This is a genomic window from Arthrobacter sp. TMS2-4, assembly GCF_054511075.1.
On sequence record NZ_JBTNDI010000012.1, the window covers coordinates 1 to 102,583 of the forward strand.

The following is a 102,583-nucleotide window of genomic DNA, read 5'->3' on the forward strand; positions in this document are numbered from 1 at the left end:
CGAGCGGATCTCCACAAAGCGTGAGGGCCTGAGCCCGGTGCAATACCGTGCTCAGACCCTCACGGCCTAACCTACTTACTTAGCCAGTCCAACGTCCGGGGACCAGTTCACTTCGGGGCGCCCCTTCCGCATCCCTCAGGACGCCCCCTTGCCGCCCAGCTCGGGCTTGACGGCCTGCAGGATGCGGTGCAGGTTCATGCCGATCGCAGCGGCCGAGCCGAAGGGGACCGTCTCCGACGTGGACTCGTAGGCCGCCGTCTCGAGGACCTTCAGCGCCCGTTCCGCGTCCCGCACCATCGCGGTGCTGTCCTCCTCGACGGTCCACAGGTCCAGGACCTTCCCCACGGCGGTGAACGCCTCCTGCAGGGGGGCGCGGACCGGCCCCGGGAGCGAATGCTCCGTCTCCGTCCCATGGAGCCCGTCCTGCAGCATGTTGGTGATGTTCAGGGTGTGCAGGGCGACGATCTCGAGGACTTCGATGTGCCGGTAGTCGCGGCGCACGTCCCGCGGGTGGAAGCGGCGCCGGACGTTGCCCTTCCGGCTCTCGTCCGCGTACTGGAGCGCACTCCGGGCGTTCCGGACGGATGCGGTGAGGGCGTCGCGGCGTTCCACCCACCGTGGATCGTCCTCGGCCCAGTCCTCCTCGAGCGCCTCGCACATCTCCTGGAGCTGGCTTGCCGCCGTCCGCCGCAGACCGCTCATCTGGCCGACGGCGTCATTGAGGTGGAGCGGGGGAAGGATCAGCGCACTGACCGCGAGTCCCACGCTGACGCCCACGAGGGTCTGGACCAGGTAGCCGAGCGAATACCCGAGGTTCTCGTTGCCGATGACGAGCACGAACAACCCGGCCGAGGCGATGCCCGACCCGCCGCCGGCCGTCTTCTTGAGCAGACCGCCGAGGAGGACGCCCGCCCCGACGACGAAGGCGATGGTCACCCAGTTCGGGTCCCCCGCCCACACGGCGATGTACGCGAGGAGGATCCCGACGGTGAGCCCGACGACGGTCTGCAGGCCGAGCCGGACGCTGCCCGCCACGGTCGGGTAGATCGCGAGGAGCGCACCCAGCGGGGCGTAGTACGGGTACTCGGACGGCGACCCTGGAATGGCGAGGGCGATCGCCCAGGCAAGCGCTGCGGCCAGGGCGGCCTTCGCCGCGAGGAGCAGCTGCGGGTGGAAGGCCGCGGCCCGCAACCGCTGCCGGAGGCCGCCGTCGAAGCGGGCGGCGAGGACGCCGGCGCCCGGGTGGATCCTGATGGTGGGCATCCCGCAGTATGACAGCCGAACCTTGAAGTCCTTCTCCCGGGTGCGGCCACCGGCGCATACTGGCCGCATGACCCTCCTCACCATGCAGCAGATCCTCGACGCGGGCCTGGCCGACTGGCGCAAGCTGGCCCAGGCCCTGCACGCGCGCTTCCTCACCGGCGACTTCGCCACCGGGCTCGACCTCGTCACGGCGATCGGCGATCTCGCGGAGCAGGCGAGCCACCATCCCGACGTCGTGCTGACCTACCCGCACGTCGACGTGACGCTCCTCAGCCACGACGCCTCCGGCATCACGGAGCGCGACATCGAGCTCGCACGGCGGATCAGCGGACTCGCCGCCGAGCGGGGCATCGCGGCCGATCCTGCGGCGCCCGCCGTCGTCGAGCTCGCCCTCGATACGGCCGACGTCGCCGCCCTCGGCCCGTTCTGGGCGGCCCTCCTGACCGGCGACGCGACCGCGGTGGACGGCGACGACGTCGCGGACCCGGGCGGGCGCGTCCCCCTCCTGTGGTTCCAGCACACCGACACGCACGAGACGCCGCGGCAGCGCTTCCACCTCGACGTCTGGGTGCCGCACGATGCCGCGGAGGCGCGGATCGCCGCCGCGGTGGCCGCAGGCGGACGCGTGGTCGACGACGCGCAGGCGCCGTCGTTCACGGTCCTGGCGGACGCCGAGGGCAACCGCGCCTGCGTCTGCACCGCCCTGGACCGCTGAGCTCCGACGCCGCGATGGACCCGACAGCCCGCGACGACGTCGATGTGCTCGTGGTGGGCGCCGGCCCCACGGGACTCATGCTCGCCGTCTGGCTGACCAGGCTCGGCGTCCGCATCATCGTGGTGGACGGCAAGGACGGCCCCACACGCGAGTCCCGGGCCCTGGGCGTCCACTCTCGGTCCATGGAGATCTACGACCAGCTCGGCATCGTTGACCGGGTGCTGGCCGAAGCGGAACACGCGGAATCGATGCGGCAGGGATTCCGGCGCAAGGCCTTCGCACCCATTCCCCTGACCGGGCTCGGGCGCGGTCTGACCCCCTACCCCGGCATGTACGTGCTGGAGCAGAGCGCCAACGAGCGGATCCTCGGCGGGTACCTCCGCGAACTCGGCGGCTGCGTCCGCTGGCGGCACCGCCTGGCCGGCCTCGAGCAGGACGGTGACGGCGTGGTGGCCCGGGCGGACGGTCCGGACGGCCTCTCGACCCTCCGGGCCCGGTACGCGGTCGGATGTGACGGTGCGTCCTCGACGGTCCGGTCCCTGTGCGGGATCGCCTTCGAGGGCACGACGAGCCGCCAGAGGTTCTATCTCGTCGACGCGGTGGGCGTGCGCGGGCTCGCCCCGGCCACCGTGAACATCCGGCAGGGCGCCGCAGAGTTCCTCCTCGCCTTCCCGATGACGCCCGATGGCGAGGCGCGGCCGCGGCAGCGGCTCATCGGGGTCGTCGCCGACGAGGACGCACCGGCGGTGACGGAGGCGTACGCGCGGCACCACCTGGCGGAGGTCTTCGGTGTCGTCTACGAGGACTTCCACTGGTTCTCCACCTACCGCGTCCACCACCGGATCGCGGCACGGTTCCGCGACCGCTCGGTCCTCCTCGCCGGGGACGCCGCGCACGTGCACTCGCCGGTCGGCGCCCAGGGCATGAACACCGGGCTCCAGGACGCCCACAACCTCGCCTTCAAGCTCGCCGACGCCCTCGCCGGACGGACGGCCGCGACCGGCCTGGATCGCTACGAGGCGGAGCGCCGCCCGGTGGCCCTGCGGCTGCTCAGGACCACCGATCTCGTGTTCCGGGGGGTCACGGCGCGCTCCCGGCCCGCCACGCTGGCGCGCAGGTACGTGCCGCGGGTCGTGCTGCCGATCGGGGTAGCCCTCCTCCCCCGCCTGCCGCTGGGGCGGCGGATGGCCGGATACCTGGGGCAGATCCGCATCCACTACCGGATGGAGGGTTCCCCGTCCGGGCGCCGCCGCCGGCGGGACGCCGTCGTCGGCCGCCGGCTGCAGTGGACCGGCGACAACTTCGACGCGTTGCGGTCGGCATCGTGGCAGCTGCACCTGTACGCGCCCGAGGCAGCGGCGGTACGGGAGGCGGAAGCCGCCGCCACCGAGCTCGGGCTCCCGCTGCACGTCTTCGGCTCCACCGGGTCCACCCCCCTGCGGCCCGGCACCCTGTACCTCGTGCGGCCGGACGGCTTCGTGGCCGCCGCGTCGCCGGCTGCCGACGCCGTCGCCGCACTCCGGGCGGCGCGGTACCCCTCACCCGCCGTGCCTCCCGCCGGGAAGGAAGGACCACCATGACCGACCCCATCGATCCGAGCATCACCCCCTCCGGTACCGGCTGCAGGGAGTGCGATGCCACAGGCGGCTGGTGGGTCCACCTGCGCCGCTGCGCCGCATGCGGACAGGTGGGGTGCTGCGACAGTTCCCCGTCCCGGCACGCGTCCTCGCATGCAGCTGCGGCTGGGCATCCGGTGGCCATGTCCTTCGAGCCGGGCGAGGACTGGTTCTGGGACTACGGGACACAGCAGTTCGTCGACGGCGTGCCACTCGCCGGGCCCACCAGCCGCCCGGCCGATCAGCCTGCCCCCGGCCCTGCGGGACGCGTGCCCGCCGATTGGCGGCGTCTGATCCACTGAGCCGTCCTCGCGACAGGTGCGGTGCCCTGTCCCCGCCGTCGAGCCGCCCACGTCGTGGAACCGTCGGTGGCAGCGTCTAGGCTGCGAAGGTCGGCACGGCCACGACGGGCCGACAGCGCGTCGGTGGGCAGCCGGCGACGGCGAGAAGGAGCGGGGAGATGGATGGTTCCGGGGCGGCGCTGGGCCGGCCGGTCGGCGGGGTGGAGGACAGCTCCCTCATGCCGTCGGGGTACGCCTCTCCCGCGCAGGACTGGTTCGAGGACCGGATCGACCTCAACCGCCACCTCATCAGGGACATCACGAGCACGTATATCGTCCGGGTCTCGGGGGACGCCATGGACGGCGCCGGGATCTCCGACGGTGACGAGCTGATCGTCGACCGCGCCCTGCGGCCGGGCGACGGCTCCGTGGTGATCGCCGTGCTCGACGGCGAGCTCGTCATCCGGAGGATCCGCATCGCGTCCTCCGGTGTGGAGCTCGTCGCCACGAGCCCCGACCACCCGCCCATCCCCGTGCCGGACCCCGATGCCCTGGTGATCTGGGGCGTCGTCACGCGGTGTTTGCACCGTGTCTGAGCACGGCCGCAGCATCGCGCTCGTCGACGTCAACAACTTCTACGTCTCCGCCGAGCGGGCGTTCGACCCGTCGCTCGAGGGCCGGCCCCTCGTGGTGCTCTCGAACAACGACGGCTGCGTGATCACCCGGAGCCCCGAGGCGAAGGCCCTCGGCATCACGATGGGCACGCCGTGGTTCCGTATCGCGGACCAGGCGCCTGCGTGGGGGCTGCAGGTGCGCTCGAGCAACTACGAGCTCTACGGCGATCTGAGCGCCCGCGTCATGGAACTCCTCGGCCGGCACACCGGGCACCTCGAGATCTACAGCATCGACGAGGCCTTCCTGACGCTTTCCGGTCCGCTCGACACCCAGTGGCGGGCGGGGACGGAGATCCGGACCACCGTGCGCCGCAACGTCGGGCTGCCCGTCTGCGTGGGCATCGCGCCCACCAAGACCCTCGCCAAGCTCGCGAACCGCTGGGCCAAGGGCAATCCGGAGTTCGACGGCGTGTGCCACTGGGGGCAGGTCCCCGAGGAGAACCGTCGGTCCCTCCTTCGGCGGCTCTCGGCCTCGGACGTGTGGGGTGTCGGCACCCGGAATGCGCAGCGGCTGGGCACGCTCGGGATCGACTCGGCCTGGGACCTCGCCACCGCGGACCCCGTGACCATCCGCAAGCGCTTCTCCGTGGTGCTGATGCGGACCGTCCTGGAGCTCCAGGGCACGCCCTGCATCACGGGCCGCGAGTCCACCGGAACCGAGCAGGTCCTCTACTCCCGGTCCTTCGGGGCGCCGGTGAGTACGCGGGAGGCCATGCACCAGGCCCTCAGCGTCTACGCGCAGGGCGCCGCCTCCCGCCTGTCCAGGAAAAGCCTGCAGGGGCGCGTCGTCACGGCCTTCGCCGCCACGTCCCCCTTCGGTACCGGCCGCTCGAGTACGCCCACCATCTGCGTCCCGCTGCCCGCCCACACCGCCGATCCCCTCGAACTGTCGCGTGCGGCGGACTCACTCCTTCCCCTGATCGAGGAGGGCGTGCCCTACATCCGCGCGGGCGTCGTCGTCACCGATCTCCGACCCGCGGGCGCCCAGGACTCGCTGCTGCCCACGGACGGCCCGCCACGCAGGGACACGGGGCCTCTCCTCCAGGACGTCGGCCGGCGCTTCGGACGATCGGCGATCGGACTCGGGCATGCCGGGCTGAAGGGCGGGTCCGCCTGGACCATGAAGCGGGACATGCTCTCACCCCACTACACGACGAAGTGGTCGGAGCTGCCCGTGGTCAGGGCCCGGTAGGCGACCGCCCGTCCGGAGGAACCCCGTGCTACGCGGCGTCGCGGAAGTCCCCGACGGGGAGGACGTCGTCGAGGTAGGCGCGGAGCGCGCGTGGGCTGAAGGGCTTCGCCATGAACTGGTCGGAACCTGCCGCCAGGCACTGCTCGGCGGTGAGCTGCGGCGGCCGCGCGGAGATCGTGAGGATGTGCGCGTCGGAATGCGCGCGGAGCCGGGGGCAGAGGTCCAGCCCGTCCACGTCGGGCAGATTGAGGTCCAGTGTGACGAGGTCCGGCCGAACCGCGTCGACGAGGCGCTGCCCCTCCGCTCCCGTGCGGGCCTCGTGGACGGTGAACCCGCGCCCGGACAGCACGATGACGAGCAGCCTGCGGATGTCGGCGTCGTCCTCGATCACGACAGCGCCGCGCTGCAGTGTCTCCATGGCCGACCTCCCTCCGTCCTGTTGCCCCTGATCATCAGCAACCTTACCTTCACCGGTGCCTCTCCGGTGGACGGACACCCGTCTGCCGTTGCTCGACCGGTGGAGCCGGGAGCGTATCGCGCCGGCCGGTCGCCCTGCCGGGAGTCGAGGACGGCGGTGTCCGTCAGTCCGGGCCGTCACCTGTTTCCGGGCGTGTCGCGCCGGTGCGGCCCCGCTCGCCGGGGTCCGCCGCAGCGGCCCGCGCGACGACGTCGTCCAGTTCGTCGAGGGTGAGGAGGTCCCGGCGCAGGTGCCGCGTGCGGTAGCCGGCGCGACCCACCATGTGCGCCGACACGGGGCTGGTGAGCAGTTGGAAGATCCAGCACAGCACCAGCAGCGGGACCAGCAGCCAGCTCTCGAACTCGACGGCGAGCGCGAGGAGGAACAGCAGCAGCCCCAGGACCTGGGGCTTGGTCGCGGCATGCATGCGCGAGAGCAGGTCCGGGAAGCGCACGAGGCCGACGCCCGCGGCCAGGGACATCAGCGCACCACCGATGAGGAGGATCGAGACGATTCCGTCGTTGACCATGGCCCTATCTCCTGTCCGTGACGAAACGGGCGACGGTGACCGAGCCGACGAAGCCGATGAGTGAGATCACGACGAGCAGCACGAGGTTGTCGAGGTGGCGCCCCACGACCATGTTCAGGACCAGCGCCGCACCGACGATGGCCAGGACGACGTCGAGCGCGAGCACGCGGTCGAGGATCGACGGCCCGCGGACCGCCCGGTAGAGGGCCAACAGGGCCGCGACCGTCAATATACCCCCGGTGACATATACAGCGACGGTCATCGGCGTGCCTCTGCTTTCTTCAGCGCGGCCAGGTCGAGGCGACTGCCCATGATCTTGATGAGCCAGGCCTCGGTGGCCCGGACGTCCCGCCGGATGGCCTCGGCGTCGGCCTCGGAATGGATGTGGAGGCAGTGCAGGTAGAGGGTGGAGGTGGAACGGTCGACCTCCAGGACGAGGGAGCCGGGGATCAGGGAGAGCGCATGGCCTGTCGCGGTGGCGAGGAAGTCGGAATGGCTGCGCAACCGCACGGCCACCACGGCACTCCGAAGGGCGGGACCTTTGGTCAGGGCGAGCCAGAACACCTGGACACTCGCGACCACCAGCCGGTACAGGAACCGCCCGACGAACGGGACGACCCACAGCACGTTGAACCTGCCCGTCAGCTCGACCGGTGGCAGGTAGAAGAAATTCACGACGACGTACGCGATGATCGCACCGAACACGAGGGTGCCGGGGCTGAAGTCCTGCCATAGGGCGCCCCACACGAGGACGAGCCAGATGACGAGCGGCAGCTCGGTGATGAGGGGGATGTGCTGGCGGCTCATCCGTCCGCCCCCGGCCCGAGGACGGCCTCGATGTAGGGGGTGCGGTCCAGCATCTCCTGGGCGGCGTCGTCGCTCAGCGAGAACAGCGGCCCGGCGAGGACCGTCAGGGCGAGCCCGAGCACGACGAGGCCGACCGTCGGGCCCGTCATGGTGCGCGGCAGGAGCGTGACGGGATCCTTCCCGGCGAAGCGCCCGGTGTCACTTCCGGTGACGTGGCGGGAGGTACCCAGCCTGGAGCCGTCCTCCTTGCTCGCGAGCAGGATGGGGTCCGGGTCCTCCGCATCGGCCGGGCTGCGCCAGAACGCCCGGTTCCAGACCCTGGCCATGACGAGGAGGGTCAGCAGGCTCGTCAGCACTCCCCCGGCGACGAGCACGTAGGCGAGCGGCGTCCCGAGCTCCACGCCCGCCTGGATGAGCCCGAGCTTGCCGAGGAAGCCGGAGAACGGAGGGATACCGGCGAGATTCATGGCGGGCAGGAAGAACAGGATGCCGAGGAGCGGTGAGAGCTTCGCGAGACCGCCGAGCCGGTCGACGTTCGCCGTCCCGCCCCGGCGCTCGATCAGTCCGGTGACGAGGAACAGGCTCGTCTGCACGGTGATGTGGTGCGCCACGTAGTAGACGGCGGCGCCGAGACCGATCCGCGAGGAGATGGCCAGGCCGAAGACCATGTAGCCGATGTGGCTGACGAGGGTGAAGGACAGCAGACGCTTGATGTCGGACTGCGCGAGCGCCCCGAGGATGCCCACGATCATGGTGAGGAGCGCGACGACCATGAGCAGGGTGTTGATGCGGTCGCCGGGGAACAGCAGCGTCTCCACCCGCACCATGGCGTAGACGCCCACCTTGGTGAGCAGGCCGGCGAACACGGCGGTCACCGGGGCGGGTGCCGTCGGATACGAGTCCGGGAGCCAGAAGGACAGCGGGAAGACCGCGGCCTTGATGCCGAAGGCGACCAGCAGCATGAGATGCAGCATCAGTTGCGTCGCCGGGTCCACCGTCTCCAGCTTCACCGCGAGGTCCGCCATGTTGACCGTCCCGGTCGCGCCGTAGATCATCGCGATGCTGATCAGGAACAGCATCGAGGACACGACGCTGACGACGACGTAGGTCACGCCGGCGCGGATCCGCGGGGCGGTGCCCCCCAGGGTCATGAGGACGTAGCTCGCGGTCAGCAGGATCTCGAAGCCGACGTACAGGTTGAAGAGATCGCCCGTCAGGAACGCATTGGACACGCCTGCCACGAGGATCAGGTAGGTGGGGTGGAAGATCGAGACCGGAGCGTCCTCGTCGCCGTCGGCCATGCCCTGGCCGGCGGCGTAGATGAGCACCGCGAGGCTGATGGCGGAGGACACCACGAGCATCAGGGCGGAGAACTGGTCCACCACGAGCACGATGCCGAACGGGGGCTCCCACCCGCCGAGCCTCACCGCCTGCGTCCCCGAGGAGGGCGCCGCGAGGAGCATCACCACCTCGATGATCAGGGTCACGCTGAGGGTCGAGATGCTGACGGCGCGCTGCGCCTGCGAATGGCGGATGAGCAGGAACGCGACGGCCGCGCCGAGGAACGGCAGGACGATCGCGAGGGGGGCCAGGTCGGCGGCGATCATCGGTGGTCCTCCGGCCGGCGGGTCCGGGCAGCGGGATCGTCGTCGACCCTACCGGCAGCAGCGTCCGACGTCGGCGCGCCGCCATGGGCGGTCGCGCCGCGACGCACGGCGGGGTCGTCGTCGTCGAAGAACTCCGAGGTCTCCGCGACGACGTCGGCGTCGTCCTCCCAGTCGTAGCTGTCCTGGTCGGCGACGCGGCGATCCTCGGGGTCGTCCTGGACGTCGTCCTCGCGGCCGAGGACCCACGAGCGGTAGATGATGCCGAGCATGAACGCCGTGACCGCGAACGTGATGACGATGGCCGTCAGGATCAGGGCCTGGGGCAGGCTGTCCGCGTAGTCCTCCGCGGGGGTCCCCGAGACGTAGAGCGGCGACTTCCCGCCGCCCCCGCTCATGGCGAGCATCAGGATGTTCGCCCCGTTGCCGATGAGGATCAGGCCGAGCAGCACGCGGGTCAGGCTGCGTTCGAGCAGCAGATAGATCCCGGCGGCGAAGAACACCGCCATGAGCACGATCAGCGTGAGGTTGACGGTCACTGCTGGGCTCCTTCGGCGACGGGCGGCACGGTCGCATCGGATGCGGCGTCCTCCTCGACGGGCGGCCCCGCCTCGCTGCTCTCGTCGATCTCGGAGCCCAGGCTCCGCAGGACGTCCAGGACAAGACCGACGACGATGATGTAGACCCCGATATCGAAGATGGTGGACGTCACGAACTTCACGTCGCCGAAGACCGGCAGCCAGAATTCGAGGACGTAGCTCTCGAGGACCGCGCCGCCGACCAGCAGGGGCGCAGCCGCCGTGAGGGAGACGATCGCGAGCCCGATTCCCAGCAGCGCGCCGGCGCTGACCGGGCTGGCTTCGGCCAGCTCGAACCGCCCGCCCGCGAGGTAGCGGATGGCGAGGGCCAGACCGGCGGTGAGCCCGCCGGCGAAGCCCCCGCCCGGGAAGTTGTGGCCCGCGATGAGCAGGTAGACGGACAGCACGATGATGGTGTGGAAGAGCAGCCGGGTGATGACCTCGAAGACGATCGACCGGCGCTCCGGCGCCAGTGTCCGCCCGGCCACGAGCCACGGGTCTCCGGACGAACCAGCGAACTGGGCTGCGAGTTCACGCGCTACGCGTCCGCGACCCCGGGCGTCCAGCGGTTCCTGGCCCCGATCTACCGAGCCGGCCTCGACGTCGTGGGCCCTGCGCCGCGTGTCGCCGCGCCCGCGGATGAAGATGAGGCTCGCGATCCCGGTCGCGGCGATCGCGAGGACGGTGATCTCCCCGAAGGTGTCCCACGCGCGGATGTCGACGAGCAGGACGTTCACCGCGTTGGCTCCACCGCCGTCGTCGTAGGCCAAGCCCGGGTAGGCGAGGGAAATGGGTGCCGCGGTGCGCGAGGCCATCGCGGACATCGCGATCACGGCCATGATGCCGCCGAAGGCCACGCCGAGCCCCGCCCGCAGCACGTGGTGCCGGCTCCCGCCGCGGTTCCAGAGCCGGGCCGGGAGCGAGCGCAGCGCGAGGACGAACGCGACCAGCACGATCGTCTCGACGAGCATCTGGGTGAGGGCGAGGTCCGGGGCGCCGTGCAGCGCGAAGATCGCCGCCATGCCGTACCCGGTGATCCCGACCATCAGGACCGCCATGAACCGCTTGGTGGACCGCAGCGCGGCGAGGATGCCGACGATGATGACCAGGGCCGCGACGACCTGCGCGGGCGACTCCGCGATCCTGACATCCGAGGGCATGGGGGCGTCGAGGAGGACGAGGGCGGCGAGCGGGGTGACGACGGCGGTCGTGAGGATGATGAAGAGGTAGAAGGACAACGAACCGCGCTGCGTGCGCCCCGTGACCCACACGGCGACGTCGTCGAGGACCCCGATCAGCGAGCGGTAGACCACCTCCGCCTCCCGGACCGCCGGCAGGCGCCCCTGCCACCGTTCGAACGGCGCGCGCAGCAGGTACAACGCGGTCCCGGCGACGATCGTGAGGGCCGAGAGCAGCAGCGCCAGATTGACGCCGTGCCACAGTGCCAGGTACGGCGCATCGCCGTCGGCCGGGAAGAGGGAGGCGTACGGCTGGATCATGGCGTCCAACGGCGCGGGCCACAGCCCGAACACCACGGAAGCGACCGCGAGCACGGCGGGCGCCAGCAGGAAGGACATGCGGACCGGCTTGAACGGGGTCTGCGGCTGGCCGTGCTTCAGCGCGAAGGCGCCCCACACGAAACGCCCGCTGTAGGCGAAGGTCAGGATGGAGCCGAGCACGATGCCGCCGAGCAGGAGGACGCCCGCCGTCCCGTCCTCGGCCCGGTGGACGAGCGCCTCGAGGACCGATTCCTTCGCCACGAAGCCCAGCAGGGGCGGCACCCCCGCCATGGACCCGGCGGCGACGACGGCGACGGCGAACAGCGCCGGCGACGTGGCGCCCACCCCGGACAGGACGCGCAGGTCGCGCGTGCCGGAGTGGTGGTCGATGATGCCGACCACCAGGAAGAGCGTGGCCTTGAAGAAGCCGTGCGCCAGCAGCAGCCCGAGGCCGGCGACGGCGCCATCCCGCCCGCCGAGCCCCACGACCATGGTCAGGAAGCCGAGCTGGCTCACCGTCCCGTAGGCCAGCACGAGCTTGAGGTCGGATTGGCGGAGCGCGCGCCACCCCCCGATCAGCATCGTGGCCATACCGAGGCCGAAGACGACCGGGTACCAGAAGGTGGTCTCCGCGAACCCGGGGGCGAAGCGCGCCACGAGGAACACACCCGCCTTGACCATCGCTGCCGCGTGCAGGTAGGCACTGACGGGCGTGGGTGCGGCCATGGCTCCGGGGAGCCAGAAGTGGAACGGGACGAGCGCCGACTTGGTGATGGCGCCGACCAGCAGGAGACCGATCGCCACGTCGATGAGTAGCCCGCCGGCGGCGAGGGTCCCGGCGTCCGCCAGGATCTCGGAGATGCGGTAGGTCCCGGCCTCCTGTCCCAGGATGACCAGGCCCACCAGCATCGCCAGGCCGCCGAACGTCGTCACGATCAGCGCCTGCAGGGCGGAGCGTCGGGCGGAGAGCCGCTGCCGCGAGTACCCGATGAGCAGGTAGGACAGGATCGTGGTCAGTTCCCAGAAGATGAACAGCAGGATGAGGTCGTCGGCGGTGACCAGCCCGAACATCGCCGCGGCGAAGGCGAGGAGCTGGGCGCCGAACGCGCCGACGTCGGGATCGTCGTTCTTGAAATAGCGCGCGCAGTAGAACAGGACGAGGGCACCGACGCCCAGGATCAGGATGCACAGGACCGCGGCGAGGGCATCGAGCCGGAAGGACAGCTCGACCTGCAGGCTGGGGATCCACGGGATGACGATCGACGGCGGAGCACCGGGAGTGCCGTTCGGCGCGTCCTGGTCGGCGGCCAGCACCCGCGGGAGCTTGGTCAGGAGCCAGACGAAGCCGGCGGCGGGCGCAGCGGCGAGGACGAAGAAGGCCGATCGTCCGAAGCGGGCGAAGAGCAGGGGCGCCACCAGTGCCAGCGCGAACATCGCGAGCAGCACGGTGAGCATGGGTCTCGATCTTCCGCTGGGGAACGGTCGGGCTCCCGTCAGTCTATCCGGGCGGTTGCTCCAACATTTCAGTGTTACCCGGCGCGAGCACCTATTGACGGCTCCTGTGCGCCTCGGCGTGACGGGGATCATACGGCGCTAGCATTCACCGTATGAGTACCCATGGGCCGCTTCCGCTCCCGACCGAGGCACCTGCTCCCGCCCCTTCGCGCGGCTCCGGCCGCATCTTCAGCCGGCCCGTGCTGGCCTGGGCCTCGTGGGACTGGGGGTCGGCCGCCTTCAACGCCGTGATGACCACCTTCGTGTTCACGGTGTACCTCACGTCGGACGCGTTCGGCGGCGAAGCCCGCGCGTCCCAGGTGCTCGGGTGGGGCCTCGCGGCGGCGGGTCTGCTCATCGCACTGCTCGCCCCGGTCATCGGGCAGCGGTCGGACACCGGGGGCCGCCGGAAGCTCTGGCTCGGCGTGAACAGCGCGATCGTCGCCGTCCTGACCGCCCTGTGTTTCTTCGTCTTCCCCAGCCCGGAGATGCTCGTCGTCGGCGTCGCGCTCATCGCGGCGGCGAACATCTTCTTCGAGTTCGCCGGCGTCAACTACAACGCGATGCTGACGCAGGTCTCGACGCCGGCGACGATCGGCCGGGTCAGCGGGTTCGGCTGGGCGATGGGCTACGTCGGCGGCATCGTCGCGCTCGTGGTGGTCCTCGTGGTGTTCATCGAGCCGGTCGTCGACTGGCCGGGAGCCTCCAGCGAGGACGGACTGAACATCCGCCTCGTGGCGGTCTTCTCGGCGCTGTGGTTCGCGGCGTTCGCCCTGCCCGTGATGTTCGCCGTCCCGGAGGTCCCCCGGAAGGCCAAGGCGGCGCAGGTGGCCTTCTTCGCCTCCTACGGACTGCTCCTGCGCCGCGTGAAGGCGATCTACCGGCAGAGCCCGCACACCATCTTCTTCCTGCTGGCCAGCGCCGTCTTCCGGGACGGGCTCGCCGCGGTGTTCACCTTCGGCGGCATCCTGGCGGCGGGCACGTTCGGGTTCTCGACGAGCATGGTGATCGTCTTCGCGATCGCGGCGAACGTGATCGCCGCGATCGGGGCGGTCGTCGGGGGGTTCCTCGACGACCGCATCGGGCCGAAGCGTGTCATCATCGGCGCACTCATCGGCCTGCTGGTCGCGGGGACGGCGATCCTCGTCCTTGGCACCGGAACGTATTCCTTCTTCGGCATGGACTGGACCGCCGACACGACGTTCTGGGTATTCGGCCTGCTGCTGACGCTCTTCGTCGGTCCGGCGCAGTCGTCCTCCCGCGGCTATCTCGCGCGCCTTGCCCCGGTCGGCGACGAAGGGGAGCTGTTCGGCCTCTACGCGACGACCGGCCGGGCGGTCAGCTTCCTGGCGCCGGCGCTGTTCGCGCTGTGCATCGGCGTCTTCGGCTCCCAGCTCTACGGCGTGGTGGGGATCCTCGTGGTCCTCCTCGCGGGGCTCCTGCTCCTGCTTCCCGTCAGGCCGCCGGAACGGGTGACGCGCGCCGTCGTGCCGGAGGTCTGAGCCCGCGGATCAGATGCTGGTGCGGTGGAAGTTGAGGTGGCTACGGGACGCCGTCGGGCCGCGCTGGCCCTGGTAGCGGTTGCCGTACTCGCCCGAGCCGTAGGGGTGCTCGGCCGGGGACGTGAGCCGGAAGAAGCACAGCTGGCCGATCTTGGAGCCCGGCCACAGCTTGATCGGCAGGGTGGCCATGTTGGAGAGCTCGAGTGTCACGTGGCCGGAGAAGCCGGGGTCGATGAATCCGGCCGTCGAGTGGGTGAGCAGCCCGAGACGGCCGAGCGAGGACTTGCCCTCGAGCCGTGCGGCGATGTCGTCGGGCAGCGTGACGGTCTCGTACGTCGAGCCGAGGACGAATTCGCCGGGGTGCAGGATGAACGGCTCGTCGGGCGCCACCTCGACCAGGCGCGTGAGCTCCGGCTGGTCCTCGGCGGGGTCGATGTGAGCGTACTTGTGGTTGTCGAAGAGCCGGAAGTAGCGATCGATGCGGACGTCGACGCTGGAGGGCTGCACCATCGCCGGGTCGAGCGGCTCGAGGACGATCCGCTGGGATGCCAGTTCTGCTCGGATGTCGCGGTCGGAGATCAGCACCGTCCAAAGTTACCAGCCCGGTGCGGCTGATCCGCCGCGGCGGGTCAGCGTCCGATCTCTGTGCGGACGGCGAAGAGTTCGGGAAAGAACGTGAGCTCGAGGGCGCGCTGCAGGAAGCCGACGCCGGAGGACCCACCCGTCCCCGCCTTGAACCCGATGGTCCGCGCGACGGTCTTCAGGTGCCGGAAGCGCCACAGCTGGAAGTTGTCGTCGAGGTCGACGAGTTCCTCGCACGCCTCGTAGACGTCCCAGTGGCCAGCCGCGTCCTCGTAGACCTGCTTGTAAACGGCGACGAGCGCAGGCGAGAACTCGTGGGCGACGCTGACGTCGCGGGCGAGCAGGTCCGCCGGGACGGCGTAGCCCCGCCGGGCCAGCAGCGCGATGAACTCGTCGTACACGCTGCTCGTCACCAGCAGCTCGGAGAGCAGGGCGCGCGCAGCCGGATCCGCGTCGAACACCTCGATCATCGCGGCGTTCTTGTTGCCGAGCAGGAACTCGACTGCCCGGTACTGGTAGGACTGGAAGCCGCTGGAGGACCCGAGGGCGCCGCGGAACTCCGCGTACTCCGACGGAGTGAGGGTCGCCAGGACGGACCACTGCTCGGTCAGCGAGCGCTGGATGTGCTTGATGCGGGCGATGCCCTTCATGGCGGCCCGGAGGTCGTCGGCGCGCAGGTGCAGGCGCACGGCGCGGAGTTCGTGGAGCACGAGCTTCAGCCACAGCTCGGAGGTCTGGTGCTGGATGATGAACAGCATCTCGTCATGGTGCTCCGGGGAGCTCACCGGGTGCTGCGCGTCGAGCAGCCTGTCCAGGCCCAGGTACGAGCCGTAGCTCATCTTGTCGGAGAAGTCGCGCTCGATGCCCTGCTCCAGGTCGCGGGTGTTCCGCTCCACGCTCATGCGGCTCAGCCTACGTGCCGCGCGATGCGGTGCGGAATGTCGGCCCGCCGGTCTACCTTGGGGACCAATCGAAGGAGGCCCCCATGCCGCGAACCCTGCAGCACACTCCCTGCAGCATCGTCCCACCGCACCTTCTCACGCGCCTCGCCGCCCTGCAGGACGCACGGCACGCCGTCGCGGCCGAAGCGGCACGGCACGCCCTGCGGGAACTGGATCCGCTGACACATGCCCGCGCCGAGGCACTGCGCGCACCCGTGCGCCGCCGGGCCGCCGTCGTCGGGCCGCTCACGCGCCGCATCCGGGACGCCGGAGGGCGCGAGGAACTCCCCGGCGCGCTCGTGCGGGGTGAAGGCGGCGCACCGACGGGCGATCCGGCCGCCGACGAGGCCTACGACGGGCTCGGGTCCACCTACCGCCTGTTCAGCGAGGTGTACGGCCGCTCGTCGATCGACGGCGCGGGCATGCCCCTCGACGCCACGGTGCACTACGGGACCGGCTACGACAACGCCTTCTGGGACGGCGAGCGCATGGTCTTCGGTGACGGCGACGGCGACGTCTTCGGCCGTTTCACGGCATCCCTCACGGTCATCAGCCACGAACTCGCCCACGGATTCACCCAGTACTCCACGAATCTCGAGTACCAGGGCCAGTCCGGTGCGCTGAACGAATCGCTCTCGGACGTGTTCGGGGTGCTCGTCGAACAGCGGGAGCTCGGGCAGGATGCGGCTGCGGCGTCCTGGCTCGTGGGCGCAGGTCTGTTCACCACTGAGGTGCAGGGCGTCGCCCTCCGGTCGCTCGCGGCGCCGGGCACCGCATACGACGACGACGTGCTGGGCCGGGATCCGCAGCCGGCGACCATGGCGGACTACGTCGAGACCGCCTCGGACAACGGCGGCGTGCACATCAATTCCGGGATCCCCAACCACGCCTTCTTCCTCGCCGCCACCGCGGTGGGAGGCCGGGCCTGGGAGGGCGTCGGGCGCATCTGGTACGACGCCGTCCTCAGCGGACGCATCCCGTCGGACTGCGACTTCCCGACGTTCGCCGCCGCCACGGCGGAGGCCGCGGAGGCGCGGTTCGGGGCCGGCAGCCGCGAGGCCGACGCCGTCACCGACGCCTGGGCCGCGGTAGGCGTCCTGCCGTGAGGGTTGAGATCACACGTTCCGGGGGCGTCGGCGGAATGACGCGCACGTGGAGCCTGGAGGTCAGCCGGGCGGAGGCCGAGCAGCGCTGGCTGCCGCTCGCCGCAGCGGAGGCGGAGGGGACGCCCGCAGCGAGGGCGGAGGCGACGCCCGCAGCGGGGGCGGAGGGGACGCCCGAAGCGGACGTGCGGCAGCCGGACGCCGGCCCGCCGGGTGCCGCACGGGACCGGTTCACCTACCGCATCATCGTCGGCTACGCCGAGGTGTCCCTCCCCGAGAGCCGTCTCGCGGAGCCCTGGCGGGAACTGATCGACCGGGCCCGCGCGGCCGCCCGGAGCCGGCCCGAGCCGGGTCCGGACGAAGGACCCCTGCCGCGCGCGGGCCCCTCCGCGGACGCCGGGCACGGCACGCCGGAAGAACTGTTGTAAGGTGATGGAGCGGTTTCAACTGCCGTGCGGGCGTAGCTCAATGGTAGAGCGCTAGCTTCCCAAGCTCGATACGCGGGTTCGATTCCCGTCGCCCGCTCCGTTCCTCCCCCGGCGGGGCCCAGAGGCCCCGCCGCGTGTGGTCGACGACACTCGTCCGCCAGTTCGCGACCGCCCCGATCGGCAGTATCCTTGAGGCGATGAATCGCACAATGTTCGCGTCGAAGATCCACCGCGCCACGGTCACGCATGCCGATCTGCACTACGTCGGTTCGGTCACCGTGGACCTCGACCTGCTCGAGGCCGCTGACATCCTGCCCGGCGAACTCGTGTCGATCGTCGACGTCACGAACGGCGCCCGGCTGGAGACGTACACGATTGCCGGCGTCCGGGGCTCCGGGGTGATCGGCATCAACGGCGCCGCGGCGCACCTCGTGCAGCCCGGCGATCTCGTCATCCTGATCGCCTACGCGCAGATGACCACCGAGGAAGCGCGTGCGTTCACCCCCACGGTCGTGCACGTGGACGCGGACAACCGGATCGTCGAACTGGGCTCCGACCCGGCCGAGGCCGCCACCGAGGGCCTCGAGCGGCCGCCGTTCGCCCTGGACAACACCGCCGTCCCCGCCTGAACCGCTCGGGTCCTGCCCGCCTCCCCTGTCCCGGCGCATCATCCCGCCCGCATTGTCTCAGTGCCCTGTTCCGGTCGTGTAACACCGAACAGGTTGCCTAGCGCATCCCGCTTCCAAGGCATAGGGTCGAAAAGCAAGCTCGCTTAGGCTGTCGATTCGCTCGAACCGTCAGCCGGGTTGTCTACGAGGATGTGGAGGCTCGGTACGAATGCCGACTAGTCGAAGAACGCGCAATGCCATGAAGAGCCGCCCGAAGGCCGCCGTCCTGGCGGGCCTGGTGATCGGCACGATGGCCATGAGCGGGTGCGGTCCCGCGGAGGCCGACAACAGCCTGACCTGGTACATCAACCCCGACGCCGGCGGTCAGGCCGCCATCGCCGAGAAATGCAGCGCCGAGTCGGAGGGGCGCTACAGCATCGAGACCTCGCTCCTTCCGAACGACGCCGCGTCGCAGCGCGAACAGCTCGCCCGCCGCCTGGCGGCGGGAGACACGTCGCTGGACATCATGAGTCTCGATCCCCCGTTCGTCCCCGAGCTCGCAGAACCCGGATTCCTCGCGCCGGTGCCGGACGAGGTCGCCGAGGCCACCACCGAGGACGTCGTGGAAGGGGCCATCGCCGGGGCCACCTGGAAGGACGAGCTCGTCACCGTCCCGTTCTGGGCCAACACGCAGATCCTGTGGTACCGGAAGTCGGTCGCCGAGGCCGCCGGCCTCGACATGAGCGGACCCGTCACCTGGGAGCAGATCATGGAGGCCGCCCGGACCCAGGACAAGACCCTCGGAGTCCAGGGCGCGCAGGCCGAGTCGATGACGGTGTGGGTCAACGCGCTCATCGAATCGGCCGGCGGATCGATCATCGTCGACCCCGAGGCCACGGCGGACACCGTCGAACTCGGTCTGGACTCCGAAGCCGGCGTGGCCGCGGCCGAGGTGATCTCCACGATCGGCGACGAGGGTCTCGGCGGTCCCGGCCTTCCCACACAGGCGGAGAACGAGTCCCTCATCGGCTTCCAGGGCGACTCGGGGTCCTTCATGGTGAACTGGCCGTTCGTCTGGCCCGCCACCAGCGCTGCCGTGGAGGCGGGCTCCCTCGATCAGGCGGTCCTCGACGACATCGGGTGGGGCATCTACCCCCGCATGTTGGAGGGCGAGGATGCAGCTCCCCCGCTGGGTGGTATCAACCTGGGCGTCGGCGCGGAGAGCGACAACCCCGAACTCGCGTACGAGGCCATCGAGTGCATCGTCTCCGTGGAGAACCAGGCGGAGTACTTCCTGACCAACGGCAATCCGCCGGCCAACACCGAAGCCTACGAGGATCCTCGGATCGAGGAGACCTTCCCGATGGCGGACACCATCCGGGACTCGCTGCAGCTGGCAGCACCCCGCCCGCAGACCCCGTTCTACAACGAGGTCTCCACCGGCATCCAGCAGCGCTGGGCACCGCCCGCCGGCGTCGACCCCGACACCACTCCGGAGATGTCGAGCGACTTCATCACATCGGTCCTGAGAGGGGAGCAACTCCTATGACCTCCGCCATCCCAGCAAAGACGACGACGGCGTCACCCACCGAGCCCGGCCCGAAGTTGGATGTCGGCAGCGGCAAGGGCAATGGCAACGGCAAGAAGCCGCGGATCCAGTACAGCGACCGGGCGCGTGCGGAACGGCGGCTCGGCTGGATGCTGGCCGGGCCGGCATTCGTCGTCATGCTCGCGGTCACGCTGTACCCGATCCTGCAGGCCGTCTACGACTCCCTCTTCCAGTTCCGCCTCACGGCCCCGGACGAGCGCGCGTTCATCGGCTTCCAGAATTACGCCGTGATTCTCACGGACCCCATCTGGTGGATCGCGTTGCGGACCACGGTGCTCATCACCGTGGTCACCGTGATCGTCGAACTCGTGCTCGGTTTCGCCCTGGCACTCGTGATGCACAAGGCGCTCAAATCCGTCCGCGGGATCCTTCGCACGGCGATCCTCGTGCCGTACGGCATCATCACCGTGGTGTCGGCGTTCGCCTGGTTCTATGCCTTCGACATCAACTCCGGCTATGTGAACAACTGGTTCAGCTGGGTCCCCGGCATCGACGAGAACCTCAACTGGTTCGCCCAGGGCGGTACGGCCCTGTTCGTCATCATGGCGTCCGAGATCTGGAAGACCACGCCGTTCATCTCCCTGCTGCTCCTCGCCGGCCTCGCCCAGGTGCCGGACGAGCTCACCGAGGCGGCGAAGGTCGACGGCGCCACCTGGTGGGAGCAGATGCGCAAGGTCATCATCCCGAACATGAAGGCCGCGATCATGGTCGCGGTGCTGTTCCGGGCGCTGGATGCGTTCCGCATCTTCGACAACGTGTTCATCATGACCAATGGCGCGTACGGCACCGAAGTGCTGTCGCTGCTCGCCTACCGGCAATCGATCAGCAGGCTCGAGATCGGACTCGGCTCCGCAGTCTCCGTCCTCCTGTTCCTGTGCGTCCTGCTGATCTGCTTCGTGGCGATCAAGCTGTTCAAGGTCGATCTGGCCGGATCGACAGGAGGAAAGTAATGACGAACAACAGCACCAGGCACAAGGTCCTGTGGGCAGTCATCACGGTCGTCGTGATGCTCTACGCGCTGTTCCCCGTCGCCTCGATCCTCGCCACGTCCTTCAAGACTCCGAGTGATCTCACGAGCGGCAAGTTCCTCCCGTCGTCAGGCACGGCGACGACGAGCAACTACGAGCAGATCCTGGTCGGCGACGCCCAGGACCTGTTCCTCTCGTCCCTGCGCAACTCCGTCGGCATCGCCCTGATCGCGACGTTCGTCGCCGTCGTTCTGGCGACGCTGTGCGCCTACGCCATCGCCCGCCTGGACTTCCCCGGGAAGAAGGTCATCCTGACCACAGCACTGGCTGTCTCGATCTTCCCCGTGATCTCGATCGTGACGCCGCTGTTCAACCTGTGGCGCACCATCGGTCTCTACGACACCTGGCTCGGCCTGATCATCCCGTATCTCTCGCTCACCCTGCCCATCTCCATCTGGACCCTCGCCGCGTTCTTCCGGCAGATCCCGTGGGAGCTGGAGCAGGCGGCCCAGGTGGACGGGGCGACCACCTGGCAGGCCTTCCGCAAGGCGATCGTCCCCCTGGCCGCACCGGGTGTCTTCACGACGGCGATCATCGCCTTCTTCATCGCATGGAACGACTTCGTGTACGGCATCTCGCTGACCTCCACCGAAGCGGCCCGCCCGGTTCCGGCGGCGCTCGCCTTCTTCACCGGCGCCTCGCAGTTCGAGGCCCCCACGGGCGCCATCTCGGCCGCCGCGATCATCGTCACGATCCCGGTCGTCCTGCTGGTCCTGCTCTTCCAACGCCAGATCGTCTCAGGCCTGACCTCGGGCGCCGTCAAGGGCTAACGCCCCCGGTTCAAGTAAAGGATTCGCACCATGGCTTCAATCACCCTCAACAACCTGGTCAAGAAGTATGGCGACGGGTTCCCCGCCGTCAACGACATCAGCATCGACATCGCGGACGGCGAGTTCATCATTCTTGTCGGCCCATCGGGATGCGGGAAGTCCACGCTGCTCCGCATGATCGTGGGCCTCGAGGACATCACGGACGGCGACCTCCTCATCGACGGGCAGCGCGTGAACGACAAAGCGCCCCGCGACCGCAACCTGGCGATGGTCTTCCAGAACTACGCGCTCTACCCGCACCTGACGGTGTACGAGAACATCGCGTTCCCCCTGCGCCTGGCCAAGGGCAAGCACTCCGAGGAGCAGGTGAACAAGCTGGTCACCGAAGCCGCAGCCACCCTGGAGCTCACCGACCACCTGCAGCGCAAACCGGCGAACCTCTCCGGCGGCCAGCGGCAGCGTGTCGCGATGGGTCGCGCGATCGTGCGGCAGGCGGACGCGTTCCTCTTCGATGAGCCGCTGTCCAACCTCGACGCGAAGCTCCGCGGCCAGATGCGGTCTGAGATCTCGCAGATGCAGCGGCGCCTCGGCGTCACCTCCGTCTACGTCACCCACGACCAGACCGAAGCCATGACCCTCGGCGACCGCGTGGCTGTCCTGAAAAAGGGCGAACTGCAGCAGATCGCCTCGCCCCGCGAGCTCTACGAGCAGCCGCGCAACCTGTTCGTGGCCGGCTTCATCGGCTCCCCGTCGATGAACTTCCTGCCGGCGACCCTGGAGGGCACCACCCTCAAGACCGCCATCGGGGACCTCGAGATCCCTGCGGAGAAGGCCCGTACAGCGGCAGGCAAGAAGGTGGTCCTCGTGGGGGTACGCCCTGAGTTCTTCGAGGACGCGAAGCTGGTGGAGGACGCCAAGAGGCCCCACGGATCCACCTTCCGGGCCACCCTGACGCACACCGAATGGCTCGGCAACGAGCAGTACGGGTACATCAACTTCGATCCCGCGCCCGAGATGCGGGACCTGCTCAACAGCCTCGCCCGCGACATGGACGCCGACGAGCTGCGCCCGCAGGTCGTCGTCACCCTCGACGCGTCCAGCCGCATCCGCGGCGGGCGCGAGGCTGAGCTCTGGGTGGACACCCGGAAGCTCCACCTCTTCGACGCGGAGACCGGGGAGAACCTGACGCGTGACGCCGAAGCCGGCGCCGCGCTGACCCGTGAAGCTGCCGAAGAGCGTGCCGAGGAGATCGCGACCGCCCAGCAGGCCGACGGGCGGAGGACCTCCGATGGTTCCGGTGGCGGCAACGGCGTGACCGGCGGGAGCCCCGCCACCGTCGATGCCGGGCGGACCGGTGGCGCGACAGCGGCGGGCGGCAAGCACGCCGCGGGCTGACAGGACCCGCCCCAGCGCCCGCACACGGCGCATCCACGGACAGGATCGGTACCCGGAAGGGTGCCGGTCCTGCTGTGTAGTGTGGCCCTATGGTCGAATACGACGGCGCCGCGCAGGTCTCCGCCATCAGCGGGGGCTACGCCTTCGAGGGGCCCGCGCTGCACCTCGGCGCCGCGCTCGTGGACGGAACCCTCCATATCGACGCGCAGGTCCGCCTTCCCCTCGCGATGATGAACCGGCACGGCCTGATCGCCGGCGCGACGGGAACCGGCAAGACGGTCACCCTTCAGGTGCTCGCCGAGCAGCTCTCCGCTCACGGCGTCCCCGTCTTCCTGTCCGACATCAAGGGGGACCTCACCGGCCTCTCCGCGCCTGGGACGGCGTCGGAGCGGCTCGCGGAGCGCACGGTGAGCGTAGGACAGCACTGGGCCCCGAGGGCCTTCCCTGTCGAGTTCCTGTCCCTCGGTGGCGACGACGACGGCGTCCCCGTCCGGGCCACCATCTTCTCGTTCGGGCCCCTGCTCCTCAGCCGCGTCATGGACCTCAACGAGACGCAGGAGTCGAGTCTCCAGTTGGTGTTCCACTACGCCGACACGAACGACCTGGAACTGCACGACCTGGCGGATCTGCGCGCCGTCATCGGATTCCTCACCTCGGAGGACGGCCGGGACGCCCTGGAGTCGCTCGGCGGGTTGTCGAAGGCGACGGCCGGCGTGATCCTCCGCGAGCTGGTCACCCTCGAGGCCCAGGGCATGGGAGCCTTCTTCGGCGAGCCCGCGTTCGACACGGCCGACCTCCTCAGGACCGCTCCGGACGGGCGGGGCGTCATCACGGCGCTGGAACTCGTCGCCGTCCAACAGAAGCCGCGCCTGTTCTCCACCTTCCTCATGTGGCTGCTCGCGGACCTGTTCGCCGAGCTCCCGGAGGTGGGGGACACCGACAGACCCCGCCTCGTGTTCTTCCTCGACGAGGCTCACCTGCTCTTCGCCGGATCGTCGAAAGCGTTCCGGGAAGCCATCCGGACGACGGTGCGGCTCATCCGGTCGAAAGGCGTGGGCATCTTCTTCGTCACCCAGTCGCCGAAGGACATCCCGGGGGACGTCCTCGGCCAACTGGCGAACCGGATCCAGCACGCACAGCGCGCGTTCACGCCCGACGACGCCAAGGCCCTCCGCGCCACCGTGTCGACGTTCCCCAGGAGCCCCTACGATCTCGAGGAGGTGCTGACCTCGGCCGGCATCGGCGAGGCCGTCGTCACCGTGATGAACGAGCGGGGCTCCCCGACGCCGGTCGCGTGGACGCGCCTGCGTTCCCCCGAATCGGTGATGGGCCGGGCACCGGAGGGCGTCGTCCCCGCCGTCGTCGCGGCCTCCCCGCTCCTCCTCCGCTACCGCGAGTCGATCGACAACCACTCCGCGTCCGAGAAGCTGACCGGGCGCCCCTCGTCGCGGGCTGCCGGAGCATCAGGCTCGGAGCGTCCGGGCCCCGGCGCCTCGCACGACGAGCGTGAGGCGGAAGCACGCCGCATCGAGGAGGACATCCTCGGCGTCCCGTCCGGACCGGGGCAGGCGCGCACCGGGCGCGCGGGAGGTGGGACGCAGGGCACCGGCGGGCCGACGGGTCGCCGCGGCCCCGATCAGGACGAGGTGACCGACATGGTGCTGAAAGCCGCCGGGGTCATCGGCAAGGAACTGGCGCGCGGACTCTTCGGTACCAGGCGCCGCCCGCGGCGGCGGTACTGATTCGATGGGCCTCCGCCCGGACGGACGCGGATCGTGCTGATCGAGATCGTCAGTTCCACCCTCACCGTGCTGGGGCTGGTACTGCTCCTCGCCGCGCTCGTCGTCCGGCTCGTGTACGGCTCGTGGATCCGCACACAGGCCATCACGTTCGAGCACGAGGGGCACCCCTACCTGCGCTGGCACGACCACCGGTTCCGCATCGCCGAAGGCCTGTGGTCCAGCGGCTCCCGGCGTGACCGGCTGCCGCCCCCGCCACCGCTACCGCCGGGCCAGGAAGTCACCATCTTCTACCAGGCCCGCCACCCCACGCACTGGTCGCTCGAGCGGCCCTACCGGGGCACGCGCCGCATCGCGATCGTCGGGCTCGCCTGCGCCGTCGTCGGGGTCGTCCTGGGCTTCGTGCCCGGGTGATCCGGGCCCACCCGGTAACGTGGGACCGTGCACATCACCCCGGTCCAGAAGGTCCTCGCAGCCTGGCTGCTCGGGCTCCTGCTCGTGGGTGCAGCTTTCGTGGCCACCGTCTCCTTCCTGAACGGGCGGCTCTACAGCCCGGAACATCAGGTGGACCTGTACCTCGACGCGCTCCGTGACGGCGACGGCGGGGAAGCCCTGGGCCTGCTGAACGCCTCGGTGCCGGAGGGATCCAACCCTGTCCTGCTCGACGGCGACGCGCTCCGCACGGCGAGCGCGCCGGTGGAGGACGCCGAGGTCGGGGATGCGCGGGACGCGGGCGGCGACCGCGTCGAGGTCCCCGTGACCTACACCCTCGACGGCGCGGAGACGACGACGGTCTTCCCGCTCGAGCGCATCGACACAGAGTGGGGATTCTTCAATGTCTGGCGCTTCGAGGAGTCCGTGCTGCCCACCGTGCAGGTCACCGCGCAGAACAGCGTGGAGGCGGCGGTGAACGGCGTCGACGTCGGCCTCCCGGGGGGCACAGCCGGCCTGGCCTCCTTCTACCCGGCCGCCATCTCCGCGCAGTACGACGGGAAGTTCTTCGCCGCCCCGGAACTGCACGCCGTCGTGACCGGCCCGGAGCCGCTGCCTCCCCTGGCCCTCGCGACGGAGTTCACGCCGGAACTCACCCAGGCGGTCGATGCCGAACTGCGGGCCTTCCTCGACGGGTGTGCGAAGCAGACCGTCTTCCAGCCCACCAACTGCCCGTTCAACTACGTGACGAACGAGCGCCTGGCCGGGGACATCACCTGGTCGATCGAGGAGTACCCGGCAGTCAGCATCACCCCCGACGGCGGCGACTGGCTCCTGGCGCCGCTGCGCGGGTCCGCGCGGATCGACACGCAGTTGCGCGACTTCTTCTCCGGGGCGGTCCGGGACGTCTCCGAGACGGTCCCGTTCGAGTTCGAGGCCGATCTCACGGTGACCGAGGACCGGGTCACCGTCACGCCGGTCGTCCGCTACTAGCCCCACGCACGTGGGCCCAAGGTCTCAGGGGATGAGCTTCTCGGCCCGGTAGCGCTCGAACAGGGCCGTGAACGCGTCGAGGGTCCGCCGGTACCCGGTGAAGCCGGCCACCCTGCTCTTGCCCATGTCGGTCACCACCTCGATCCCCCGCCCGAGGTCGCTGTCCGTGTGCCACCAGGACGCCATGCGGTCCAGCCGGGGTTCCGCCAGGCCGTGGCGTCCAGCGAGGTCGGCCCACTGGTCCTGCCGCCCGGCCATCGCCTGCTCGAGCGGCCGCGGCGCACCGTCATAGCCTTCCCAGTCGACGCCGAACCAGGCGGCGAGCTGCGGCCACATCCACCGCCACCGGAAGAGGTCACCGTTGACGATGTTGAACGCCTCGTCGGCGGCCGCCGGGGTCGTCGACGCCCACAGCATGTGGTCCGCCAACAGGCCCGCGTCGGTCATGTCCGTCAGCCCGTTCCACTGGGTCTCCGACCCGGGGAACACGAAGGGCTCGCCCGTGTCCCGGCACAGGGCGGCCTGCGTGGCAAGCGTGAGTCCCATGTTCATCGCATTGCCGACGGCGTGGCCGATCACGGTGTGCGCCCGGTGCACGGACCAGGTGAAGCCCTGATCCGCCGCGGCCGCGAACAGCTCGTCCTCCTGCGCGTAGTAGAAGTTGCGCACCGGCAGGCGCGGCTCCTCCTCGTGGAACGGCGTGTCCGCCATCTCGCCCGCCGCATAAGCCTCGAAGGGCCCGAGGTAATGCTTGAGCCCGGTCATGAGGGCCACGTGGGCGACGTCCTTGCCGCGCAGGGCCGCGAGCAGGTCGCGCAACATGGCGGCGTTGACCTCGATGTTCTCCTCCTCGGTATCCCGGCGGGACCAGGCGGTGAAGAAGACGTGCGTCGGGCGCTCCGGCGCGAGGACGGCGGCGAGTGCCTCCGCCGAGGTCAGGTCGGCCGAGAGCCAGCGAACGCCCTCTCGCGCGGCTCCGGGTCTCCGGGACAGGGCGAGCACCGGCCACCCCTCGGCGGTGAGCGTCTCGACGAGCGCCGATCCTGCGATGCCGGTCGCCCCCACCACGAGGGCCGTTCGCGGGCTGCTGCCTGCCGGGTGGTGATCGGTCGTCATGGTGCGCTCCTCGGGGTGGTGCTGCGGGCAAAGTGCCGGCAACGGTGGATGGACGGCGGCGCACCGGCGTCAGAGCCGGGGCATCGGAGCGTTCGCGGGGGAACGCCGCGCCGGGTCTGGACGCCCGGCGCGGCGGCACGCCCGTGCGGCGGGTGGGGTCAGTCGAGGCCCCGGAGGTCCAGGGTCAGGCTCGTCTCACCGTCGGCCGTGAGCGTGACCGGGATCCCCCAGTCCTGCTGGTACAGGTGGCACGCGGCGTGGTCGGGGATCTCCCCGCCCGGCTCGCCGTCACAGGACGCCGCGCGGGCGGTGATGTGCAGGACGCCGTCGCCCACCTCCGGGGACAGCACGAGCTCGCGGGTCAGGCCCGTGGACGTGCCTGCGCCCGAGACGAGCAGTGATTCCGGTGACGCACTGATCTTCAGCTGCGTGGGATCGCCCCAGCGGTCGTCGAGCTTCTGGCCCGTCGGGGCGGTGAAGCGCACGGTGAGGCCGATCGGGCCCGCGGCCATCGGCGTCGTGGGCCGCTGGGTCTGCGAGGCGCCCTCGTCGACGGCGAGGGCCTCCTTGGGCAGCGGGACCCGGACCAGCTGGTGCCGGTTGGTCTCGACGACGATCAGCAGCGGGTCGCCGCCGTCGGCCACCGGTGTCAGGTCGACGAGCACGTCGGACGGTTCGGACAGGCCGCGCAGAAGGGTGGAGACCCGGCGGGTCGCGGGGTCGTACCGGCGGACGGCCCCGTTGTAGGTGTCGGCGATCGCGATGGAGCCGTCCGGGAGCGCAGTGACCCCGAGCGGGTGCTGCAGACGCGCCTGCTCGGCGTCGCCGTCTCGGAAGCCGAAGTCGAACAGGCCGGTCCCGACGGCGGTCTGCACCTGCACGCGGGGGCGGCCGTCGACCTCGAGGAAGGACAGGATCCGCACGGAGGACGTCTCCGAGTCGGCGATCCAGATGCTGCCGTTGGCGTCCTCCGCGAGGCCCGAGGACTGGGCGAACCACGCGGCCGACGCGTCGCCGTCGAGCAGGCCCTCCAGGCCTGTGCCGGCGAGGATGTCGACGGCGTGGGTGCGGGGGTCGTAGGTGAAGATCTGGTGCGTCCCGGCCATGGCGACCACCACGCGGTCCAGGACGGTCGAGTGGAGCACGTCCCACGGCGAGGACAGCGACACGTTCAGGGCGTCGGCGCCGAGCGCCGTCTCGGTGAGGCGCGGCGCCTCGCTCTCCGCCGCCACGTCGAACGCGTTCTCCTGCAGTCCGGTCCTGCTGTGGTTGGCGGCGTCGAGCAGCCGCTGGGTGCCGTTGCCCGCGAGGGTGCGCACCTCGCCCGTGGCGAGGTCCACGCCGCGCAGGCGGTGGTTCACGGAGTCGGCGACGACGACGTCGTACCCGACCTCCGCGGCCAGCTCCGCGGGCAGCAGGGCGAGGCCCTGCGGCTCGTTGAACTGCGCCTCATCGGCACCCCCGTCGCGGAAGCCCTTCGCGCCGGAGCCGATGGTGCGGCGCACCGTGACGAGGTCCGCCTCGAGCTCGACGAGCCGGTGGTGGCCGGTGTCGCCGGCGAGGAACGTGCCCGTGGCGGGCAGTGCGAGCAGCTTGCCGGGGAACTTCAGGTCCCCCGCAGTGCTCTCGGCCGGGACGTACGGGCCGTCGCCACGATGCAGCGTGCCCTTGGCTTCGTGTTCGGCGACGAGCTCGTCGACGAGGGACGTGAGGCCCGCGGCGTGGCCCTCGCCGGAGAGGTGGGCCACGATGTAGCCCTCGGGGTCGATCACGACGAGCGTCGGCCAGGCGCGAGCCGTGTAGGCCTGCCATGTGGTCAGCTCGGGGTCGTCCAGGACGGGGTGGTGGATGTCATACCGTTCGACGGCGGCGGCCAGCGCTTCCGGGTCGGCCTCGTGCTCGAACTTCGGCGAGTGCACGCCGACCGTCACCAGGACGTCCGAGTGCTGCTCCTCGAGCGGACGGAGCTCGTCCAGCACGTGCAGGCAGTTGATGCAGCAGAAGGTCCAGAAATCGAGGATCAGGACCTTGCCGCGGAAGTCCTCCAGGGAGAGGTCCCTGCCCCCCGTGTTCAGCCAGCTGCGCCCCGTCAGCTCGGAGGCGCGAACCCGGTAGGCAGTGCGGGTGGAGGCGATAGTCATGCGTTCAATTCTCCCGTAACGGTGTGTGCGGATGCCAACCGGGTGCCACACCCCGTCATCGGGTGCGCGGCGCGACTCCTGGGGTATCCCGATCCGGCGGCACTGGCGACAACGTAGGACGGCCCCACAATATGCCTGAGACCCGTGATCCGGTGCTACGGCCGGTCAGCCCTCGTCCCGTGCGGTGGTCACGCGCGGCGGGGCCGGTGTGCCAGGACGGGCGGGGTCGGCGTCGCGCGCGGCGAGGTCGGCGAACATGCTGTTGTACGCCGCGAGGTCGGCGTCGTTGTTCCGGTCCGCTGCCCGGTCCTTGCGCTTCGTCTCCCGCGCGTCCGACCGCGACCACACGATCGCGACACCGATCGCGAGCAGCAGCGTGGGGATCTCGCCCACTCCCCACGTCACGGCGCCCCCGATCTGCTGGTCGGCGAGGGCGGAGGGGCCCCATTCACGGCCCATGGTGCCGAACCAGGAGGCCTGGAGCAGCGAGGTCGAGCCCATGAGGGTCACGCCGAAGAAGGCGTGGAAGGCCATGGTCGCGAACAGGAGAAGCAGGCGCATGGGGTAGGGGGCCCGGTACGGGACGGGATCGGACCCGATCATGGACAGCACGAAGATGTAGCCCGTGATGAGGAAGTGCGTGATCATCAGCTCGTGGCCCACGTGCTCGCGCAGCGCGAAGCCGAACAGCGGCGAGTAGTAGAAGACGACGATGGAGGCCACGAAGTTGCCGGCCGCGACGAGCGGGTGGGTGACGATCCGCGACGGCAGGGAGTGCACGATCACGAGGATCCATTCCCGGATGCCGCGCGTGCCGTCCCGCCGGGCACTAAGTGCCTTGAGCGCGAGGGTGACGGGCGCGCCGAGGACGAGGAAGAGCGGCACCACCATCGTCAGGGCCATGTGGTCCACCATGTGCGCGCTGAAGAGGACCACGCCGTAGATGGCGGGGGCCCCGGACGTGAAGTAGGTCAGGAGCATGAGGCCCACCAGCCAGCTCACGAGCTTCAGCGGCGACCAGGAGTCGCCGCGGCGGTGCAGCTTCAGGACGCCGAGGACGTACGCGACGGCGAAGGTCAGCGCGACCGCGATCCACAGCCAGTCGGGCCGCCACTCGGTGAACCAGCGGGCGACGGTGGGCTCGGGCGGAAGGTCGTACCCGGTCAGGATCCGCGCCGGCCCCGCCTCGGTGGGCAGTTCCTCCGAGCGGGGCGGTGCCGTGCGTCCGAGGGCCCCGGCCACGCCCAGCACCGAACCCATGATGACGAGTTCGACCGTGATGAGCTGCCACAGCACCCGGCGCGCGGACATCCTCGACGCCGCGGTGCCGGCGGGAGCCTCGAGCTGCGGGATGATCCACTGCCGGTGCATCCAGCCGATCCCGCCCAGCAGGATCGTGGCGATGGTCTTGAACGTGACGAGCAGTCCCCACGAGGAGCTCAGCTGGCCCAGATCGGAGATCCGGAGACTGGCGTTCACCACGCCCGAGGCGACCACGAGGACGAAGGCGAAGCCGGCGAGGGCGGAGAAGCGCTTGAGGACAGGGAGGGTCTGTTCGCCGAGCAGTCCGCCGACCACGGCGAGGGCGATGATCCCGCCGACCCAGAGGCAGGCACCGACCAGGTGCAGGGCGATCGAATTCACCGCGGCATTGTGGTCGTCGCCGCTGGCGGAGTGGCCGATCAGGGCCATGGGCAGCAGGTTCAGGAGCGCGAGCATCAGGGTCAGGGCCAGGCCGGTCTGCGACCGCACACCGAAGAGGATGGTCGCCAGGACGGCCGAGACGATGGTCGTCACGAGCCAGGCACGCCCGGTGGAGAAGTCGGTGAGGAACGCAGCGAGCCCCTGCGTGTAGGCAGGGTCGGTGCTGAGCGGCAGTCCCGCCGCGTCGGAATAGGTGAAGATCATGACGCCCAGCGCGCCGAGCGTCCACGCGACGGCGGACACGGCGGCGAGCAGCATCACGCGCGAGAAGGCCGGATGCTCCGCGGCGGTTCCCGCGGGCTTCCGGCCCACGGAGCCGACCCGGCGCGGAAGCAGGAAGACGGCGAAGACGAGGGCGCCGATGGTCCCGGCCGCCGCGGTGTTGTTGAGCACCTTGGCGACGGGCAGGCCCCACCGGGTCAGGGCGCCGGGGTCGCCGAGCTGCCGTGCGGCGGCTGCCCCGCTGTAGAGCAGGGCGACGACGAGGGCGACGAGGACGACGGTGCCGGCCAGGACGAGCCAGCCCGTCCCGACGGCACGCTCGGGGGAAGAAGCGGCGGCAGTCTCCCGGGGTTGCTTCACAGAGGTGGGCACGTACACCATTCTCTACCCCGAGTAGAAATAGGGCCAATCTCCGGCCCGGGGGCGCCTGCGCTGAACAGGCCCCGGAACGCCAGAGGACCGCTGCCGGGTGGCAGCGGTCCTCCGGCGTTCGGCAGGAACTACTTGGCGGAAGCCTTCAGCTTCGAGCCGGCGGTCAGCTTGACGCTGTGGCCGGCGGCGATCTGGATGGTCTCACCGGTCTGGGGGTTGCGGCCCGTACGGGCAGCGCGGCTGGTGCGCTCGACGGCGAGCCATCCGGGGATGGTGATCTTCTCGTCCTTGGCGATGGACTCGGAGAAGACGTCGAACAGCGCATCGAGGACGCTGTTGACTGCAGCCTGGCTGGTGTCAGCCTTCGCCGCTACCTCTGCAACAAGTTCACTACGGTTCTTAGCCAATTTTGTCCTCCTGGACGTCACTCTTCTGAAAGAGCTCTTCGCGGTATTCGAAAAGCCTCTGTCCGAAAACCTACCAGCTTGGAGCCCCTGACCCGCGTGTTTACGCGGCTTTTCGGCGGAAACACGGCCGTGTTGACACCGTTGTCCTGCCCTCCGGCCACATCGGGTGCCAACACGAAGAAGCCGCCACCCGAGGGTGACGGCTTCTTCGGTTACCGCGCGGAGCGGCGGATGATGCAGTGGGGCGGAACGCCCCGGCGGCTGGCTACCAGCTCGACTTGGTCACGCCGGGCAGCTCGCCCCGGTGCGCCATGTCGCGGAAGCGGACACGCGAGATGCCGAACTTCTGGAGCGTGCCGCGGGGGCGGCCGTCGATCTGGTCGCGGTTGCGCAGGCGCACCGGCGAGGCGTTGCGGGGAAGCTTCTGCAGGCCGAGGCGGGCGGCTTCGCGGGCTTCGTCGGTGGCATTCGCGTCGACGAGGGTCTTCTTGAGCTCGAGGCGCTTGGCCGCGTAGCGCTCGACGATGACCTTGCGCTGCTCGTTACGAGCAATCTTTGACTTCTTGGCCATGCTTAGCGCTCCTCTCGGAATTCGACGTGCTTGCGGATCTTGGGGTCGTACTTCATCAGGACCATGCGGTCCGGATCGTTACGACGGTTCTTGCGCGTCACGTAGGTGTAGCCCGTCCCGGCGGTGGACTTCAGCTTGATGATCGGACGTACGTCCTTGTCCTTGGCCATTAGAGCTTCACTCCCCTCGCGAGGATGGACGCGACGACCGCGTCGATGCCACGCACGTCGATGGTCTTGATACCGCGGGCCGAGACCTGCAGCGTCACGTTGCGGCGCAGGGAAGGCACGTAGTAGCGCTTCTTCTGAATGTTGGGGTCGAACCGGCGCTTGTTACGGCGGTGCGAGTGCGAAATGCTGTGTCCAAAGCCGGGCTCGGCTCCGGTCACTTGGCAGTGGGCTGCCATAACTCTCCTCCAGATTAGATGAACGTGACGGAATCACTTGTTGGGCGTCCCGCCACCAGTAATGACACCGTTATTACTGCAGCTTTCCGGAGGTTGACCTGGCAAGGTGAGAACCTGCCGAAGCGCCTCGCCGCGGGGAAGACGGTGAAGTTCAGGCGGGGCGCGGCCTTGCGGCCGGCACAGCCTTCGATTCTAGGTAGTCGCGGGTCGCTGGGCAAATTGTTCCCGTCCGTGGACGGGCGTCATCAGCCACAGCCAAACGCCCTACCATCCTACCGGCAGGATCAGGCGTGGCCAAAACGGGTCAGTCGTCGATCTGCCCGTCCCTGCCGACGACGGCGGGCTCGTCCGGACCGGCACCGAGCCGCTCCCCCTCGACGACGGCGTCGGAGTCCACGATCGCGTTCCGCACGAGCGCCCCAGCGGTCACCCGCACGCGGTTCAGCAGCACGGAACCCTCGACGACCGCCCCCTCCTCGACCGTCGCACCGGAGCCCACGACGCTCCGTCGCACCGTTCCGTGCACCCGGGCGCCGGGGGCGATCAGCGAGCTCGAGACGACGGCGCCGTCGCCGATGAACGCGGGCGCCAGCACCGCATGGTCGGTGAGGATGGGCCAGGTCGGGTCCGCGAGGTCCAGTCCGTCGCCGTCCACGAGGTCCAGGTGGGCGCGGAGGTAGTTGACCGGCGTGCCGAGGTCGCGCCAGTAGCCCTGGAGCCGGTGCTCGACGACGGAGTCCTGCTCGACGAGGTACGGCACCAGGTGATCCCCGTAGTCACCCAGGTCGTCGCGTGTGTCCGCCAGGTGTTCGAGGGTCTCGAGGAGAGTCGTCGCGGTATAGAGGAAGATCTCCGTGGTGACGATCCGCGTCCGCGGCTCCTCCGGCTTGTAGGCGAAGTCGGTCACGCGGCCGTCGCCGTCCACCGCCACCACGCCGTGGGCGGAGGCGTCGCCGTCGAAGTCGACGGTGACCATGGTGAGCGCGGCCCCGCTGTCGAGGTGCGTGGCGACGACGTCGCGGTAGTCGAGGCGGTAGAGGTGGTCGGCGCTGAGGACGAGGACCAGGTCCGGCGCGAAGTCCCGGATGGAGGCGGCCTGCCGGAGCAGTCCGTCCGCGTTCCCCTCGGCGAACCCCTCGCCGTCGCCCCCGCTGAACGGGGGAAGCACCAGCAGCCCCCCGTGCGTGCGGTCGAGGTCCCAGGGCCGGCCGTTGCGCAGGTGGTCGTTGATCGTCTTGGCCTGGTACTGCTCCATGACCCACACATCGGAGATGCCGCTGTGGTGCAGGTTGGACAGCGGGATGTCGATCAGCCGGAAGCTGCCGCCGACGGGCAGGACGGGTTTGGCCCGCTGGTCGGTGAGCGCTCCGAGGCGTCCTCCCGCCCCGCCGGCGAGCACGATCGCGAGGATGCGCGGCGGGCGCCGGGCCTTCGTCTGCTGGTCCATGGGCCGTCCTGTCGTGTCGTGTGCTGTGGTGGGGTCGTTCCGGTCACCGGCTCCCATCGGCCGGGATGGTCTACCGGCCGTCGTGCGGGCTTCCCTGCGCAGACCCGCCGCTTGCCCGGGCCGCCCCCGCAGCTGTGTCGCCGTCGGCCAGGACCCAGTGCGCGCTGTCCATCCCGCGGAGGATCTTGCGGCCCACCCGCTCGAGGTCGGCGACGTCCCGGTCGTCGAGGGCGTCGAAGACGGTGGAGCGGACCTGCGCCACATGGGACACCGCGAGTCCGGTGAGCATCTCGAACCCGGCGGCCGTGAGGGAGGCCGTGGTCACCCGCCCGTCGGACGAGGACGGCAGCCGGGTGACCCAGCCGCGCCCCTCGAGCTTCTTGACCACGTGGCTGAGCCGGGAGAGGGACGCCGTGGACCGGGCGGCGAGCTCGCTCATGGGCAGACTGGTGCCCTCCGCCTCGGAGAGCATCGCCAGGACGTGGTAGTCGAAGAGGGTGACCCGCGCCTCACGGAAGAGGTGGGCGTCGAGGTTCGCCGGTAGCAGTGAGGTCAGCGCGTAGAGGGCCAGCCATGCCCGCCGCTCGTCGGGTGTCAACCAGTGCGCCATGCGCTCATTCTGGCATACGGGCCCACGCCTCCGACGGCCCGCGCAGCCGGTCCGGCAAGGTTGCGGAGGCGATCCGCCCCGTGGTCGCCGCCGGCCTCAGGCGCTGATCGACGCCCAGTGCGGGCGGCTCAGCCCGGGGTACTTCGGAGCCAGGTCGTCACCGGACGAGACGCCCCGCAGCCGCCTGCCCACCCAGGGCGTCAGGTACTCCCGCGCCCACTGCGCATCGGCGCGCAGCTGCGCTGCCCGGTTCAGGGCGGGGCGCGCCTCGAGCTCGGGCAGGTCGATCCGGTGGGACGCCTTGATGGCCTCGAGCACGCGTGCGGCCATCAGCGTGTGCCCCGCGACGGACATGTGCATGCGGTCGACGTCCCAGTAGCTCCAGTCCTGGAATTCGCGCAGCCGCCAGTAGTCGACGATCGTGGCATCGTGCCGGTCGGCGATCTCGCGCACCCACTCGTTGTAGACGGCGGTCCGGCCCCGGGTCTTCCCGAAGACCGCGGACCCCGCGGCGTCGAAACCGGTGAAGAGCACGACGGCGGCTCCCGCCGCGCGGAGCCGGCCGACGCCGTCGTCGTAGCGGGACATCAGGAGGTCGATATCGACGCGCGGGCGCAGGATGTCGTTGGCACCGGCGTACACGGTGACGAGCGTCGGCTCGAGCGCCAGGGCGGCGTCGACCTGCTGGTCGAGGATCTGCCGCATCTTCTTGCCGCGGATGGCGAGGTTCGCGTAGCCCCACGACTCGTCGGCGAGCACCAACTGCTCGGCAACACGGTCCGCCCATCCCCGCACACCGTTGGGCGACGCCGGGTCCCAGTCGCCCACCCCTTCGGTGAAGGAATCGCCAAGAGCCACGTATCGCTGGGTGTAGGTCACGACCAAACATTACCCCGGCGGCCGCGGCCACCGGGATAAGCTCGACGGAGCCAGCCCTCGACCCTGCCCGAAGGACACCATGCCCACCCAAGCAACTCCCGAAGCGAGCAGCGACACGCCCGCGGACACCGGATCGGGACGCCGTCGCGCCGCGCTCATCGTCAACCCGATCAAGATCACCACGGTGGACGTCGAGGCGGCGGTGAAGCGCGTCTCGGTCGAGGACGGCTGGGACGACCCGCTGGTCATCGAGACGACGGCGGATGATCCGGGGCACGGCCAGGCACAGCAGGCGCTCGAAGCCGGCGTCGACCTGGTCATCGCGGCGGGAGGCGACGGCACCGTGCGGTGCGTCGCCGAGGAACTCGCAGGTACCGGCACCATGATGGCCCTCGTGCCGCTGGGCACCGGCAATCTCCTCGCCCGCAACCTCGACATCGCGGTCGACGATCCGGACGCCGCCGTCGAGGCCGCGTTCCGCGGGACCGAACGCACCATCGACGTCGTGCACGTCACTGTGGACCGCGCGCAGGACGCCCATGTCTTCCTCGTCATGGCCGGTATCGGCTACGACGCCGCCATCATGTCCGACACGCGCGACGACCTGAAGGACAAGGTGGGCTGGCTCGCCTACGTGGACGCCGGGATCAGGAACCTCCCCGGCAAGCCGACCCGGACCACCATCTCGGTGGACGGCGGCAAGCCCTTCGAGCGCCGGCTGCGCAGCGTCATGGGCGGCAACTGCGGCAAGATCATGGGCGGGCTGGAGATCTTCCCGGGCGCGAAGATCGATGACGGCCTGATGGACCTCATGACGGTCGCCCCGAGGGGGAAGTTCGGGTGGCTCGCCGTCGTCGGCAAGCTCTTCGCCCGCGGCAAGGGCAAGGATTCCTCGCTCGAATACTTCCAGTGCAGCACCGCGGAGGTCACCCTGCGCGAGCCGCTGGAGGTACAGCTCGACGGCGATCCTCTCGGCACCGCGACCCACATGGCGTTCGAGGTCAAGCCCGATTCCCTGCGACTCCGGATGCCTCTGGGGTACAAGGACCCCGCCGTGGTGAGCGAGCCCCTGCCCTGACGGGTCAGCGCCCACGGAGGGACACGGTCGTGATGCGGCGTGTGGATCCCCCGGTCGGGCGTCACGGAGCCTCCGGAGACCCTCTCAGGCCAGCTCCGCGCGCCCCTTGCGCCAGTAGCCCATGAACGCCACCTGCTTCCGGTCCACGCCGACGTCGCGCACGAGGTAGCGGCGCAGACTGCGCACCACTGCCGCCTCGCCGGCGATCCAGGCGTAGAAGGGCTGGGTGCCGGGAGGCCGCTCCGGGTTGACCGAGGACTGCACGATGGCCCCCTCCAGCAGGTGCGGTGTCTCCCAGAGGATGGTCCTGTCGATGTCGACGTCCTCCGGTTCGCTCCCCCCGCTCGCCGCGGTCCGTCCGGACAGGGAGACCCAGCCGGGCACACGTACCGCGTCCCGGACCGCCGCCTCCAGTCGCTCACCGTGCGCCTGACCGTCGCGGGCCAGCCAGGTGACCTGCACCGAGGACCGCGAGCGGAGGGGCCGGATGTCCTGCTGGTCCGGCACCTCGAGGAACGCGTGTCCGCCGATGTCCGCGGGGAGCGCCTCGAGGATGGCACTGATGGCCGGCACGGCGGTCTCGTCCCCGGCGAGGAGCACGTGCTGCGCGAGACCGGGGCTCCATTCGATCCCGCCGTAGGCACCCGCCGTCCGGCACTGGGCGGCGGAGGCGTTCGGGCCGATGATGCAGACCCTGTCCCCCGGCTGCGCCGCCGCAGCCCATTCCGCGGCAGGACCGCCCCGGCCCTCCGCGTCCAGGTGCAGCACGAAGTCGACATCGATCTCCGGCCGGGGACCGCCGCAACGAGACTCCCGGACGGTGTAGGTACGCATGGATCCGCGCTCCGCGGCGTCCAGGCCGAGCCACCGCTGGTACCAGCCCGGGGCGTCGCCGCTGCTCATCATCGCGGCGATGTCCGGGCATGCGCGGCCTTCGGGCGGGAGAACGATCTTGATCCGCAGGTCCAGGGTGTCCCCGGCCACGCCGAACCGCGCCAGGCATGCACCGCCGAAGGTGATGCGGCGGAAGGTCGGGGTGAGGTCCTCGACGGCCGCGACGACGACGTCGAACGCCAGCACCATCGGCTCGGTGTCCGCGGCCGTCCGTCGCACGCTGCGCTGGGTCACGTCGGTCATGATGCTGCCTCCAGGGGTGCGGTGAGGGGTTCTTGCCGGCCGTGGTGCCGGCCGATCGGGACCACCATCGGGGTCTGCGAGACCGGGTCGGTGACGACCCGGCAGTCGAGGTTGAACACGCCGGAGACGGTCTCCTCGGTGACGACGTCCGACGGCGCGCCTTCGGCTGCGATCCTGCCGTCCCGCATCGCGATCAGATGGTCGGCATACCGTGCGGCGAGGTTGAGGTCGTGCAGCACCATGACCACCGTGGTCCCGGACCGCCGGTTGAGGTCCGTGATGAGGTCGAGGACCTCGATCTGGTGGGCGATGTCGAGGAAGGTGGTCGGCTCGTCGAGCAGCAGGATGCCGGTCCGCTGGGCGAGGGCCATCGCGATCCAGACACGCTGGCGCTGCCCGCCGCTGAGCTCGTCCACGGACCGGTCGGCGAGCGCCAAGGTGTCGGTGGCGGCGAGCGCCTCCGCGACGGCGTCGTCGTCGTCCGGCGTCCACTGGCGGAACCAGCCCTGGTGCGGGTACCTGCCGCGCCCGACGAGGTCGGCGACCCTGATGCCGTCCGGTGCGACCGGGGTCTGCGGGAGAAGGCCGAGGACGCGGGCGACGGCCTTGGTGGACTGCGTGGAGATGTCCGATCCGTTGAGCAGCACGGTGCCCGCGGCCGGCTTGAGGAGGCGCGCCAGCCCCCGCAGCAGCGTCGACTTGCCGCAGGCGTTGGCGCCGACGATCACCGTCACCTTCCCGGCAGGCAGTGAGACACCGAGGCCCTCGACGACGGTGCGGTCGTCGTAGGCGAGCGTAAGGGCCTCGGCGGACAGCGTGGCCGCCGTCCTCGGATTCCTGGACTGGGGCATCGTCAGCCTCCCTGGCCTGATCGGTTCGCCGTGGCGAGCAGCCACAGCAGGAACGGCGCGCCGAGCGCTCCGGTGACGACGCCGACGGGCAGGGACGTGCCCGGGACGAGGTTGGCGGCCACGAAGTCGGCGCCGAGCACGATCACGGCGCCGACGAGGGCCGCCATGGCCAGCGATGGCCGGTTGCCGAGCAGGCGGCGGGCGATCGGTCCTGCCAGGAAGGCGACGGCGGCGACGGGTCCGGCCGCGGCGGTGGCGACGGCGGCGAGGGCCACGCCGGTGGCCAGAAGACCGAGGCGTGAGGCCTCGACGCGGAGGCCGAGGCCCGCGGCGGCGTCGTCGCCCAGTTCGAGGCCCTGCAGGCTGCGCGCGAGGACCGCGGCGGCCGGCAGCAGGACCATGAGGGATGCAGCGAGGACCGTCGCGCGGTCCCAGGTGCTCGAGTTCAGGGAGCCGTTGAGCCAGAGCACCGCGGCCGACGCCGTACGGAGGTCGGTGCGGGTGATCAGGAAGCTCACGAGCGCGTGCATGACCGCCGCGAAGCCGATGCCCACGAGGATCAGGCGATAGCCCGCCACGCTCCCGCGGCGCGAGATCAGGTAGATGGCCGCCGCGACCGCCATCGCGCCCACGAGGGCGGAGAGGGACACCGCGGCACCGGCCGCCCCGAAGAGGACGATCGCCGTGACGGCCGCCGCGCTGGCGCCGTAGCTGATGCCGATGATGTCGGGACTCGCGAGGGGGTTCCGCAGCATGGTTTGGAACACGGCGCCCGCGATGCCGAAGGCGATCCCGATGAGGAGACCGATCACCGCGCGGGGCAGTTTGTTCTCGAGCACGATGAAGCCGGCGCCGGGGATGTCCGCGCCCCCCAGGATGCGGAGGAAGTCCGGGATGGTGACGGTGTACGAGCCGAGGAGGACGTTCACGGCGAACAGTACTCCGACGACGCCGGTCACCGCGGCCAGTCGCATGCTGGTGCTCCGGCGGCGGCGGGCCCGCACGGCGGCGAGACCCCCGACGGGGTGGTCTGCGGGCGGCCGGGCCGGTGCGTGGTCCACTGGCGCGTTCACAACTGCGCCATCCTGCGGCGGCGGACGAGCCAGATGAAGACGGGGGCGCCGAGGACGGCGGTCATGATCCCCACCTGCACTTCGCCGGGCGGGAGGATGACGCGGCCGACGATATCCGCGCCGAGGAGCAGGACGGGTCCCAGCAGCGCGGAGAAGGGAAGGATCCAGCGGTAGTCGGAGCCGACGACGAGCCGCACCAGGTGCGGGATGACGAGCCCCACGAAGGCGATCGGCCCCGCGGCGGCCACGGCCGCACCGCACAGCAGTACGACGCCGACGGCGGTGGCGGCGCGGGCGAGGGGGACGTTCTGGCCGAGACCGCGCGCCACGTCGTCGCCCAGCGCCAGCGAGTTGAGGACCCTGCCCGTGGCCAGGGTCAGCACGAGGCCTGCCGCGAGAAAGGGCGCCACCGCACCGATGACCTCCCAGCCACGGCTTGCGAGCGTGCCGACCTGCCAGAACCGGAAGGCGTCGAGGGTCTCCTGGCTGGCGACGAGGACGGCGTTGGTGAGGCTCGCGAGTCCGGCCGCCAGGGCCGCGCCGGCCAGGGCCAGCTTGACCGGCGTCGCACCGTCCCGTCCGAGGCTCGCCACGGCATAGACGGCGACGGCCGCACCGCCGGCGCCCGCGAAGGCGAACCAGAGGTAGCTGGAGGCGCTGCTGAGGCCGAAGAGGTAGATCCCGACGACCACGGCGAGGGACGCACCCGCGTTGATGCCGAGAATTCCGGGGTCGGCCAGCGGGTTGCGGGCGATCCCCTGCAGTGCGGCACCCGCGGTGGCAAGCGCCGCCCCCACGAGCAGGCCGACGACGGTGCGCGGGACGCGGGAGAGGACGACGGCGTGATCGCCGTTCGACGGGTCGAAGGACGTCACGGCGTCGAGCATGGTGGGGACGCTGACGGAGCGGGCACCGATGGTCAGCGAGGCAAGGCACGCTGCTCCGAGGATCAGGGCCGCGAGCAGCAGCTTGGCGACTCCGTGCCTGCGGGCGGGGCGTCGGAGCGGGGCAGCCGCCGGGCGGCTGGGGGAGGCCTGGACTGCCATGTGCCTCCCTCAGCCGGATGATCGGTCGGAAGTAAGGCTAGCCTACGCTCCGACCTATTAGGAAACGGGTTTGTTCCCTAATAGGTCGGAGCGGGACCGCGGAGACGCTCACACGGCGGCCGGCGGCGTCCCGTCGCCGAAGGGTCGCCCGCCGAGTGCCTCACGGCCGTGGGCGGTGGTCCAGCCGGCCAGGTCGGGTCCCTTGGGCACGATGCCGGTGGGATTGATGTCTTCGTGGACGATGTAGTAGTGCTGCTTGATCTGCTCGAAGTCGATGGTGTCCCCGAAGCCCGGCGTCTGGAAGAGGTCGCGTGCGTACGCCCAGAGCGCGGGCATCTCGGTCAGCTTGTTCCGGTTGCACTTGAAGTGTCCGTGGTACACCGGGTCGAAGCGGACCAGCGTGGTGAACAGGCGGACATCCGCCTCGGTGATCGTGTCTCCCACGAGGAAGCGCTGGCCTGTCAGTCGCTCCTCGAGCCAGTCCAGGGCGGTGAAGAGGCGGTCGTAGGCGGCGTCGTAGGCGTCCTGTGACCCCGCGAACCCGCAGCGGTAGACCCCGTTGTTGACCTCGGTGAAGACCCGTCGGTTCACCGTGTCGATCTCCTCGCGGAGGTGCTCCGGGTAGAGGTCCGGAGCACCGTCGCGGTGGAATTCCTTCCACTCGCCGGAGAAGTCGAGGGTGATCTGCGGGAAGTTGTTCGTCACCACCGCGCCGGTGGTGGTGTCCACGACGGCGGGCACGGTGATGCCGCGGGAGTAGTTCGGGTCCCGCTTGAAGAAGGCCTCCTGGAGGCGCTCGATGCCGAGCACCGGGTCCCGTCCGTCGGGATCCAGGTCGAAGGTCCAGGACCGGCTGTCGTGCGTGGGTCCGGGGGTGCCCAGCGAGATGGCCTCCTCCAGACCGAGGAGCCTCCGGACGATGATCGCGCGGTTCGCCCAGGGGCAGGCCCGGGCGGCGACCAGGCGGTACCGGCCGGCCTCGACGGGGTAACCGTCGGCGCCGTCGCGCGTGATCCGTGTCTCGATGTACTGAGTGTCGCGCGTGAATTCGACGCCGGAGGTCACGTACGCCCCCTTCGTGCTGTGCTCGGACTGCTCGGACTGCTGGGTGTCGGTCATGCTGCCAGTCTAGGACCGCGGACAGACGGAAGGCCCGGCCGTCACCACGGCCGGGCCTTCTGGCGGGTGCAGCAGCAGGACTACCGCTGCGCGGACTCCCGCCCGTACTTCTCACGGAGCTCGCGGCCCCGGTTGACGAGCTTGAGGTGCTTCTCGTGCTTCTTCTCGGCAGCCTTGGTGTCGCGCGGGGGCAGCTGGATGGTCTCCTCCGCCTCGATCCCGCCCTGCAGCTGGCGGCCACGCTCCATCTCGGCGTCGAACTCTACGCCGAACAGGAGGGAGATGTTGGCCAGCCAGAGCCACAGCAGGAGCACGATGACTCCGGCGATGGCGCCGTAGGTCGCGTTGTAGTTGCCGAAGTTGGCGACATAGAGGGAGAACGCGGCCGTCGTGATGGCGAGGACGAGCAGGGCGATGAAGCCGCCGAGGCTCATCCAGCGGAACTTGGGCTGCTTGATGTTCGGGGCGCCGTAGTAGAGGACGGCGATCATCAGGACGGCGAAGAGGACCATGACGGGCCACTTGGCGATGTTCCAGATGGTCACCGCGGTGCTGCCCAGCCCGATCGTGTTGCCGACGGCCTCGGCCACGGGGCCGGAGAGCACGAGCATCAGGCCCATGGCGACGATCAGGAGGAGGACGATGATGGTGATGAGCAGCATCTGGGGGCGGAGCTTGAAGAAGCTCCGGCCTTCCTCGACCTCGTAGACGCGGTTCATGGCGCGGGAGAACGCGTTGACATAGCCCGAGGCCGACCAGATGGCGCCGAGCAGACCGATGACGAACGTCAGGCCCGCGGCCTGGCTCGAGGCCAGGTTCGTGATGATGGGTTCGATCGTGTCAAGTGCTTGCTGGGGCGCGAACTGCTCGATGATTCCCATGACCTGATCGGTGGTGGCCTGTGCCTGCCCGAAGAGTCCGAGGAGGGACATCAGGGCGAGGATTCCCGGGAAGATCGCGAGGACGGCGAAGTAGGTGAGCGCGGCGGCGAGGTCGGTGCACTGGTCCTTGCCGAACTCGTTGATGGATCGCTTGAACACGTACTTCCAGGCCGGCTTCTTGACGTCCTTCGGATCGTCCGGCTTGCGCGGATCGTTCGGGTCGGGCGCGTTCTGGGCCTTCTGCCCCGCTGCACTCCGGGGCTCCGCCCCCACCCTGCTGTTGCTACTCACGGATACCTCCCGGTCTGGCCCCGTAGACGGTCTGGGGCACTTTTTCGGCTATCGTCTGCTTCAACTGCACCATAAGCTTACTTAGTAGTCCAGTCCGAGCCGGTACCTGCCGGTGCCGCGCAACCATCAGGCCAGGAGCAACAATGCGTATTGCAGTCATCGGTGCCACGGGAAACGTCGGCACCGCGGTCCTTTCCCGGCTCCACCGTGCCATCGATGATCAGGAGCCGGCCCGACGGCCGGGCGTCGACACGGTCGACGGTCCGTCGCGCGTCTCGATCGCCGCCGTGGCCCGCACCGTCCCGGACACGAGCCGGTTCCCCTATACGGGCGTCGACTGGCACGCCCTCGACATCGGTACCGACGAGGGTCGGGACGCCCTGACGGCGGCACTCGCCGGCGTCGACGCCGTCGTGCACCTCGCCTGGGCCATCCAGCCCAACCGGGACGAGGACGCCATGCACCGGACCAATGTGACCGGCACCGCGAACGTGCTGGGGGCCGCCGCCGCGGCGGGCGTGCGGCACGTCGTCTGCGCGTCCTCCGTCGGCGCCTACTCCCCCTCGGACAAGTCCCCGCGCAGGGACGAGTCGTGGCCGACCGGCGGCATCCCGTCCTCCCACTACAGCCGGCACAAGGCCGAGCAGGAACGGCTGCTGGACGCGTTCGAGCGGGACCACCCGGAGATCACGGTGGCTCGCCTCCGGCCCGGGCTGATCTTCCAGAGCCGGGCCGGGAGCGAGATCGGCCGGTACTTCCTGGGCCCGCTCGTGCCGAAATTCCTGCTCGGCCTGCCGCTCCCCCTGCTGACCGTCCCCGGCTCCCTCATCTTCCAGGCCGTCCACGCGGAGGACGTCGCCGATGCCTACTGGCGTGTGGTGGCACGGCGCGCCTCCGGTTCCTTCAATATCGCCGCCGAGCCGGAGATCACCCCCGAGCGCGTCGCCGACCTGCTGGGCGCCCGGCGCGTCATCGGCCTGCCCGTCCGTGTGCTCCGCGCGCTGGTCGGCGCGAGCTGGGCCCTCGGCGTCCAGCGGACCGATCCGGGCTGGATCGACATGGCCGCGGGATGCCCCGTCATGGATACGACGCGGGCACGCACCGAGCTGGGCTGGGAACCACGCCACTCCTCGAGGGACGCCCTCGTCGAGGTCCTGACCGGCCTTCGCCGCGGCGCCGGCCACGACGGCTCCCCGAAGTTGTACTCCCGCTCGAAATCCTGAGCGGAAGCCCTCAGGGGGTGGCGACCCGCGCGGCCTCCGCGGCGGCGATCAGTGGCACGCCTTCCGGCAGCTGCTCGGGCGCTCCGGGAAGGCTGACCGTGAATTCGGCGCCACCCCCCTCGACGTTGCGCACCCTGATCCACCCGCCGTGGCTCTCGGCGATCCGCCGGCAGATGGCCAGTCCCAGGCCCGTGCCTGTCGCCTGGCCCAGCCCGTTCTCGGAGCGGTGGAATTCCTCGAACACACGCTCGAGGTCCGCCCCCGGAATGCCGATGCCGTTGTCGCGGACGTGGACCGCCGTCCTGCCGCTCTCGGCGTCGATCGAGGTGTAGACCGCCACCTCGCCCGAGCCGTCGGTCCGCCCGTACTTCATGGCATTACCCACGAGGTTCTCCATGAGCTGCAGGAAGAGCCGCTCGTCGGCATACACCGGGTGCGGCGCCCGGACATCGAAGCGCATCTCGGGCAGTTGCGCGCCGGGCAGCGCGGTCCGCAGGTCGATGATCCCCTCGACCACGCGACGGACGTCGATCCGGGACGCGGTGAGCCGCTCCTCCTTCGCCAGGCTGTAGGCGAGCAGGTTGCGGATGAGGTTCCGCATGCGCAGGCTCGCCTGCTGCAGGCGTCCGATGCTCGCCCGCCGTTCGGAGGCCGGCAGGTCGGGGTCCTCGAGCATTTCCAGCCAGCCGTCGAAGACCGTCAGGGGTGTCAGGAGGTCGTGGGCGACGACGGACGCGAAGCGGCCGAGGTCCCGTTGGTGTGCCCGCTCGTCGGTGACGTTCCGCATCACGACGAGCGCCCCACGTCCGCCGGGCAGTGGCATCGCGTCGACGGAGAGATGGACGAGCTCACCGGACCGGTGGGTGAGGGCGAGGTCCATCCGCTCCGTCGCCTGGCCCTCGAGGGCCAGGGTCAGCGGGTTGTCGGCCTCCTCGAGCGGCTGCCCGTCGGGGTGGGTGACCTCGTAGTCACGCCGCCACACCTCACCGGGGCGTGCCGTGCCCGGACCGAGCCACCGCTCGCTCGCGGCGTTCTGGAAGATCAGGCGATGGTCCGGGCCCGCGACGAGCACGCCGTCGTTCATGCGGCCGATCACGAGGTCGCGCAGGTCCGCTGCCGCCTTCGCCTCGTCGTTCGCGCGGTACAGGCGGTCGATCAGGCGGCGCCGCTCGTCCATGCTGAGCGCCAGGACGGCCGAGAGCGAGAAGGTGATGAACATGAAGGACTGCGCCACGTAGGCGCCGGAACCCGGCGCCAGGTCCTGGAAGGGGCCGAGGCCGGCCAGGGTGAAGAGGACGAGGACTCCGCCGCTCACCAGGGCGTGCAGCATGGCCCACCCGGCGCGCAGCCTGAGCCCGGCCCACATGTGCGCCGGGATGGTGGTGTAGGCGATGGGCAGGGCGGAATCCGAGCCGAAGGTGACCACGTAGAGCAGCACGGACAGCACGACGAGCAGCGCGTATTCGGCGCGCCGGGCACTGGCGACCGGTGGGGGGTGGTCGCCGCGGGCGCGGGCCGCGAGACCCGCCGCAGCGACGATCCCGAGGGCCCCGATCGCGGTGAGCGACACCGCATGGCGGACCAGCCACGGAATGAAGGACGCGAACGGATCGGAGCCCCCCTCGAGCGCGACGCTGAGGACGATGGCGAGGGCGCCGACGGAACACGCCCCGAGCGCCACCAGACCGAGACGGAGGTAGTCCCCTACCGTCCGCACGGCCACGGACGGCACCAGGCGACGGAAGAAATAGACGGCCACGGCGGTCTGGGCCGCGCTCCCGAGCGCGACCCCGAAGGCCAGGTGCGGGCCGAGACCGGTGGCGAGGTTCACGGCGGACAGGAGGGGGACGGTCGCGAGGAGGGCGACGGCGAGATCGCGCCGGGTGCGGGATGCCCACAACGCCCAGAGGAAGGTGATCCCAGCAGCGGGCCAGACCAACGCGAGGCTGGAGGATTCGAAGGTCGTGGCCCGTCCGACGAGGGCGGCCAGGACGAGGATCGCGGCGAACGCCGCATGCACGCTCACCGGAGACATCCGTGTCAGCCCCCCAGCGACCGTCCGCATCCGCCCCTCGTCCATCCCGTCTCGTGCCAGAACCCTGCATCCCGTGGTCGGGACCGGATCCTGTGGAGGCGGCCCGGAAAGAAGCCGCCGACGCACAGTTTACTTGCTTCTTCATCCATCATGCGCGCCCGCGCAACCTCTGACGAGTCCGCGGGGGTGCATGGGGGTGCATCGGGGGCAAGCCGGGGTCGAGGGCAGGACCGACCGCTGCGGGGTGCGACCTATCCCAGGGTGGCCGTGTCGATGACGAAGCGGTAGCGGACGTCCGAGGACAGGACGCGCTCATAGGCCTCGTTGATGGCGTCGGCGGAGATCAGCTCGATCTCCGGAGCAATGCCGTGCTCGGCGCAGAAATCGAGCATCTCCTGCGTCTCCCGGATGCCGCCGATGCCCGACCCCGCGAAGGAACGCCGCTGGTTGAAGAGCGTGAACACGTGCAAGGGAAGGGCGTCGGCGGGAGCCCCCACGTTGACCATGGTTCCGTTGAGACGGAGCAACCCGAGGTGGGCGTCCAGGTCGATCTTGGCGCTCACCGTGTTGATGATGAGGTCGAAGGTGCTCGCGAGATGCTTGAACGTGTCGGGGTCGCTCGTGGCGTAGTAGTGCTCGGCACCGAACCTCTTGCCGTCGTCCTGCTTGCTGAGGCTCTGCGAGAGCACGGTGACCTCGGCGCCCATCGCGGAGGCGATCTTCACGGCCATGTGCCCGAGTCCGCCCATCCCGACGACCGCGACCTTCTTGCCCGGGCCCGCGTTCCAGTGGGACAGCGGTGAGTACGTCGTGATGCCCGCGCAGAGCAGGGGTGCGGCGGCTTCGTACGGGATGGTCTCGGGCACGGTGAGGACGAAGTCCTCGTCGACCACGATGTGCGTCGAGTAGCCGCCCTGCGTGATCGAACCGTCACGGTCGACAGCCCCATAGGTCCCGACGTTGCCGTCGAGGCAGTACTGCTCCTCACCCTGGAGGCAGTTCGCGCACTTACGGCAGGAGTTCACCATGCAGCCGACGCCCACGCGGTCGCCGACCTTGTGGCGGGTCGCCCCTTCGCCGGTTTCCTCGACGACGCCGACGATCTCGTGGCCGACCGTCAGCGGGTACTGCTGGGGGCCCCACTCGCCGCGCACGGTGTGGATGTCGGAGTGGCAGATCCCGGCGTAGGCGATCCTGATCAGGACGTCCGTCGCTCCGACGTCGCGGCGCTCGATGGTCGTGGGGACGAGCGGGTCCGTGGCGGACGGTGCTGCATAGGCCTTGACGGTGTTCATGAGGGTTCCTTCTGGGGAATCGGGACGCGGGGCGCAAGGGTGCGTGGACGTGCCGCTGGTCGCACACTGCTTCAACGGTACGTCGGATCGCCGGCGGGCGGTGCATTGTCGCCCGGGCGGCATCCGGTGGAGGATGGGACGAACCACCCCGGGCGACCACAAGGAGCATTCCATGGACTACACGTTCGATGTCCTCGTCATCGGCGGGGGGCCCGCCGGGATGGCGGCCGCCACGCGCGCGGCCGAACTCGGGGCGCGCACCGCCGTCGTCGAACGATCCGCCCTCGGCGGGACGTGCGTGAACTCGGGATGCGTCCCCACCCGGGTGCTCGCCAAGACGGCGCGGCTGTTCCGCGAGGTCCGCACGGCATACGACTACGGGATCGTCGTCGCGGAACCGTCCGTCGACTGGGACCAGACGGTGCAGCGGGTGCGCTCCACCGTCGCCCGGGTGCTCGACGCCAAGGGCTACGGGCCCACGATGGACCGCCTCGCCATCGACCTCATCGAAGGCGACGCCGAACTCACCGGCGAGCACAGCGTCGTCGTCGACGGCCGGGAGATCACGGCCGCGGCGATCATCCTGTGCATCGGCGGCAGCGGCCGCCGCCTGCCCATCGAGGGCGCCGAGCATGCCTTCCTGCCGCACGAGGTCCTGGACCTCCCGGACCTACCCGCCACCGTTGCCATCATCGGCGGCGGACATACCGGAGCGCAGATGACCACGATCTTCGATGCGATGGGGTCGGAGGTCCTCCTCCTCGACGTCGCTCCGCGCATCCTGATGACGGAGGACGAGGACGTGGCGGGTGCCGTCACCGCGAGCTTCAGGGCCAGGGGCATCCGGGTGGAGACCGGCATCAGCGGAGTCGACAGCATCCGTCGACACGACGACGGCCTGAACCTCACCTGGCAGCGCGATGACGAGCCGGAGTCACTCACCGTCGACGCCGTCGTCATGGCGACGGGGTGGCCCGCCAACCTCGCCGGCCTGGGCCTCGACGCCGCCGGTGTCCGGACCGCCCGCTCCTTCATCCCGGTGGACGACTACCTGCGGTCCAACGTGCCCCACATCTTCGTTGCGGGTGACGCGAACGGCAGCAGCATGCTGGTGCAGGCGGCCGTATTCGAGGGTGAGACGGCGGCGGAGAACGCCGTGATGGGTGCCATGCGGACGACGCCGCACCACCTCCTGCCGGAGGGTGGGTTCACCGACCCCGACTACGCGGGCGTCGGACTGACGGAGGCCCAGGCGCGGGGCCGCGACGTGGAATGCCACGCCGTCACCGTGCCCTACTCCGCCGTCGAACGGCCCATCATCGACGACCGCGAGGAGGGCTTCCTCAAACTCGTGATCGACCGCCGCCGGGAGCTGATCCTCGGCGCGCACGCGGTGGGCGAGAACGCCGTCGAGGTCATCACCGCGGTGGCGGCCGCCATGGCAGCGGGGACCGATCTGGCGACGCTCGCCCGCGTGAAGTTCGCGTACCCCACGTACGGCGCGATCATCGGGCACGCCGCGAGGGCCGGTCTCCACAGCTGACCGCTGGAACGCCCGGCGGTACCGCTCCCCCGCGCGCCGGCCGGGAGCGTCGCGTCAGGGCGTGCGGGCCAGCGCGCGGTACCGGGGATTCTGCTGCAGGAAGAGCCGCGCCGCGGTACACCCGGCGACGAGGTCCAGCCGCCGCTTGTGGGCGCTCAGGACCGCGCGTCCCAGCAGTGCCTGATCCAGGCCGCGCCGCTCGAAGCCGGGCACCTCGACGACCGCCCGCAGGGTCAGCCGGCCGTCGACCAGCGAGTACTCGAGGTAGGCGGCGAGGCGGCCGTCCACGAACAGTTCGAATCGTGAAGCGAACGCCGAGTCCTTGAAGACTTCCCGGGACACGGGGGTGTCCGCGCGAGCGGCTGCCCGACGGGCACGGCGCTCGATCTCGCCGACCGCCGCCGCGTACCGTTCCCTGGCCTGTTCGGGCGGGAAGGCGTCGTCGAGCAGCCGGAACATGCGCGTCGCGAGGCTGCGGAGGTCGGCCAGCGATGCGGTGCCGACGTCGAGCGCCTCGGCGTCCGCCAGCCACTGCGCTTCCCGCCCCCGCTGCATGGGAGGCACGACGGCGTCGACGCCCGGTGCGTCGGTGCCGGCCTGCCCTGGCGGCAGGTCGCGCAGGCCGGGATCACGGGCCGCACCAGCGGCCTCGGGAACGGTCGAGGGTTCTGTCATGGAGCATCCGATGGTGGTCGGGAGCCGGGGCCTGCTGCTAGACCGAGGCACAACGAACGGTAACCGATAACGCCCCCAAAAATCCTCAGGGCCCGGGAACGCACTGCTACTCTTGCAGCCAGCCACATTGCAAGGGCACTTGCTTTATCAGGATCGGCAGGGATGACGAGGACAATGACGGACAAGAAATTCACCGTGACCGAGGAGTCGACCAGCAAGCATCCGCATGATTGGGGGCGCGCCATGGCGGTCGCGATCAGCCGCCTGACGGACCTGGCCCGGGAGGCCGGAGACCCGGTGCATGACGAGGCGCTCATCGGCGAGGACCTCCATCTCTTCGTGGCGGACACGGAGGACGGCGTGAACATCACCATGTCCTGGACCCCGGGTGAACAGGGTGCCGCTCACCGCAGGACCTCGCCACAGCCCGGAGAAGGCACCACCGGAGAGAACGGCGGGTCCACCCACAGCGCGGCGGGCCAGGACATCGATCCCACCGGCGGCAGCACGGCCGGGCTGGGCCAGTGAAAGCAAGGATGACCGTCAGCACCGGATAGGTAAGCAGACTGATGATCCTGTGCGTAGGGTAGGACGGAAGCAGCCTGCCAACCATGCGGAGGACGACATGAGCGAACGAAAGAACCCGGACCCGTCGAATGCGGGAAACCCGGATCCGGACGAAATGAACATCACGGGACTCGAACCGGGCGGCGGCGTCCCACCGGGCGAGACCCCTCCCGGCGAAGCCAGCACGACCTGGCAGCAGCCGACCGTCGAGAACAAGACCCAGTCCAAGACCGTCACCGGTCTCTGGATCGGCGTCATCGCCGTCGTCGTCCTTCTGGTCCTGCTGTTCATCGTCGGGAACATCATCGGACTGTTCAACCTGACCTGAGCGGCCCCGAACCAGCGAAGCCCCCGTCCGGTGGACGGGGGCTTCGTCGTGCAGGATCAGGCCTCGGCGCCGTCGCGCAGCCCGTAGTGGTCGATCAGGGCCGTCTCCTCCTCCGGAGAGAGCTCGATGGGGCTGTTGGTGCCGGGTGCGCCGGAGATCTCCTTCTTCGTCCAGGCGAGGTGGAGATCGTCGCCCTCGAAGCGCGAGTTGGCCAGGGGAACGTAGTGCTTGCGCGAGTTGAGCAGACCGAGCGACACCGTGACCCAGGCGGGGATGCCCGATTCCTTCTCGAGGTGCACGTCATTGACGTCGCCGAGCTTCTTGCCCTTGCTGTCCCACGCCGTCGCGGCCTGGAGTTTGTTGATTTCGGCCTGAGCCATGGGGAGTTCCCTTCGGTGGACGAGATGCGGTTCGTGCTCCATTCCAGCCGAGATACCGCCCGAGGGCAATCGGCTCGCCGACCGCGATCCGGTCAGACCCGGCCCGCGGCCTCGCCCAGCATGGGCAGGAAGCGCTCGAGGGCCCAGGGCAGGCTCAGCGGGTTCGCCGCGGAGACGGACAGGGTGAGCGTGTTGTCGCTGTCCGCCACCAGCGCTCCGCTCCCGACCGCGGGGATCTGCTTCAGCAGCGGATCGTCGGAGATGGCCTCCTTGGTGGCCTCGTCCGCGACCCACGTCACGAAGACATCGGATTCGAGCTCGTTGGCGCGCTCGGCCGACCAGGGGATGAAGAATTCCGCGGAATCCTTCGTGTTCTCGGTGACGACGTCGGCCTGGACCATGCCGAGCTCGGCCAGGAAGCGCGGGCGGTTGTCGTTGGCGGTGTAGATGCTGACGCCGTCCGCGCTGGCGGGCTCGAGGTTGCCGTAGATGAAGGTCTTGCCCTCCAGCTGCGGGTACTCGGCGGCGGCGTCCGCGATGGCCTGTTCCGTCTTCGTCACGAGCTCTTCGGCATCGTCGGACAGGCCCAGGGCCTCACCGATGATGCGCGTGGAATCCTGCCACGCGGTGCCGTAGGCCACCTCCGGGTAGGCGACGACGGGAGCGATCTTGCTCAGGGTGTCGTAATCCTCCTGGGAGAGCCCGGAGTACGCAGCGAGGATGACGTCCGGGTTCGTGGCCGCGATGTCGTCGAAGGCGACGCCGTCGGTCTCGGAGTACTGGACGGGTGCGCCCTCGGAGCCGATGGCGGCGTCGAGCTCCTCGAGCCGGGCGTCCTTCCACGGGGTGGACTGGTTCTCGTTGCCGCCATAGGTGTCGGCGGGCATCCCCACGGGCACGACGCCGAGCGCCAGGGACACGTCCGCGTTCACCCAGGAGACCGTCGCCACGCGTTCGGGCTGCTCGGTGAGGGTGGTCTCTCCGAAGGCGTGTTCGATCGTCACCGGGAACGCCCCGGCGTCGGCGGAGGCGGGGGCGCCGTCGTCCGTGCCGGAACCACTGTCGGCTGGACCGGTGGAGCAGGCGGAGAGGGACAGGACGGCGATCGCGGCAGCCGCGACGAGGCCGCGCAGGCGGGTGGGGGCCATGAGGTTCCTTGACTTCTGTGGCCTTGGGGGGCCGGGACGGGACAGAAGTAAGGCTAGCCTCAGCTCGGCGTAATTACGAAATGCATCTGTTGCGAAATGCTCAGCCCTCGCGCGCCCTGCGCGTCGCGCGGTCGTTCGCCTTCTGGAGCGCGTCGACGAGGTCGTCCTTCGACATGGTGGACCGGCCCGGCACGTCGAGCTTCCGGGCCAGATCGTAGAGGTGCTTCTTCGACGAGTTCGCATCCACTCCGCCGGCCGCGCGCCCGTCATCGGCGCCGTCGCCGGCGGCCCGCTCGTCCGAGGGGCCCTTCTCCTCCTTGGGTTCCCAGTGGTCGCCCACCTTCTCGAAGCCGTGCTTCAGGGAGGCGAAGGCCGTACGGCGAGCACGCTCCCCGTCCCCGTACTGCTCCTCCGCGGCGTCGAGGGTCGCGGCGAACGTGTCCTGCGCCTTCTCGCCGGAGCGCTGGAGCGTGCTCGGGAGCGTCTCGGACCGGACCTTGCCGTCCTTCGTGAATCGGGCCATTCCTGCATCCTTCCGGGTAGGGCGCCGTCCGGCGCGTACGAGCACGCTACCGCAGCACCGGCCTCGCGAACGGCGAGGTCCAGCAGACCGATCCGGAGGTGGGAGGACATCCCGCACGCGCCGGTCGGCGTCGCAGGCGGTCTTCCCTGCCTTCCCGGCGGGGAACGACGGCGTCAGCCGAGCGTGGCCAGGTAGCGGACCAGCTCACGGGGCGCGGACTTCGGCGCCACCGCTTCCACCGCTGCGTTGTAGTTCGTGTTGGTGTTGACGTCATAGGTGAGGACGCGCCCGTCCGCCGTCTCGATGAACTCGATGCCACAGACCTCCAGGGCGTTGCGCCGCGCGAAGTCCTCGAACTGGCCGATCACCGGGTGGTCGAACCCCTCACGGAGGCTGAAGAGCTGCTGGCCGGGTTCGGGTGCGATCGTCGCTCCGGGAGGCATGATCGGCCTGCCGGTCACCGGGTCGATCGCGCAGGCATCTGCGGGGCACAGCTGGAAGCCGCCCCGGGCCGTGTCGGCCTTGATCGCGTAGACGAACGTCCCACCCACGATCTCCGCCCGGGTGATGAAGGGCTCGGCGGCCTGGATGTACTCCTGGACGAGCGTGATGCCGTCCTGCGGCTCCTCGAACCCGCTCGACACCACGTACTCGGCGAGCTCCTCATGCGAGTCGAACTTCCGCACCCCGAGGCCCTTGCCGCCCTGATTGTGCTTGACGATGAACGGCGTCGCGAACCCCTGCGCCGCCTCGATGATGCGGTCACGTCCGACGGCGGCGACCGTGCGCGGGGTGTCGATGCCGGCGGCCTTCAGTGCGGTCAGCTGGTCCACCTTGCTCATCTCGAGTTCCAGGACGCGGCGGCCGTTCACCGTGCGGCGCCCGTGCGCCTCGAGCCAGGAGAGGACGGACCGCGCGTAGTCCTTCGACAGGCCGTGGTCACGGGTGTGGGCGGAGGCGCTGATGCGCGACCAGAAGATGCCCTCGGGCGGCACGGCATCGAGGTCCAGCACGCCGTCCGTGAGCAGCCACTCGACCACCTCGACGCCCTCGGCCTCGAACGCGCGGGCGAAGGGAGGGAACCACTCGGGGTTCTCGTGCAGGGCGTAGACCGTCGTCACGTGGGGGACCTCCTGGAGGAATCGATGGACCTGTCCGGGTAACCGGTGGCCAGGGGCACCTATTCCGACGGAGTCGATCAGGAGTCGATCAGCGCACGGGCGTGCTTTCCCGGGACTGCTGCCAGGCAGTCCAGGCGGCGTAGCTGCCGTCGAGTTCGACGACGTCGTACCCGGCGCGGCGCAGGGCGCTGGCTGCGACGGAGTTCCTGAGTCCGCTCTGGCAGTAGGTGACGATGGTGCCGTCGGCGGGGAGTTCGTCGAGGTGCCATATGAGGCGGCCGCCGTTGAGCTGGTGGGCGCCGGGGACGTGCCCTTCGGTGTGCTCGGTGCGGTTGCGGACGTCGAGGATCATCGCTGCGTCGAAACTCTCGAGGTCGGCGGGCTGGATCAGCATCGGGGTGGTCATGGGCAGCCCGTCGAGGCTGGTGACGTATCCGGCGACGTCGTCGATCCCGACCCGGACCAGGTGGTCCCACAGTTCCTGCGCCTGATCCTGTCCGGTGGCGAGCAGGACCAGCGGGTTCGTGTCCGTCTCGGGGTTCACGACCCACGCCCCGTGTGTGGCCGGTGTGGGGCGTGCGGGGATGTTGAGGGACCGCTCGACGGTTCCGGCATGCACCTGGTCCGCGGTCCGGGTGTCAATGAAGGTCAGGCTGTCCGCGGCGAGGCCGGCGGCGACCTGGTCCCGGTCGAGTTCGGTCAGGGGTGCGCGTTCGCCCAGGATCGCGGGGCCGTCGCGGTTCTCGCGCTTCATCCGGCCGAAGTAGGCGTGGGCGTCGGGCTGGCCGTCGAGGAGTTCGTCGATGAAGCCCTGCTCGTCGTCCGCCGCGAGGTAGGGGCCCCACCAGGAGTAGAGCCGTTCGTAGCCGACGGTGGTGGACGGGATGGCGCCCAAGGCCTTGCCGCAGGCGCTGCCGGCGCCGTGGGCGGGGTGGACCTGCACGTGGTCGGGCAGGGTCAGGAATTTCTCCTGCAGGCTCCGGAACAGCTGCTTCGCTCCCTCGAAGCGGGTATCGACACCTCCGGCGGCCTCGTCCAGGAGGTCAGGGCGGCCGAGGTCCCCGGAGAACACGAAGTCACCCGAGAGCAGGTAGCCGGGCTGGTCGCTGAACGCGCCGTCGGTGACGAGGAAGGACAGGTGCTCGGGGGTGTGCCCGGGCGTGTGGACCGCCTGGATGCTGATGTTGCCGACGGTGATCGCGTCACCGTCGAGCAGTCGGGTGCCGTCGAAGGCGTACTGCCAGTCGGGTCCGCCTTCCCCGGAGACGTAGATCTCGGCCCCGGTCGCCGCGGCGAGTTCGCGGGTGCCGGAGAGGTAGTCCGCGTGGATGTGGGTCTCGGTGACGGCCACGATCTCCATATTGTTCTTCGCGGCGAGGTCCTGGTAGACGGCGATGTCGCGCCGGCCGTCGACGACGACCGCCGTGCCGTTGGCCTGGCAGCCGATCAGGTAGCTCGCCTGGGCAAGGTCTTCGTCGTAAATGCGTTCGATCAGCATCTGGTGCTCCTTCGATTCATGGGTCGTGGTCGATACCCCCTGGGGTATTTCGCCTTCCTCCAGAGTAATACCCCCGGGGGTATATCGCAAGGCAGAGGGTGCCGATGGAAGAGGCGCTGGGATGAGGATGCGTGACCGGGCCCGGGACGGGACGGATCCGGGCACGCATCCGGTCTATGGGGTCCCGCGGGGGGTCCGGGAGGGCGCCTGTGTCCGGGCGCGGCCGGCCTGGTCGACGGGGAGGCCCGCGGCGGCCCACGCGGTCATGCCGCCGGTCATGGTGTCGGCGGTGAAGCCGGCAGCGTTGAGGGCGTCCGCCACGTGGGCGGAGCGGTTGCCGCTGCGGCAGACCACGATCACCGGGGTGTCCTGGTCGAGTTCCCGCAGGCGGCCCTGGAGCTGACCCATCGGGATGTGCAGGGCGCCGGGGATCATCCCTGACGCGACCTCGGAGTGCTCACGGACGTCGAGGACCTGCTCGTGGTGCCGGCGGTGGTTGGTCGCGGCGATGGTGGTCTCGGCCATGGTGGTGTCCTTCCTGGGATCAGAAGGTGCGTGGTCGGGCTGGGGCAGGGGTGGTGCAACACCGACCCCGTCGCCCCGTTCCCCGTGCCGGGTGCTGAGGGGACAGGCCGGGAGGATGAACCGGCAGGCGACGAGTGCCGCGAGCGCGATCCCGGCGACGATGGCGGCGACGACGAGTCGCGAGCCCGCAGGGACCTGCTGGATGAGGACGAAGGCGCCCATGGCCAGCACGAACCAGCCGAAGGCCTTGCGGAGTGCCGCCTCCGGGATGCGGCCTGCGAGCTGCGCGCCGATCAGGGTTCCGACGATTGCGGCGGCCGTGACCGCCAGGGTGAGCGGCCAGTCGACCTGCACCGTCGTGAGGTACCCGGCGAGGCCGGCGAAGGACTTCATGGAGATCACGACCAGTGACGTGCCGACGGCCACCGACATCGGCAACCCACCGAGCAGGGCCAGGGCCGGGACGACGAGGAACCCGCCGCCCGCTCCGACGAGCCCGGTGACCAGACCGACCACCACGCCGTCGAGCAGGACCCGCCCGAGGGGCAGCTCGCGCCTGACGCCGTCGGTGCCGCCGTGAGCCGTGGTGCCGGACTTCCTGCGGCCACGGATCATGGCGATCGAGGTGGCGACCATCATGAGGGCGAAGGCGACGAGCAGGATCTGTCCGGGGATGAACCCGCCGAGGATCCCGCCGACGAACGCACCGACCATACCGGCCGCGCCGAAGATCAGCCCTGTCCGCCACATCACCCGGCCGCGCCGGGCGTGGCTGATGACGCTGACCGCGGAGGTGACGCCGACGACGAAGAGGGACGCGGCGATCGCCTCCTTCGCCTCGAAGCCGGCCACGTAGACGAGGATCGGGACTGTCAGGATCGATCCGCCACCGCCCAGGACGCCCAGGGACAGGCCGATGAGGATCGACAGGGCCAGGACGAGGATCAGGACTGCACTCATGCCGCGTCGGAGTGTTGGTCGACATCCCCGACACCCGCACGGGCGGCGGGCAGGGTCAGGATCGCGGATTCGCGGGTGGGCTCCTGGGCCGCCCTGTTCCAGGGCATCGCCGACAGGGCGCGGCCCATGGCGCACGTGTTCGTCGCGGCCGAGAAGGTCAGGCCGGTGCCGATGACACCCGCGAGGCCCCGAATTTTCGGGGAGACGAAGCGTCCGCCGGCGAGGCCGACGATCACGAGGGAGCCGGCGGCCATCCGGACCTGACGCTCGAGATCCCATCGGCCGCTGCCCCGGACGACATTGCCGCCGACAGCGGCATACCCGGGCACCCCGCCCGTCAGGACGTTGGCTGCGCCGATACCCGATGCGGCCAGCTTCTGGCGTGCCTGCTCGGCGCGGACACCGGACTGGCAGGCCAGCACGACCCGACTGCCCAGGCGGGCGGCGAGCTCGTCGGTGTGCTCCGACAGGAGCGGCAGCGGGACGTTGTAGGAGCCGCGGATGTGCAGGGACTCGAATTCCGCCGCGGACCGCACATCGATCACCACGAGATCCTCGTGCTCGGCCACCCAGTCCCGCAGCGTCTCGGGAGACAGTGCCGTCAAAGTGGACGAGGACGTCGTCTGCGACGGGCTGGTGGCGGGGTTCGGGGTGGAGGGGGTGCTCATGGGAGCCTTTCGGTCGAATCGAAAAGGTATACCCCCCGGAGTATTCCCTATACCCCCCGGGGTGTCAAAATACCCACGGGGGTATACACTGATCATGTAATCCCGACATCTGGAGAAGACCATGCAGCTCGACCCGACCGAAATGACTCCCGTCATCAACCGCCTCAAGCGTGCCCAGGGGCAGCTCGCTGCGGTCACACGCATGCTCGAGGAAGGCAGGGACTGCAAGGACGTCGTGACCCAGCTCGCCGCTGTGTCCAAGGCCCTCGACCGGGCCGGATTCGCCGTGATCGCCAGCGGCCTCGAGCAGTGCATCGTCCGCGAGGACACCAGCCTCGACAAGAAGGAGCTCGAGAAGCTCTTCCTCACCCTGGCCTGATCGAGCGAACCCGCCCCGCGAACCCGACCCTGAGAAGGAACCACCCATGACGTACACCCACTCCATCGCCGTCCCCCTGCCCTGGGACGAGGCGGTCCGCCGCACCAGGGAAGCCCTGAAGGAGCAGGGGTTCGGGATCCTCACGGAGATCGACGTACGGGCCACCTTCGAGACCAAACTCGGGGCGGAAGCCGCCGACGCGGTCGGTGACTACATCATCCTCGGCGCCTGCAACCCCGCTTTGGCGAGCCGGGCACTCGCAGCGGAACCATCCATGGGTGCGCTCCTGCCCTGCAACGTCGTCGTCCGGCGGGGCCGCGACGAGCAGCAGACCACGATCGAGGCCATCGACCCGCAGACCATGGTCCGGCTCAGCGCGAGCCCGGCGGTCGGGGACGTGGCCGACGACGCCGAAGCCCGCCTCGGCAAAGCCCTGGCAGATCTGACGTCCTGACCGGGCTTCCCGGTCCGGCTTCCCCACGGGCGCCGGACCGCGCGGCGCGCTCCCCTATCGGCGTCGAGAAGTACACGTCCCGGAAACACGCCCGCAATACCCCTCCCGAATCATGGAGGTAGCCCGCCGTCTCAACGGGCCGCGACCCCTGGCTCACCAAGGAGCACCCATGACCGCCATTGCCGCCCGCCCCTCCGCCCGCATCCTCGACCTCACGCACCTGCGCCCTGGCATGCTCGTCGAAGCCCGCCGCAGGAACGAGGTGCATTACCGCGGGTGCGTCGAGGACGCGGCGCCCTCCCTCGGCGTCGTCTGGGTGCGCGACGATCTCGCCGGGCACCGGGCCATCCTCCACCTCGACGAGTACAGCATCTGGTGCGTCGCGGCCTGAGCGGTGCCCCGGCACCGCCGCGGCACCGACTCGGAGGCGCCGCCCTGCCCACTGATGGACCCGACCTGATGGGCATCCGTGCTCATGCCCACCGACCGGGCCGGGTCGGCGGGCGGCGCCGCGAGCCGTCGGGGCCGCCCGGCGCGGGACGGCGATCCCGGCCCTCCTAGACTGGAGGGATGACTGCAACCCTCGTGGCGAAGGACCTGTCCGGGGGCCACGCCCACCGCACCCTCTTCTCGAAGCTCGACCTCACCGTCTCCCCAGGGGACGTCGTCGGCGTCGTCGGGGCCAACGGCGCCGGGAAGACCACGCTCCTGCGCCTCCTCGCCGGAGCGCACACGCCCCTCGCCGGAACCGTCCGCACCACCCCGGCCGACGCTTTCGTGGGCTGGCTCCCCCAGGAACACGAGCGCGTCGAGGGCGAGACGGTAGCCGCCTACCTCGGCCGACGGACGGGCACGACAGCGGCGACCCTCGCCATGGAGGACGCGGCCGCGGCGCTCGGCGGCGAGGTGAAGGGCGCCGACGACGCCTACGCCCTGGCGCTCGACCACTGGATGGCCTCCGGGGCCGTGGATCTCGAGGACCGCATGCCCGCCGTCCTGGCCGACGTCGCCGGAGGCCTGGACCCGGCCACCCCGACGACGGCCCTGTCCGGCGGGCAGCTCGCGCGGGTCGCGCTCGCCGCCCTGCTGCTGAGCCGCTTCGACATCGTGCTCCTCGACGAGCCCACCAATGACCTCGACCTCGCCGGTCTGGCCCGGCTGGAGTCCTTCATCCAGAACCTGCGCGGCGGCGTGGTCCTCGTCTCGCACGACCGCGAGTTCCTGGCGCGCTGCGTGACCACCGTCGTCGAACTGGACCTCGCCCAGAACCGGGTGGCGGTGTACGACGGCGGATACGACGCCTTCCTGGAGGAGCGCGCCGTGGCACGCCGGCACGCCCGCGAGGCCTACGAGGAGTACGCGGACAAGAAGCAGGACCTTGTGGGCCGGGCCCGGACGCAGCGCGAGTGGAGCTCGCAGGGTGTCCGCAACGCCATGAAGAAGAGCCCCGACAACGACAAGATCCGCCGCAGGGCGAGCATGGAGTCCTCGGAGAAGCAGGCGCAGAAGGTCCGCCAGATGGAATCGCGCATCGCCCGGCTCGACGAGGTCGAGGAGCCCCGCAAGGAGTGGCAGCTGCAGTTCACCATCGGCGCCGCCCCCCGCTCGAGTTCCGTCGTCGCCACGCTGAACAGCGCCACCGTCACGCAGGGCGCCTTCACGCTCGGGCCCGTCTCGGTCCAGGTGAACGCTGGGGAGCGCATCGGGATCACCGGCCCCAACGGTGCCGGGAAGTCCACGCTCCTGCGCCTCCTGCTCGGCCACCAGCGGCCCGACGGCGGTGCGGCGGCCCTCGGCTCCAGCGTGGCCGTCGGCGAGATCGATCAGGCCCGCGGGCAGCTCGACGACGCCCTCCCCCTCGGGACGGCCTTCGAATCCCTCGTGCCGGAGCTGTCGCAGGGCGAGGTCCGCACCCTGCTGGCGAAGTTCGGCCTCAAGGCCGACCAGGTGCGGGCCGCCGTCGGCTCCCTCTCCCCCGGCGAGCGGACCCGCGCCGGGCTCGCCCTGCTGCAGGCCCGCGGCGTGAATCTCCTGGTCCTGGACGAACCGACGAACCACCTCGACCTGCCGGCGATCGAACAGCTGGAGGACGCCCTCGAGTCCTATACCGGCGCGCTCCTGCTGGTCACCCACGACCGCCGGCTGCTGGAGAACGTGCGCCTCGACGAGCGGTGGCAGGTGGAGGACGGCCGCGTCACGGTGGGCTGATCCCCGGGGAGACCAGCCGCCCCCGGGTCCTGTCGACCGAACCCGACGTGCCCCCTGCGGCCCGGCATCCGTGACAGCATGGATGCTGAAGCGCATCCTCCCGCTTCCCGGACGAGGGGTGCCGTACCCGGTGTGCGACAAGACGGCCCAGAGAGAGTCATGGCCTGGATCGTCCTCGTAGTCTCCGGAGTCCTCGAAGCCGTCTGGGCGACGGCCCTCGGCAAGTCCGACGGGTTCACGCGGCTCGCACCGACCGTGGTGTTCGGCGTGGCCATCGCAGCGAGCATGGCCGGCCTGGCGTATGCGATGCGGACCCTGCCAGTCGGGACCGCCTATGCGGTCTGGGTGGGTATCGGCGCGTCGCTCACCGTCGTCTATGCGATGGCGACCGGGACCGAGCCGGCGTCGCTCCTGAAGATCCTGTTCCTGCTGATGATCATCGGCGGCGTCATCGGACTGAAACTCGTGCACTAGATCATCCCTTGCGCGAAAACTGAGCCTGGACCCCCGGTTCACTTGACCTTGGTTCGACAGGATCGAGGAAGGCTCATCTCGGGCCGCGCCAGGGGGTTGAGCAGGATGCAGCACGACGACACGCTGATGGCCATGGAGTTTGTGGGGCTTTCCGTCTACGAGACGTGGATGCACTACTGCAACATGGGGGGCGCGGCCGACTACTTCGAGTTCGACGCCTACCTCCACGGGATCCTCGTCCTCGACGTCGAGGACGCCGACCTCGTCTCGCAGGCCGTCAACGAACTGATCGACGACGTCGTCCCGGCCGAGGAGTCCCGCGCCGGCCGCGCCCCCTACTCGTGGACCCGGTACACGGCCCCGGCACCGGCAGGCGGGGGTGACGACGTCGGCCCGACGGCGCCGGGGACCCCCGGCATCCCGCTGCCGCCCGGCTCCCCGCTGGAACTGCTCGACGAGATCCTGGGCACCGGCGTCCTGAACCGCTCCATCGCGGGCGGACGCGCCTAGCGGCCCGGTTCCCGCTCGAGCGCGGCGTCGTGCGCGGCATGCGCCGCACGGATCAGCTCCATGAACTCGGTCTCGTTCCGGATGAGGCGCTTGTACTTCTCCGGCAGCTCCCGCAGGTCCTTCTCCTCGGCGCACAGCCGCGCGAAGATCTTCTCGCGCTCGTTCATGTCGGTCTCGTAGTTGAGGTCCAGGTACGCGGTGGCGTGCCGCTTCGCTCCGGAGATCTCGTTCTTGGCCCGCCCCTTGGGACTCAGTACGGAGGCCAGGACGGTCACGATGAGCACGCCGAGGATCACGCCGAGTGAGAGCCCGGTACTGATCTCGACCACCTCGACGTGCTCGCCGCCGTTGATGAAGGGCAGGGTGTTCTCGTGCAGGGCGTGGAGGATGAGCTTCACGCCGATGAATCCGAGGATCAACGCCAGGCCGTAGGAGAGGTAGATCAGGCGGTCCAGCAACTCGTCGATGAGGAAGTACAGCTGCCGCAGCCCCATGAGGGAGAAGGCCGTGGCGGTGAACACGATGAACGTGTTCTGCGTCAGTCCGAAGATCGCCGGGATGGAGTCGAGGGCGAAGAGGATGTCCGTGCCGCCGATCGCGACCATCACCAGCAGCATCGGGGTGAGGACGCGCTTGCCGTCGACGACGGTGAACAGCTTGTCTCCGTCGTAGTGCTCGGAGGCCGGAAGGAAACGCTTCGCGAGCCGGATGATGAGGCTGTCGCCGGCGTCGTCGTGTCCGTCCGGCTTGAGCAGGTTGCCTGCGGTGAGCAGGAGGATCAGGCCGAAGATGTAGAACACCCAGGCGAAGCTGTTGATCAGCGCGGCCCCGAGGAAGATGAACCCGGTGCGGGCGATCAGCGCGAAGACGATGCCGAAGAGCAGCACCTTCTGCTGGTCCGCGCGGGGCACCTTGAAGCTCGCCATGATGATGAGGAAGACGAACAGGTTGTCCACGGAGAGCGCCTTCTCCGTGACGTACCCGGCGAAGTACTCGGTGCCCATGGTCGTCCCGCCGAACACCAGCACACCGACGCCGAACAGCAGCGCGAGGCCGACGTAGATCGAGGACCAGATCGCCGACTCCCGCAGCGTGGGGCTGTGCGCCTTGCGGACGTGGAAGAAGAAGTCGAACAGCAGCAGCCCCACGATGCCGATGATGGTGCCGACCCAGACGTAGAACGGTACTTCCATGCCGAGCATCTCCCGCCGTCGTTGGTGATGGTCCCGATTCTCCCGCTAACGGTACGGGTACGCCCCTAGACTGGCGCAGTCCCTCTTTACATGACAAGGATTGCCATGAGCCCGATGATGCGCGCTGCGGTGCTTCGCTCCGCCGAGCTGCCCGTTCCCTATGCCACGAGCGCCCCGTTGTCCCTCGAAACGGTCCCCGTCCCCGACCCGCGCCGGGGCGAGGTGCTCGTGCGGATCGCCCGGGCCAGCCTGTGCCACTCGGACCTGTCCGTCATCAACGGGTCACGCCTCCGCCCCCTGCCCATGGCGCTCGGCCACGAGGCGACGGGCGTCGTCGAGGCCATCGGTGACGGCGTCGGCGACGTGCGCGTCGGCGACCGCGTGGTGCTGGTCTTCGTGCCCGCCTGCGGGGAGTGCCGCGCCTGCTCGGCCGGCCGTCCGGCGCTCTGCTACCGGGGCGCGGAGTCCAACGGCAGCGGCGACCTGCTGCACGGGCCCGCCCTGCTGCGCGATGCCGACGGCGGACGCATCAACCACCACCTCGGGGTCTCCGCGTTCGCGCAGTATGCCGTTGTCGCCCGCGAATCGGTGGTCGTGATCGACGACGACGTCCCGTTCGATGTCGCCGCCATGTTCGGCTGCGCTGCCCTCACCGGGATCGGCGCCGTCCTGAACACCGCCGCCGTCGGGGAAGGGCAGTCGGTGGTCGTCTTCGGTCTCGGCGCCGTGGGACTCATGACAGTGATGGCCGCCGCGCAGATCCCCGGGACGACCGTCATCGCGATCGATCCCCTCGCCGCCAAGCAGGAGCTCGGCCTGCGCTGCGGGGCGCAGTATGCCGGCGCTCCGGAGGAGGCCGCCGACCTGGTGGGGCGGGCGACGGACGGCGGGGCCGACGTCGTGATCGAGGCGGTGGGGAGTGCCCGCGTGATGGAGGCGGGCCTCGGGCTGCTCGCCCGGGGCGGCGCCCTCGTGTCCGTGGGCCTGCCGCACCCTGACCAGGAGCTCTCCACGCAGGCCCTGCAGTTCGCGGGGTCGGGGCGGCGCCTGCTCGGGTCCTACATGGGGGACGCCGTCCCGGAGCGGGACATCCCCGCCTACCTGGAGCTGTGGCGCCAGGGGCGCCTGCCGGTCGAGCTGCTCCACACGGACACCCGCCCACTCGAGGACCTCAACGAAAGCCTCGACGCGCTCGCCGAGGGCCGGGTGGTACGGCGGATCTTCACGCTTCGCAAGGACTGAGGGCGTTCCACCCCGGGCTGCGCGGCGTGCTTACCATGGCGTCGGCACGTCTACCCGAAGGAGAACAGCAATGCAGCAACGCCCGCTCGGCGGTACCCCGGTCAGCGCCCTCGGACTGGGCGGCATGCCCATGTCCATCGAGGGACGTCCCGACGAGGACCGTTCCCTCCGCACCATCCATGCCGCACTGGACGCCGGCGTCACCCTGATCGACACCGCGGACGCCTACCACCGCGACGCGGACGACGTCGGCCACAACGAGCTGCTGATCGCCAAGGCACTGGCGCACTACGGCGGGGACAGCTCCGATGTCCTCGTCGCGACCAAGGGCGGGCACCTCCGGCCGGGCGACGGATCCTGGACCCTGAACGGCCGCCCGGAGTACCTGAAGGAGGCCGCGAAAGCCTCCCTCAAGCGGCTCGGCGGGGACGCGATCGGCCTCTACCAGTTCCACCGGCCGGACCCCGAGGTCCCGTACGAGGATTCTGTCGGTGCCCTCAAGGACCTGCTGGACGAGGGGGTCATCCGCCTGGCCGGCATCTCGAACGCCACCGTGCACCAGATCAGGAAGGCGAACGAGATCCTCGGCGGCGCCCTGGCCTCCGTGCAGAACCAGTTCTCCCCCGCCTTCCGGTCGAGTGAGGACGAACTGCGCTACTGCGGCGAGAACGGCATCGCGTTCCTGCCGTGGAGCCCCCTCGGCGGGATCAAGAAGGCCGGTGGGCTCGGCGAGCAGTTCACGCCCTTCCAGGAGGTCGCCGACGCGCACGGTGTCAGCCCCCAGCAGGTGTGCCTGGCGTGGGAACTCGCCCTCGCACCGACGGTCATCCCCATCCCGGGGGCGTCCCGTCCCGAGAGCGTCCAGGATTCGGCCCGCGCCGCGGAGCTCGAGCTGACCCCCGACGAGATCGCGCTGCTCTCCCGCACCGACTGACCCCCATCTGTGGGGGAACGCCGCGGCGGGTGCCCAGACCCGGGGGACCGCCCCACCGGGTCCGGGCCGCCGCGGCGGGTGCACGGCCCGGGGCTAGCCGTCCTGCCGCATCGCGACGGCTCGGACGGGCGCGCCGTCCGTCCCGGCCAGGGCCAGCGGAAGCACCGATACCAGCGGACGGTCCCACGTCACCTGCACCAGGTTCGCCAGGTTCTCGACGATCACGCCGTCGGCCCCGAGGAAGGCGGCGTGGAACGGCAGCTCGTCCCCGTTGTCGAGCGTCGCGTCGGGGTTGAGGGTGTCGACGCCGACGACGGTGATCCCGGCGTCGAGCAGCCGCTCGGCCACCTCGGCCGCGAGGACCGGGTGCTCGAGGTAGCGTTCCGAGCCGAAGTGCTCGGACCAGTCCGTGCGGAACAGGACCATGGCCACGCCGTCGAGGTCCTCGAGCTGATCCGCCACAGCGGACCACCGGATGGTCCCACGCGCGGGAAGACCCGTGCACTGCACGATCCTCGCAGGCCCCACGAGCCGCGCGAGGTCGATGGCGTCCACGGCCCGTCCACCCGGGATCGAGTGGAGGGGCGCGTCGAGGTGGGTCCCGGTGTGGGAGCCGGCGTGCAGGGAGGCCACTTGGTAGCCGTCCTCGACGACGGTGGCGACCGTGGCCAGGGTGACCTCCGGGTCACCGGGATAAACCTGCATCCCGGTGTGGACCGGCTGGGACAGGTCAACGATCCGCACGGGCGGTGCTCTCCTCCGGCAGGTCGAGGAGGTGGGCGTGCGGGCGCCGTGTGCGGTCGATCCGCCCGGTGGCCGCGGCCCATGCCAGGTACAGCAGGGCCGAGAGCACGAAGGTGGGAATCGTGGCGCCGATCGGGCTCGGCACGCGGTAGGTCAGCAGGAGGGAGGCCGCCGCCCCGATCAGCCATACCAGCACGGCGGCGATGTTGACGCCGCCCCGGTACCAGTACTCGCCGCCGCGGGCGCGCAGGATGTCGCGTCCGTAGTGGCGGGACTTCACCAGGTAGTAGTCGACGAGCATGACGGCGAACACCGGGATGAACAGCGCGCCGATCACCACCAGGAACGCGGTGAACTGGTTGAGGAGGGCGAGCCAGGTGGAGCCCAGGATCGAGATCACGCCGAGGACGATCGCCGTCGGCAGGAAGGTGACGCGGCGGGACGGCGCCATGTTCACCACGGAAGCGACCATCCCGTAGACCACCATGGTGTTCGTGGCCATGACGGACAGGAAGATCACGACGGCCAGCGGTGCGCCGAACGCTGCGACGATCACGGTGGGGTCGAAGGGCACGGCCTCGCCACCGGCGAGCACCACGTAGCCGATGGCCGTGGCGCCGAGGGTCATGGCGAGGACCGTGGACAGGACGTAGCCCACGCCGGAACCGATCATGCCGGCGGACTGGGTCCGGGCGAGGCGGTTGAACTCGGCGGAGAGCACGGTCCAGGAGATGGCGGTGGCGATGACGACGTCGAGGGCCACCACGGGCGTCCACCCGGCGGCGGCGTCCTGAGGGATCGACGCGAAGTCTGCGGGACTGTAGGCGAGGAACGCCGTGGTGAAGATGTAGGCCATGAAGGCGAGGATCACGAGAGCGAGCCACGGCTCCACGCGGGCGATCCCCGTATGACCGAAGATCGCGAGGCAGACCACGAGCAGCTGGCAGAGCACGGAGAACAGGACCGGGCTGGAGAAGCCGGTGGCCTGCTCGACGAGGAAGTTGACGGTGACCCCCGCGAGCATGGCCTGCACCCAGCTCCAGCCCATCAGGATGACGACGTTCGCGGCGACCGGGAGGAAGGAGCCGCGGAGCCCGAAGGACCCCTTGGTGAGCGACATCGTGGGCAGGCCGGTCCGGGTGCCCATGTTCCCGACCAGCACCAGCACCGAGCCCCCGATCAGGGTGCCGAGGATGATCATGCCGACCGCGAGGCCCCAGCTGATCCCCGGAACGAAGAGCGTCCCGGTGAGCAGGGTGGTCACGACGAGGTTGGCGGCGAGCCAGATCATGCCCATACGCGCGGTTCCGAGCGTGCCGCGCAACGGTCCGTACCCGTCGGAATTCTTGTCGAGGTGGTCGGACAGGCGCCGATACGCCGAGGTCTGGTTGGCCTGCGTCATGAGGCGCTCTCTTCCGTGAGGTCGTGATGGGCGGGGCTGAGGTGTTCGTGGACGGCCTCGATCGAGGAGCCCGCGCGGCGGAACACGATCGTCTCCCGCTCGCTGGTCGTTTCGCTCGCGCCTCCGACCGAGGTGGTGGTCCGGACGTGATGGGTGAAGACGGCCGCCGTCCCGACGACCTGCACGCGCGGGTCGCTGCTGATGCAGTCCGTCACGCGCCAGCCGTCGGCGATCCACCCCGCCCACAGCTCCTCGTAGGCCGCCCTGTCCTCGAGCCGGCGGGCTTCCGTGTGGAACACGAAGGTGGCATCCGGGGCGAAGCACCCGAAGTAGGCCTCGGTGTCCGTCGCACGGAAGGCAGCGACGAGCACCTCGGCTGCCGCGAGGACGTCGCCCTCCGTGAGGTGCTCATGGGGTGGATTCAGGTCAGGCATGTGCCCTCTCATCTCTCGAAGTTGTCCCCCAGTGAACTTTTGTTGTCACGTGATCTTGTGTGACGTGGACTTCATTGTCAACGCAGGGCCATTGGAGCCGCGCCCCACGGGAACGGACGCGTTGCTAGGGTGTGGGCATGTCCTCCTCCCCCGTCGCCCTCATCACGGGCGCCTCCCGCGGCATCGGCCGCGCCATCGCCGACGAGCTCGCCCCCACGCACCACCTGCTGCTCGGCGGACGCGACCTGCCGGCCCTCGCGGAGCTGTCGTCGTCGTTCCCTTCGGCGGAGCCGTTCGCCGCGGAGCTGCGCGACTCCGGTGAGGTGGCCGCCGCGGTCGCCGGCATCCCGCGACTCGACGTCCTGGTCCACTCGGCGGGCGTCCTGCGGATGGGCTCGGTGGCCGACCTGACCGACGACGCCTGGCGCGAGAGCTTCGAGGTCAATGTGTTCGCTGTGGCGTCCCTGACCAGGGCCCTCCTGCCGGCCCTGCGCGCCGCGGGCGGGCAGGTCGTCACCATCAACAGCGGCTCCGGCTACAGTTCCGGCGCCGGCTCGGCCGCCTACAGCGGCACCAAGTTCGCGCTGCGCGCGCTCACGGATGCGCTGCGCGAGGAGGAGCGCCGGCACGGCGTCCGGGTCAGCTCCATCCACCCCGGGAGGGTGGCCACCGACATGCAGGAGGAACTGCACGCCTGGGAGGGTAAGGACTACCGGCCCGAGGCGTGGATCCAACCGGACCAGGTGGCTCGGGCCGTGCGTCTCGCCGTCGACGCGACCCGCGAATCGACCATCGAGACCCTGAGCATCCGGCCCTCGGGCATCGCCCTCGCGTAGCGCCTCCGGCCGGCTTCCGCGGGCGGACGAGCGCTCGCGCGAGCCCCGGGGAATCACCCCGAGTGCACCACGCGGGGCTTGCCGAACTGTGTCTGCACACCGGGCGAGAACAGGACGGACTCCGGCGGCCCGTCCACCCGGAGCCCCGCCGCGGCGAGCAGCCCGTCGTCGAGCTCCGTCAGGTTGGCAGGGTGGAGCGCCCACGGCGCGTGGGTGTTGGGGATGTAGAGCGTCCGACCGGCGAGGACACTGTGCAGCCCGAAGCGCGCCGTGAGCTCCAGGGAGAGAGAGTCCTCCGCCGTCGTCCCCGTGTCCGGCCGCACGGTGAAGCGGGAGGAGGCCTGCCCTCGGTACCGGACGACGTCGTAGCCGTACTCCCGGCGCGCGCCATCCCCGCGCTCGAGCGGGGAGCACTTCGACCACACGTACGGGATGCCGCCGGCGCGGGCGGCGAGGACGACGGCGAGGCGGGAGGCATCCAGCGTCACGAACACGACACCGCGGGTGCCGTCGGGACCCCGTGAATAGAGCCGGACGTTGATCTCGGTGAAGGACCCGAAATACGGGACGGGCAGGCCGTGGCCCAGTCCCGCGCCGACCATTCGGAAGCCGATCAGGCCCACCCAGGACGAACCGTCCACGACGTCGGGCTCGACGCCGGGCGGCATGAAGCCGGTCACGGCCGCGGCGTCGATCCGCCAGTGCAGGAAGACCGCGTCAGCCCAGAACTGGTCCATGATCACGGGGCGGGGCAGCTCCGGGGCGAGATGCCAGCCCTGTCCTTGATGATGGTCGGTGGTCATGACAGCGGCTCCCCACAGTTCTCGGGTTGGTCGGCGAACCGGTACCAGTCGGGCAGCGCCTCCGTGAACTCGGCGCGGATTACCGGGTCCTCGACGACGGTCCAGTCCACGGCGGCGCCCACCTCGGGTTCCATCTTGTTCCATTCGAACCAATTCACCATTGCGAGCCGGGGAAAGCGCTCACGGACGGTCGGATCGAAGATTTGTTGCCACCAGGCCCGTTTGATGTTCAGTGTCCGCAGGTCACCGATGGTGTCATCGACAAGCGCCGCGGTCTCCGGGATCGCGACGGGCTTGCCGTGGCCCAGGCCGTAGACGGCGTAGAAGTCGGGGAGCATCGATTCGTCGCCGTTGTCGCCGTCGTAGGTGCCCGTGAGCTGTGCAGCAAACTTGCCCTCCTCCGGCATCTCGCTCTCGCCCCAGGGGTGGGCATCTCCCCAGTGGTACAGGGACATGCCCACCCAATCCACGGCGTCGTCACCGGGGTAATAGGGCGCGTAGGGGTCGTCCAGCACGGTCAGCGAGCCGTCCCCAGTGGTGTCGAGCTCGTCGAAGCCTTCGGCTCCGGGGAGGGACTCCTTCGCCCCCCCGGCAAAGGGGTACCCGCCACCGTAGTTCGGCGCCCACATCATGGCGGACCCGGCGGCGTCCCGATGGACGGCGTCGGCCACGCGGCGGAAGGCTGCGATGTACTCGGCGGGCTGCTGACCCCATGGATACCACGACCCGTTCATCTCGTGGGCGAACCGCACGATGACCGGCACCCCGTTCGTGTTGAAGCCCGCGAGCAGGGCAGAGAGTTCGCTCGCGCGTTCGTCGGTGACCGCAGCCAGCCCCTCGACGGGTTCCAGCGTCAGCAGGAGCGCGGCTCCCGTCTGTCGCGCCTGCTCGGCAGCTGCGCTGATGAGGTGCGGGTCCTCCGGAGAGAAAGGGAAATCCGCGAAGGTCACGGCGACGGCGGGACGCTCACCGAGCTTGTCCGAGTACTCCGCGAGGGTCTCCCTCCCCCACTCGAGATTCACTCCCATGAGCGTGCCCTCGGCCGGCGCGAGGTTCCGGCCGTCGATGGGGTCGCAGGTGACGGCGGCAGGGTTGATGTTGCAGGCGCACAGGCAGAGGAGCAACAGCGCCGTGACGAGGCGCGCAAGGTTTGAGACCACGGGGACAATCTACCGTCGGCGGATCGGTGGTCTGCGGTGTCGGCGCGGCGGCGGGTGCTAGAAGGCATAGCGGATCCGGCAGTAGGGCAGCTGCGCGGCGGCGAGGCGGAGGAACTCGTCGAGGTAGCCCCGCTTGTCGTAGGCGACGTAGCGCACGTTCGTGAACCCGTTCTGGGACCGCTTGGTCTCCTGCAGGTCCGGTCGCCACAGGATCTCCTCGGCCTGCGGGTGCCAGCCGAGGTTGACCTCGTGCAGTTGCTGATTGTGTGTCAGGAAAATGACCTCCGCGGCGAGCTGCTTCTTCACCGCGGGCGACAGGGCGGCGTCGAGCTGGCCGAAGAGTTCACGCCAGTCGTCCTGCCAGCCGGGTGTGATGATCACCGGGGAGAAATTGACGTGCACCTCGTAGCCCGCCTCCACGAAGTCGTTGATCGCGGCGATGCGCTCCGCGACCGGCGTCGTGCGGACGTCCACGGTGCGGGCGAGCTTCTCGGGCATGAGGGAGAAGCGGATGCGGGTGCGTTCCTGGGGATCCCATGACAACAGGTCCCGGTTGACGTACTTGGTGGCGAAGGAGAGCTTCGCGGTCGGCAGGTCCCGGTACAGGTCGACGAGGTCGCGCACGTTGTCGCTCACGAGTGCGTCCACCGAGCAGTCACTGTTCTCCCCGATGTCGTACACCCAGGCGTGCTCGTCGCACTGGTTCGGTTCCAGCTTCATGCCCTGACGCGCCACGTGCCGTTCGAGGTAGCCGCTGATCTGCTCGATGTTGGCGAACACGGTGATGGGGTTGCTGTACCCCTTGTGGCGCGGGACGTAGCAGTAGGCGCAGGCCATGGCGCAGCCGTTCGCCGTCGAGGGTGCAATGAAGTCCGCCGACCTTCCGTTGGGCTTCGCGGTGAGGGACTTCTTGACGCCGACGATCAGGGCCTCGGTCTTGATGCGGACCCAGCGGCGGACGTTCGCCTCGTCCCCGCTGAGTTCCGGGATGCGCCAGTGGCTCGCCACCTCGACGAAGTCGGCGTCCGGCCACCGTGCGAGGATCTCCTGGCCGCGCGGCAGGGCAGCCGCAGCGGGCTCGACGTAGATGCGGCGGATCTGGAGCAACGTGCTGGCCTGGAGCATACAACCCTTCGAAGTGTCCGTCGTTGCTCCGACGATAGCCTCCGCCACCGACACTTCCGACGCGGCCGACGACCCGTCTATTCTGGCTGCACAGGCGCCGACGGTACGCCCCCGAGAAAGGTGGCCGTATCGTGGCCGAACTGCTGACACAGCCGACGGATCAGGATCCGCGCTCGTTCATCGAGTCGGTGGCGCATCCGACGCGGCGAGCCGACGCGCTGGTCCTGCTCGATCTCATGGGCAGGGTCACGGGCGAGCGGGGCGTGATGTGGGGATCCTCGATGATCGGCTTCGGCCAGTACCACTACCGGTACGCCTCGGGGCACGAGGGCGATGCCCTGTCCGTCGGGTTCTCGCCGCGGAGCACGGCGCAGGCACTCTACGGCCTGCTCGCCGCCCCCGATGTGGAGGATCTGCTGCCGCGCCTCGGCAAGTACCGGCGGGGCGCCGGGTGTCTGTACGTCACCACGCTCGCCGCCGTCGACCTCGCCGTCCTCGAGGACCTGGTGCGGCGCGGACACGACTTCATGACGACGGAGAACTTCACCCAGGCGACCCACGCCGCCCTCTCCCCACGAGATCCCCAGCAGCCTGACCGGTAGTCCCTGCCTCCGACCGGAGAGCACCGAGCAGGACGACCTCCTGCTCGGGGCGCCGAAAGGAGTCAGTGGGCGCGAAGGATCCGCTGGACGGTGGTGCGCACCGCGGACGGGTCGACCTACCTCACCTCGAAGCGGGAGGCCTGACGGGGGCCGGGCCCACTGCCCCTACTCATCAGTAGCTTCCGGGGATGCCCGTGGTCCGAAATTGCTGGAATTGCGACAGGGTAGTGGCACACTGTCCCTGTCAATGCCTTTTTCCGTCCCTGAGCTATGCCAGGGTGCGCCACCATACCGAGGTCTCAGATCCATGAGCACACAGTGCCAGTCTGCCCCCACGCCCGTGAACGAAGCCATCTCGCACCGGAGCGCGCTCCTCGCGGTGCCCGGCGGGAGGAATGCGCGGGGCGGGGACACCCTGGTCCATCAGCTCGCTGCCGAGACCGAGGCTCTGCTCGAGCGTCTTGAGGGGACGGTCGGGCGGCTCGCCGTCGCGCATCGTTCCGACGCCCCTGACGCGGAGACACAGATGACGGACGACGACGCGATCGCGTGGGTCCAGCAGTCCATCGAGGACATCGCGGCGACGCTGCGGGGACTCGCCCTGAAGCGGTCGAACGGGCACTCCGCCCGCAGTGGGCGCACCTCGCCCGGCGACCGCGCCTGAGGTCCACCCGGTCCGTGTCGGGGACGTACGGCTCGTAGTCGACGCCCTGCGGAGCGTCAGATGGACTGGCGGGCGCGGATTCCCGCGCGTCCCATCGCGTCGGTGTACGCCGCCTGGATCTCCTTGAGCCACAGCTCCTGGTTGACGGGCGTGCCCTTGAAGGCACGCTCCCCCGGGGAGCGGACCTCGTAGATCTTGAACCCGCGCTTGGCGATGGCCCGGTTCTCGAGCTTCATGAGCCGGCGCGCTGCCTTGTGCGCGTCGGCGCCGTGCGCCACGAGCGCCGACGCCCGCGGAACCTGCTGCAGGAAGGTGAGCAGGGGCTTCACGCCGTCGGCGATCTGGTCCATGGTCAGCGCGCGCTCTTTGCCCTCGGGCAGGTACCACGGGTGGGCGTTCCAGGGCATGAAGGCGTCGGGGCGCAGTCCGACGGCCTCGTAGATACCCGCCATGCGAACGGAGCTCGGGTCGTCGTTCTCGAACGAGACGAAGCCGGAGGGCAGGGAGGACCCAGGATTGGAGAAGAGACTGACGATCTTGCAGCCGTCGACGTCGTGGATCGGATCGATGTAGGGCACCGCAGAACCCGGCTTCGCCTCGGCGAGGGAGTCACACAGCCGGTTCACGTCCTCGATCTGCGGATCGTATCGTTGTTCCCACTGCTGAGCCCTGTACGTGGGGTCTGACATACGCTGTACCAATTCCGCCTCCTCGCGGACGGCGCCAGAGGTGGCGCGAACGTGCCCGCATCTCCCAGCCTACGCCAGTACCCGACGGGCGTCGCCGCCACCGTGCCCCGGCAGGTACTCGACCTCGGCGGAACGCAGGCCGTCGGAAGCCCGGCGATCGACGTCCCCGGTTCCTCCCGGGGGTCGCTGTTGACGGCGGCCCACGGGAGGGCTCAGGCGAGGGTTGCGGCGTACGGGTCCCATTCCTCGGGCAGCGGATCGGCCGCCGTCGCGGTACTCGAGAGCGAGACGAAGCCGCCCGTGGCGATACTCTCCGAGATCGAGACCATCGCATCGAGCACGTGGTACGCCGTCTCGCCCTGTGCACGATGCGGGCGTCCGTCCCGCAGGGCCCTGGCCATCTCGAGCACGCCGCTGCCGCGGGTGGATGTCGCGCCGACGGCCGGGACCACCTCGGGCTCGTCAGCCCCGCGGCGTGTGAGCAGGAGATCGCCGGTGAACGTGTTCGGGTCGGGGAACGCAAGGGTCGCCTCGGTGCCGGTGATCTCGATGAAGCCCGCCCGCTTGAGCGGGGAGTCGAAGCTGAAGATGCTCTGCGAGGACTCGCCGTTCGCGAACTGGGCGATCGCGCTGACGTGGGACGGGACAGTGACGTCGAAGACCTCGCCGGCCTTCGGCCCCGACCCGATGGTGCGCGTCGCGCGGGACGTGGAACCGAACCCCGCGACCTTCGTGATCGCGCCGAAGGTCTGGACGAGCGTCGTCAGGTAATAGGGCCCCATGTCGAACAACGGCCCGGCACCCTCCTGGAAGAGGAACGCCGGGTTCGGGTGCCACGACTCCGGACCCGGCGACTGCATCAGGGTCAGCGCCGTCAGTGGCACGCCGATGTCGCCGCGGGCCACGAGCCGCAACGCCGTCTGCAGGCCGGCGCCCAGGAAGGTGTCGGGGGCGCAGCCCAGGCGGAGCCCGGCGGCATCCGCGGTCTTCAGGAGGCCGATGCCGCTCTCACGGTCCAGGGAGAAGGGCTTCTCGCTCCAGACGTGCTTGCCCGCGTTCACCGCGGCGGTGGCCACCTCGACGTGCGCGGCGGGGATGGTCAGATTGACGACGATCTCGACGTCGGGGTGGTCCAGCGCGTCCTGGACGCCTCCGGAGGACGGGACGCCGAACTCGGCGGCGCGGACGGCGGCGACCTCCTCGAACATGTCGGCCACGATGTGCACCGTGACGTCCGGGAAGGCCGTCAGGTTGGTGAGGTATTCCTTGCTGATCACCCCGGCGCCGACGACGGCGACTCCGACGGGGCCTGTGCGCTCTGCTGCAGTGCTCACTTCTGTCCCTCCTGGAGGTACGCGAGGCTGTCCGCGACGGCACTGAAGATGTCGCCGTCGAAATCATCGAGTTCGACGACGGCGGCCTCGAGCCCTGGAGCGGCACCGAGCACGTCCCAGATGCGCATGCTGCCGGAGCCGACGGCTACCTGCTCCTTGTTGTCCTTGGTGAGCGGACCGTCCTTGATGTGGATGAACCGCACCCGGCCGCCGAGGCGGTTCAGCAGCTCGACGGGATTCTCGCCACCGACGGCCGCCCAGTACGTGTCCACCTCGAGGACGACCTCAGGATCGAGATAGCCCGCGAGCACCTCGAGGGCGGAGGTGCCGTCGATGCGCTCCTCGAGCTCGAACTCGTGGTTGTGGTAGCCGACGGTGATGCCGTACCCGGCGCCCTTCCGGGCTGCCGCGTTGAGGGCCTCCGCGGTGGCGCGGATGTCCTCGTCCGTGGTCCACCGGGAACGCTCGACGTGCGGGTCGATCACGGTCCCGATGCCGAGCTTGCGTGCGGCCTCGAAGATCTCGTCCTGGTCCGCGCCGAGCAGGGGTGCGTGGCCGGACGGGGCGGTGAGCCCGTTCTCCGACAGTGCGGCTGCCAGTTCATCCGCGGTGGCGACGAAGTTGTAGGGCTCCACGGCGGTGTAGCCGAGGTCGGCGACGCGCTTGATGGTGCCGGGGAGGTCCTCACCCATCGCCGTCCGCAGGGTGTAGAGCTGGAGCGAATACGTCACGGGGTTCTCCTCGGTGAGAAAGTCGGGGCGACTGAACCGGTTCAGTCGCTAGCTCGAAGGTAGGTGATACGTCGGGGTCGGTCAAGCAATTCGTGCGGCTAGGGTGTACCCCATGGCCAAGGAAACCATTGCCGGCCTGGCGAAGAGGCTGGGCATTTCGAAGGCGTCCGTCTCCTACGCGCTCAACGGCCAGCCGGGAGTCAGCGAGGTGACCCGGCGCCGCGTCCTGGACCTCGCCGCCGAACTCGACTGGTACCCCAGCTCCTCGGCCCGTGCACTCTCCCGGTCGCGTGCGGGAGCCGTCGGCATGGTGCTGTCCGCCGACCCCCTGCTCATCGGCACCGAGCCGTACCACATGGGGCTGCTCACCGGCATCGAGACCGCCCTCGCCGAGCGCGACATGGCCCTGATGCTGCGCATGGTCGGCAACGACCCCGCCCAGGAGCGTGCCACCTACGAGCGCTGGGCCGGGGAACGGAAGGTCGACGGCGTCCTCGTGTTCGATCACCTGCTCGAGGACCCCCGCCCCGCGCTGCTGGACCGCCTGGGACTGCCGTTCGTGCTGCACGGGGCACCCGAGACCGGCAGGCCGCCCACCGTGTCCGGGACGACGACGGACCACGTCGTCGACGCCGCAACCATCGTCGACCACCTCCACGACGCAGGACACCGCCGCGTCGGGCACGTGTCCGGACCGCACCGGTTCCTGCACGAGAAGGAGCGCATCCGCGGGGTGCGGGAACGTGCGGCGGGCCACGGCATGGGAATCGTCCAGTACGAGGCGGACTATGCGCTTCAGTCCGGGCACGACGCCGTCGAGACCCTGCTCCGCGCACCGGACGCGTCGGAGACGCCGGTGACGGCGGTGGTGTTCGGCAACGACCTCATGGCGATGGGCGGGCTGCTCGCCCTGCGCGACCTCGGCCTGCGCTGCCCCGACGACGTGGCGATCATCAGCTGGGACGACTCCCTGCACTGCCGGCTCGCCTTCCCTGCGGTCACAGCCCTGTCCAGGAACCCGGGCATGCAGGGCCGGGTGGCCGCCGAACTCCTGCTCGCCCTGCTCGACACCGGGACGATCCAGTCCGCGTCCATGCCCCGGGGCGAACTCGTGGTCAGGTCCAGCACCACCACGGGCTGAGCGACCGGGCCCGACGGTCCGGGTGCCGACCCCTGTCACAGACCGCCGGCGAGCGGTGTCTTGATGGTGTCGGGAACTCCTGGGGAAGAGAGGCGTGATGAGCGGGACAGTCCACGTGGTGGTCGTCGGTGGCGGGTACGCGGGGGTGATGGCGGCGAACAGGGTTGCGGGTCGGGCCGCGGGCCGGATCCCGCTGGAGGTCACCCTGGTGGACCCGGGGGCGCAGTTCACGGAACGCATCCGGCTGCACAGGGTGGCCGCGGGGAGCCGGGACACGGCAGGCGTGGACTGGCCGAGGGTGCTGCATCCGCGGGTGCATCGCCTCCCGTCCCGAGCGCTCTGGATCGATGCCGACGGGCGATCCGTCACGCTGCCGGGACATCCTCGTCCACACGGATGACCGGCTGGAACTGACCGTCGCCGTGGGGGTGGACGAGCGAGGCAGGGTCAGCGGGGTCTACCTCGTGCGCAATCCGGACAAACTGGGCCGGACCGTGGCAGGCTCCGACGTCACACAGGCTCTGCGTGCACGGGGCGACCACGTGGAGCACCCCACCGGCACCGGGTCGTACAGTTGATGGCAGAACAACGTTCCGGCGGATTCCCTGAACCGCATTTCCCGTCGATCCGCTTCCGGGCGGATGGCGCTGATCGTTGGCCCGTTAGCCGCTTCGTCCAAGGAACCAGCCGTATGCCCGATGAGAAGGACCTTGCTCGCGAGATCGATCGCGATCCGGTCACCGCGCTCCTGCAGGACATGGTCCTGGAGAGCGACGACGTCCAGGACTTCCTCGCCGGCCTCGCGACCATCGCCGCCGAGGCGTTCAGCGGCGCCTACGGTGAGGTGTTCTGCGGCGTGACGCTCCTGCGCCCACGATCGATGATCACCGTCGCCAGCAGCAGCGACAAGGCCCGTGAAGTCGACGAAGTGCAATACGGGTTCGACGACGGCCCCTGCCTCCGGGCCGCCCGCACGGGTGAGACCGTATATATCCGGGACTTCCTGACCGAGGAACGCTTCCCTGAATACCGCACCGCCATCGCCTCCCATGGCCTGCGCTCGGCCCTCGGCATACCCATCCGCCTCGACGAGGGCGCCAGCGCCGGTCTGAACTTCTACTCCACCTCCCCGGATGCCTTCGATGCGACGGGCATCGCGGTGGCCGAAGGCCTCGCACGCGATGCCTCCCGCTCCCTCCGCCTGGCTGTGCGGATCGCCAAGCTCAGCGAGGACACGCAGCACCTCAAGGCCGCCATGGTGAACCGCACCACCATCGACACGGCGGTCGGCGCGATCATGGCCCAGAACAGGTGCACCCAGAAGGAGGCCTTCGCGATCCTCCGACAGGCATCATCCACCCGGAACGTGAAGGTGGCGGACCTCGCGGCCGGCATACTCGCATCGGTGGGGCAGGCGGAACCGGTGACCACGCACTTCAATTCGTGACCCGGGTGGTGCGGCTGATGCGGCGCTCGGCAAACTTCTGCGATGTCGCCCTGTCCATCTCGAGCACGCTCGAGTACGGAACACATCCGGCTCAGCGTGCCTCCGGGCTCCCGGGACGCCGTGTGACAGGGATGCCGTGCGACAGGGGAAACCGGGAACCAGGAGGCGATTACGGTAGTGTCGTTCTCGCCTCTAGAAGCGGGGCTCCCGAGTTCGTGGCACGTGAATGAGGCACTTCGTGAGTGATAACAGCAGGCTGGATCCGGAGAAGGCGTTCCCGGAGGATCTGACGTCGATCGATCGGGACGACCTGGACATCCTGAACAGCAGGAACCACCGGTCGAGGGATGTGCAGTACGTCCGCGACGGTGAAGTGGATCCGGAGACCGATGGGCAGCACCACGAGCTCCGCGAGGAGCTCGATCGCCGACAGCTGATCCGCGACACCCCGGCGTCCGATGCCGGAGACGACGCACTCGAGGACGCCGTCGACAGCCAGGTCAAGGAAGCCTGAGCCTCACGGTCGTCGCCCGGTATCGTCCCGGAGGGCGGTATCGCCTCAGAGGGCGACGAGGGCATCGATGATGTCGCTGGTCTCCGTGCGGTTCGTGTAGTCCACCTGCACGTCGATGAACCGGATGGTGCCCGTCGCGTCGGCGACGATCACCGCGGGGAAGGGGATCGTCGGGGTCCGGCCCAGATTGGACCCGGCGACGTCCACGCCGAGGGCGATGCGCGCCAGCGTCGACTCGGGGCTCGGCGTCGTGACGATCCCGAGCAGTGAGGCGAGGGAGTTCGCTGCATCCGAGTAGAGCGGCAGATACAGCCCCTTCTCGCTCGCCATGCTCCGCGCGATCTCCGGGGCCTGCGGGCTGATCGCGATGAGCCGCGTCCCGAACGTCTCCGCAAGAGGGCTCAGTTCCCGCTGATAGGTCTGCAGGGCGATGCTGCAGTAGGGACACCACCCGCCGCGGTAGAAGACGATGATCGCGGCCGCCGCACCGAGGACCTCCCGCAGGGGCACTGGATGCCCCCCGTCGTCGTACACGACGGCCTCGGGGAGTTTCTCGCCCACGCGGGCGATTCCTTCCGGAAGCGCTGCGCGGCGGAGCTCCTCCTGCTCCATCGCGAAGACCTCCGCGAGCGCCGGACCGACCTGCGCGTCGAACGTCGGCTGGAACTCGGCCACCTGCGCCGCGATCGTCTCCGTGAATTTCTGTCTCTGCTTCAAACTTCCCCCTCGACACACCCGCGACGGGAGCCTCCAGCCCGCCGCACTCTCAATTGTGGTGCACACCACACGATTTCCCAAGGCCACGGTCACGTCCCTCCGGCTGCGCCCGACGCCTGTGCGACCACGCCCTGCGGAAGATCTGCCGGAATCCTTCGCCGCAGTACGGCGAATTCCTGCCCCGTCCTGCGGGTGCGACGGCACAATGGGATGGGCCCCACAATGCGGGGACCGACGACGCCCGGGCGACCGCTCGGCGACAAAGGCAAACCCTGCGCGAGCCGGGGACGCAAAGCCACGGGACCCTCGCGGTCAGCCGGGCCACCGAACCCCGAGGTGCCGATCATGCTCACCGTTCCCCGTCTCACAGCATCCGCGACCCGGACGACCGCCGCGCGACTCGTCGTGGTCTTCGTGGCGCTGTCCGTCCTGATGCTCGGGGTGAGCCCGGCGCCGGCCCAGGCCGCGGCCACGATCACCGTCAGTTCCGACTCCGGAACACCTGGTGCCTCCGTCACGGTGACGGGCGCGGGCTTCCCCAAGAGGACGAAGGGGACCATTGTGGCCGGGACCGCGAGCGCGGCCCTGACCACGACGCCGCAGGGCGCCTTCACCGTATCGATCGTGCCGGCGGGGACCGACACCGTGAGCATCACGGCGACGGCGGGCGCCTCCACTGCGAGCGCCGGCTACACCATCCTCGCCCCGGCGCCTGCACCGGGTGTCACCAAAGGGATCCGCTTCGGCGTCGGCACCAATGGGGGGCCCGCAGCCGGCGGTGAGCTCGACGCCGTCGCTGCCCTCGCAGGCGAGGCGCCCTCCATCGTGCTGTCCTACAAGGACTTCAACCAGCCCGCACCGATCGCGGAGCTGGATGCCGTGCGCGCCCGCGGCGCCGAGACGCTGCTGACCTGGGAGCCGTGGACCTGGGGCGGAGGCACCGAGCAGCCCGCCTACTCGCTCGACCGTATCGCCGCCGGCGAGTTCGACGCCTACCTCCGCGAGTGGGGCACCGACCTGGGACGCTGGGGGCAGCCCGTGTACCTGCGCTTCGCGCACGAGATGAACGGTGACTGGTACCCGTGGGCTGCGGGCGTCAACGGCAACACGGCGGCCGATTACGTTGCCGCCTACCGGCACGTGCACGACGTCGTCGCTTCCACCGGCGCGACCAACATCAGCTGGGTGTGGAACCCGAACGTCCCCTACTGGGGATCGACGCCCCTGGATCAGCTCTACCCGGGCGCGGGCTACGTCGACGTCGCGGCGCTCGACGGCTACAACTGGGGCACCTCGCAGTCATGGAGCTCCTGGCAGGAACCCGAGGCACTGTTCGGTGGCGGGATCGCGCAGCTCCGGCAGCTCGCCCCGGGCACGCCGATCATGATCGCCGAGACGGCGTCGTCGGAGCTCGGCGGGTCCAAGCCCCAGTGGATCTCCTCCCTCTTCGAGTACGTCTCCGCGCAGCCGGACGTCGTCGGGCTCGTCTGGTTCCACATCGCCAAGGAAACCGACTGGCGCATCGACAGCTCCGCAGCGTCCGCCGACGCCTTCGCAGCCGCCCTCGCCGCGCGGCGCTGAGGACTGCGCGCACCAGGAGGTCGGGCCCCGGCCTCAGTCCGGCGGCGCCGGTTGGCAGCGGGGACACCACCAGGTGCGACGCCGGCCCGGGTCGTTCGGCACTTCCGCCCTGACGCGCACGATGGTGCCGCACCGGAGGCACGGCCTGCCGGCGCGGCCGGCGACCCAGTGCTTCTCCCCCCGGCGGGTGTTCCCCGTGGTGACCTGATGCGCTCCCTGCTGCGTCGCCGAGAACCGCAGGCACCGTGCACCGAGGGCCACCAGCGCCGGGACGTCCACGTCGGCCATCACCGTGTCGGGGTGGATGCCCCGCAGGAAGCAGAGCTCGTTGGCCCACAGATTCCCGAACCCGGCGACGTTCCGCTGATCCAGCAGGGCCGTTGCCACGCGCTCCCCCGGGTCGCGGCGCAGCCTGCGCACCGCCTCGTCCGCGGACCAGTCCTGCCGCAGCGGATCAGGGCCGAGGTGCCCCACGGCGTCGCCCTCCGCCCGGGTGTCCAGCAGGTCGACGACGGGTAGGCCCAGTCCGTACGCGGTCGGGCCGTCGCGCACGGCGAGGATCACCCGCGCCTCCGGCAGGAGCTTCCGCGGCAGCGTTCTCCCGGGGGTCGTGACCGTCCATGACCCCTGCATCAGCAGGTGCGTGTGGAGGGTCAGGCCGCCGTCGAACCGCGTGAGCAGGTGCTTGCCGTGGGTCACGTGCCCGGCGATGCGCATCCCGTCCAGCGGCGTCTCGGCATGCGCGGGCACCCGGAGGTCGCCGCGGCGCAGCGTGCGCCCGTCGAGGGATCCCCGCAGGCGGATCGCCAGGCGGAACACGCTGTCCCCCTCGGGCATGGAGCCTCCCTGTCCTGTTGCCACCATCGCCAACCTAGCGCCCGGCACCGACGCTCCATCCGGTAGCACCACCGGCACCCCGGCGCTCCTACAGCATGGTGCCCGCAGACACTACTCTCGCCGGAGGCCGACCGCGTGGTCTAGATTCGGAAGGAACATAGTCCAACGAAGGGAGAACACCATGAAGAACAAGCTTGTTTTCGCCGCAGGAATGGCAGCCGGGTACGTCCTCGGGACGCGGGCCGGCCGGGAGAGCTACGAGCAGCTCAAGAGCAAGGCGCAGAAGCTGTGGGAGAACCCGAAGGTTCAGGACACCGTCTCCTCGACCACCGACACCATCAAGACCAAGGCCCCGAAGGTGCAGGACACCCTGAAGGGCGCCCTGAAGAAGGGCGAGTCCGCTTCCGGCAAGGGCGGCAAGGCGAAGGTCGGTGCCGGGACCACGGCCACCACCGGGCCGGCCGGGGGAAACCCCCGCGACATCGAGGACACCCCGTTCCAGGCCCAGGACAGCGAGACCCGCCCTGATCTCGGGAAGGATCTCGGGAAGTAGCGAGCGCAAGGGTGGCGGGCCCCGACATGGTGTCGTGGCCCGCCCCCGTCGTATCCGCCTCGCGTGGGGTCAGACGCGCCTGCTGACCGTCTCCCCCGCGTCCAGCAGCGCCTCGCAGTCCTCCTGCACCAGCACGGCATTGACAGTGACCGCCGTCCGGTAGGCATCCCCGGCGGCGGTGATCAGATGCGCGGCCGGGTCCGCCGCATTGCCGACCGCCCAGACCCGGTCCCGCGATGCCCGGCCGAGGTGGTCCGTGACGATACAGCCGTCCTCACGCAGTTCGCAATCCAGCGAGGCCACCAGAGGTGAGGACGCGTCCGCCCCGGGTTCGCAGAACACGGCCACGCATGGCACCCGCTGACCGTCGGCGGAACCGTCGTCGACGTGCACGCCGAGGAGCGCCCGCGGACCGCCGCTGTCGGGCGCCTCCCCCAGGAAGAATTCCCGGACCGGTCCTTCCACGACCCGCACGCCCCGGGCTCGCAGTCGGCGCGCGTCCTCCTCCGGCACGGTACCGAGGAGGTGTGGGAAGTAGGTCACGTCCGCCGACCACTGTCCGAGCAGGAGTGCCTGGGCGATCGAGGTGTCTGTGGACCCGATCACGCCGAGTGCCTCGTCCCTGACCTCCCAACCGTGGCAGTACGGACACTGCAGCAGGCCGCGGCCCCATGCCTCCCGCGCACCGTCGACCTCCGGGAGGACGTCCCGGAGACCCGAAGCGAGGATCAGGTGCCGTCCCCGCGCCGTTGCGCCGTCGGTGGTCGTCACGGTCCAGAGGTCCGCGCTCTCCTCCGCGCCGTCGATCACGTCGTGGACCGTGCCGTCCAGGAAGTGCACGCCGTAGGGTTCCAGTTCGGCCCGGCCCAGGCCCAGGAGGTGCTCCGGAGTGGTGCCGTCGCGGGTGGTGAAGCCGTACGCGGCGTCGGCCGGCGCGTTGCGGGGCGTTCCGGCGTCGATCACGAGGACGCGCCGCCGTGCCCGCCCGAGCACGAGCGCGGCGCTCAGCCCCGCGATCCCGCCGCCGACGACGACGACGTCATATGTTCCGAGTCTGTCCATGCCACTATCCGATCACGCGGCGCGGCCGTGGTGCCCCCGGAAGGGCCCTCTTGCGCTCAGCCGGTGGATCGGGTGGCTCCCGCGGATCCAGTGGACCCGGTGTCCCCCGCGGCCCCCGCGGCCCCCGCGGCCCCCGCGGCCCCCGCGGCCTCCGCGGCCTCCGCGGCCTCCGCGGCCTCCGTGGCCTCCGTGGCCTCCGTGGCCTCCGTGGCCTCCCGGGCCGCATCCGGCGTTCCCGGGTCGACGTGCAGGCCGAGCGAGGCCACGAGCGACGAGAAGCGTCCGTTCACGGCGAGGTCCTCGACGAGGACGGCCCTGCCCTCGGCGTCGGCGAGGGGGATCCGCCAGTTGGGGTACTCGTCATGGGTGCCCGGCTGGTTCTGCGTGCGGCGCTCCCCGACGGCGTCGGCGAGCGCCACGCCGAGCAGAAGCGACGGCGTCTGACCGATGAAGGCATGCAGTGCCTCCACTGTCCCGGGGACGCCGACGGCCCCGTCGGCGAGGAGCCGGCGCTCCCGGAGGAGATCCAGGAACCTGTCCTGGACGGCGCGGTCCTCGGCCTGTTCCTCCTCGACGGGCCGGCTGAGCAGCCCGAGCCTCTCGCGCAGCGCCACGTGCTCGCCCGCCAGGTACCCTGCGCTCGGCGGGAGGTCGTGCACGGTCACGGTGGTCAGGCAGCCCTTGCGGTACGCCTCGGGGGGAAGGGGCCCGTTAGCGTCCTGCTCGAACCACAGGATCGACGTGCCGAGGATGCCGCGCTCGGCGAGGTACTCCTGCACACCGGGTTCGAAGACTCCGAGGTCCTCCCCGACCACGATCGCCCCGGCCCGTTCCGCCTCCAACGCGAGGATGCCGATCAGTGCCCGGTGGTCGTAGTACACGTACGCTCCCGCGCCGGGCGCCTCGCCCTGCGGGATCCACCACAGCCGGAACAGGCCGAGGATGTGGTCCACCCGGATGCCGCCGGCATGGCGCAGGATGTTGCGGAGCATGTCGCGGAACGCCGCATAGCCGGAGGCCGCCAGGCGGTCCGGATGCCACGGCGGCTGGCTCCAGTCCTGGCCGCGCTGGTTGAACATGTCCGGTGGCGCGCCGACGCTGATTCCTGCGGCTAGGACGTCCTGCAGCGCCCACGCATCGGCCCCGCTGGGGTGGACACCGACCGCGAGGTCGTGCACGACGCCGATGGTCATCCCGGCGTCCGTCGCCTGCTGCTGGGCCTGCTGCAGTTGACCGTCGAGCAGCCACTGCAGCCACGCGTGGAACTCGACACGCGCCGCGTGGCGCTCACTGAACGCGCGGGCTCCCGTCGAACCGGGGCGTCCGACGTCGTCCCATTCCGGGGCGTCCGGCGGATAGGCCTCGGCGAGCGCCGACCACAGGGCGAAGTCGGCCAGACCCCGGCCCTGGCGGGCACGGTAGTCGTCGAAGTCCTGCTGGCGCCCGGCGGGCCGTCCGACGGCGAAGATCAGCTCGAGGGCCTCGAGTTTCGCGGCGTACGAGGAATCGCGGTCCAGCAGGTCCGTGGCCGTGTTCACGGCGGCGAAGCCTGCGGCCAGGGCCGCGACGCGCTGCCGCTCCGCAGCGCCGAGGTCCGCGTATTCGGGGATGTCCTCGATGCACAGGTACAGGGGGTGGAAGTACCGGCGCGTGGTCGGCAGATACGGCGAGGGTTCCACCGGCGGGACCGACTCGGCCGCGTGCAGGGGGTTCACGAGTACGAAGTCGCCCTGGTGCTGCGCGGCAGCCTGCGCGATCCTGCCGAGGTCCGCGAGGTCGCCGATCCCCCAGGAGCGTGTGGACCGGACCGAGTACAGCTGGGCCATCAGGCCCCACCGGCGGTGGTCGGCGAGCGCGGCCGTCGTGCGCAGCCGGTCCGGTGTGACGACGAAGGCGCACGTGCTCTCCCGCCCGTCCACGCTGGCGTGCAGCGTGTGCCAGCCGAGCGGCATGGAATGCGGCAGTGTGGCGTCACGCCGCTCGAGGTTCCGGCCGTCGACCGTCCGGGCCTCGCGCGCCGCGCCGACGGTCCCCGGGTGGCGGACGCCGGCCTCGTCCACGGCCCAGAACTCCACCTCCGCACCGGTCGGCACGTGGAGGGGTACGGGCTCGGCGTCGCTCCGGCGCACGACGACGACGTCGGGCAGGACCGATTGCCAGGGGGCGGTCGCGGTGTCCGCGAGGGCCTGCGCGATGGCGGCGTCGGACGAGGCATCGACGCCGAGTGCCCCGAGGACGGCCACGAGGGTCGCGGGCGCCACCTGGGCCGGTTCGCCGTCCCACCCCTTGAAGCTGGTCCCCACCCGGTGCGCCTCCGCGAGGCGGGCGAGGGGGGACGGGGTCCGCGGGCGTGCGTCGTCGTGCTGCGTCGTGTGGGCCATGGCTCCAATCTAGGCCGCCGTCAGCAGGCTGCGCATCCGGGCGCGACGTGTGCCCCGGCTTGACGGGCTGCGGGATGCCGCGCCGGACCAGGGCGGCGGGCTACCAGGTGTCCTTCGTGTAGGTGTTGTTGAGCCGGGCGATGAGGACGCCGAGCGCCTCCACGTCCTCCGGCTTCCAGCTGCGCATCAGGGCCGTGAACGCCGTGCGTCGGCCGCTCTGCGCGATGGCGAGCTGCCGCTGCCCCAGCGGGGTCAGGACCACACGCTGGGAGCGGGCGTCGTGCGGGTCGAGCTGGCGGTTGACGAGGCCCAGCCGTTCCAGTCCGGCCAGTTGCCGGCTCACGGACGGCTTGCCGACCCCGATGCTCAGGGCGATGTCCGTCGCCCTGAGGGATCCCTCCCGCTGCAGGAGCGTCAGGATGCCGTAGGCGGCCGGCTCCATGGCGGGATGCACGTGCTTCGCCAGCGCGTGCGAGGTGGTCCGCTCCCGGCGCCACAGCACGCTTGTCTGCTCCTCGAGGACCTCGATGGCGTGGTCGAATGCGACGTCATCGGTCCCCGTTGCTGTCTCCATTCCCGAAGCGTATAGACGGGCGGCCCGGGCGGGGAGGGGTTACGGCGAAGAATCCGAAGATTTCGGCACGGGCAGCGCCCGCGCCCGGACGAAGTCGCGGTGCATCTCGGTCTGGGAGAGCGCCGAGAGCAGCTGGAATCCCTGCAGTCCCTCCCATCCCGCGGTCCACGTCAGGCGTGAGGCGAGGTCCCAGACGGTGGGCTCGCCGGATGCCTCGAGGACCGCCGCGACCTCCCGCGTACGCTTCAGGTGATGTTCTGCGCTCTCGTGCGCCCGTTCGCCCAGCCCGGCGAACCGGTGACCGTGCCCCGGAAGCGCCTCGTAGTGGCCGTAGCGGCGCACGCGGTCGATGGATGTCAGGTAGTCGGCCAGCGGGCTCGACGGCGTCGCGCCCCCGAGCCCCAGGCCGGCGACCACCGTGGGCAGCACGTGGTCGCCCGTGTAGAGGAGCCCCCGGTCGTCATCACGTAGGCAGATGTGGCCGGCCGTATGGCCCGGCGTGTCCATCACCACCGTCCGGAAGCCGGTGACGGGCAGGACGTCGCCGTCGGACAGGGAGCGGTCGACGGCCGGCGCGAGCCCGGCCGGCGAGCGGTCCACGAACCGGGACAGCTCGTCCCGGCGCTCCCGGGGGACATGCCACGCGTCGAGGCGCGCGGTCACCTCGTCGGCGTCGAGCACACGGGTGGCGTGCCGCTCGAGGGCGGCACGCTCCACGCCGTGCATGGCCAGGGGCGCGCCCGAGCCCCGGCGCAGGCGCGCGGCCATCCCGACGTGGTCCGGATGCAGGTGCGTGCCGGTGATCCCGGTGACGACGCCATCCGGCGCGATCATCGTCAGCGCTCCGGTCAGCCTGCCCCAGTTCGCGTCGGAGTCCCATCCCGGATCGATGACGTGGATGCCGCCGTCCGTGCCCCGGAGCAGGTAGGTGAGGGAGTACGCGAGGTGCCCGCCCGGCATCGGTTGCGCGAGGGACCAGACGTCGTCGCGCACCTGTTCCAGCGCCGGGAGCTCCCCGCGTGCGATGGCGTCGGCCTGCTGCGTGCTGGTGCTGTGCATTCGTCCTCCCGATGGCCCCCGACCGTGAAGCCCCTCTGCGGTGGGGCCGCCGCGGCGGGGGTGCAGACCCGTGGGGGCGTTCCCCCGGGTCCGGGCACCCGCCGCGGCGGCGCCCGCGCCGGTCAGCCGCCGAAGAGGGCTGCTGCGCGGGTGAGGGTCTGGAAGATCCCGTAGACCAGGGGGACTCCCACGAGGGCCCAGACGGCGGCGATTCGTGCTCCGGCCATGTCAGGCCTCCTTTGCAAGTTCTCTTGGCGCATTCCGGACGGGTTCGTGGAAGCGGGCGTTCACGGGCTTGACGAGCAGGTTGGCGATGAATCCGACGACCAGCAGGGCCACCATGGTGAGCAGGGCGGGCTGGTAGGCCCCCGCGGTGAGTTCTCCCGGGGTGCCCTGGGCATCGAGGAAGGAATTCACGATCAGGGGCCCTGCGATGCCTGCGGCGGACCACGCGGTGAGCAGGCGGCCGTGGATGGCCCCGACCTGGTAGGTGCCGAACAGGTCCCGCAGGTAGGCCGGCACGGTCGCGAAACCGCCGCCGTAGAAGGAGATGATCACGAAGGCCAGCGCGACGAACAGCAGGGTCGTGGAAGAGCCCGCCATTGCGAGGATCACGTACAGGGCAGCGCCCACGCCGAGGTAGATCATGTAGATACGCTTGCGGCCGATGACGTCCGACATGGTCGACCAGACGAACCTCCCACCCATGTTCCCGATGGACAGCAGGCCCACGAAGCCGCCGGCGACGGCGACGGAAACCGCCGTCGTGCCGTCCGCGCCGCGGAAGAAGTCCTGGATCATCGGGGAGGCCTGCTCGAGGATGCCGATGCCCGCGGTGACGTTGCAGAACAGGACGACCCACACGAGCCAGAACTGGGGGGTCTTGATCGCGTTCGCGGCGGAGACGTTGTCCGAGGTGACGAGGGGCTTTGACTTGAGCTTGGAGGGATCGAAACCGTCCGGCTTCCAGCCCTCTGCCGGCACCTTGATGGTGAAGGCGCCGAACATCATGTAGACGAAGTAGATGACCGCGAGGGTCAGGAAGAGTTTGCCGACGGCGTCACCGCTGGCCACCCAGCCCTCGGCGCCCGAGTTCGGGTCGTACATGCGGAGCAGCTGCGTGGACAGGGGGCTCGCGATGAGCGCGCCGCCGCCGAAGCCCATGATCGCCATGCCGGTCGCGAGGCCGGGGCGGTCAGGGAACCACTTGATGAGCGTGGACACGGGAGAGATGTAGCCGATGCCCAGCCCGATGCCGCCGATGAACCCGTAGCCGAGATAGACGAGCCACAGCTGGTTCGTGAAGATGCCGAGCGCTCCCACCAGGAAGCCGGAGCTCCACAAGATGGCCGCGGTGAACATCGCCTTGCGGGGTCCGTTGCGGTCCACCCAGGTGCCCAGGAGAGCCGCCGACAGGCCGAGCATCACGATCGCGATCGAGAAGATGATGCCGATCTGCGTCAGCGAGGCGTCGAAGTGCGCCGTCAGTGCGGTCTTGTAGACGCTGGTCGCGTACGCCTGGCCGATACACAGGTGGACGGCCAGGGCGGCGGGCGGGATCAGCCAGCGGTTGAATCCCGGGCGGGCGATGGTGTGGTCGCGGTCGAGCCAACTCATCGATGGCCTCTCTGTCAGCGGGGTGGCCTCCCCCGGCCATTGTTTGTCGAAAGCAATTATGCTGTGCGTCACAGCCGATCAGCGTGCAAGCCGCGTTCGGCGGTAGGGGTGGCGCGTCGAGCGGTTCTGTGGTGGGGAAAGTACCCAGTCGGCTTATCAATCTCGCCTACACTGGCCCACATGGCCATCACCGAACAGAGCACCGAGACCAGACTGAAGCGCGGGATCACCGGCCCGCTCCTGTACCTCTTCATCCTCGGCGACGTCCTCGGGGCCGGTGTGTACGCCCTGGTCGGAGTCATCTCGGAGGAGGTGGGCGGCGCGATCTGGATGCCGCTCATGGTCGCCCTGGCGCTCGCCCTCCTGACGGCCGGCTCCTACGCGGAGCTGGTCACCAAGTACCCGAAGGCCGGTGGAGCCGCCGTCTTCGCCGAGCGCGCCTTCAAGAAGCCGTTCATCTCGTTCCTCGTCGGCTTCTGCATGCTGGCCGCCGGCGTGACCAGTGCTGCCGGGCTCGCCCAGGCCTTCGCCGGTGGCTACCTCACCACGTTCATCGACGTGCCGCCCACGCCGGCCGCTCTCGTCTTCCTCGTTCTCCTGGGCCTGCTGAACATGCGCGGCATCAAGGAGTCGGTGCGCAGCAACGTGGTCATGACCGTCATCGAGGTCTCGGGCCTCGTCCTCGTGATCGTCGTCGTCGGGGTCTTCGTGGCCGCCGGCAACGGCGACATCTCGCGCGTCAACGAGTTTCCTCCCGGCGTGGGCGCGGCCTCCGCCGTCCTGGCAGCATCGCTCATCGCCTACTACTCCTTCGTGGGCTTCGAGGTCTCCGCCAATGTCGCCGAGGAGGTCCACGATGTCAGCCGCGTCTACCCGCGGGCCCTCTTCGGCGCACTCCTCACGGCCGGCGTCGTCTACCTCCTCATCGGGCTGGCCTCGTCCGCCGCCCTCGCGCCCGACCAGCTCGCGGGATCGACCTCGCCCCTGCTCGACGTCGTCGCCGCCACGGGCGCGGGCATCCCGGCCTGGCTCTTCAGCCTCGTGGCCCTCATCGCCGTCGCCAACGGCGCCCTCCTCACCATGATCATGTCGAGCAGGATCACCTTCGGAATGGCCGAGCAGGGCCTCTTCCCCTCGGTCTTCGACCGCGTACTGTCCCGCCGTCGCACCCCCTGGGTGGCCATCGTCGCCACAACCCTTGTCGCCATGGCGCTGACCCTGACCGGCGGGCTGGAGTCCCTCTCCCAGACCGTGGTGCTGCTGCTGCTCTTCGTCTTCCTCAGCACCAACATCGCCGTGCTCGTCCTGCGCAAGGACGCGGTGGAGCACCAGCACTTCCACATCCCGGTGGTGTTCCCCTACCTCGCCATCGCGTCCTGCATCCTGCTGCTCACCCAGCAGACGGCCGAGATCTGGATCCGCACCGGCATCCTCCTCGCAGTCGGCCTCGCGCTGTACGGCGTGCAGCGGGTGGTCCGCGGACGGGCACGGGAAGCTACCAGCCGGTAACTTCTTCGGGCCGCGCGAGCGAGGGATCCTCCGCACTCAGCGAAGGTGCTGCGGCGGCACGCGACGGTGCCTCCGAACTGGCCGACGGAGCCCATGGTGCGCGGCAGGACCTTTACAACAGGACCGGCCGGGCTAACCATGAACGTCATGGAAGAACCGGTGGAAAAACTCCAGATCAGCCTTGAGGACGTCGGGGGAACCTCGTGGTGGCGGGGACTGCTCACCACTCTTTCGTCGCAGTACGGCAGCGCCACCCTGCGGTTCGTGGGCACGGTCGCCGGCAGGAGACGGTACACAAGCGACACGTTCTCCGCCGCGCGCCCCGTGGCACCCATGCCCCCAGAGGAGGACTGGGCGCCCGGGATGACCCGCAGCCTGGACCAGCTCATCCGTGACATCAAGGCAGACGGCTGGACCCAGACCGGCCGGGGCGCCGAACCCTGGTCCCTGACGTTCGAAAGGCTCCCGACCGGTTCCCGCTCGGTTCAACCCTGAAACCTCCAGGCACCGGCACCGAATTTCGCCGGCGCCGGCTTCCGATCCTGTGGCAGCGCCCACCCGAGCGGGCCGCCGGCTTTATGGGACCCACCTTCCCCGCGATCGACCCCGACGAGGTCCTGCGGTTCGTGGATGAGCGCACGACGCCCGACCAGGAACGGGCTTTCGCCCGAAGAACGCCGGTGAGGGCGCTGCTCGACCCCCGCAGTCTGGGTGTAGCAGGGGAAAACGCACCGCCATGACAGGCTAGGCAAGCGCCTTACCGGACCTCCCCGGCACCTTGTATCCCGGAGCGGTCCGGGTCCAGGGAACCGTCCCGGCACCGCCTCCGGCACGGGATCCCGGAAGGGCCTCCGGCGCGGCAGCCACGGGGCAGGACCCGAAGGCGAAGATGACCAGGGGTCCAGAACGATAATGACCATGGAGCAGGTGAAGACCGTCCTGAGGATGCTTCCTCAATCGTTCCACCGCGCGGATGGAAGCGAGAACCTGCCAGCCGCAGAGCAGCGCGCCCTGCCGACGGCCGACGAACTCACCGCAGCATTCGACCAGATCAGCTCAAACAGCTACGAGTAGCGGTGTTTGTAAACATTGGTTGACATAATCCAAATTATCGGCGGCAAGAGGCGGCGGTTTACTAGTAGCGCTGAGCAGCTGATCAGCTCCCTAAGCCGGCCCGATCGTCAGGTTCGTGATGACGTCGTCCTGCATGGTGAAGTCGAAGGCGAACACAAGTGGTCCGCCAGGGAATTCGCCGTTGACCGATGCCACCAGGCGGTTCGCCGCAAATGACGTCGGGGTGATGACAATCTTGGGGTCGATCTGGTGGACCTTGATCCACTCACGGACCGCGACCTCGGTGTCATAAGTGGTTCCATCGTCAACAACGCTCGCGTCGGGGGCAAAGACGTCGAACAGCGCCTCAGCATCATGGGCGTTCGTCATGGCTACGAATTGGTGAACGGCATAAGGGAGGGTGGAGTCAGCCATCGGATAGCTCTCTTTCTCTGAGGGTGGACGCGCCCGCGGCACTGACGGGATCGAGTTGGGATGTGACTGGCTGGAAGGCTGCGACGACATTGCTGGGCAGCGTGAGTATCCTCGCCAAGGAGATGGAAAGCGCCCATCTGCATCACGTCACCTTGCAAATCAACAAAACATACATTACTAACATACTGTCCTACAGGACAGTATGTTAGTGGATGCTTCACTGCGGATTGCTGCCGCTAGAGTGCTGGAATGGCCGGGATAAACGAGGAACGCGACATGGAACAGCCTCGGCCCCTCGTCGCTGGTGACTTCCCCTACCAGTCGAAGCTGCTTGCCAATCTGAGTGCGCTGATCCTGCTATGGAACTCCCCAGCCTTGCAGGGGCAGATCCTGGCCAGGAGCGGCGAATCCCTGGACCAGCCCTCGCATCAAACACTTCGGCTTCTTCTAGCGTGGGGGTCGATGCGACCTGCTGCCCTTGCCGACGAGCTCGGCGTCGGAGCGTCATACGTCAGCAAGATCGTGCGTCGCTTGGAAAGCGGTGGGCTTGTCCAGCGTTCGACGGACCCGTCCGATCGCCGAGCTACCCTGATCCGCCTGACCGAAGCAGGAGTGGAAGCCGCCCGCGACGTCTACGCGCTGGGAGATCGAATGATTGCCGAAGTGCTCGATGACTGGTCGCCCTCCGATGTCCGCCGCTACACCGACCTGACGGAACGCTTCGTCAATGACGCCATCAGATCGGCTGCGAAGATGCGCAAACGAGGCCTGCGACCCACCGAGTAAAGCGACAGATCGCTGCTTTGGCCTGACGAAAGGTAGGTTATCGGCGATTCGGCCTCGGCGGTTCTATCGCCTTTCAACGAGCGACACTTCGGGCTGCTCCGAGTTCAGCGACCCGCCACCGGCCGTAACAGCGAAGGCCAGCACAGGCCCGTTTGTGGCTCCTTGTCCGCCGGAGATCAGACGGACAAGAAGTGGTGCCTCCGATGCTGGTACGAACGCACTGCGGCCTTGGGGAACGGAGAGGGTCGCGTTCGGGGTGTCGAGCAGGATCGGTCCGCTTACCGCAAGGACGATAACAGGCCCGTTTTGAACGATCGGCACCTGTCCGAGGACGACATTCCCACTCTTTACGACGGCGTTGCCGCTCTGGCCAGCTTCAATGCTCTCCGCGGACCGACCAGCAGGACTAGCGGCCTCATCGGACAGAAGGATTCGCTGGAGCTGGAACTCTTCGAAGGGCGGGCGGAACAGCTCTTGGTCTAGCAGCGTGTATTCAGGCATGAGCGACGGCGGGGCCAGTGGCTCGAATACGACGGTAGAGAGCAGTTCGGCGGAATCTACATGTTTCGGCGTAAGACCGCCGCGGAGGACGTTGTCCGACGATGCCATTACCTCAATGCCCAGACCTCGCAGGTAGGCGTGAATGTTGCCAGCAGGAAGGTAGATGGCTTCCCCTGGGCGCAGCGAAACGCGGTTCAGCAGCAAGGCTACGAGAACCCCCGGGTCTCCTGGGTACTGTGCCGCGAGCTCTACGATCGTCGTGGCGTCGCGGCTGATCGAGCCCTCCGACCATCCTGCTTCGGGTGTGCCTCCGATGCCGCGACGTACAGCGGTCTCCACGTCCGTAACGATCTCCGGGGGCGTGTTGAGCAACAGGGTAAAAGCAGTGCGGAGCGAGCCCTCACCCCCTGTAGCGAGATGCATGGCCACGGAATCGAGAACTTCATGGGCCGGGGATCCGGGTTCGACGGCGGACGCGAGGACTGTGAAGATGCTGACGGCCTCGGCGAGAGGGCGGAATCCGCACAACGCCTCGAACGGGGTCAGCGCCAAGATCATCTCTGGCTTGTGGTTCCGGTCCCGGTAGTTGCGGTGTGGTGCGCCCTGCGGTACCTCCGCAGCTTCCTCGGCGTCGAAGCCGGCAGCGGCCTGCTCGAGGCTCGGATGGACCTGCAAGGAGAGCGCCGATTCGGCGGCGAGTACCTTCATGAGGAAGGGAAGGAGCCCGCCGAAGCGAGCGTTCACCGCACCGCCAAGAAGCTTCCGAGAATCCTTCGCGATGAGCTCGTTAAGGCCGCACCGTCCGCCGTCGTCCTGCAATACCTGCGACGGCGAGTCAGGGTGCGCTCCAATCCACAGCTCAGCTTCAGGTTGGCCGGAGGGATCCCTGCCGAGTAGTTCGGCGATCGCCGTCTGAGAACCCCATGCATACGAACGAAGCGTGTTATCGAGGAGATACATCAGTCATCCTTAGTCATCCTTTGGTGAGAGAAGTGCCGGTGACGGTATCCGCCGACAGTAGGAAGCCGGCTCTGACCAGCAACCCTCAGGGGGCTGCTGGCCAGAGCCGGCCGGTAGTGGTGGCGTCCTGTCAGTGACTGTTGTGGAAGAAGTCCCACATGAGTTCGCTTGCCTGGATGTCCTGCGTGACCGGACCTGATCCGTTGAATTCGGCGGGGTCACCTCCTGGCCAGGTGTGTCCGCCGCCCTCGACAACGTAGTGGAAGACCTCGGCGTGGGATCGGCATGCTGTGTAGCCAACGAGGGAGACAGTGCTCGTCACCTCTTCGGTAGCTGACTTCTTGCAGTGGTTCAGTTCAGCCCATCGATCCGATGCGTCCAGGGCGCCATAGCGCCAGTACGCGGAGCCTCCGTCTTCGAAGGGGTTGGTGGGGTCTGCGGTGCCGCTGAAAGTCATCACGGGAAGGGGTTCCGAGGGCTGGCAGGTGGCTGGGTCAGGGACGTACCCGCCTTCAGGTGCCGGCATCGAGCTGCCGGCTCGCAGTCCGGCGACAGGTGCAATCGCTGTCAGAACGTCTGGGTGCTCGCATGCGAACTGGGACAGCATTCGCCCGCCTCCGGAGTAACCCGTGCCGTATACCTTCTTGTCATCGGCACAGGTCGATGTGAGTTCTGTGACGAGGTCTTTGAGGAAGGCGACGTCATCGGGGGCGCCCGGCTGGTCCGTGGAGGTGTACGGGACGTTCCAGCTGTAGCTCCCAGACGAGGGAATGGCGCCTTGCGGGGCGGCGACAACGAACTTTTCCCTGGCTGCTACCTGCTCGAGTTGTGACCGGCGTAGTTGCACCTCGGATGTACTCGAGCTGCCGTGAAGGTCCAGGACCAAGGGAAGCTTGGTGTGCTTCTGATCCGTTTTCGGCATGAAGACGACGGCTGATCGTGCTTTACCGCCCGATTGAATGGTGATCGTATGCCGTCCGGGTTCGGTCAGGGCGCATTTGGCATCCGGTGACCGATGAGGTGAATCGGGGGTGGAGGACGAATTCGTGGGCGCTGCGTGTGCCATCGCCGGGGTCGTTGCCGCGATGAGTAAGGCTGCAGCGAGGCCCGCTTGTGCAAGACGTTTCATGAAGACAGGTGCTTCCTCTGAAGATGTGAATAAGGGCTGGATGAAACGAATCCCGCTTCCGGGACTGTAGAAGCGGGATTCGTCCTTCAAACGGGGTTCATCAGGGCGCGGAGAGGGTGGTGCGCAAATCATCGATGATGAGGTTGCCTATGCCGCTGCCGTTGACGTAGACCGAAACTTCGGTCACAGCCGTGACGTTCAGGTCAGCTTCGGGCGCCCAGCTCGGCGGGGCGAAAGCAGTGAACGGGATGGTCACCTTTTGCCATTCGGTGCCTGTCGTCGTGACGGTGGTCTCCCAGTACGCGCCGCCGGCAACGAACTGCACCGTGAACTTGTTGGTGGCGTTGGGCTTCACCCACATTTCGAGTCCTGAGTATCCCCACCAGTTCTGTGCCTCAGGGAGTTTGTGAATGAGTCCGGCATACCCGGCCGATCCGGCCGAGTAGTCGACGGACAACGCCTTCGAACCGGTCTGGGGGTTGGTGGTTAGCGCCGCGGTGATGGGATCTCCTCCGCTGTTCGGAATGTATGCCGAAGTCACTGCCGCGTCAGTTGCATACTGTTCGAAGTCATCGATCGTCAGCTGGGCCGTCGGCAAAGCTGCGGTGGTGAAGGACGCCGCTTGTGGGCTGACTACCGTCTGCCCCTTCCCGTTGACTGCGGTCACCGACCAGTAGTAGGTCGTTGCTGCGGTCAGATCCAGATCGGGTATGAAGGAAGTGGACGGAATTGTTCGGGCCGTTACCAGCGGAGCGGACAGATCGGGGTTCGTTGAGAGCATGAAATCGTAGTACGCGGTATCTGAGGCGGGTGTCCACGAGAAGGTTGGGGTGTCGATGACGTTGCCCGCGCCGGTTGCGGGGTTGGAGACCTGGAACGCGCCCGGCAGCGCCAGTTCGCCGCTCTGACCTGAGTAGATGGACACTTCACCGAGCTGTGGTGTCCACACGTTGCCTGTTGCAGCAGGCCAGGTCACCTTAAGGTAGTTCACGTTCGTAGCGCCTCGGACGGAGTAGACGTATTCCCTCCAGTTTCCTGTCCCTCGGTCAACCTGCACCGGCAGGACTTCCCAGTTCTGCCCATCACTCGAGCCGGAGATTTCCAGGTCACGCGCGGGCTCGTCTGGCCAGTACCACGCTGTGATGTCCGCTCCAGTCATGCCGTCCACAGCCCACACGACAGAAGCCGGATCCGCGCTCTCTCGTTTCACACGGGAGGTATCTCCCGCGAAGTTCGCGGAGTTCCCGGTGTCGAAGGCGAGGCTGCCGTTATGGCTTTGCGTCAGTGACCAGTCGTTCAGCGGGTCGTAGAGCGCCGGGCGGGGTGCCTGGTTCCAGAAGGTTGCGTCCCGAATCTCGATGGATGCGCTGGAGGGCCACTGCACCTTCACCGCGGTGGCAGCCAGACCTGAAGCGACGAGTGTCGTTTGCCCCTTGTTCCGCTCGACTGTCGTTTTGGCCGGTGTCCAGGTCTGCCCGTCGGTGGTCGTAAGGAGCTCGACGCCCTTTGCGTCGGACACAGTGATTTCAGCTCGGGTGATGTTGTCGCGTTCCCACACGATGCTGGATGTGCCGGTACCGGTGCCGATGGCGACTGCACCGTCGACCCGCGGCTCGAGGGCTATGTTTTCGTGGCTGGACGTCAGGAGGAGGCTTTCGAGCGGATCCACCTGGATCGTGTTGTCGCCGGTGAGGGTATTGACGACAGCTGAGGGCTTTCCCGTGGTTCCGTCGGGCTTGACGGCTGTAATGCGGTACTGAGCATTGTCAGGCGATTCGGTGTCGGTTACCGGTGACTCCTGGGCGCGGACGGGCTGCTCGGTGATTGTGGTCCAGGTCTTTCCATCCGTCGAGCGCTCGACGATGTAGGTGCCGGCCCCGGCGACGCCTCTCCACGAAATGAGGTTGATGCCGCTCTTGTTCTCGATCGATGTGATGAGTGGGATGTCGAGCTTGACTGAGCCTGGGCGGGTTCCAACGGCGGTGCCGTAGTCCCTGATGGCTTGTACCTGGGCGATTTCTTTCTCCGTTGTTCCTGGGTAGTGGAGAGTGAAACCGTCGTCGTGCGGCACATAGCCGCCGGTGTCGTTGTGCCCGAACAGCGACCAGAAGAACATGCCTGAGACGTCGGGATTCGCTGCGGACGCTTCGAGAAGCTCAGCCGACGCCGAGGTGGACCCGTACTCGCCAGCGATGTACACCTTGTCGGCGTTGGTGACGGCCTCGGCGTGCGCGGCTACCCGGTCGACGGTCGGCGGGTAGTAATGAACGTCGACAATGTCGAGCTCAGGTGCAGCGAGGGTATCTGGGTCTATATCGAATCGACGGCCCGCTGCTACGAGCTGATTGGGGGCTTCCTCGTTGATGAGATCGACTTGCTGGTTGATCCAGTCCAGTGTCATGCCTTCGAGTTCGTTGCCGAGTTCCCACGCCAGGATGGTCGGGTCCTCGACATATGGAACACCGGTCAGGGAGTTGGTTCGGTCCAGGATCATGCTGACGTAGTCCTGGTAGGCGGCGATTGCGCCGGGATCGGTGTAAAAATCCGACGACTCGAGGCCCAGAGGGGTTGTGAAGTCCCGGTGTCCGCCGTGGTAGTAGGACCATTCGTCGGTGAGCGGGAGGATCAGTCTGATACCGAGAGAGCCTGCGTACGCGATCGCGAAATCGACGGTCTTGAACGCTTCCTCGTTGTACTCGCCGAGTGCCGGCATGATTGCCAGGGGGTTGGCGTCATTCTGTCCGGTGGAAGTCATCATGTGAGAGCGGACAACGTTCACGCCCATCTCAGATGCAGTGTCGAGGGCATTTTTGATTCTGAAGTACGTGGGATAGTCCACTCCCCCGACGTTCTCGTCCAGCCCCATCCAGTAGATGTTCGTTCCGCTCATGCGGTACGGCTTGTTCTTCAGCAGCAGGTCCGACCCATCACGGGTGACGAACTCCTTGTTCAAGCTCTTCCATTTGATGTCAGCCGGACCGGCACTAGCCGGCAGAGCGGACAGGGATGACGCTATGAATACTGCTGCGAGGGCTCCGGTGACACACCTGGTAGCCGCTCGTCGTGCATGTCCTTGGGACGGGGTGAACATCGTCGGTCTCCTGTTGCTTGATCGAATGATGAGCCGTTCCGGTACAGAAACGGACCAACCAGGGACTTTGGCAACGGCTCCCCCACCAGCCGAGTGTGTGCCATAGCTCACACCACTATGAATACCGGCTGGAACAGAGTCAAGACTTACATAGATTAATTATGTAACGAGTGGTCCTGCTGTTGATCCGCGTTCGATGATGCTTGCGCGAGGTGCCCTGACCTCTGAGGGTGGGGCTGACCGGATGGCTTCCAGCACTGCCGTGCCGGCCAGCTCCCCGATGGTGAGGACATCGTGATTCATGACGGACAGGGGCGGTTCTGCGAGCTCGCAGAGGGCAGAGTCGTCCCAAGCCAGCAGCGATACGTCCTGCGGCACCTTGAGACCCATGTCGAAGGCAGCGCGAAGGCCGCCGAGAGCCATGACATCGTTGTCGAAAATGATTGCGGTCGGTTCGCCGTCAATCAGCAGTTCTGTCGTCGCGGTCCGGCCGAATTCCTCCGAGTAGTCTCCTGCTCGTGCCTGGTAGGACAGGCCGAGCTCGCCGCAGCGGCGGGCCAGCGCAGCGGAGCGTATGGCGGAGTGGGCCATGTGCGCGGGTCCGCCGACGTGCCCCAGTGAACGGTGGCCGAGCCCTTCCAGGTAGTCCACCGCATCCTGCATGACGACGTCGTCCTCGGTCCAGATGGACGTGAGGCCACCGGCTGAGTGAACGTCGCTGATGGCCACGGCTGGCAGGCCAAGCTCCCGCACTTTGGTCAGCCGAACATCTCCGGGCACGAGGTCGACGAGGACCACGCCGTCGACATGACCTTCGTTCTTCCAGCGCTCGAACGTCTCCAGCTCGGACTCAACATCGGGCAGAATCTGCAGCAGGAGCGCGTAGTGCGCGGGCTGCAGTGCCAGCTCCAGCCCAGCGATGAACTCATGGTAGAAAGGTTCAGCCAATAGCATTTCTGATGTGCGCCGGAGCGTCAGGCCAACCGACCTGCCTCGATGGGCAACGTGGTCCGAGTGGCTGAATTCTGTGCGCAAGGATGCTCCAGGGCTGTTCGGGGGCTCTAGGTTATATCGGCGTCGAGCTACGCCCTACATACTTGCATAGAAGCTTCTCTGACCATTTGGGTGAACGGAACCATCAACAGTGGCACGACACGAGAATCCCAGCTCCGGCCCAGGCAGCAGTGCGTTGGTGATGGATCTGATCCGCTCTGCAGGAAGCATCAGCAGGGCTGAGTTGACTACGCTCACTGGACTGACTCAGCCAGCCATCTCGAGTATCGTCAAGAAGCTGATCAACGAGAACCTGATCCGTGAGGTTGGCCAGTCGGATTCGACGGGCGGTAAGCGGCGGCGGATGCTGGCCATGAATCCGGTGGCACGCTTCGGTGTGGGCGTCCAGGTAGCCGCCCAGGGGCTGTTGTGGATGGCGACCGATATGCGCGGTGGGGTACTGGGGCGCCGGAGAACCCCTGAGGCGCCGATTTCGGATCCCGCCGCCATGACCAGACGAGTGGCGGATGAGTACGGTGCTTTCCTTGCCGCACTCCAGCTACCGGCAGAGGCAAGTGTGGGACTCGCGCTGGTCGGGCCTGGTCCGATCGATCAGGCCAGCGGTCTTTTCCAGGGTTCACAGACCCCGCAGGCCTGGACAGGTTTTGACATACCAGCTTCCCTGCGGGAAAAGCTGCAGCTACCGGTCCTCATCGAGAATGACGCTAGCTCTGCAGCCCTCGGGGAATTCTGGTCGCGGCAGGTATCGCGGCAGAGAACCTTCGCCTGCATATATATGAACATGGGCATCGGGGCAGGCGTCATCGTTGATGGTGCGCTCTACCGTGGTGCCAGCTCGAACGCCGCCGAGCTCGGCCACATCTCCCTCAACCCTTCGGGTCCCCCGTGCTTCTGCGGCAACCGCGGATGCCTCGAACGGTACGCAGCACCAAGGACTATCTTGCAGCAGGCGAAGGAGGACCCGGAACTACGAACGATGCTCGAGACGTCGTTCACGACCCGGGACGTCATGGGTCAATTCGATGATCTCGCTCGCCTCGCGACACACGGCAACGAGGCTGCGTGCGAGCTTATCGACACCTCCGCAACCTATCTCGCGCACGCAGCCCTGACACTCACAAACCTGTTCGACGTCGATCACATCGTTCTGGCGGGCCCTGGCTTCGCCGTCGCCGGGGCGACGTACGTCAGAAAAGTTCGTGCCCAACTCGTGGCCGCGGCATTCATGCGAAGCGCCCACACCATCGACGTTGAGCTCTCGTCCAACCCGCGTGACTCCGCAGCCGCCGGAGCTGCAGCTCTCATGTTGCAGAGCTCCGTATCGCCGGGTCATGGACCTGTACGCCTCGCGTCCTGATCCCAACCAACATCTTTCATAACTAATTTATGAAAGATGTTGACACTGGCCCTTCGCCTCGTGCAACCTGAAGAACACGATCTTCTTGAGGACCAAAGCCGAGACTGTAATCGCATGAGTGCGAAGCTCCCGGACCGGACAGCGTCAGCTCGCCTGATGACAGCATTCCTCAAGTAGCCCGGAACTTACCGTCGGCCCTTACCGACGCACGCGTCACTAGAGACTTGAACAAGGAGCTTTTCAATGAAGAAAAAGGTAGTAGTTACCGCTGCCCTCGCACTTGGAGCCTCGATGGCGCTGAGTAGCTGCGCCGGTGGAAGCAGCGATAACGCTGCAGGCGAGGGGTCGGGAGCGCCGTCAGGGGACATCACCGTTCTCACCAACCGAACCGACCTCGTCGACACGGTCTTTCCTGAGTACGTCGAAAAGTTCCAGGAGGAATACCCCGATGTGAACGTTGAGTTCGAAGCGTTGACGGACTACGACGGCGACGCAACAATCCGACTCAACTCCCAGGACTACGGCGATGTCCTGCTCGTCCCGACCGCCGTGCCCAAAGATCAGTTCCCAGCCTTCTTCGAGCCCTTGGGAGAAGCTGCCGAGCTGAGCGAGGAGTACAGGTTCATCAATTCAGGGTCCTTCGAGGGACAGACGTATGCGCTGCCGACCTTCGGTGCCGCCATGGGATACGTGTACAACCGCGGAGTCTGGGAAGAAGCCGGCATCACCGAAGCTCCAGCCTCCGAACAGGAATACCTCGACGCCCTCGACGCCATCGCCGAAAACACGGACGCTATCCCGTACTACACCAACTACGCGGACGGATGGCCCCTCTCGTCACTCGAGAGCAATCAGGGCGCCATCGGTGGCCCCGACGCCCGCATCGACATGACCCAGGACGACTCCCCGTGGGAAGAGGGCAAGGACCAGTACGCCCTCGACAACCTGCTGTGGGAGACCGTCGAGGGCGGCTACACGGAGCCCGATCCGACGACGACCAACTGGGAGGAATCCAAGAACCTGCTTGGCACCGGGCAGGTCGGGTCCATGGTCTTGGGCTCCTGGGCCATCGCGCAGATGCAGGACGCAGCGGAAGCCGCAGGTGAATCGCGCGACTCCATTGGATTCTGGCCCATGCCGTGGCAGACCGATGACTCCTTCACATCGATGATCTCACCCGACAAGATGCTCGCCGTCAGCAAGAACTCCGACAACAAGCCGGCCGCCCGCGCGTGGGTCGACTGGTTCACCAACGAGTCCGGTTTCGCGGCAAGCCAGGGAGGCCTCGATCCCAAGATCGACGCCGACATTCCTGAGTCACTCGCAGACTTCGAGGAGCTGGGCGTCGAGTACGTCGAACTGGCACCGGAGCCCGAAGGCGAGGAAAGCCTCTGGTCCGACATCTACAACGAGGCAAAAATCGACCTCACCGGAGACCAGTACCGTCGCGACATCATCGACATGGCCCGCGGCGCCAAGGACGGCAACAAGGACAGCTACTTCGCCGAGCTCAACGACCGGTGGGCAGCTGCGCGAGCAGCCGTAACCGAATAACCGCTCCCCTCATCGTGGTGGGGGGGGGGGGGGGGGGGGGGAAGAAAAAAAAAAAAAAAGGGGACGCCCCGACCCATATCAACAGAACAAAACACAAAAACAAACAAAAAGAAA

The 102,583-nt window shown here is 69.0% G+C and carries 104 protein-coding genes, 1 tRNA gene, 1 pseudogene and 2 riboswitches; of the genes and pseudogenes, 46 read left to right on the forward strand and 60 right to left on the reverse strand.

All coding sequences use genetic code 11. From position 1 onward, the window contains the following. Nucleotides 1-70, forward strand: a 70-nt coding sequence (locus tag ACX80F_RS13670; RefSeq protein ID WP_459337047.1) for an IS3 family transposase, incomplete at its 5' end; no start/stop codon positions are given. Nucleotides 71-135: 65 nt separating this feature from the next. Here ACX80F_RS13670 and ACX80F_RS13675 read toward each other — a convergent pair. After that, on the reverse strand, nucleotides 136-1,263 hold the full coding sequence (locus tag ACX80F_RS13675; RefSeq protein WP_459336954.1) for an FUSC family protein: 1,128 nt from the start codon (nucleotides 1,261-1,263) through the stop codon (nucleotides 136-138). Nucleotides 1,264-1,330: 67 nt separating this feature from the next. Here ACX80F_RS13675 and ACX80F_RS13680 point away from each other — a divergent pair, with 67 nt between their 5' ends. The 5 genes from ACX80F_RS13680 to ACX80F_RS13700 all read left to right on the forward strand — a co-directional run bounded on the left by ACX80F_RS13680 (nucleotide 1,331) and on the right by ACX80F_RS13700 (nucleotide 5,741). Further along, nucleotides 1,331-1,978, forward strand: a complete 648-nt coding sequence (locus ACX80F_RS13680; RefSeq protein ID WP_459336955.1) for a 4a-hydroxytetrahydrobiopterin dehydratase — start codon at nucleotides 1,331-1,333, stop codon at nucleotides 1,976-1,978. A 14-nt stretch (nucleotides 1,979-1,992) separates the two neighbouring features. Next, nucleotides 1,993-3,558 carry an FAD-dependent monooxygenase gene (locus ACX80F_RS13685; RefSeq protein WP_459336956.1) on the forward strand — a complete coding sequence of 522 codons (1,566 nt, stop codon included), beginning with the start codon at nucleotides 1,993-1,995 and terminating at the stop codon, nucleotides 3,556-3,558. Further along, nucleotides 3,555-3,896, forward strand: a complete 342-nt coding sequence (locus ACX80F_RS13690) for a UBP-type zinc finger domain-containing protein (protein ID WP_459336957.1) — start codon at nucleotides 3,555-3,557, stop codon at nucleotides 3,894-3,896. Before ACX80F_RS13685 ends, ACX80F_RS13690 begins: the two co-directional genes overlap by 4 nt. Nucleotides 3,897-4,114: 218 nt before the next feature. Continuing rightward, entirely contained in the window at nucleotides 4,115-4,471 is a 357-nt protein-coding gene (locus tag ACX80F_RS13695; protein ID WP_459337048.1) for a LexA family protein, read from the forward strand. Continuing rightward, entirely contained in the window at nucleotides 4,464-5,741 is a 1,278-nt protein-coding gene (locus ACX80F_RS13700; protein ID WP_459336958.1) for a Y-family DNA polymerase, read from the forward strand. The genes ACX80F_RS13695 and ACX80F_RS13700 overlap by 8 nt, the downstream gene beginning before the upstream one ends. A 28-nt stretch (nucleotides 5,742-5,769) precedes the next feature. Here ACX80F_RS13700 and ACX80F_RS13705 read toward each other — a convergent pair whose 3' ends face one another. The 7 genes from ACX80F_RS13705 to ACX80F_RS13735 form a co-directional block, all read right to left on the reverse strand. Further along, complete coding sequence (locus ACX80F_RS13705) at nucleotides 5,770-6,159, reverse strand: response regulator transcription factor (RefSeq protein WP_459336959.1); 390 nt, start codon at nucleotides 6,157-6,159, stop codon at nucleotides 5,770-5,772. Nucleotides 6,160-6,322: 163 nt separating this feature from the next. Then, a complete protein-coding gene (gene mnhG, locus ACX80F_RS13710; protein ID WP_459336960.1) occupies nucleotides 6,323-6,727 on the reverse strand; it encodes a monovalent cation/H(+) antiporter subunit G in 405 nt (134 codons plus the stop codon). 4 nt (nucleotides 6,728-6,731) lie between these two features. After that, nucleotides 6,732-6,989, reverse strand: a complete 258-nt coding sequence (locus tag ACX80F_RS13715) for a monovalent cation/H+ antiporter complex subunit F (RefSeq protein ID WP_459336961.1) — start codon at nucleotides 6,987-6,989, stop codon at nucleotides 6,732-6,734. After that, entirely contained in the window at nucleotides 6,986-7,534 is a 549-nt protein-coding gene (locus ACX80F_RS13720; RefSeq protein ID WP_459336962.1) for a Na+/H+ antiporter subunit E, read from the reverse strand. The genes ACX80F_RS13715 and ACX80F_RS13720 overlap by 4 nt, the downstream gene beginning before the upstream one ends. Next, nucleotides 7,531-9,141 (reverse strand): Na+/H+ antiporter subunit D, encoded by a 1,611-nt coding sequence (locus ACX80F_RS13725; protein WP_459336963.1) that lies wholly within the window; start codon nucleotides 9,139-9,141, stop codon nucleotides 7,531-7,533. Before ACX80F_RS13725 ends, ACX80F_RS13720 begins: the two co-directional genes overlap by 4 nt. Continuing rightward, complete coding sequence (locus ACX80F_RS13730) at nucleotides 9,138-9,677, reverse strand: Na(+)/H(+) antiporter subunit C (protein WP_459336964.1); 540 nt, start codon at nucleotides 9,675-9,677, stop codon at nucleotides 9,138-9,140. The genes ACX80F_RS13725 and ACX80F_RS13730 overlap by 4 nt, the downstream gene beginning before the upstream one ends. Then, nucleotides 9,674-12,670 carry a Na+/H+ antiporter subunit A gene (locus ACX80F_RS13735; protein WP_459336965.1) on the reverse strand — a complete coding sequence of 999 codons (2,997 nt, stop codon included), beginning with the start codon at nucleotides 12,668-12,670 and terminating at the stop codon, nucleotides 9,674-9,676. Before ACX80F_RS13735 ends, ACX80F_RS13730 begins: the two co-directional genes overlap by 4 nt. 152 nt (nucleotides 12,671-12,822) lie before the next feature. Here ACX80F_RS13735 and ACX80F_RS13740 point away from each other — a divergent pair, with 152 nt between their 5' ends. After that, complete coding sequence (locus tag ACX80F_RS13740; RefSeq protein ID WP_459336966.1) at nucleotides 12,823-14,211, forward strand: MFS transporter; 1,389 nt, start codon at nucleotides 12,823-12,825, stop codon at nucleotides 14,209-14,211. A 9-nt stretch (nucleotides 14,212-14,220) separates the two neighbouring features. On the opposite strand, the gene dcd is transcribed toward ACX80F_RS13740, so the two are convergent. Then, nucleotides 14,221-14,796, reverse strand: a complete 576-nt coding sequence (gene dcd, locus ACX80F_RS13745) for a dCTP deaminase (protein ID WP_459336967.1) — start codon at nucleotides 14,794-14,796, stop codon at nucleotides 14,221-14,223. Nucleotides 14,797-14,840: 44 nt separating this feature from the next. Next, nucleotides 14,841-15,695 carry a tryptophan 2,3-dioxygenase gene (locus tag ACX80F_RS13750; protein ID WP_459336968.1) on the reverse strand — a complete coding sequence of 285 codons (855 nt, stop codon included), beginning with the start codon at nucleotides 15,693-15,695 and terminating at the stop codon, nucleotides 14,841-14,843. 83 nt (nucleotides 15,696-15,778) lie between these two features. Between ACX80F_RS13750 and ACX80F_RS13755 the strand changes: the two genes are divergently transcribed. From ACX80F_RS13755 to ACX80F_RS13805, 11 genes are all read left to right on the forward strand, one after another. Beyond that, entirely contained in the window at nucleotides 15,779-16,840 is a 1,062-nt protein-coding gene (locus ACX80F_RS13755; RefSeq protein ID WP_459336969.1) for a M4 family metallopeptidase, read from the forward strand. Nucleotides 16,841-16,875: 35 nt separating this feature from the next. Then, the gene (locus tag ACX80F_RS13760; RefSeq protein ID WP_459336970.1) at nucleotides 16,876-17,265 is read left to right on the forward strand and encodes a hypothetical protein; all 390 of its coding nucleotides are present in this window, start codon (nucleotides 16,876-16,878) and stop codon (nucleotides 17,263-17,265) included. 26 nt (nucleotides 17,266-17,291) lie between these two features. Then, nucleotides 17,292-17,362: transfer RNA gene (locus ACX80F_RS13765), tRNA-Gly, on the forward strand. 100 nt (nucleotides 17,363-17,462) lie between these two features. Further along, a complete protein-coding gene (gene panD / locus ACX80F_RS13770) occupies nucleotides 17,463-17,894 on the forward strand; it encodes an aspartate 1-decarboxylase (RefSeq protein WP_459336971.1) in 432 nt (143 codons plus the stop codon). Nucleotides 17,895-18,132: 238 nt separating this feature from the next. After that, nucleotides 18,133-19,422: an extracellular solute-binding protein gene (locus tag ACX80F_RS13775; protein WP_459336972.1), complete on the forward strand. Its 1,290-nt coding sequence runs from the start codon at nucleotides 18,133-18,135 to the stop codon at nucleotides 19,420-19,422. Next, nucleotides 19,419-20,432 (forward strand): carbohydrate ABC transporter permease, encoded by a 1,014-nt coding sequence (locus tag ACX80F_RS13780; protein WP_459336973.1) that lies wholly within the window; start codon nucleotides 19,419-19,421, stop codon nucleotides 20,430-20,432. The genes ACX80F_RS13775 and ACX80F_RS13780 overlap by 4 nt, the downstream gene beginning before the upstream one ends. Further along, the gene (locus ACX80F_RS13785) at nucleotides 20,432-21,280 is read left to right on the forward strand and encodes a carbohydrate ABC transporter permease (protein WP_459336974.1); all 849 of its coding nucleotides are present in this window, start codon (nucleotides 20,432-20,434) and stop codon (nucleotides 21,278-21,280) included. The genes ACX80F_RS13780 and ACX80F_RS13785 overlap by 1 nt, the downstream gene beginning before the upstream one ends. Nucleotides 21,281-21,310: 30 nt before the next feature. Further along, a complete protein-coding gene (locus ACX80F_RS13790; RefSeq protein WP_459336975.1) occupies nucleotides 21,311-22,675 on the forward strand; it encodes an ABC transporter ATP-binding protein in 1,365 nt (454 codons plus the stop codon). 89 nt (nucleotides 22,676-22,764) lie between these two features. Continuing rightward, nucleotides 22,765-24,417: a helicase HerA-like domain-containing protein gene (locus tag ACX80F_RS13795; RefSeq protein ID WP_459336976.1), complete on the forward strand. Its 1,653-nt coding sequence runs from the start codon at nucleotides 22,765-22,767 to the stop codon at nucleotides 24,415-24,417. Nucleotides 24,418-24,450: 33 nt separating this feature from the next. Further along, complete coding sequence (locus ACX80F_RS13800) at nucleotides 24,451-24,828, forward strand: hypothetical protein (RefSeq protein ID WP_459336977.1); 378 nt, start codon at nucleotides 24,451-24,453, stop codon at nucleotides 24,826-24,828. A gap of 27 nt (nucleotides 24,829-24,855) precedes the next feature. Then, entirely contained in the window at nucleotides 24,856-25,839 is a 984-nt protein-coding gene (locus tag ACX80F_RS13805; RefSeq protein WP_459336978.1) for a hypothetical protein, read from the forward strand. A 24-nt stretch (nucleotides 25,840-25,863) separates the two neighbouring features. On the opposite strand, the gene ACX80F_RS13810 is transcribed toward ACX80F_RS13805, so the two are convergent. The 10 genes from ACX80F_RS13810 to ACX80F_RS13855 form a co-directional block, all read right to left on the reverse strand. Further along, nucleotides 25,864-26,955, reverse strand: coding sequence for an SDR family oxidoreductase (locus ACX80F_RS13810; RefSeq protein WP_459336979.1), 1,092 nt, complete (start codon nucleotides 26,953-26,955; stop codon nucleotides 25,864-25,866). A 158-nt stretch (nucleotides 26,956-27,113) separates the two neighbouring features. Continuing rightward, entirely contained in the window at nucleotides 27,114-29,096 is a 1,983-nt protein-coding gene (locus ACX80F_RS13815) for an NHL domain-containing thioredoxin family protein (protein ID WP_459336980.1), read from the reverse strand. A gap of 165 nt (nucleotides 29,097-29,261) precedes the next feature. Further along, on the reverse strand, nucleotides 29,262-31,394 hold the full coding sequence (locus tag ACX80F_RS13820) for a cytochrome c oxidase assembly protein (RefSeq protein ID WP_459336981.1): 2,133 nt from the start codon (nucleotides 31,392-31,394) through the stop codon (nucleotides 29,262-29,264). Between the two features lie 128 nt (nucleotides 31,395-31,522). Next, nucleotides 31,523-31,801, reverse strand: a complete 279-nt coding sequence (locus tag ACX80F_RS13825; protein WP_043441577.1) for an HU family DNA-binding protein — start codon at nucleotides 31,799-31,801, stop codon at nucleotides 31,523-31,525. Between the two features lie 265 nt (nucleotides 31,802-32,066). Then, entirely contained in the window at nucleotides 32,067-32,372 is a 306-nt protein-coding gene (gene rpsN / locus ACX80F_RS13830; protein WP_026532176.1) for a 30S ribosomal protein S14, read from the reverse strand. A 2-nt stretch (nucleotides 32,373-32,374) separates the two neighbouring features. Further along, nucleotides 32,375-32,542 carry a 50S ribosomal protein L33 gene (rpmG, locus tag ACX80F_RS13835; protein ID WP_019481734.1) on the reverse strand — a complete coding sequence of 56 codons (168 nt, stop codon included), beginning with the start codon at nucleotides 32,540-32,542 and terminating at the stop codon, nucleotides 32,375-32,377. Further along, a complete protein-coding gene (rpmB, locus tag ACX80F_RS13840) occupies nucleotides 32,542-32,778 on the reverse strand; it encodes a 50S ribosomal protein L28 (protein WP_043441573.1) in 237 nt (78 codons plus the stop codon). The genes rpmG and rpmB overlap by 1 nt, the downstream gene beginning before the upstream one ends. Nucleotides 32,779-33,082: 304 nt before the next feature. Beyond that, nucleotides 33,083-34,225 carry a glucose-1-phosphate adenylyltransferase family protein gene (locus ACX80F_RS13845; RefSeq protein WP_459336982.1) on the reverse strand — a complete coding sequence of 381 codons (1,143 nt, stop codon included), beginning with the start codon at nucleotides 34,223-34,225 and terminating at the stop codon, nucleotides 33,083-33,085. A gap of 70 nt (nucleotides 34,226-34,295) precedes the next feature. Further along, entirely contained in the window at nucleotides 34,296-34,835 is a 540-nt protein-coding gene (locus ACX80F_RS13850; RefSeq protein WP_459336983.1) for a MarR family winged helix-turn-helix transcriptional regulator, read from the reverse strand. A 96-nt stretch (nucleotides 34,836-34,931) separates the two neighbouring features. Next, on the reverse strand, nucleotides 34,932-35,714 hold the full coding sequence (locus ACX80F_RS13855; protein ID WP_459336984.1) for an SGNH/GDSL hydrolase family protein: 783 nt from the start codon (nucleotides 35,712-35,714) through the stop codon (nucleotides 34,932-34,934). A 79-nt stretch (nucleotides 35,715-35,793) separates the two neighbouring features. Between ACX80F_RS13855 and ACX80F_RS13860 the strand changes: the two genes are divergently transcribed. Beyond that, the gene (locus tag ACX80F_RS13860; RefSeq protein WP_459336985.1) at nucleotides 35,794-36,792 is read left to right on the forward strand and encodes a diacylglycerol/lipid kinase family protein; all 999 of its coding nucleotides are present in this window, start codon (nucleotides 35,794-35,796) and stop codon (nucleotides 36,790-36,792) included. A gap of 84 nt (nucleotides 36,793-36,876) precedes the next feature. Here ACX80F_RS13860 and ACX80F_RS13865 read toward each other — a convergent pair whose 3' ends face one another. From ACX80F_RS13865 to ACX80F_RS13890, 6 genes are all read right to left on the reverse strand, one after another. Next, nucleotides 36,877-37,929: a siderophore-interacting protein gene (locus ACX80F_RS13865; RefSeq protein ID WP_459336986.1), complete on the reverse strand. Its 1,053-nt coding sequence runs from the start codon at nucleotides 37,927-37,929 to the stop codon at nucleotides 36,877-36,879. After that, nucleotides 37,926-38,780 (reverse strand): ABC transporter ATP-binding protein, encoded by an 855-nt coding sequence (locus ACX80F_RS13870; protein ID WP_459336987.1) that lies wholly within the window; start codon nucleotides 38,778-38,780, stop codon nucleotides 37,926-37,928. The genes ACX80F_RS13865 and ACX80F_RS13870 overlap by 4 nt, the downstream gene beginning before the upstream one ends. Nucleotides 38,781-38,782: 2 nt before the next feature. Next, nucleotides 38,783-39,754 carry a FecCD family ABC transporter permease gene (locus ACX80F_RS13875; protein WP_459337049.1) on the reverse strand — a complete coding sequence of 324 codons (972 nt, stop codon included), beginning with the start codon at nucleotides 39,752-39,754 and terminating at the stop codon, nucleotides 38,783-38,785. Between the two features lie 95 nt (nucleotides 39,755-39,849). Further along, nucleotides 39,850-40,899 carry a FecCD family ABC transporter permease gene (locus ACX80F_RS13880; RefSeq protein ID WP_459336988.1) on the reverse strand — a complete coding sequence of 350 codons (1,050 nt, stop codon included), beginning with the start codon at nucleotides 40,897-40,899 and terminating at the stop codon, nucleotides 39,850-39,852. A 108-nt stretch (nucleotides 40,900-41,007) separates the two neighbouring features. Next, nucleotides 41,008-42,018 (reverse strand): glutathione S-transferase family protein, encoded by a 1,011-nt coding sequence (locus ACX80F_RS13885; RefSeq protein WP_459336989.1) that lies wholly within the window; start codon nucleotides 42,016-42,018, stop codon nucleotides 41,008-41,010. Between the two features lie 80 nt (nucleotides 42,019-42,098). Beyond that, the gene (locus tag ACX80F_RS13890; protein ID WP_459336990.1) at nucleotides 42,099-43,190 is read right to left on the reverse strand and encodes a YihY/virulence factor BrkB family protein; all 1,092 of its coding nucleotides are present in this window, start codon (nucleotides 43,188-43,190) and stop codon (nucleotides 42,099-42,101) included. A gap of 143 nt (nucleotides 43,191-43,333) precedes the next feature. Between ACX80F_RS13890 and ACX80F_RS13895 the strand changes: the two genes are divergently transcribed. After that, nucleotides 43,334-44,413 (forward strand): NAD-dependent epimerase/dehydratase family protein, encoded by a 1,080-nt coding sequence (locus tag ACX80F_RS13895; RefSeq protein ID WP_459336991.1) that lies wholly within the window; start codon nucleotides 43,334-43,336, stop codon nucleotides 44,411-44,413. 10 nt (nucleotides 44,414-44,423) lie between these two features. Here the strand turns inward: ACX80F_RS13895 and ACX80F_RS13900 are convergent, their stop codons facing one another. Continuing rightward, nucleotides 44,424-46,439 carry a sensor histidine kinase gene (locus ACX80F_RS13900; RefSeq protein ID WP_459336992.1) on the reverse strand — a complete coding sequence of 672 codons (2,016 nt, stop codon included), beginning with the start codon at nucleotides 46,437-46,439 and terminating at the stop codon, nucleotides 44,424-44,426. A 260-nt stretch (nucleotides 46,440-46,699) separates the two neighbouring features. Continuing rightward, entirely contained in the window at nucleotides 46,700-47,743 is a 1,044-nt protein-coding gene (locus ACX80F_RS13905; protein ID WP_459336993.1) for an NAD(P)-dependent alcohol dehydrogenase, read from the reverse strand. Nucleotides 47,744-47,915: 172 nt separating this feature from the next. Here ACX80F_RS13905 and ACX80F_RS13910 point away from each other — a divergent pair, with 172 nt between their 5' ends. Continuing rightward, a complete protein-coding gene (locus ACX80F_RS13910; protein WP_459336994.1) occupies nucleotides 47,916-49,286 on the forward strand; it encodes a dihydrolipoyl dehydrogenase family protein in 1,371 nt (456 codons plus the stop codon). A gap of 54 nt (nucleotides 49,287-49,340) precedes the next feature. Here the strand turns inward: ACX80F_RS13910 and ACX80F_RS13915 are convergent, their stop codons facing one another. After that, nucleotides 49,341-49,961: a GNAT family N-acetyltransferase gene (locus ACX80F_RS13915; protein ID WP_459336995.1), complete on the reverse strand. Its 621-nt coding sequence runs from the start codon at nucleotides 49,959-49,961 to the stop codon at nucleotides 49,341-49,343. Nucleotides 49,962-50,123: 162 nt separating this feature from the next. On the opposite strand from ACX80F_RS13915, the gene ACX80F_RS13920 reads away from it, so the two are divergent. Continuing rightward, nucleotides 50,124-50,489 (forward strand): hypothetical protein, encoded by a 366-nt coding sequence (locus ACX80F_RS13920; protein WP_459336996.1) that lies wholly within the window; start codon nucleotides 50,124-50,126, stop codon nucleotides 50,487-50,489. 97 nt (nucleotides 50,490-50,586) lie between these two features. Then, on the forward strand, nucleotides 50,587-50,856 hold the full coding sequence (locus ACX80F_RS13925) for a DUF6480 family protein (protein ID WP_459336997.1): 270 nt from the start codon (nucleotides 50,587-50,589) through the stop codon (nucleotides 50,854-50,856). A 56-nt stretch (nucleotides 50,857-50,912) separates the two neighbouring features. Here the strand turns inward: ACX80F_RS13925 and ACX80F_RS13930 are convergent, their stop codons facing one another. The 8 genes and pseudogenes from ACX80F_RS13930 to ACX80F_RS13965 form a co-directional block, all read right to left on the reverse strand. Continuing rightward, a complete protein-coding gene (locus ACX80F_RS13930) occupies nucleotides 50,913-51,236 on the reverse strand; it encodes a PRC-barrel domain-containing protein (RefSeq protein WP_459336998.1) in 324 nt (107 codons plus the stop codon). Nucleotides 51,237-51,328: 92 nt separating this feature from the next. After that, on the reverse strand, nucleotides 51,329-52,384 hold the full coding sequence (locus tag ACX80F_RS13935; RefSeq protein ID WP_459336999.1) for an iron-siderophore ABC transporter substrate-binding protein: 1,056 nt from the start codon (nucleotides 52,382-52,384) through the stop codon (nucleotides 51,329-51,331). 100 nt (nucleotides 52,385-52,484) lie between these two features. Then, nucleotides 52,485-52,907, reverse strand: coding sequence for a ChaB family protein (locus ACX80F_RS13940; protein ID WP_459337000.1), 423 nt, complete (start codon nucleotides 52,905-52,907; stop codon nucleotides 52,485-52,487). A gap of 173 nt (nucleotides 52,908-53,080) precedes the next feature. Then, entirely contained in the window at nucleotides 53,081-54,028 is a 948-nt protein-coding gene (locus ACX80F_RS13945; protein ID WP_459337001.1) for an ATP-grasp domain-containing protein, read from the reverse strand. Between the two features lie 88 nt (nucleotides 54,029-54,116). After that, on the reverse strand, nucleotides 54,117-55,526 hold the full coding sequence (locus ACX80F_RS13950; RefSeq protein ID WP_459337002.1) for an MBL fold metallo-hydrolase: 1,410 nt from the start codon (nucleotides 55,524-55,526) through the stop codon (nucleotides 54,117-54,119). A gap of 174 nt (nucleotides 55,527-55,700) precedes the next feature. Next, on the reverse strand, nucleotides 55,701-56,051 hold the full coding sequence (locus ACX80F_RS13955; protein WP_459337050.1) for a rhodanese-like domain-containing protein: 351 nt from the start codon (nucleotides 56,049-56,051) through the stop codon (nucleotides 55,701-55,703). 75 nt (nucleotides 56,052-56,126) lie between these two features. Continuing rightward, nucleotides 56,127-57,011: pseudogene (locus ACX80F_RS13960) on the reverse strand (sulfite exporter TauE/SafE family protein); the annotation flags it as partial. Continuing rightward, nucleotides 57,008-57,679 carry a rhodanese-like domain-containing protein gene (locus ACX80F_RS13965; protein ID WP_459337003.1) on the reverse strand — a complete coding sequence of 224 codons (672 nt, stop codon included), beginning with the start codon at nucleotides 57,677-57,679 and terminating at the stop codon, nucleotides 57,008-57,010. The pseudogene ACX80F_RS13960 and the gene ACX80F_RS13965, both read right to left, overlap by 4 nt. Before the next feature lie 121 nt (nucleotides 57,680-57,800). Between ACX80F_RS13965 and ACX80F_RS13970 the strand changes: the two genes are divergently transcribed. From ACX80F_RS13970 to ACX80F_RS13995, 6 genes are all read left to right on the forward strand, one after another. Then, a complete protein-coding gene (locus ACX80F_RS13970; protein ID WP_043442018.1) occupies nucleotides 57,801-58,058 on the forward strand; it encodes a metal-sensitive transcriptional regulator in 258 nt (85 codons plus the stop codon). Between the two features lie 46 nt (nucleotides 58,059-58,104). After that, nucleotides 58,105-58,512 carry a DUF302 domain-containing protein gene (locus tag ACX80F_RS13975; protein WP_459337004.1) on the forward strand — a complete coding sequence of 136 codons (408 nt, stop codon included), beginning with the start codon at nucleotides 58,105-58,107 and terminating at the stop codon, nucleotides 58,510-58,512. A 169-nt stretch (nucleotides 58,513-58,681) separates the two neighbouring features. Beyond that, on the forward strand, nucleotides 58,682-58,903 hold the full coding sequence (locus ACX80F_RS13980) for a hypothetical protein (protein ID WP_459337005.1): 222 nt from the start codon (nucleotides 58,682-58,684) through the stop codon (nucleotides 58,901-58,903). A 179-nt stretch (nucleotides 58,904-59,082) separates the two neighbouring features. Next, on the forward strand, nucleotides 59,083-60,720 hold the full coding sequence (locus ACX80F_RS13985; RefSeq protein WP_459337006.1) for an ABC-F family ATP-binding cassette domain-containing protein: 1,638 nt from the start codon (nucleotides 59,083-59,085) through the stop codon (nucleotides 60,718-60,720). Between the two features lie 84 nt (nucleotides 60,721-60,804). After that, a riboswitch (guanidine-III (ykkC-III) riboswitch) is annotated at nucleotides 60,805-60,872 on the forward strand. Between the two features lie 7 nt (nucleotides 60,873-60,879). Further along, nucleotides 60,880-61,194 (forward strand): DMT family transporter, encoded by a 315-nt coding sequence (locus ACX80F_RS13990; protein ID WP_459337007.1) that lies wholly within the window; start codon nucleotides 60,880-60,882, stop codon nucleotides 61,192-61,194. Between the two features lie 105 nt (nucleotides 61,195-61,299). Continuing rightward, the gene (locus ACX80F_RS13995; protein WP_459337008.1) at nucleotides 61,300-61,704 is read left to right on the forward strand and encodes a hypothetical protein; all 405 of its coding nucleotides are present in this window, start codon (nucleotides 61,300-61,302) and stop codon (nucleotides 61,702-61,704) included. Here the strand turns inward: ACX80F_RS13995 and ACX80F_RS14000 are convergent. Then, on the reverse strand, nucleotides 61,701-62,897 hold the full coding sequence (locus tag ACX80F_RS14000) for a TerC family protein (RefSeq protein ID WP_459337009.1): 1,197 nt from the start codon (nucleotides 62,895-62,897) through the stop codon (nucleotides 61,701-61,703). The genes ACX80F_RS13995 and ACX80F_RS14000 overlap by 4 nt on opposite strands. 117 nt (nucleotides 62,898-63,014) lie before the next feature. On the opposite strand from ACX80F_RS14000, the gene ACX80F_RS14005 reads away from it, so the two are divergent. After that, nucleotides 63,015-64,139, forward strand: coding sequence for an alcohol dehydrogenase catalytic domain-containing protein (locus ACX80F_RS14005; RefSeq protein WP_459337051.1), 1,125 nt, complete (start codon nucleotides 63,015-63,017; stop codon nucleotides 64,137-64,139). Between the two features lie 70 nt (nucleotides 64,140-64,209). Next, a complete protein-coding gene (locus ACX80F_RS14010; protein WP_459337010.1) occupies nucleotides 64,210-65,073 on the forward strand; it encodes an aldo/keto reductase in 864 nt (287 codons plus the stop codon). 93 nt (nucleotides 65,074-65,166) lie between these two features. Here the strand turns inward: ACX80F_RS14010 and ACX80F_RS14015 are convergent, their stop codons facing one another. The 3 genes from ACX80F_RS14015 to ACX80F_RS14025 are packed head-to-tail and all read right to left on the reverse strand — an operon-like array spanning nucleotide 65,167 to nucleotide 67,653. After that, nucleotides 65,167-65,817, reverse strand: coding sequence for a cyclase family protein (locus ACX80F_RS14015; RefSeq protein ID WP_459337011.1), 651 nt, complete (start codon nucleotides 65,815-65,817; stop codon nucleotides 65,167-65,169). Beyond that, nucleotides 65,804-67,219, reverse strand: a complete 1,416-nt coding sequence (locus tag ACX80F_RS14020; protein WP_459337012.1) for a purine-cytosine permease family protein — start codon at nucleotides 67,217-67,219, stop codon at nucleotides 65,804-65,806. Before ACX80F_RS14020 ends, ACX80F_RS14015 begins: the two co-directional genes overlap by 14 nt. Then, nucleotides 67,216-67,653: a nuclear transport factor 2 family protein gene (locus ACX80F_RS14025; RefSeq protein ID WP_459337013.1), complete on the reverse strand. Its 438-nt coding sequence runs from the start codon at nucleotides 67,651-67,653 to the stop codon at nucleotides 67,216-67,218. The genes ACX80F_RS14020 and ACX80F_RS14025 overlap by 4 nt, the downstream gene beginning before the upstream one ends. Nucleotides 67,654-67,790: 137 nt before the next feature. Here ACX80F_RS14025 and ACX80F_RS14030 point away from each other — a divergent pair, with 137 nt between their 5' ends. Further along, nucleotides 67,791-68,489, forward strand: a complete 699-nt coding sequence (locus tag ACX80F_RS14030; RefSeq protein ID WP_459337014.1) for an SDR family oxidoreductase — start codon at nucleotides 67,791-67,793, stop codon at nucleotides 68,487-68,489. A gap of 53 nt (nucleotides 68,490-68,542) precedes the next feature. Here the strand turns inward: ACX80F_RS14030 and ACX80F_RS14035 are convergent, their stop codons facing one another. From ACX80F_RS14035 to ACX80F_RS14045, 3 genes are read right to left on the reverse strand one after another with little or no spacing between them, the layout of a single operon-like run. Beyond that, on the reverse strand, nucleotides 68,543-69,292 hold the full coding sequence (locus tag ACX80F_RS14035; RefSeq protein WP_459337015.1) for a YqjF family protein: 750 nt from the start codon (nucleotides 69,290-69,292) through the stop codon (nucleotides 68,543-68,545). Further along, nucleotides 69,289-70,452: a glycoside hydrolase family 26 protein gene (locus ACX80F_RS14040; protein WP_459337016.1), complete on the reverse strand. Its 1,164-nt coding sequence runs from the start codon at nucleotides 70,450-70,452 to the stop codon at nucleotides 69,289-69,291. Before ACX80F_RS14040 ends, ACX80F_RS14035 begins: the two co-directional genes overlap by 4 nt. Nucleotides 70,453-70,509: 57 nt before the next feature. Beyond that, on the reverse strand, nucleotides 70,510-71,577 hold the full coding sequence (locus tag ACX80F_RS14045) for a spore photoproduct lyase family protein (protein WP_459337017.1): 1,068 nt from the start codon (nucleotides 71,575-71,577) through the stop codon (nucleotides 70,510-70,512). A 131-nt stretch (nucleotides 71,578-71,708) separates the two neighbouring features. Between ACX80F_RS14045 and ACX80F_RS14050 the strand changes: the two genes are divergently transcribed. Both ACX80F_RS14050 and ACX80F_RS14055 read left to right on the forward strand, forming a co-directional pair. After that, the gene (locus tag ACX80F_RS14050) at nucleotides 71,709-72,179 is read left to right on the forward strand and encodes a DUF1801 domain-containing protein (RefSeq protein WP_459337018.1); all 471 of its coding nucleotides are present in this window, start codon (nucleotides 71,709-71,711) and stop codon (nucleotides 72,177-72,179) included. A gap of 307 nt (nucleotides 72,180-72,486) precedes the next feature. Next, on the forward strand, nucleotides 72,487-72,843 hold the full coding sequence (locus tag ACX80F_RS14055) for a hypothetical protein (RefSeq protein WP_459337019.1): 357 nt from the start codon (nucleotides 72,487-72,489) through the stop codon (nucleotides 72,841-72,843). 56 nt (nucleotides 72,844-72,899) lie between these two features. Here the strand turns inward: ACX80F_RS14055 and ACX80F_RS14060 are convergent, their stop codons facing one another. The 3 genes from ACX80F_RS14060 to ACX80F_RS14070 form a co-directional block, all read right to left on the reverse strand. Further along, nucleotides 72,900-73,532, reverse strand: a complete 633-nt coding sequence (locus ACX80F_RS14060) for a uracil-DNA glycosylase family protein (RefSeq protein ID WP_459337020.1) — start codon at nucleotides 73,530-73,532, stop codon at nucleotides 72,900-72,902. A gap of 212 nt (nucleotides 73,533-73,744) precedes the next feature. Beyond that, a complete protein-coding gene (locus ACX80F_RS14065; RefSeq protein ID WP_459337021.1) occupies nucleotides 73,745-74,866 on the reverse strand; it encodes a Gfo/Idh/MocA family protein in 1,122 nt (373 codons plus the stop codon). After that, nucleotides 74,863-75,597, reverse strand: coding sequence for a sugar phosphate isomerase/epimerase family protein (locus ACX80F_RS14070; protein WP_459337022.1), 735 nt, complete (start codon nucleotides 75,595-75,597; stop codon nucleotides 74,863-74,865). The genes ACX80F_RS14065 and ACX80F_RS14070 overlap by 4 nt, the downstream gene beginning before the upstream one ends. A 112-nt stretch (nucleotides 75,598-75,709) precedes the next feature. On the opposite strand from ACX80F_RS14070, the gene ACX80F_RS14075 reads away from it, so the two are divergent. The 4 genes from ACX80F_RS14075 (at nucleotide 75,710) to ACX80F_RS14090 (ending at nucleotide 78,699) form a co-directional block, all read left to right on the forward strand. Then, nucleotides 75,710-76,738 carry a LacI family DNA-binding transcriptional regulator gene (locus tag ACX80F_RS14075; RefSeq protein WP_459337023.1) on the forward strand — a complete coding sequence of 343 codons (1,029 nt, stop codon included), beginning with the start codon at nucleotides 75,710-75,712 and terminating at the stop codon, nucleotides 76,736-76,738. A 347-nt stretch (nucleotides 76,739-77,085) separates the two neighbouring features. After that, nucleotides 77,086-77,316, forward strand: a complete 231-nt coding sequence (locus ACX80F_RS14080) for a hypothetical protein (protein WP_459337024.1) — start codon at nucleotides 77,086-77,088, stop codon at nucleotides 77,314-77,316. Nucleotides 77,317-77,429: 113 nt separating this feature from the next. Then, complete coding sequence (locus ACX80F_RS14085) at nucleotides 77,430-78,185, forward strand: ANTAR domain-containing protein (protein WP_459337025.1); 756 nt, start codon at nucleotides 77,430-77,432, stop codon at nucleotides 78,183-78,185. Between the two features lie 238 nt (nucleotides 78,186-78,423). Then, nucleotides 78,424-78,699 (forward strand): hypothetical protein, encoded by a 276-nt coding sequence (locus tag ACX80F_RS14090; RefSeq protein WP_459337026.1) that lies wholly within the window; start codon nucleotides 78,424-78,426, stop codon nucleotides 78,697-78,699. A gap of 45 nt (nucleotides 78,700-78,744) precedes the next feature. Here ACX80F_RS14090 and ACX80F_RS14095 read toward each other — a convergent pair whose 3' ends face one another. Further along, a complete protein-coding gene (locus tag ACX80F_RS14095) occupies nucleotides 78,745-79,416 on the reverse strand; it encodes a peroxiredoxin-like family protein (protein ID WP_459337027.1) in 672 nt (223 codons plus the stop codon). 254 nt (nucleotides 79,417-79,670) lie between these two features. After that, nucleotides 79,671-79,745: riboswitch (cyclic di-GMP riboswitch) on the forward strand. A 16-nt stretch (nucleotides 79,746-79,761) separates the two neighbouring features. Here ACX80F_RS14095 and ACX80F_RS14100 point away from each other — a divergent pair. After that, a complete protein-coding gene (locus tag ACX80F_RS14100; protein WP_459337028.1) occupies nucleotides 79,762-80,997 on the forward strand; it encodes a glycoside hydrolase family 26 protein in 1,236 nt (411 codons plus the stop codon). Between the two features lie 33 nt (nucleotides 80,998-81,030). Here ACX80F_RS14100 and ACX80F_RS14105 read toward each other — a convergent pair whose 3' ends face one another. Continuing rightward, the gene (locus tag ACX80F_RS14105; RefSeq protein WP_459337029.1) at nucleotides 81,031-81,834 is read right to left on the reverse strand and encodes a DNA-formamidopyrimidine glycosylase family protein; all 804 of its coding nucleotides are present in this window, start codon (nucleotides 81,832-81,834) and stop codon (nucleotides 81,031-81,033) included. Between the two features lie 181 nt (nucleotides 81,835-82,015). On the opposite strand from ACX80F_RS14105, the gene ACX80F_RS14110 reads away from it, so the two are divergent. Beyond that, a complete protein-coding gene (locus tag ACX80F_RS14110) occupies nucleotides 82,016-82,387 on the forward strand; it encodes a YtxH domain-containing protein (RefSeq protein WP_459337030.1) in 372 nt (123 codons plus the stop codon). A gap of 69 nt (nucleotides 82,388-82,456) precedes the next feature. Here ACX80F_RS14110 and ACX80F_RS14115 read toward each other — a convergent pair whose 3' ends face one another. The 6 genes from ACX80F_RS14115 to ACX80F_RS14140 form a co-directional block, all read right to left on the reverse strand. Beyond that, nucleotides 82,457-83,449 carry an NAD(P)/FAD-dependent oxidoreductase gene (locus ACX80F_RS14115; protein WP_459337031.1) on the reverse strand — a complete coding sequence of 331 codons (993 nt, stop codon included), beginning with the start codon at nucleotides 83,447-83,449 and terminating at the stop codon, nucleotides 82,457-82,459. Between the two features lie 56 nt (nucleotides 83,450-83,505). Beyond that, nucleotides 83,506-85,830: a 4-alpha-glucanotransferase gene (malQ, locus tag ACX80F_RS14120; RefSeq protein ID WP_459337032.1), complete on the reverse strand. Its 2,325-nt coding sequence runs from the start codon at nucleotides 85,828-85,830 to the stop codon at nucleotides 83,506-83,508. Nucleotides 85,831-85,930: 100 nt separating this feature from the next. Continuing rightward, nucleotides 85,931-86,404 (reverse strand): MarR family winged helix-turn-helix transcriptional regulator, encoded by a 474-nt coding sequence (locus ACX80F_RS14125; protein ID WP_459337033.1) that lies wholly within the window; start codon nucleotides 86,402-86,404, stop codon nucleotides 85,931-85,933. Nucleotides 86,405-86,443: 39 nt separating this feature from the next. Continuing rightward, nucleotides 86,444-87,463, reverse strand: coding sequence for an MBL fold metallo-hydrolase (locus tag ACX80F_RS14130; protein WP_459337034.1), 1,020 nt, complete (start codon nucleotides 87,461-87,463; stop codon nucleotides 86,444-86,446). A gap of 122 nt (nucleotides 87,464-87,585) precedes the next feature. Continuing rightward, entirely contained in the window at nucleotides 87,586-87,690 is a 105-nt protein-coding gene (locus tag ACX80F_RS14135) for an MFS transporter small subunit (RefSeq protein WP_459337035.1), read from the reverse strand. A 1-nt stretch (nucleotide 87,691) separates the two neighbouring features. Further along, nucleotides 87,692-89,080: an OFA family MFS transporter gene (locus ACX80F_RS14140; protein ID WP_459337036.1), complete on the reverse strand. Its 1,389-nt coding sequence runs from the start codon at nucleotides 89,078-89,080 to the stop codon at nucleotides 87,692-87,694. Nucleotides 89,081-89,260: 180 nt separating this feature from the next. Here ACX80F_RS14140 and ACX80F_RS14145 point away from each other — a divergent pair, with 180 nt between their 5' ends. The 3 genes from ACX80F_RS14145 to ACX80F_RS14155 all read left to right on the forward strand — a co-directional run bounded on the left by ACX80F_RS14145 (nucleotide 89,261) and on the right by ACX80F_RS14155 (nucleotide 91,663). Beyond that, entirely contained in the window at nucleotides 89,261-90,589 is a 1,329-nt protein-coding gene (locus tag ACX80F_RS14145; RefSeq protein ID WP_459337037.1) for an APC family permease, read from the forward strand. 147 nt (nucleotides 90,590-90,736) lie between these two features. Next, complete coding sequence (locus ACX80F_RS14150; protein WP_459337038.1) at nucleotides 90,737-91,084, forward strand: hypothetical protein; 348 nt, start codon at nucleotides 90,737-90,739, stop codon at nucleotides 91,082-91,084. Nucleotides 91,085-91,501: 417 nt separating this feature from the next. Further along, nucleotides 91,502-91,663 (forward strand): hypothetical protein, encoded by a 162-nt coding sequence (locus tag ACX80F_RS14155; RefSeq protein WP_459337039.1) that lies wholly within the window; start codon nucleotides 91,502-91,504, stop codon nucleotides 91,661-91,663. Between the two features lie 90 nt (nucleotides 91,664-91,753). Here the strand turns inward: ACX80F_RS14155 and ACX80F_RS14160 are convergent, their stop codons facing one another. Continuing rightward, entirely contained in the window at nucleotides 91,754-92,077 is a 324-nt protein-coding gene (locus tag ACX80F_RS14160) for a hypothetical protein (RefSeq protein ID WP_459337040.1), read from the reverse strand. A 249-nt stretch (nucleotides 92,078-92,326) separates the two neighbouring features. On the opposite strand from ACX80F_RS14160, the gene ACX80F_RS14165 reads away from it, so the two are divergent. Next, on the forward strand, nucleotides 92,327-92,863 hold the full coding sequence (locus tag ACX80F_RS14165) for a MarR family winged helix-turn-helix transcriptional regulator (protein ID WP_459337041.1): 537 nt from the start codon (nucleotides 92,327-92,329) through the stop codon (nucleotides 92,861-92,863). A gap of 63 nt (nucleotides 92,864-92,926) precedes the next feature. Here ACX80F_RS14165 and manA read toward each other — a convergent pair whose 3' ends face one another. The 4 genes from manA to ACX80F_RS14185 all read right to left on the reverse strand — a co-directional run bounded on the left by manA (nucleotide 92,927) and on the right by ACX80F_RS14185 (nucleotide 99,579). Beyond that, complete coding sequence (gene manA, locus ACX80F_RS14170) at nucleotides 92,927-94,324, reverse strand: mannose-6-phosphate isomerase, class I (RefSeq protein ID WP_459337042.1); 1,398 nt, start codon at nucleotides 94,322-94,324, stop codon at nucleotides 92,927-92,929. Between the two features lie 130 nt (nucleotides 94,325-94,454). Further along, a complete protein-coding gene (locus tag ACX80F_RS14175; protein ID WP_459337043.1) occupies nucleotides 94,455-95,453 on the reverse strand; it encodes an extracellular catalytic domain type 1 short-chain-length polyhydroxyalkanoate depolymerase in 999 nt (332 codons plus the stop codon). 100 nt (nucleotides 95,454-95,553) lie between these two features. Next, the gene (locus ACX80F_RS14180; RefSeq protein ID WP_459337044.1) at nucleotides 95,554-98,406 is read right to left on the reverse strand and encodes a carbohydrate binding domain-containing protein; all 2,853 of its coding nucleotides are present in this window, start codon (nucleotides 98,404-98,406) and stop codon (nucleotides 95,554-95,556) included. Between the two features lie 297 nt (nucleotides 98,407-98,703). Further along, entirely contained in the window at nucleotides 98,704-99,579 is an 876-nt protein-coding gene (locus ACX80F_RS14185) for a LacI family DNA-binding transcriptional regulator (protein WP_459337045.1), read from the reverse strand. Nucleotides 99,580-99,739: 160 nt separating this feature from the next. Between ACX80F_RS14185 and ACX80F_RS14190 the strand changes: the two genes are divergently transcribed. Continuing rightward, nucleotides 99,740-100,915: an ROK family transcriptional regulator gene (locus ACX80F_RS14190; protein WP_459337052.1), complete on the forward strand. Its 1,176-nt coding sequence runs from the start codon at nucleotides 99,740-99,742 to the stop codon at nucleotides 100,913-100,915. A 243-nt stretch (nucleotides 100,916-101,158) separates the two neighbouring features. Next, nucleotides 101,159-102,469, forward strand: coding sequence for an ABC transporter substrate-binding protein (locus tag ACX80F_RS14195; protein WP_459337046.1), 1,311 nt, complete (start codon nucleotides 101,159-101,161; stop codon nucleotides 102,467-102,469). The last annotated feature ends 114 nt before the right edge of the window (nucleotides 102,470-102,583 follow it).

Bases quoted from the DNA above. Each gene is read 5' to 3' on its own strand.
- ACX80F_RS13675 (WP_459336954.1), bottom strand. From the start codon at position 1,263: ATGCCCACCATCAGGATCCACCCGGGCGCCGGCGTCCTCGCCGCCCGC.
- ACX80F_RS13680 (WP_459336955.1), top strand. From the start codon at position 1,331: ATGACCCTCCTCACCATGCAGCAGATCCTCGACGCGGGCCTGGCCGAC.
- ACX80F_RS13685 (WP_459336956.1), top strand. From the start codon at position 1,993: ATGGACCCGACAGCCCGCGACGACGTCGATGTGCTCGTGGTGGGCGCC.
- ACX80F_RS13690 (WP_459336957.1), top strand. From the start codon at position 3,555: ATGACCGACCCCATCGATCCGAGCATCACCCCCTCCGGTACCGGCTGC.
- ACX80F_RS13695 (WP_459337048.1), top strand. From the start codon at position 4,115: ATGCCGTCGGGGTACGCCTCTCCCGCGCAGGACTGGTTCGAGGACCGG.
- ACX80F_RS13705 (WP_459336959.1), bottom strand. From the start codon at position 6,159: ATGGAGACACTGCAGCGCGGCGCTGTCGTGATCGAGGACGACGCCGAC.
- mnhG (WP_459336960.1), bottom strand. From the start codon at position 6,727: ATGGTCAACGACGGAATCGTCTCGATCCTCCTCATCGGTGGTGCGCTG.
- ACX80F_RS13715 (WP_459336961.1), bottom strand. From the start codon at position 6,989: ATGACCGTCGCTGTATATGTCACCGGGGGTATATTGACGGTCGCGGCC.
- ACX80F_RS13720 (WP_459336962.1), bottom strand. From the start codon at position 7,534: ATGAGCCGCCAGCACATCCCCCTCATCACCGAGCTGCCGCTCGTCATC.
- ACX80F_RS13725 (WP_459336963.1), bottom strand. From the start codon at position 9,141: ATGATCGCCGCCGACCTGGCCCCCCTCGCGATCGTCCTGCCGTTCCTC.
- ACX80F_RS13735 (WP_459336965.1), bottom strand. From the start codon at position 12,670: ATGCTCACCGTGCTGCTCGCGATGTTCGCGCTGGCACTGGTGGCGCCC.
- ACX80F_RS13740 (WP_459336966.1), top strand. From the start codon at position 12,823: ATGAGTACCCATGGGCCGCTTCCGCTCCCGACCGAGGCACCTGCTCCC.
- ACX80F_RS13750 (WP_459336968.1), bottom strand. From the start codon at position 15,695: ATGAGCGTGGAGCGGAACACCCGCGACCTGGAGCAGGGCATCGAGCGC.
- ACX80F_RS13755 (WP_459336969.1), top strand. From the start codon at position 15,779: ATGCCGCGAACCCTGCAGCACACTCCCTGCAGCATCGTCCCACCGCAC.
- ACX80F_RS13760 (WP_459336970.1), top strand. From the start codon at position 16,876: ATGACGCGCACGTGGAGCCTGGAGGTCAGCCGGGCGGAGGCCGAGCAG.
- panD (WP_459336971.1), top strand. From the start codon at position 17,463: ATGAATCGCACAATGTTCGCGTCGAAGATCCACCGCGCCACGGTCACG.
- ACX80F_RS13775 (WP_459336972.1), top strand. From the start codon at position 18,133: ATGAAGAGCCGCCCGAAGGCCGCCGTCCTGGCGGGCCTGGTGATCGGC.
- ACX80F_RS13780 (WP_459336973.1), top strand. From the start codon at position 19,419: ATGACCTCCGCCATCCCAGCAAAGACGACGACGGCGTCACCCACCGAG.
- ACX80F_RS13785 (WP_459336974.1), top strand. From the start codon at position 20,432: ATGACGAACAACAGCACCAGGCACAAGGTCCTGTGGGCAGTCATCACG.
- ACX80F_RS13790 (WP_459336975.1), top strand. From the start codon at position 21,311: ATGGCTTCAATCACCCTCAACAACCTGGTCAAGAAGTATGGCGACGGG.
- ACX80F_RS13795 (WP_459336976.1), top strand. From the start codon at position 22,765: ATGGTCGAATACGACGGCGCCGCGCAGGTCTCCGCCATCAGCGGGGGC.
- ACX80F_RS13810 (WP_459336979.1), bottom strand. From the start codon at position 26,955: ATGACGACCGATCACCACCCGGCAGGCAGCAGCCCGCGAACGGCCCTC.
- ACX80F_RS13815 (WP_459336980.1), bottom strand. From the start codon at position 29,096: ATGACTATCGCCTCCACCCGCACTGCCTACCGGGTTCGCGCCTCCGAG.
- rpsN (WP_026532176.1), bottom strand. From the start codon at position 32,372: ATGGCCAAGAAGTCAAAGATTGCTCGTAACGAGCAGCGCAAGGTCATC.
- rpmG (WP_019481734.1), bottom strand. From the start codon at position 32,542: ATGGCCAAGGACAAGGACGTACGTCCGATCATCAAGCTGAAGTCCACC.
- rpmB (WP_043441573.1), bottom strand. From the start codon at position 32,778: ATGGCAGCCCACTGCCAAGTGACCGGAGCCGAGCCCGGCTTTGGACAC.
- ACX80F_RS13845 (WP_459336982.1), bottom strand. From the start codon at position 34,225: ATGGACCAGCAGACGAAGGCCCGGCGCCCGCCGCGCATCCTCGCGATC.
- ACX80F_RS13850 (WP_459336983.1), bottom strand. From the start codon at position 34,835: ATGGCGCACTGGTTGACACCCGACGAGCGGCGGGCATGGCTGGCCCTC.
- ACX80F_RS13860 (WP_459336985.1), top strand. From the start codon at position 35,794: ATGCCCACCCAAGCAACTCCCGAAGCGAGCAGCGACACGCCCGCGGAC.
- ACX80F_RS13865 (WP_459336986.1), bottom strand. From the start codon at position 37,929: ATGACCGACGTGACCCAGCGCAGCGTGCGACGGACGGCCGCGGACACC.
- ACX80F_RS13870 (WP_459336987.1), bottom strand. From the start codon at position 38,780: ATGCCCCAGTCCAGGAATCCGAGGACGGCGGCCACGCTGTCCGCCGAG.
- ACX80F_RS13875 (WP_459337049.1), bottom strand. From the start codon at position 39,754: ATGCGACTGGCCGCGGTGACCGGCGTCGTCGGAGTACTGTTCGCCGTG.
- ACX80F_RS13880 (WP_459336988.1), bottom strand. From the start codon at position 40,899: ATGGCAGTCCAGGCCTCCCCCAGCCGCCCGGCGGCTGCCCCGCTCCGA.
- ACX80F_RS13885 (WP_459336989.1), bottom strand. From the start codon at position 42,018: ATGACCGACACCCAGCAGTCCGAGCAGTCCGAGCACAGCACGAAGGGG.
- ACX80F_RS13895 (WP_459336991.1), top strand. From the start codon at position 43,334: ATGCGTATTGCAGTCATCGGTGCCACGGGAAACGTCGGCACCGCGGTC.
- ACX80F_RS13905 (WP_459336993.1), bottom strand. From the start codon at position 47,743: ATGAACACCGTCAAGGCCTATGCAGCACCGTCCGCCACGGACCCGCTC.
- ACX80F_RS13910 (WP_459336994.1), top strand. From the start codon at position 47,916: ATGGACTACACGTTCGATGTCCTCGTCATCGGCGGGGGGCCCGCCGGG.
- ACX80F_RS13915 (WP_459336995.1), bottom strand. From the start codon at position 49,961: ATGACAGAACCCTCGACCGTTCCCGAGGCCGCTGGTGCGGCCCGTGAT.
- ACX80F_RS13920 (WP_459336996.1), top strand. From the start codon at position 50,124: ATGACGAGGACAATGACGGACAAGAAATTCACCGTGACCGAGGAGTCG.
- ACX80F_RS13925 (WP_459336997.1), top strand. From the start codon at position 50,587: ATGAGCGAACGAAAGAACCCGGACCCGTCGAATGCGGGAAACCCGGAT.
- ACX80F_RS13930 (WP_459336998.1), bottom strand. From the start codon at position 51,236: ATGGCTCAGGCCGAAATCAACAAACTCCAGGCCGCGACGGCGTGGGAC.
- ACX80F_RS13935 (WP_459336999.1), bottom strand. From the start codon at position 52,384: ATGGCCCCCACCCGCCTGCGCGGCCTCGTCGCGGCTGCCGCGATCGCC.
- ACX80F_RS13940 (WP_459337000.1), bottom strand. From the start codon at position 52,907: ATGGCCCGATTCACGAAGGACGGCAAGGTCCGGTCCGAGACGCTCCCG.
- ACX80F_RS13950 (WP_459337002.1), bottom strand. From the start codon at position 55,526: ATGCTGATCGAACGCATTTACGACGAAGACCTTGCCCAGGCGAGCTAC.
- ACX80F_RS13955 (WP_459337050.1), bottom strand. From the start codon at position 56,051: ATGGCCGAGACCACCATCGCCGCGACCAACCACCGCCGGCACCACGAG.
- ACX80F_RS13965 (WP_459337003.1), bottom strand. From the start codon at position 57,679: ATGAGCACCCCCTCCACCCCGAACCCCGCCACCAGCCCGTCGCAGACG.
- ACX80F_RS13970 (WP_043442018.1), top strand. From the start codon at position 57,801: ATGCAGCTCGACCCGACCGAAATGACTCCCGTCATCAACCGCCTCAAG.
- ACX80F_RS13975 (WP_459337004.1), top strand. From the start codon at position 58,105: ATGACGTACACCCACTCCATCGCCGTCCCCCTGCCCTGGGACGAGGCG.
- ACX80F_RS13980 (WP_459337005.1), top strand. From the start codon at position 58,682: ATGACCGCCATTGCCGCCCGCCCCTCCGCCCGCATCCTCGACCTCACG.
- ACX80F_RS13985 (WP_459337006.1), top strand. From the start codon at position 59,083: ATGACTGCAACCCTCGTGGCGAAGGACCTGTCCGGGGGCCACGCCCAC.
- ACX80F_RS13990 (WP_459337007.1), top strand. From the start codon at position 60,880: ATGGCCTGGATCGTCCTCGTAGTCTCCGGAGTCCTCGAAGCCGTCTGG.
- ACX80F_RS13995 (WP_459337008.1), top strand. From the start codon at position 61,300: ATGCAGCACGACGACACGCTGATGGCCATGGAGTTTGTGGGGCTTTCC.
- ACX80F_RS14000 (WP_459337009.1), bottom strand. From the start codon at position 62,897: ATGGAAGTACCGTTCTACGTCTGGGTCGGCACCATCATCGGCATCGTG.
- ACX80F_RS14005 (WP_459337051.1), top strand. From the start codon at position 63,015: ATGCGCGCTGCGGTGCTTCGCTCCGCCGAGCTGCCCGTTCCCTATGCC.
- ACX80F_RS14010 (WP_459337010.1), top strand. From the start codon at position 64,210: ATGCAGCAACGCCCGCTCGGCGGTACCCCGGTCAGCGCCCTCGGACTG.
- ACX80F_RS14020 (WP_459337012.1), bottom strand. From the start codon at position 67,219: ATGACGCAGGCCAACCAGACCTCGGCGTATCGGCGCCTGTCCGACCAC.
- ACX80F_RS14025 (WP_459337013.1), bottom strand. From the start codon at position 67,653: ATGCCTGACCTGAATCCACCCCATGAGCACCTCACGGAGGGCGACGTC.
- ACX80F_RS14030 (WP_459337014.1), top strand. From the start codon at position 67,791: ATGTCCTCCTCCCCCGTCGCCCTCATCACGGGCGCCTCCCGCGGCATC.
- ACX80F_RS14035 (WP_459337015.1), bottom strand. From the start codon at position 69,292: ATGACCACCGACCATCATCAAGGACAGGGCTGGCATCTCGCCCCGGAG.
- ACX80F_RS14045 (WP_459337017.1), bottom strand. From the start codon at position 71,577: ATGCTCCAGGCCAGCACGTTGCTCCAGATCCGCCGCATCTACGTCGAG.
- ACX80F_RS14055 (WP_459337019.1), top strand. From the start codon at position 72,487: ATGAGCACACAGTGCCAGTCTGCCCCCACGCCCGTGAACGAAGCCATC.
- ACX80F_RS14060 (WP_459337020.1), bottom strand. From the start codon at position 73,532: ATGTCAGACCCCACGTACAGGGCTCAGCAGTGGGAACAACGATACGAT.
- ACX80F_RS14075 (WP_459337023.1), top strand. From the start codon at position 75,710: ATGGCCAAGGAAACCATTGCCGGCCTGGCGAAGAGGCTGGGCATTTCG.
- ACX80F_RS14080 (WP_459337024.1), top strand. From the start codon at position 77,086: ATGCCGACGGGCGATCCGTCACGCTGCCGGGACATCCTCGTCCACACG.
- ACX80F_RS14085 (WP_459337025.1), top strand. From the start codon at position 77,430: ATGCCCGATGAGAAGGACCTTGCTCGCGAGATCGATCGCGATCCGGTC.
- ACX80F_RS14100 (WP_459337028.1), top strand. From the start codon at position 79,762: ATGCTCACCGTTCCCCGTCTCACAGCATCCGCGACCCGGACGACCGCC.
- ACX80F_RS14105 (WP_459337029.1), bottom strand. From the start codon at position 81,834: ATGCCCGAGGGGGACAGCGTGTTCCGCCTGGCGATCCGCCTGCGGGGA.
- ACX80F_RS14110 (WP_459337030.1), top strand. From the start codon at position 82,016: ATGAAGAACAAGCTTGTTTTCGCCGCAGGAATGGCAGCCGGGTACGTC.
- ACX80F_RS14115 (WP_459337031.1), bottom strand. From the start codon at position 83,449: ATGGACAGACTCGGAACATATGACGTCGTCGTCGTCGGCGGCGGGATC.
- malQ (WP_459337032.1), bottom strand. From the start codon at position 85,830: ATGGCCCACACGACGCAGCACGACGACGCACGCCCGCGGACCCCGTCC.
- ACX80F_RS14125 (WP_459337033.1), bottom strand. From the start codon at position 86,404: ATGGAGACAGCAACGGGGACCGATGACGTCGCATTCGACCACGCCATC.
- ACX80F_RS14130 (WP_459337034.1), bottom strand. From the start codon at position 87,463: ATGCACAGCACCAGCACGCAGCAGGCCGACGCCATCGCACGCGGGGAG.
- ACX80F_RS14135 (WP_459337035.1), bottom strand. From the start codon at position 87,690: ATGGCCGGAGCACGAATCGCCGCCGTCTGGGCCCTCGTGGGAGTCCCC.
- ACX80F_RS14140 (WP_459337036.1), bottom strand. From the start codon at position 89,080: ATGAGTTGGCTCGACCGCGACCACACCATCGCCCGCCCGGGATTCAAC.
- ACX80F_RS14145 (WP_459337037.1), top strand. From the start codon at position 89,261: ATGGCCATCACCGAACAGAGCACCGAGACCAGACTGAAGCGCGGGATC.
- ACX80F_RS14150 (WP_459337038.1), top strand. From the start codon at position 90,737: ATGGAAGAACCGGTGGAAAAACTCCAGATCAGCCTTGAGGACGTCGGG.
- ACX80F_RS14155 (WP_459337039.1), top strand. From the start codon at position 91,502: ATGACCATGGAGCAGGTGAAGACCGTCCTGAGGATGCTTCCTCAATCG.
- ACX80F_RS14160 (WP_459337040.1), bottom strand. From the start codon at position 92,077: ATGGCTGACTCCACCCTCCCTTATGCCGTTCACCAATTCGTAGCCATG.
- ACX80F_RS14165 (WP_459337041.1), top strand. From the start codon at position 92,327: ATGGCCGGGATAAACGAGGAACGCGACATGGAACAGCCTCGGCCCCTC.
- manA (WP_459337042.1), bottom strand. From the start codon at position 94,324: ATGTATCTCCTCGATAACACGCTTCGTTCGTATGCATGGGGTTCTCAG.
- ACX80F_RS14175 (WP_459337043.1), bottom strand. From the start codon at position 95,453: ATGAAACGTCTTGCACAAGCGGGCCTCGCTGCAGCCTTACTCATCGCG.
- ACX80F_RS14190 (WP_459337052.1), top strand. From the start codon at position 99,740: ATGGATCTGATCCGCTCTGCAGGAAGCATCAGCAGGGCTGAGTTGACT.
- ACX80F_RS14195 (WP_459337046.1), top strand. From the start codon at position 101,159: ATGAAGAAAAAGGTAGTAGTTACCGCTGCCCTCGCACTTGGAGCCTCG.